Here is a 113,334-nt window from a genome sequence, read left to right on the forward strand (position 1 = left end):
GCCATGTGGATGACGCCCTTCTCCGGGCCCAGCCAGCGCAGCTGCACGTCGGCGCTGAGCGACCGCCAGAACGCCACAGGTTCGGCCGCGATCTCTTCGATCGTGCGTCCCCGTACGTGGTGGGCCAGGGCGCGCACCGCCGCGCAGGTGATCTCGTTGCCCCGGCCGTTGGTGAACGTGAACCCCGCGCCGACCGGGCCGGCGTCGGTGCCCAGCTCGACGTACGTCGCCGAGTAGTCACCCCGGTTGATGGCGTCGGAGCCGTCACCCCGGGCGGCGGTCGGGAACCGCACGTCGTGCACGTCGACGGACGTGATGGTCGTGGTCACTTGTTGTCGCCTCCGAAGTTGAAGACCCGCTTGGGCAGCCGGTACGCCAGGTCGACGATGGTCTCGGCGGCCTCGTCCATCGGCAGCCGGTGCTCGGCGACGAGCCGGGCCAGGAAGCCGGCGTCCACCCGGCGGGCCACGTCGTGGCGGACCGGGATTGAGCAGAACGCCCGGGTGTCGTCGACGAACCCGGTCGTGTTGTAGAAGCCCGCGGTCTCGGTGACCGTCTCCCGGAACCGGCGCAGCACCTCGGGGGAGTCCAGGAACCACCAGGGCGCACCGAGCAGCAGCGCGGCGTACCCGCCGGCGAGGGGCGCCAGCTCGCGGCTGAAGGTGTCCTCGTCGAGGGTGTACAGCACCAGCCGCAGCCGGGGGTCGTTGCCGTACCGATCCAACAGTGGCGCGAGCGCGTGCACGTACTCGGTGGCCTGCGGGACGTCCCCGCCGACGTCGCGGCCGTGCCGGGCGTGCAGCGAGCGGTTGTGGTTGCGTACCGCACCGGGGTGCAGTTGCATGACGAGGCCGTCGTCGAGCGACATGCGGGCGAACTCCATGAGCATGTGCGCCCGGAAGGCCTCCGCGTCGGCCGCGTCGGCCTCGCCGCGCAGGCCCCTGTCGTACAGGCGTGCGGTCTCGGCCGGGGTCAGGTCGAGGGTGCGCGCGGTGGGATGCCCGTGGTCCGACGAGGTCGCCCCGGCGGCGATGAACGCGGCCCGGCGGGCGCGCAGCGCGGCCAGGTAGCCGGTGTACGTGCCGGTGTCCTCGCCGGCCAGCTCGCCGAGGCGCCGCACGTTCGTCGTCCAGCCCTCGAACTCCATGTCCACCACGTCGTCCGGGCGGAAGGTGGTGACGACGCGGCCACCCGGTCCGCCCCAACCGTCGGCGGCGAGTTTGGCGTGCTGCCCGAGGTCGTCCAGTGGTGACTCGGTGGTCGCGAGGACCTCGATGTTGAACCGTTCGAACAGCGCCCGGGGCCGGAAGTCCGGCTCGGCGAGCCGGGCCGCGATCTCGTCGTAGACGTCGTCGGCGGTGGCCGGGCCGAAGGGGGTTCGCACGCCGAACACGGTGCGGAACGTCCGCTCCAGCCACAGCCGCGACGGGGTGCCCCGGAACAGGTGCCAGTGCGCGGCGAACCGTCGCCAGATCACCCGGCCGTCGGTCTCGGTCGGGCTGCCGTCGCGGGTGGGCACACCCAGGTCGGCCGGGGGTACGCCCTGGCTGAGCAGCATCCTGGTCAGGTAGTGGTCCGGCACGATGAGTAGCCGCGCCGGATCGGGAAAGGGCTGGTCCTCGGCCAGCAGGGCCGGGTCGACGTGCCCGTGCGGCGAGATGATCGGTTGCTCCGCCGCGAGGGCGTACAGCTCCCGGGCCAGCGCGCGGTGGCCGGGCTCGGACGGCAGGAGCAGGTCGGTGTGGTCGGACGTCGGCACGGGGCGGGGCTCCTCGTCGGTGGTCAGGGGAGGGTGAGCAGGTCGGCGACCCGGACCGGTTGGCCGGTCTCGAAGGACCGGTTGGCGGCCAGGCCGGTGAGCAGGGCCAACGCGCCGTCGTCGGCGGTCGCGGCGCGGTCCAGCGGGTCGGGTCGGCCGCCCAGGAGCACGCCTGTCATCCGGGCGTCCGCGCCGCCGTGGCCGTGCCGGGTACGGCCCTCGACGGGAATCTGTCGAGGTGGCTCCCAGAACGGGCGCAGCGTGAGTGTCGCGCCACCGCCCTCGGCCGGCGCCTCGGCGCCGTGCAGGGCGGCGCCCTTGACCGCGCCGGCGGTGCCCCGGTCGACGAAGTCGTTCTCGGTGACCTCCAGCTCCAGCCGGCCCCGACTGCCGTTGACCATCACCCGGTAGCCCTCCCAGGGCGCGTACGCGGTGAGGTGGTAGGTCATCGTGGCGCCTGTGGAGTAGCGGGCGAGCACCGCCATGTCGTCCTCGATGCTGACCCCGGGGGCGAAGACGTTGCGGTCGCGCTGGTAGCCGTCCTCGGCCTCGGCGTCGAGGTACAACTCGCGCAGCCGGGGGTGCGCGTCGAGTCGCAACGCGAACGGGTCGTCGACGGCGGCGGGGGAGCCGTGCGCACGTTCGTAGTCGCGGGCGTAGCCGTGCCGGCGGCCACCGTCGCCGTAGAAGAAGAGGCGACCGGCGGCGTACACCTCGACCGGGGTGGCGGCCAGCCACCAGTTGACCAGGTCGAAGTGGTGGCTGGCCTTGTGCACCATGAGCCCGCCGGAGGTGGCCTTGTCGCGGTGCCAGCGGCGGAAATAGTCGGCGCCGTGGCGTACGTCGAGCAGCCACTCGAAGTGCACCGAGCCGATCTCACCGACGGCGCCGTCGGCGAGCAGCCGCCGGACCTGTTCGTGCAACGGGTTGTAGCGGTAGTTGAAGGCCACTGTCACCCGGCCGCCGGTCTCGGCCACCGCGTCGAGGATGCGCCGGCAGCGGGGCGCGTCCACTGTCATCGGCTTCTCGGTCACCACGTCCCGGCCGGCCCGCAGGGCGGCCACCACGTACTCGTCGTGGGTGACGTCCACGCTGGTGACCAGGACGACGTCGACGCGTTCGGAGTCCAGCATGGCCGCGAAGTCCCCGGCCTGGTACGCGGGCACGTGACGGTGGCCCAGCTCGGCCAGCCAGCGGTTGTGCGCGTCCATCCGGGCCTTGTTGGTGTCGGCGAAGGCGACCAGCTCGGTGGTGTCGGGGTGGTCCAGCACCAGGGCGCGCACGAACATCTCGGCCCGCGCGCCGGTGCCCACGACTGCGTACCGGACCCGTCCGCCGGCTCTGGATGACATTCGGTGGCCTCCCGGTGATCCTGCAAAGGTTTGCAGTGAAGTAATCACGGTCGATCCGATGGCGTCAACGCCGACGACGTAATCGGCGGTAAATGTTCCTATTTATGGGCCTGTAGATCACCACTGGGAGCCTCGGCGCAACAGAACCGTAACCATCCACCGTTGACACTGGAGCAACCGTTTGCATTAATTGGCGGCACCCACGTGACCGCCGCCACATCGGACGAAAGGGCCGCCGTGCCAGTCACCATCCGGGACGTCGCCCGGGCGTCCGGTGTGCACATCTCCACCGTGTCCCGCACCTTCTCCGCGCCGCACCTGGTCAACCCGGAGACCCGGGTACGCGTGCTGGCCTGCGCGGAGGACCTGGGCTACCGGCCGAACCGGGCCGCCCGCGCCCTGATCACCGGCCGTACCCACAACATCGGGCTGATCATCGCCGACATCGCGAACCCGTTCTTCCCGCCGCTGATCAAGGCGGCGGAGAGCCAGGCCCGGCACCGCGACTACCACGTCTTCGTGGCCGACACCAACGAGGACCCGACAGCCGAGGAGGAGCTGGTCCACGCGCTCGCCAAACAGGTGGACGGGGTGCTGCTGTGCAGCCCGCGGATGAGCAACAGCCTCATCGAACAGCTCAGCCGCGAGGTGCCGCTGGTGGTGGTGAACCGTCAGGTCACCGGCCTGCCCTGCGTCCTGATGGACGTCGGGCAGGGCGCCCGCGCGGCGATCGAGCACCTGATCGGCCTCGGCCACCACCGCATCGCGTTGCTCGGCGGGCCGCGCAGCTCGTGGACCAACCGGGAGATGCGCCGCGCCGCCGCTACGGCCGCCCGCGCCGGCGGCGCCGAACTGACCATGCTCGGCCCGAACGCGCCCACCGAGACCGGCGGCTCCGCCGTCGCCGAGCAGGTCCGGCGCAGCGGCGTGTCGGCCGTGCTCGCCTACAACGATTTGATGGCGATCGGCCTCATCGAGGGGCTCGACGCGCTCGGGGTCCGGGTGCCGCAGGAGGTGAGCGTCGTCGGGGTCGACGACATCGCCCTGAGTCGGCTCACCCGACCCAAACTGACGACGGTGGCCACACCCACCGCGGCCGCCGGCCGGACGGCCGTCGACATGCTGCTGCAACAGGACATCGAGTCACCGCGCGGCGCGCGGGGGCTCGGCGCCGGCACGGCGCTCGGCGTCCGTCGTACCACCGCACAGGTAATGCTCCAGACCGACCTGGTCATCCGCGACTCGACCGGCCCGGGCCCACGGGCCCGACCGGCACGTCCCCCGGCCGCTTCGCGTGGCCCGGACCCGCATTGCCCTGCGGGCCCGGGCACCCCGACCACGGCCACCGGTGACGCCGTCGCCTCCTAATGCCGAGGAGTGAGCGCTCATGCACGCCGCAACGCCCCCCACCACTGACACGCCCGTCGGGCGTCATCACCGTACCCCGCTGCCCAGACGGCGGCTGCTGCGCGGCCTGCTCGCCGCGACGGTCGCCGCGCCGCTGATGTTCGGTGCCGCCGCCTGCGGGGACGACGGCTCCGCCGCCGACCCGAACGCCCCGGTCAAGCTCTCCATCTTCTGGTGGGGCGGCGACGCGCGGGCCAAGCTGACCGAGGACGCCCTCGCCCTCTACACCAAGAAGCACCCGAACGTGACATTCGAGACGACCTGGCAGGCCAACCAGGGCTACTTCGACAAGCTGGCGACGCTCACCGCCGGCGGCAACCCGCCGGACCTGTTCCAGATCGACGACAACTACCTGGCCGAGTACGCGGCCCGCAGCACCACGCTCGACCTGACCTCCTACCAGAAGTCCGGCAAGCTGGACACCTCGAAGTTCCCCGAGAGCCTCTGGCAGTACGGGGTTGTCGACGGCAAGCTCGCCGGCCTGGCCGCCGGGGAGAACACCCAGGGCCTGGTCTACAACAAGACGCTGCTGACCAAGCACAACCTGCCCGAGCCCACCACCGGGATGTCGTGGGAGCAGCACATCGCCTGGGCCGAGCAGGTCACCGCGAAGACCAAGGTGCCGGGCACGCAGGACCCGAGCGCCGACTACAAGGCTTTCTGGGTCTGGCTGCGCCAGCAGGGAAAGGACCTCTACCAGGGCAAGGAGCTCGGCTTCGCCGTCGAGGACGTGACCAGGTGGTTCGACCTGTGGAAGGGCGCCCGGGACCGCAGGGCCACCCCGAGCGCCGACGTCATCCACGAGGGCAACTCCAGCGACGTCACCAAGCAGTTGGTGGTCACCGGCAAGTCGGCCACCTCCTGGGTCTGGGCCAACCAGATGCCGGACCTGAAGAAGAACACCAAGGACGAGCTGGGCGTGGTCGCCTACCCCGGTGACCCGAGCGCGCAGTGGGCCCGGGCGTCGATGTACTGGTCGGTGTTCAAGGGCAGCAAGCACAGGGACGTCGCCGTCGACGTGATCAACTTCCTGAACAACGACCAGGAGGCGGTCACGCTGCTCGGCACCGACCGCGGCCTGCCGTCCAACCTGGACCTGCGTCGGGTGGTCAGCGACGACACCACCGACCCGGCCATGAAGCAGTCCATCGCCGTCGAGGCGGAGCTGACCCAGAAGTTCGGCAAGTCCCCGCAGGTGCCGATCAAGGGCCACAGCAAGGTCAAGTCCGAACTGATCAAGGCCGCCGAGAACGCCCAGTACGGCCGGGCAACCCCCGCCGCGGCCGCCGCCCAGTTCGTCGAGGCGTGCAAGGCCGCCATCGCCTGACCGCCCCACCAGGCGAGGAGAGGAGCTGCTCGTGGCGTTGACCACGGCACCCGACCCGACCCGACGCGGCCCCGGAACGAACCGGGCCCACGCCGGCAGGCGTGGGCCCGGCCTCCGGCACAGCGAAGGTCTGGCGGGGTACGTCTTCCTGTCGCCGTGGCTCATCGGCCTGATGGGTGTCACGGCGGTCCCCATGCTGCTGTCGCTCTACCTGAGCTTCACCAACTACGACATCCTCACCCCGTTCTCCGAGGTGCGGTGGGTGGGGTTGGCCAACTACGAGCGGATGTTCACCTCCGACCCGTCGTACTGGCACGCCGTGCGGGTCACAGTGACCTTCGCGCTGGTCGCCGTACCGCTCAAGCTCGCCGCGGCGCTCGGCGTGGCACTGCTGCTCAACCGCGCCTGGCGCGGCGTCGGTCTGTTCCGCGGCCTGTTCTACCTACCGTCGCTGCTCGGCGGCAGCGTCGCGCTGGCCATCGTCTGGGTCAACATGTTCAACCGCGACGGCGCGTTCAACTCGTTCCTGAGCCTCTTCGGCATCCAGGGCAAGCCCTGGGTGAACGACCCGGACTGGGCCCTTCAGACCCTGATGGTGCTGGCCATCTGGCAGTTCGGCGCACCCATGGTGATCTTCCTGGCCGGTCTCAAGCAGGTGCCCACCGAGCTGTACGAGGCCGCCTCGGTCGACGGGGCCGGCAGGTTCCGGCAGTTCCGCAACGTCACCCTGCCGATGCTCTCCCCTGTCATCTTCTTCAACCTGGTCCTGGAGACGATCAACGGATTCCAGGGCTTCACCGCCGCGTTCGTGCTCAGCAACGGCACCGGCGGCCCGGTCGACTCCACACTCATGTACACGCTGAACCTCTACATCACCGGCTTCACCGACCTCGAGATGGGCTACGCGTCGGCCATGGCGTGGGTGTTCCTGCTCGCCATCGGGGTGATCACCGCGGTCTTCTTCAGCACCGGGCGGTTCTGGGTGCACTACTCCGACGGGGAGGACCGGTGATGGTGGCGGTGACCCAGGTGCCGGCCGCCCGGCGACGCCCGACCGGGCGGTCGCTGCTGCGACTGCTGATCCTCGTGGTGATCGTCGCCGTGGTGCTCTACCCGCTGATCTGGATGGTGGGCACGTCGGTGAAGTCCCAGGAGGAGATCGTCAACAACGTCGGGCTGCTGCCGGAGCGGTTCACCCCGGGCAACTACACCGCCGGGTGGTCCAACTTCGACGTCAGCTTCGGCCGGTTCTTCCTCAACAGCGCAATGGTCAGCCTGCTCACCGTCGTCGGCAACGGGCTCTCCTGCCTGCTCGCCGCGTACGCCTTCGCCCGGCTGCGATTCCGGCTGCGGGGCCTGTGGTTCGCCGTCATGATCGGCACGCTGCTGCTGCCCCAGCACGTGCTGATCGTGCCCCAGTACATCCTGTTCCGCACGCTCGGGCTGGTCGGCGGCGAGTGGCCGTACCTGCCGCTGCTCATCCCGCAGTTCCTCGCCACCGAGGCGTTCTTCGTCTTCCTGATGGTGCAGTTCATGCGGGGCGTCCCACGGGAGCTGGACGAGGCGGCCCGGATCGACGGCGCCGGCCCGTTCGGCATCTTCCGGCACATCATCCTGCCGCTGAGCCGCCCCGCCCTGGTCACCACAGCCATCTTCTCCTTCATCTGGACGTGGAACGACTTCTTCCGCCAGCTGGTCTTCCTGTCCCAACTGGAGGACTACACGGTGCCCGTCGCGCTGACCCTGTTCATCGACTCGACGAGTCAGAGCGCGGTCGGGCCGATGTTCGCCATGTCGGTGCTGTCGCTGCTGCCGGTCTTCCTGTTCTTCGTCGCGTTCCAGCGGATGCTCGTCGAGGGGATCAACACCAGTGGCATCAAGGGCTGAACCGGCCGACGCCGGCGGGAGGCGGGACTGGCGCGACGTCGCCCGCGACGCCGCCGACCTGGCGCTGCTCGGCATCCTGCTGACAGTCGCCGCGGCGCCGCTGCTCACCGCCGCCGCAGCGGTGAGCACGGCCAGCGCGGCCGTGCACACCTGGACGCGTACCGGCAGGTGGCCGTCGGCGCGCGCCACCCTGCGCCGGTTCGGCGGCGCGGTGCTGCCCGGCGTACCGGTGAGCCTCGTCGCCCTGGCCGTGGCCGGCCTGCTCGCCGCCGACCTGGCCGCGCTGGCGACCGGCCGGGTGCCCGGCGGCCCGCCTGCGTTGCTGGTGACCGCGCTCGTCACGGCCGGTCTGCTCGGGTACGCCGGGCTGGTAGTCGTCGAGGTGGGCGGCGGCGCGCCCTGGCGCGGCGCGGCGCGCACGGCCGCCCGGGCCTGCCTGGACGCGCCCACCCGCTGGGCGGCGCTGAGCGGGGTCGCGGTGCTGGCCGGAGTGCTCGCCGTCCTGGTCACGCCGGTGGCGGTGCCGATCCTCGCCGGCTACACCGTGGCCGCCCTGCACGCCGTCGCCCGCCGGTTGGCCGCCCCCGCCCGCGCGGGCCTGCCGTGAACGGCGAGCGGGAGGAGCCGGCGCGGCTGCTGCTCGGGGCGAGGGAGGTGGCCCGGTACGTGCTCGACCCGGCGCTCGACGCGCGGCACGGACCCCGGCCGTACCTGCACCCGGTGCGCACCCTCGGCGGCACTGTGGTCACCGACGCGCTGCCCGCCGACCACGTGTGGCACCTCGGCGCCTCCCTGGCCGTGCAGGACGTCAACGGCACCAACCTCTGGGGCGGACGCACCTACGTACGCGACGTCGGCTACACGTGGCGCGACGACCACGGCGTCATCGCCCACACCTGCTGGTCGGAGCGGGCCGACGAGCAGGTGGCGCACGAGCTGCAGTGGCGCGACCCGCACGGGCGGACGCTGCTCACCGAGCGGCGTCGGCTCGCCGCGTCGGCCCTCGCGCCGGACGTCTGGCGACTCGACCTGGACTCCGCGCTCACCGCCCCGGCCGACCGGGAGGTGCGCCTGGGCAGCCCGGCCACCAATGGTCGCCCCGGAGGGGCCGGGTACGGCGGGTTCTTCTGGCGGGCCGCCGCCGACGGCGAAGCGGCGGTGTTCACCGCCGACGCCACGGGGGAGGAGGCGGTCAACGGCAGCGCGGCGCCGTGGCTCGCGCTGACCGGCACCGGGCCGGGCGGCGGGGCGTACACCCTGGTCTTCACGGGGCTCGGGCCCGGCGACAGGTGGTTCGTGCGGACCGCGATGTACCCGGGTGTGTGCGTGGCGTTCGCGTTCGACAGGCCGGCGGTGGTGCCGGCCGGCGCGACCCGGTACGGCCGCTACCGGGTGTGGGTGCTCGACGGGACGATCGACAGGGACCGGGCCACGGCAGTGGTCGCGGCAACGCCGTGACACACCGAACCCGGGTCAGCGGGTGGGTAGGGCGGCGGTCACCCGGACGGCCTTGACGACCGCCGGGATCGAACCGATCAACAGCACCAGACCCCAGATGATGGCGACCACCGCGAAGACCAGCGCCGCCACGTCGTCCACGATGCTGACCAGGATCACCGGCACGAGGTTGTGCAGGAACTCCAGCACGACCGTGCACAGCAGCGTGGTGAGGATCAGCAGGACGAGGCCCTTGTTCTGCAGAAAGCGCGGCTGGGCCAGCACCAGCAGCCCCGCCCAGAGCAGCTTGAGCAGCAGCACGAGGCCCAGCACCACCGACGCCTCACCGACCGGGAAGAACCCCCACAGGGCCAGGTACGCCAGGGTGCCGAACGGGACGGCCAGGAACAGCGACACCATGATGGACAGCTCCACGAACGCGACGAGCAGCGCGACCAGACCGACGATGATCAGGATGATCGAGAAGATCAGGCTGGCGACACCCTGCACCCGGCCCTGGACGCGTTCGGGCAGGAGCAGGCCCAGGCAGAACAGCCCGGTGCTCCAGACCGCCACCGCGTCGACAAGCGCCAGGTAGCCGGTGCCGCGACCGGACGGCTCGCTGACCCCTGACACATCGTCGATCTCCACGTCGAGCGCGCCGGCGCTGTCGGCGAGCGCCGAGCTGGCGTCGGCACCGCCGAGCAGCAGCCCGGCTCCCAGCTCGACGCCGATCGCCAGCACGATGGCGAGCATCGCCAGCAGCAGGAACGGCTTGCGCAGGTCACCCACGGCGGCACCCCCTCCCGGTGTTCACGACGTGACCACGACGACGACGCAACTGCCCAGGCCGGGGCAGCGCAGGCCCACCTCGGTGGCCCGGTCGACGGCGACTTTGGCCACCGCAGACGTACCGTCGGGGGCCGGCTCCACCTCGTCGCGGACGGTCAGGTCGGCGTCCCCGGGAGCCGGCGCGACGACCGTGAACCGCCCCGGGCTGCGCAGCACGAGGGTGCGCAGCCCGCCCGGGTCGGGGACCCGCACCACGCAGCCGCCGGAGAAGACGAGCCGACCCGCGTCGTCGGCGCAGTCGGCGCTCACCGTCGCCGGGTCCACCGCGAAGCGCTCACCGCCCAGCGCGCCCAGCCGGTCGACCAGCCCGTGCCGCGCCCCCGGATCACCCCGGTCGTCGCCGCCCGCGCCGGACGCGACCACGAACAGCGCCACGAGCGCGATGGCGAGCAGCCCCAGCAGAGCCTTCTGCCGGCCGCTCATCGCGCGACGGCCTGCGCGACGAGCTCGGTGAACCGGATCGTGTCCACCCCGGCGAAGTAGGAGTTCGTGCCCTGTGTCTTGCCGACCACCAGCAGCGTGACCTGATGCGGTCCCTTGGCCAGCCGGACCGTTCCGACGTCCAGGAAGTCCGTCTTCTGCACCTTCGGCGTGAAGCCGAGGAACGTGCCGCCGACCTGGCTGCCGTCGATGGTGAAGACGGTGTTGGCGTAGTCAGGGGCCGTGGTCCGCACGGTGGCGAACCGCCAGGTGCCGTCCGCCGGGATCTGCACCGTCACGGTGACCTGATCGCCGATCGCCAGGCCCGTGAAGAAGAGCTGCTTGTCCCCGGACCAGGTCACCCCGCAGCAGTTGGGCTGCGCACCCACGGCCGCCTTGCTCTTCTGCGGCGACGTGATCACCGCGCCCTCCACCAGGCTCTCCGCCTCGACGGTGACCACCCGTGGCTCGCCGGGCGCCGGGTCGCCGCCGCGGGTCAGCAGCACCACCCCGACGGCCACCACCACCAGCACCATCGCCGCGGCGGCGGCGATCCACAACCAGGGGGTACGCCGGGGCGGCGCGACCGCCTTCACCTCGTAGGTGACCCGGCCACTGGACCGGGAACTCTCCTCCGGCGCGGTGTTCGCCGAGTACGCGAACCCGGTCATGTCGTAGCGCCGGGGCGGAGTGCCCGCCGGCACGGCAACCTTGACCAGGAACGACACCGAGCCCTGCCCGGGCACCACCCGCTGGGGCTCGGCCACAGTGAACCACGCCCGCTGCGAGCCCTCGCCGGGCGCCACGTCGAACACCACGGTGTCCGGCGCGTTGCCCGGATTGGAGACGGTGAACGTCAGCTCCCCGCTGTTGCGCGGGTCGAGGGTGAACTGCTCGGCGGCGGCGACTACCGCCCACTCGGTGGTCATGACGACTCCTCTTCCACGACGATGTCGACGGTGGTCGAGGCGGGCTTCTCCGCCTCGACGATGCGGGTGATCACGGCGAGCTGGTCGGCGGCGGACGCCGGCACCCGTACCACGACGTGGAAGGGTCGCTCGGCGGGCTCGTCGATGACGAACCCCGCCGCCCCGGTGGCCAGCTCCAGGGCGCGGCGCATCCCGTACGGGGTGCCCCGCCACCGGGCCAGCAGCGCGCCGTTCGCCACCAGGTCACGCAGCCGGCCCACCGGCAGCGGCAGCGGGGCGTCCGGTCGGGGCGACGCCACCACGTGGTCCATCGCCACCCAGCGGGTCAACCGCACGACCAGGTGCTCCGGCGCGCGGTACGGGTCGAACAGGGCGTCCACCTCGGCGAGGATCGCCTCGTCCGGGGCGTGCAGGTGCTCCATCACGTCCAGCAGCGCCCAGAGCACGCTGCCCGGTACGCAGGCCCGCTGGTAGGCGGCGGGCAGCAGCCGTTCAATCGCCGAGCGTCGCATCCTGGCGCACCACCTCGATGTCGTGCTCGCCTGAGCAGAGCAGCCACGTGTCCGGGACGGTCACCACGTCGGCGGTGGCCTGGTTGGCGCTGGGCGTCCACTCGACGGCGTCGGCGCTGCGGTGCACACCGCGTTCGCCGCCGGCCAGGATCAGCCGCTCCGCCGTACCGCCGGCCGGGTCGCCGCCGCTTGTGCCGCCGGTCGCCGTTGCCGGGGCGGCCACGGCGATGGCGTCCACCGGCACGAACCGGGTGCGGTCGCGCAGCGGCAGGCCGCAGTTGACCGACACCGGCAGCCACTGCGGTTGGGCGGCCAGGGTGTCCAGCCGCACCACACCGCCGCTCTGCGTGGCCGCCACCGCCTGCTGCCCGGCGAACGCCAGCTCCCGGCAGGTGCCGCCGATCCAGCCGGCCTGCATGGACTGCCACTTCACGTCCGACTCGAACAGCCGGGCGCGGTGGCAGCCCTGACCGGGTTTCTTCGGGTCCGGCTCGCCCGCGCCGCTCCACAGCAGCGTGGCCGGCCCGTCGTACTGCACGGCGAGGACCCGGTTGTCCACGTTGGCCAGACCGATGTGCGTGAAGCTGCCCGGCCGGCCGCCGGCTGTCGACAGGTACACCCCGAAGCCGGCCTGCGCCGCCACCGCCACACCCGGCGCGCCCCGCTCGGAGACGAACGCGCGCACCGCGTAGAACCCCCGATCCGCGTCGGACGGGTCCACCAGGATCTGCAACGGCACCGCCCCGGGCAGCAGCGACACCTCGTACAGGCCGGTGTCGGTGGCCACCAGCAGCGCGCCCGCGCCGTCGCGGTCCAGCCAGGCCACATCGGAGATGCGCGAGTCCAGGTCGGCGAGCAGCGACCACGTCTCACCCAGGTCGGTGCTCAGGTGCACCCGCGAGCCGCCGGACCCGCGCAGCGTCACCACGGCCACCGCGCCGGCCCGGGGCACGATGCCCGGCCGCACCGGCGCCGGCGCGGGCGCCACCCGCAGCACCGTCTCGGTGTCGAACCGGCCGGTCGGCTCCCAGCCCGCCCCGGCGTTGCTGGAGCGGAACAGCACGGCGCCGCGACCGGCGTACCAGGTGCGGGGCTGGTACTGGTCGACGGCGAGCGCACGGACGTCGGCGTCCGGGGCCTCGTCCACCACGAACCGGACCGACTCGACGTACCGCACGCCCGGCTCGGCGTGCTCCAGCATCCGGTACACGTTCGACGCGCGCAGCGGCTCACCGAACGGCCAACCGGTCGGGTTGAGCGCCGTGGGCAGCGGACTCAACGTCTGGTGCAGCCGGTCGTGGATCCGCCGACGGACCGCGTCGACGTCCTCCTCCCGCCGCACCACCACCCGGGCGCGGACCGACACCGCCTTGAACCGGGCCCAGGTGGCCCGGGACCGGATGCCGACCATCCGGCGCTGCTCCAGGTCCGTCTCCACCCGGTGCCGCGCCTCGGGCACCTCGTGCTCGCGCAGCACCGCCACCGGCAGCCGGCCACCCGGCCGGGCGGTCTCCGGCACGTACGGCACCAGCACCACCTCGACCTCGCCCGGGCGGGCGAAGCTGTACACCGCCGCGCGGGTGAACGCCCGGGCCCGCGCCACCGCGCCGGAACTGGTGGCCAGCACCTCGAAGTCGCGGGCGGTGACCGCCCGTTGCTGGGCGAAGAACTCGTACGGGCCGCGCAGCAGCACCGACTCCAGCGCCTCCATGTCCCGCCCGCCGGCGGCCGGTGCCGGGTTGTCCACCCGCACCCCGGGCAGCGGATCGCGCAGGCTGGTCAGGGTGCCCGCCGCCACGTTGCCGGTCGGCCCGCCCCCGGCCCGGTACCAGAGCCGCACCTGACGCCCGGCCGGCGGCACCGCCGCCACGGTCACCGGCGCCGCCGCCCCCGCCGCGCCCTCGCCCCCTGCCGCGCCCTCGCCCGCCGGGGCGGGGGAGCGCAGGTCGAGGGCCGGGGCGAAGGTGACGGTGCCCGAGCAGCGGTCCACCAGGTACGCCTTGGCCTGCGGGCCGAGCCCGGCGAAGTTGTCCACCGGCCGCCAGATCTCGAACGTGCGGCCGTCGTGTTCCCGGGCCGCCGCGCCCAGTTCCACAGTGCCGGCCGGCACCTCGACGCCGAGCAGCAGGTCCAGCGGCTCGGCGGTGTGCGCCAGGGGAGCGCGGGCCGCCCGTAGCACCTGCCCCGGCTGGCCGGTGCCGACGCCGAGCAGCTCCGCGTCGACCGGCTCGCAGTGGTGCATCCGAACCAGCACCGACGCCTCACCGGCGGGCAGCACCGCCGGTTCGGTGGTGACGAACACGACAGGCCGCGGATCGGCGCCCCGGGCCGCCGCGACCCGCAGCCCGGCCGGGATCCGCACCGCCGCGCGGTCGGTCCCGCCGCGCGTGAACAGGACGTCCGCCCAGGCCGCGGTGGGCGCGTGCCGGGTGGCCCCGAGCAGGTTCAGAAACGAGACGTACGCCTTCTCCGGCAACTGGTTCAGCCGGTAGATCATCACCTCGGTCAGGTGCGCGAACGCCTCCACCAGGGCCATCCCCGGGTCGTGCGCGGACAGGTCGGTCCACGCCGGGCAGGACTGCCGGATCCGATCCCGGGCCTCGGTGACGAGGTCGAGGAACCCACGGTCGTCCAGGTGCGGCACGGGCAACGTCATGACGATCCTCCCTGCTCGGGTTCGTCGGCCGGCAACAGATCCACGGAGAAGACCAGCTGCCCGGGGGTGAGGCTGGCCCGCACGCGGTAGTCCAACCGGATCACCAGCCGCCACGCGTCGTCCGGATCCGGCCCGGCGTCGACGTCGATGACCTCGACCCGGGGCTCCCACCGGGCGATGGCCTGCCTGACGTAGTGGATGGCCAACCCGGCTGTCGTGTCGTCGTTGGGCGCGAACACCAGCCGATGCAGCCGTGAGCCGTAACCGGGTCGCATCAGCCGCTCACCAGGTGTCGTCGACAACAGCAGGAACAACGCCTGGCGTACGCTCTCGTCGCCGTCGGTCATCGCCAGGCCGCCAGCCGCGGTGAGCGCCAACCCGCCGGTACGGCCGGCGTCGAACCCGGCGCCGACGAACCGGAACGCCCTCACCGGTCCGCCCCCAGGAATCGCTGGCGCGGGTCGCGCACCGTGTGATGGACCGCGTTGGGCGGCGTCCCGTTGGTGAACCCCTCCAGGTTGTCCAGCACCACCCGCCGCCCGTCGATCCGCAGCCAGTCGCTGTAGCCGACGCGTAGGGACTCCGTCTTCGTGCACGGCTTGATGGTCGGACCGTAGTTCGGACAGGCGATGATTTTCCGTCCCTCCGGGTCGTCGTCCACAAGCACCGGCACTGCGGAGACCGTCACCCACTGCTGCGACGGGCGGTTCTCGACCCGGCCGTCATGGTCACAGGTGATCACCGAGTCGCGGTGGATCCAGCGCATCAGCCGCCTCCTTCGTGGTGGGCGCGGGCGAGCGAACGGGCCTGCCGCGCCGCGGTGGTCGAGTCCTCGGTTGACTCGGCGTGCAGGAAGTCCACGCCCCGGGCGCGTACCACAAGGGCCCGCCCGGGCGCGGAGATCACCAGGTCGGACGCGGCGTGCAGGGTGGCCAGATCGGGCGTCAGCTCCAGGAAGCTGCCGTCCTCGGTGCCCAGGCGCAGGCTGCGCCGTACGTCGTCGACGACTATCGACTGGCCGCCGGCGGTCCGCAGTGTCCAGCGGCGGGCCCTGCCGTCGTCGATGCCCGCGTCGTACGGCTCGACGGCGCCGAACAGCGAGCCCAGCACGATGCCCGAGGCCGGCTCGCCGCCGGGCAGCACCACGAGCACCGTGTCGTCCGGATCGGGGAGCGCCACCAGGCCCTTGCCGCGACCCGCCCCCGGGCAGAGCACGCCCAGCCACCCGGCGTCCAGATCCCCGTACGTCGGCAGGGTCAGGCGGACCCGACCCAACCCGTCCGGGTCGGCGACGTCGGTGACCGTGCCGAGGGTGACCACCGCGCCCGCCGTCGCGGCCGCCGGGACGGTCGGTGGCACAGTGGAGAACCGGGTGAGGTGCCCGTCGCCGTCCACCGTGTGCACCACCTCGGTCAGCACGTACGCCCCGGCGACCCCCTCGGGCACCCCGCTCAGGTCGATCCGCCGGCCGGGTCGCAGCGCCGGGTCGCCCTCGGCCACGCCCTCGGCGGTGACGAGTGCCGCCGCCCGGGTGTCCAGTCGCGCCTGGGCCAGCGCCGCCAGCTCGTCCTCGCTGCGCCCCGGCTGGTCGACTGCGGTGCGTACCCCGTCGGCGCCCACATCGGCCGGGTCCGGCCGGTCGCCGGCAGGCCTGGCGCACCGCGCCTCGTCGGCCTGCTGGCTGATCGGTTCGGCCCGCTGCGGATGCCAGCCCAGTGCCGCGCTGGCACCGCTGGCCTGGTCGGCGTTGGTGGACAGCCGCAGGCTGTGCACGCCCGCGCCGAGGGCCAGCGCGACAGGCTCGCCGTAGCCGGCCAGGGTCACCAGCCGCACCGTGTCGCCGTCGACGGCCAGGTGCAGTCCGGCCCGGCCGGTCACCTCGCGCAGCAGCTCCAGATCGCTGTGCCGGTGCTGGAGCAGCCGCTCCAACCGGGGCCCGTCGGCCTCCGCCGCCACGTCCAACCCGACCTCGCCGCACAGCTCGCCGGCCAGGTCGGCGGCGGTCACCGACGTGAAGACCCGCAAGCCCTGACGCTTGCGCAGTCGATGCAGCGCGTCGTACGCCCGCAGCCGCAACAGCGCGACGCCGTCCGCCGCGTACTCGACCTCGACGGCGGTGACCTCCCCGACGAACAGCGGGTCCGGGTGGCCGGTGAGGCGTACGCCGAGTGTCGTTCCGGGGCGTACCGCCGGGTCGAACGCACCGACCCCGGCGGTGGCCGCGAGCACGAGCTCGGCCTGGGTGGGCTGGTCCAGCCGTGCCGCCACCCGCAGCGAGCGCAGCCGATGACGGGCCGCGGCGGCCAGTTCGACATCGTCCAGCAGGACGATGAGCGCCCGGGGCGCGACGCTGGTCACGGCGTACCTCCCGGAGCTGTGGCGGTCGGACCGGTGCCGGTCGGCGTGGCGCCGGCCGGGGCGGGCGTCGAGCCGGCCCAGCCAACCGCGGCGGCGATCGACGCGCCCACGAACGACGTGCCTGCGGCGACCGCCCGCGCGAATCCGGTACGTGCCGCTGCGGGCGGGCCGCCGGCCGCGGGCGGAACGGCGAGGGTGGTACCGGCCGGCACGGCGAGCGGGTCGGTGATCCGGTTGTGTTCGGCCAGCAGTCGCCAGCGCAGGGGCGAGCCGAGCGCGTCGTTCGCCAGCAGGTCGAAGCGCACTCCGGAGCGGCCCGGCTCGGCCGCGCCGTCACCGGCGGCGACCACGGCGCTGCCCGGCGCGGCGCTCGGGGTGCTCGCGGCGGCCAGCTCCTCGGCGAACCCGTCCTGCGCCTGGTCGGCCGTCTCGGCGGCCCGCACGAGCTTGAGCCGCAGCCACGACCGCCGGGGCGACCCGGTGCCGGTGAACGCGTCGAACCGCTCCGCCACCGCGACGATCACACCTGGCACGTTCCAGGTCTTGCCCCAGACCAGCCGGACCAGCGGTGGCCGCAGCCAGCCGTGCTCGGCTGTGGAGTTCTCCGCGAGCATCCACAGCGGACGCGTCAACATCCGCACGTCGGTGGGTCGGACCTGCGCCTGGACGAAGTCGACGTCGAACAGCAGGTCGAGCACCAGCTCGGTGCGGCCGCCGCCGGTGAACACCAGCGGGTCGTCGGCCAGCCCCGCCCCGGTGAGCTGCCCGTCGGCGGCACCCCGACGGCGTACGCCGGCGAGCCGCGTCACCTGCACGGTCTCCGGGTTGAGCAGGCAGTCGACCCGTTCGCCGGAGGAGTCGATGAGAAAGGCCACGCGTTCCATCAGTCGCCCGCCTGTTCCCGGTCGAGGCGGGCGAGCCGCGCCGCATCCGAGGGCGGAGCCGAAGTCGTCCACAGTGGTTCGTCATCCGGAAGCGCCGGCCACGGGTCGACGGCCGACGCCCCTGGCGCGAACTCCGGACCGACCGGCCAGGTCCCGCCCCGAGGCTCGGGTCCGGTCGCGTAGCCCCGTCCGTTCCCGCCGCCCGTCGCTGCGGCGCGGCCGGACGCAACGGGGGATTTCCCAAGGGAACCGCCCTCGGAGGGGCCGACATCTCTTACGATCCCGAAAGGCCTGGTTCGGGGGTGCAACGACGTCGGTCGGGCTGTCGCCTGCTGATCCGTGTGCGACGACAGGGTCCCGTGCGCATCGGACGTTCCGGAGGTGTCACGGCTGCCGGTCGGGCCGGCGCTGCCGACCTCGTGGCCGCCGGCGCGCGCACCCGCTCCGGGCCGGCGTTCCGGCCTGCTCGTCGACAGCCCCCGGTCGATACTCAGCGGCGGCGAGGATTCGACGCAGTGGTCCGTGCCGAGGGCTCCGGAGTGCCCCGCTGGTGGGGTGCGCTCCGCTGCCCTGGAGCGCACCGATTCTGTAAACCCGCCGGTCCCGAACGCGCCCGTCGGCGGGTCGCCCGCCGTTCCGAATTCGCCCGCCGCTCCCGGTTCGCTCGCCGCATCGGTCTCGGTGGAGCCGCCCGCCGTCCCCTGCCCACCGGTCACGCCGGTTCTCGCTGATCCGTTGGCCGTACCGGGGGTTGGCCGGCCGTTCGCACCGGGTCGGCTGGGCCGTGCGGCCACGGCCGACAGCCACCTGTCGCCACATGCCGGGCCAGGCGCACCGCCCGCGTCGAAGGCCGCACCCCCGCCGGGCGCACGGCTGCCGGAGACGCCGCTCGTGCCGCTCGGGCCGGTCATGCCGCTCGCGCCGCTCGCGCCGCTCGCGCCGGTGGCGCCGCTTGGGCCTGTCGCAGCGGTCGGGCCGGCGGTCGGAGGACCTCCGCCGTCGACCAAGGACCAGGGCCCGGCACCGGGTGGGCCGGCCGGGAGACCGGGCCCGCCGTGCGGCGGCGACGCCGTCGCACCGGCTCCGAACCTGGCGAGCCGGTCGTCGTGCGGCCCGGTGTCACCGCGCGCGTCGACGCCCGGGACGGGCGGTGGGGCAGCGCCCAGGTCCGGCGACCGATCGAGGTCCACGTCGTGCAGCAAGCCCGGCGCGTGGGCGGTGACCAGGTCCAGCCAGTGCTGCGGCGGCTGTCCGAAGCGACGCGGCACCTCCGGCGGGCGCGACGCGACCCCGGCCGGCTCGGCCCCGGCCGACGCGACCCCGGCCGGCTCGACCCGGGCGAACTCGACCCCGGTCGGCTCGACCCGGGCGGCGAGACGGTGCACCGCCCCGGCCCCCGCGCGCAGCCGGTCGGCCAGCCAGCTACGCGGGTGTCGGCGCGGTGGCACCGCCGGTCTCCAGCTCCAGGCCCTCGTAGCGCAGGGTCAACGAGGCGATGGCGATCTCGTGGCTGAGGGTGTTGAGGTGCGCCCCGCGCCACCGGGTGGGCCAGGCGTCGATCAGGTTCCACCGCAGCACCTCGGCGGTGCCCACGGAGTCGAGCAGCACCACCGAGACGTTGCGGCGGTTGACTGTGCCCTGGGCGGTGGCGTTCACCCAGTCCCACAGTTCCCGGGACGTGGTGAGGCCGAAGTGCAGGGTCACCGGCTCGTACTCGGCCTGCCCCGGCACCATCCGCATCCGGCCGACGCCGTGCTCCCGGTACGGCTGCCCGGGGATGTTCACCTCCAGCCCGCTCATCTCGGTGAAGTGGCCGTTGGTGACGCCGTTGATGAGCAGCCGGAAGTTGTACGCCCGGTACGGGTCGACGGGTGCGCCGGGTTGCGGGGCGGCCGTGGTGGGCATGTCAGCCTCCGATCGTCTCGGTCTCGGTGCCGCCGGCCCACTGGCTCAGCTTGAACACCACGAATTCGGCGGGCTTGACGACGGCGATGCCGATGTGGGCGATCACCATGCCCGCGTCGCGGACGTCCGGCGGGTTGGTCTCCTCGTCGCACTTGACGAAGAACGCCTCCTCGGGGCTGCGTCCGAGCAGCGCGCCGTCGCGCCACACCCGGGTCAGGAACGCCCCGATGTCGCGGCGGATCGACCGCCAGAGGGTGAAGTCGTTGGGCTCGAAGACCATCCACCTGGTGCCGTTGGCGATGGCCTGTTCGATGGCGATGCTGAGTCGCCTGACGTTGAGGTACCGCCACTCGCTGGCCTCGGCGGCGAGCGTACGGGCGCCCCAGACGCGGATGCCCTCGCCGGCGAAGTAGCGGATCACGTTGACGCCCTTGGGGTTGAGCACGTCGTGTTCGGGTCGGGTGACGAGATAGCCCAGGTCGACGGCGCCGCGCACGGGTTCGTTGGCTGGTGCCTTGTGCACGCCGCGCAGGGCGTCGGTGCGGGCCCAGACGCCGGCCAGGTGCCCGCTCGGCGGGGTCAGTTCCAGGTCCCCGGTGATCGGGTCACGGACCTGGAGCCACGGGTAGTAGAAGGCGCCGTACTCGGACTGCCGGGGCCGGTACGCCGGCGGTCCCTCCCCACCGCCGCCGGGGCCGGCGGCGGCGCCCGTGCCCTCGGCGGGTTTCGGGGGCTTTCCGGAGGACGGCGTGGCGACGCGCGTCAACGCGGAGATGTCGTCGATGTCGGGGGCGGGGTCGCAGATCGCGACCATGGTGCGGGTGCGTTCGGCCATGCTCAGCAACGCCTCGTGGGCCACCACGTCGTGGAAGCCGGGCGCGGCGATGATGGAGATCTCGTCGATGGCCTCCAGCAGTTGCAGGCCGCCGCGTTGCTTACCGGTGCCGCTGATCGCGCCGCCCTCGCCGACGTTGACCACCCAGCAGCGGGCGCCCCCGTTGTCGAGGAAGCCGAAGACCGCCCGGGCCAGCGGGGTGCTCTCCACCTGGTCCCCGTCGGCGAAGAGCCTGAGGAACTCGGTCCAGTTGTTGACCGGTACCGCCTTGCCCAGGTGGGCGCCGCGGTTCGGGGCCACGCCGACGAACGCGGCGATGCTTGTGCTCGCCGGTCCGATGGGTCGGGCGCCGCTGGGGACCTCCTCGACGTAGATGCCGGGGGAGAAGTAGCTGGGCATCGGTCCTCCTGTGCCGTTGGGCGTCAGTTGGTCGGCGGCGCGCAGACGATGACGATGTCGTCGTCGTCCGCGTCGACGTCGGCGGTGAGCACGAGGCCCCGTCCGGCCAGTCGCAGCCGTACCGGTGCGGGGTTGTCCGGGTCGTGCGGGACGCCGGCGATCAGGAACCGGCCGTCGGAGTCGGTGTGGGTGGCGGACGGGCTGCCGGGCAGTTCGACGCGCATCGCCGCCAGTGGTTGGTTCTCGGGGCCGACCACCCGGCCGGCGAGGGCGCGTACGTCGAGTTGGCGCAGCCGCAGGGGGTGCAGCACGGGTGGCGCGGCCGGGGTCGGATGGTCCACCTGCGCGGGTACGTCGATGAGCAGCGCCGGTCGGGGTGCCGCGCCGAACGCCGTCCACAGGGTGGCGTCGCCGGCCTCCAGCACCACCGGGTAGCTGCCGTCGCTTGTCGCGGCGGCGAGCACCCGGTCGAGGCGGTCCAGCCCGGCCGGCCCGGTGACGCAGAGCAGGTAGCGGATCGTGAACCGGTACGGCTCGCGGACCGCGCCGCTGGAGCGGGTCTGTCGGGCCGGGCGCAGTTCGAGGGGCCAGAGGGTGAGCCCGTCGGCGTCGCCGGTGCGGGGCGGGCCGATCGGGACGGGTTCCCCCGCCGCGCTGGTCAGCCAGGTGGCCAGCGCGGCGGTGGCCGTCTCGATCGGTCCGCGCCCGTCGGCGGTCATCGCGGCGGCGTCCCCTGGATCCGGTACGCGATTGCCTCGTTCCACACGTGCGGGTAGACGCCGATCTCGAAGTAGCGGGTGAACCTGTTGATCGGCGCGTTGGTGTGGTCGTGGTAGAGCAGCCAGATCGGGGCGATGGTGAACAGCACGTAGTTCGCCAGCACCAGCGGGATGTAGAGCGGCCCGAGCAGGCGCGCCTGGAAGATGTGCACGTCCTCGTGCCGCTGGATGCCGGAGTTGGAGCCGGCGCAGACGGTGCCGATGGTGGTGGCGTAGCGCGGTGAGACGCCCTCCACCACGCTGACCCGGCCGCTGCCCAGTGAGGTGGGCCGGTCCAGCGAGTGCCCGAAGATCAGGTGCACGGCCAGGTAGATGGCTCCGACCACCGTGTTCAGCAGGCTCCAGGTGTGGTCGACGACGAAGAGGAAGATGCCGCGCGCGTCCGGGGCGTACACCCCGGCGGAGGCCACCGCCCAGCCGAAGACCGCGCCGACCAGCAGGCCCACGACGGCGCCGATGAGCAGGCCGACCGGGCCGCCGGCCAGGAGGCCCACGACGGCGCTCACTCCGACCAGGGCCGCCGCACTGAGAATTCCGAAGATCATGACGACGTCCCCCTCAGACCCAGGAGCGGAAGACTCGGGGCTCGCGACCGCTCGCCACCTGGGTCGGCGTCGCCTGCCGGTTACCGGGCGGGAACTGGTTGACGCCGAGCGCGGCGGAGAAGATGACGAGCGCGTTGAAGAACGCGATGACCCACTTCTCGCCGCCGGCGTCGTCGGCGAACGCCGCCGTCACGTAGGACAGCAGCAGCGCGATGGCGATGGCGATCCACTTGCGGAGCTTGTCGCCGCTGGGGCCGATCAGCCCGCCGATGACGTTGGTGGCCAGCAGGGTGGCGGCGCTCGCGCCGGCGATGGTCCCCAGGGCGGCCCAGGTGAAGAGATCGTTCACGGCGATCCCCCTTTTCTGCGATGGTGCGACCGGGATGTGGTGGTGGTGAGGTCCGGCGCCCTATGGGAGCGCCGGGGCCGGTCGCCGTCGTCGCGGGCGGCCGGGGCCGGGCGTGGCCGGCCGGAGCCGGCCACCGGATGGATCAGCCGGGCCCCGCCGCGCCCGGGGGCGGGGCCGGCGAGGTCGGACCGGGCGCCGCCGGCGCCGTCGGGCGGCGGCGACGCAGAAGGAGTACGCCCACCGCGGCGAGCAGCACCACGAACAGGACGCCGCCGACGACAAGCAGCCACGGGAACCCACCGTCGTCGCCGGCGGCGGCCGGCGAGGCCGACGGTCGGGGTGGCGCCTCGGCGACCGCGCGCAGTTCGGCGGGCTTGTCCTGGTTGGAATCCACCTTCCAGCTGACCGACCGGCCGTTGACAGTGCCATTGCTGTCGATCACCCGGCCAGGAAATGTCACCGAGATCTCGAACGACATCAACTTGAGGAACGCCTGCTGGTTCTGTGGATTCTGCTCGGCGACCTTTCCGCCGTATTTCTTCGGATCCAGTGGCAGCGAGAAGCGGTACAGGTCGTCGTCGCGGACCAGTTTCACGCTCTCCGTGTCGAAACCGGCGAGCGGCGCCTTGCGGTAAACGATCTGGGTGCCGAAGAGTTTGTCGTCCTCGTACCCGACCTCTTCTCCCGCCGGCAGCGCGGGAATGTTCTGCCGCAGCTCGGCGAAGGCGGCCGGGATGTTCTTGTTCCGCGAGCTCAGCAGGGACTTCTGGGCCGTCAGCAGCAATTGCCCGTCGACCGTGTCGTCGGCGTTGACGGTGAGCCCCATGTTGAGTTGCATGCAGCCGCTGAGCGCGGCGAGAAGAAGGAGGCACACCGCGACGCGGAGTGCCCTACCGCGGTTGACTCTCCCGTTCATGGGATCAGTGTGTGTGATCGCTTTCACCATCAGCAGTCAGCGATCAGTCACAAGGCAGTCGCCGATTGTACCGGCGAACTGTCGTCTTCGCCCGGGCGCTGACACGCACACGGAAATACTCTGGAGTTTTGGGTCGAGATCGGCTTTCTCAGCCCGCCGAAGCGGCCCGGTGGGCAGGCCCGTCGCGCCGTGAGAGACGATCACCTCGGGTGCCGTGCGCCGACCGGCGGAGGGCCGGTCCGGTCGGCTGTGGCGCGCGGGGGAGGTGGGTGGATGCTGCGGCTCAGTGGCCTGCGGGTGGCCGGCGGGAGGCTGCGGCACGGCTGGCGGCCGGTGCTGGAGGCCACCGTCGCCGCGACCGTGGCCTGGCTGCTCGCCACCCGGCTGCTCGGGCACCCGCAGCCGTTCTTCGCGCCGGCCGCCGCGCTCATCGTCCTCGGGCAGGCCCGGGGTCAGCGCATCCGCCGGGCCGTCGAGGTCGTCCTCGGGGTGGCCGCCGGGGTGCTGGTCGCGGATCTGGTGGTGCAGGCGCTGGGGCCGGGCAGCACCTGGACGGTGTTCACTGTCATCCTGCTCACCGTCCTGCTCGCGGTCGCCTTCGGTGCCACAGGCGTGACGCTGGTGCAGGCCGCCGTGTCCGCGCTGTACCTGGTGGTGGTCGCGCCGCCGGACGGGTCGCTCGTGCCGTTCCGCTTCGTCGACGCCCTGATCGGCGGGGTGGTCGCCCTCGCCGCCAGCCTGCTAGTCGACGCCCGGCGCCCGCTGGCTCCGCTTGTCGCCGAGGTGCGCCGGACGTTCGACGAGCTGGCCGGCCTGCTGGGCGGGATCGCCGAGGCCCTGGACCACCGTGACGAGTCGGCCGCGATGGCCGCGCTGACGCAGGCCCGGGGGATGGACGTCCGGGTCGACGGACTCCGCGAGGGTGTGCTCGCCGCCGGCGAGGCGCTGCGGCTCAACGTCCGCAGGCGTCGGCACATCGGACGACTGCGGTCGGTGGACGAGTCCATCCGGCAGATCGACTACGCCGTCCGCAACGTCCGGGTGCTGGCCCGGGCCGGGGTGACGCTCAGCCGGCTGCACACACAGGTGTCGCCGGAGCTGGGCGTGGCGCTGCGCTCGCTCGCCGAGGCGGTCCGGGAGGCCGGCGCCGCCCTCGCCGCCGACCTGGACGGCCGGGACGAGGTCGCCGACAGGCACGCCAGCCGGGCCGACGAGGCGGCGCTCGCCGCCGTGCACACGGCCGGACAACTCTTCGGCCCGACGCAGGCGCTCCCCCTCGCCATGATCATCGGCCAGGTCCGGGCCACGGCCATCGACCTGCTCCGTGGGGTCAACCCGGACGACGACGTCGCCGTCCTGACCCGCGTGGACGAAGCCCTCGGCCTGCCCACCATCTGAGCGTCGGCGTCAGGCGCTGGCCCGGGCCACCAGGGCGGACGGGAAGAGCGTCACCGGCGCGGCCGGACGCCCGTCCAGCAGGGCGGTGGCCGCGGCGGTCGCGATCCGTCCCACCGGGTGGCTGGCCGTGGTCAACGACGGAGCGGTCATCGCCGCGAGCGGGATGTCGTCGAAGCCTGCCACCGCGACGTCGCCGGGCACGCGTACGCCCTCGTCGCGCAGCGTCGCGATCACGCCGAGAGCGGTCTCGTCGTTGATCGCGTAGATGGCGTCGACGTCCGGCCAGCGGCGCAGTACGCCCCGGGCCGCCGCGCGCCCGCTCGCCGCCGAGAAGTCCCCGGGCAGCACCCGCTCCGGCAGACCCGCCTGGCGCATCAGCTTCCGGTACGCCTCGACCGGGCGCTGCGAGCACGGCAGCCACTGCGGGCCGGTGACCATGGCGATCCGGCGGCGACCCGTGTCGTACAGGTGGCGCAGCACCTCGCCGGCCCCGGCGGCGTTGTCGACGTCGAACGACGGCACTGTCGGCGAGCCGACGCCGATGGAGACCACCCGACCACGCAGCGACCGGGGCACGGCGTCCAGCAACTCCTCGGTGGTGTTGACCAGCACCACGCCGCACACGCTGCGGTCCCGGGCGAGCTGGTCCAGGCCGGTCGGATCGTCGAGCGGCAGCCAGTGCAACGCGACCCCGACGCCGGCGGGCGTGCACACCCGGGCCGCCGACCCGACCACCCGGTGCACGTACGGGTCGTCCAGCACGTCGGCGCTGCTCCCGGTGACCGCCACCACCAGGCGTACGCCGGCACCGCGGACCAGCGCGCGGGCCGCCGGGTTGGGCACGTAGCCGAGCCGGTGGACCGCCGTCGCGACCCGTTCGCGGGCGTCCGGTGAGGCGAACCCGGTGCCGGCGATCACCCGCGACGCGGTGGATCGGGACACCCCGGCGAGCCGCGCCACGTCGTCCAGGGTCGCCGCCCGGTGTGCCGCTGTCGTCATGCGTCGCCTCCCCGTTGCGGTCCGTCCGGGCGGACGAACGCCTGTTCGCATCATCCCCCGGTCGGACCGTAGCCGGTAAGGGGCGGTGGCCGCTTGTGGTGGTAGCGCTCTCAGGTGTGCGATCGTGCCAGGAGATCACCGTCGAGGAAGAGGACAAGCCGTCGTGAGCGCCCCCACCAGCCGCCCCGTCACCCAGGACGTCGCCCCGGCGCCGTCGCGGGCGGTGCGGATCGCCCGCAACGGCGTGGCCGTTACCTTCACCCTCAACGGGTTCGCCGTCGGCAGCTGGTTCTCCCGGGTGCCGGCGGTCCGCGAGGCGTTGGACCTCTCGGCCGGCCGGCTCGGGCTGCTCCTGCTGGCGATGAGCGTCGGCGCGCTGCTCGCCATGCCCACCTCCGGCCTGCTCGCGCAGCGTTTCGGGGCGGCCCGCACCGTGACGTTGGCCACCGTGCTGGTCGCGATCGGCCTGACCGTGGCCGGCCTGGGCGCGACACTGACCGGGTCGTTCGTCGTCGTGGCGATCGGCCTGGTGGCCCTCGGCTACGGGTCCGGCGCCTGCGACGTGGCCATGAACATCGAGGCCGCGGCTGTGGAACGGCGGCTGGGACGGACCATCATGCCCCGCTTCCACGCGGGGTGGAGCCTCGGCTCGGTGGCCGGCGCGGGCCTCGGCGCCGCGGCGGCCCGGCTGGACGTGGCGGTCGGCGCGCACCTCTGCGCGGTGGCGCTTGTGGTGGTGACCGGCACCGCGCTCGCCGCGCGGACGTACCTGCCGGCGTCGGCCCACGACCCGGACGGCGACCCGGCGGACGCGACCCCGGCCGGCCGTCGCCGGGCTCAGCTCGCCGCCTGGCGCGAGCCGCGCACCCTGTTGATCGGGCTGTTCGTGCTGGTGGCGGCGTTCACCGAGGGCGCCGCCAACGACTGGCTGGCTGTCGCCTTCGTGGACGGTCGGGACCTGAGCGAGGCGGCCGGGGCGGCGGTCTTCGCCGTCTTCGTCGTCGGCATGACCCTCGGGCGTACGGCGGGCACCGTCGCGCTGGACCGGTGGGGTCGGGTGCCGGTGCTCAGCGGCACCATCGGGCTCGCCGTGCTCGGCGCCGGCCTGGCGGTGCTGGCGGGCTCGGGGCCGCTGGCGATCGTCGGCGTCGCGTTGTGGGGTCTCGGGGCGTCGCTGGGCTTCCCGGTGGGGATGAGCGCCGCCGCCGACGAGGAGGCGCACGCGCCGGTGCGGGTCAGCGTCGTCGCGGTGATCGGCTACACCGCGTTCCTGGCGGGGCCGCCCCTGCTGGGGCTGCTCGGCGACCACGTCGGCACCCTGCGCGCCCTGCTGGTGGTGCCGCTGCTGCTGGTGCCGACCCTGCTGCTGGTGCCGGTGCTGCGCCCGCCGCACGCCGGCGACCAGGCTCCGTCAGCCCACCAAAACTAACCCAGACCGCCGGCGAGCGGTATCGGGTGCGCGGCCGACTGCGCCGCGCCCCCCGCCTCGCTACGGTCGCCCGATGCCAACCGACGAGATCACCGCCGCCGCGGCGGGCACCTGGACCCTCGGCGACCGCACGGTGCACCGCATGGGCTTCGGCTCCATGCGGATCACCGCGAACCCCGACCGCGACCGCGCCGTGGCGCTGCTGCGCCGCGCCGTGGAGCTGGGCGTCAACCACATCGACACCGCCGCCTTCTACGTTTCGCCAGGTGGAACCCTGCGCGTCGGAACCGGCCCGGTCCGGTACGCCACCGAGCTGATCCGCGCGGCGCTCGCCCCGTACCCGCGGGATCTGCTGATCGTCACCAAGGTCGGTTTCGGGTACGACCCGCAGGCCGGCTTCACCGAGGCGTTCACCCCTGCGCAGTTGCGCGCGCAGGTGGAGGAGAACCTGCGTCGGCTCGGCCTCGACCAGCTGGACGTGGTGAACCTGCGCCTCGGCCGGGGGCCCGGCCCGGTGCCGCTGGTCGACCGGTTCGGCGCCCTCGCCGAGCTGCGCGCCGCCGGGCTGATCCGCCACCTCGGGCTCTCCAACGTCCGACCCGAACAGCTGGACGAGGTGGCGGGCATCGCGCCTGTCGTCTGCGTGCAGAACAACTACGGGGTCGACGCGTACCGGGAGCAGGACCCGTTCGTCCGCACCTGCGGCGAGCGGGGCATCGCCTACGTGCCGTTCTTCGCGGTCGCCGGCACCGGCCGGGAGAAGGGCGCGAGCGCCGACCAGGGCGAGGCCGTCGAGGCGGTCGCGCGGGCCCACGGCGTCACCCCCCATCAGGTACGCCTGGCCTGGACCCTGCACCAGGGCCCCCACGTGCTGGCCATCCCCGGCACCGGAGACGTCGCGCACCTCACGCAGAACATCGCCGCGGCGTCCCTGCGCCTGACCCCCGAGGACCTGACCCGTCTGGGCTGACCCCGCCCGGGTCAGGGGTGCAGCCAGACCCGCAGGGGGCCCAGCGGGGCGAAGCCGGCCTCGACCGCGAGGGCCAGGTCCATGCCGGATTCGTAGCCGACAAGGGCGACGCCGGGCAGCGTGGCGAGCACTCCTCGCCAGATGTCAGCGGGATCTCCGGTGCGGGTGAACACGTTGGAGACCCCGACGACACCCTCGCCGCTGACCACCGCACCACCGGTGACCGCGCCCCGCTCGTCGTAGCGGGCCAGCACCCGTACCCGGGGGTTGGTCAGCAGTCGCGGGCGGAACAGCTCCCCACCGCCGTGCGCCGCCGCCCAGGCGGCCAGCCGTTGCGCCGTGTCCACAGGCGCGAGTGGCGTGCCGGCTGGTCCGTCGGCGGGTGGGCGGTGGATCCACTGGGCGTCGAAGAGCACCTCGAAGCCGTGGCCGGAGAGATCGAGGTCGGCGAAGCTGTCCTTCACCGACGCGCCGGCACCTCCCTCGATCCGGTCCAGCAGGGCATCGGGGTCGACGCCGGGGCGCAGGGTGACCGCGTCCGGATACCACTGTGGGGAACGGCGGGGGACCGACCAGGCGTCGGCGTCGATCCGGCCGGCCGACCCGTGGCTGGCGCAGAGGGCGGCGCACCAGTTGGCGTTGTCGCGGGCCGCCGCCTCCCGCACGTCCCGGGGCACGCCCCGCAGCCTAGGACTCACGGCGTGAGGACCACCAGTTGCTGGGTCGCCCGGGTCATCGCGACGTAACGATCAACCGCCCCCTCGATCCCGTCGCCCAACGAGTCCGGGTCGACGAGGACGACCAGGTCGAACTCCAGGCCCTTGGCCAGCTCCGGGCTCAACGAACGCACGCGTGCCGTCCCGGTGAACGTGGGGTCACCCACGACGCAGGCGATCCCGTCGGCGTGTGCGGCGAGCGAGTCGTCGAGGACCGCGTCCCGGTCGGCCACCGACCGGTGTACGACGGGAACACCGTTGCTGCGGACGGAGGTGGGGACGTTGGCGTCCGGCAGCACGGCCCGGATGACCGGCTCCGCCTCCCGCATGACCTCCTGCGGCGTGCGGTAGTTGATGCCCAGCGACGCCAGCGTCACCCGGTCGAGTCCGATCCGTTCCAGCCGTTCCTGCCACGACTCGGTGAACCCGTGCCGGGCCTGGGCGCGGTCGCCGACGATGGTGAAGCTCCGCGACGGGCAGCGCGACAGCAGCATCTGCCACTCGGCGTCGGTCAGCTCCTGGGCCTCGTCCACGACGATGTGCGCGAACGGGCCGGCCAGCAGGTCCGGATCCACGCTGGGCAGCGCGGACTCGTCGACAAGGGCGTCCTGAAGGTCCAGTTGGCGCAGGCTGGCCAGGACGCCCTCACCGTCGTCATAGGTGTGGGCCTCGATGAGCTCGTCGACGACCGAGGCCATGCGCGCGCGTTCGGCGGCGACCATCGCCTCGTGCCGACGGTCGCGCCGCGACGCCTCCGGGTCGCCGAGCCGCTGTCGTGCCGCGTCCAGCAGGGGCAGGTCGGCCAGGGTCCAGGCCCGGGCATCGGCACGCCGGAGCCGGCCGACGTCGTCGGGGCCGAGCCAGGGGGCACACCTGCGCAGGTACGCGGGCACCGACCACAGGTCGGCGACGAGATCGGTCGCGTCGAGCAGCGGCCAGGCGCGGTTGACGGTCGTCCGCAGTTCGCTGTTGGAGAGCAGCGACGCGCGGACCACGTCGTCCGGCTCGTCCCCGTCGTACCTCTCCAGCAGGATCGTGAGCAGTTCCTCCCAGATCTCGTCACGCGCCTCGTTGTGCGGGGTGCCCGGTCCGGGCGCCCGGAACGCCTCGGCCCAGTCGTCCGCGTCCAGCCGGATGTCGGCGTCGCCGGTCGTGACCGTCAGCGGCTGGTCCGGCGGCTCCTCGTAGAACCGGACGGCCTCCTCGATCGCCGTCACCAGGCGGGCGGAGGACTTCAGCCGGGCCACCTCCAGGTCCGCCTCGGCCACCGCAACGGCGCCCTCCGGGACGAGGTCCCGCAGGGTGCAGGTCTGCACGTCCTCCTCGCCGAGGCTGGGCAGGACGTCGGAGACGTACGCCAGGTAGGGCTGGTGCGGCCCGACGAACAGGACGCCGCCGCGCCGTTGGCCCAGGCGGGGGTCGGAGTAGAGCAGGTAGGCGGTCCGGTGCAGGGCGACGACGGTCTTGCCGGTACCCGGACCGCCGTCGACGACGAGGGCGCCCCGCGAGCCCGCCCGGATGATGGCGTCCTGGTCGGCCTGGATGGTGCCGAGCACGTCGCGCATCCGGGCCGACCTGTTGCCCCCGAGGGTGGCGATGAAGGCCGACTGGTCGTCGAGGGCGGCGTGCCCCTCCAACCCTTCCGGGGTGAACACCTCGTCCCAGTAGTCGCTGATCCGGCCGCGTGTCCAGCGGTAGCGGCGACGGCTCGCCAGTCCCATCGGGTTCGCGTGGGTCGCGCCGAAGAACGGCTCGGCCGCCGGGGAACGCCAGTCCAGCAGCAGTCGACGCCCCGCGCCGTCGGTGAGGCCGAACCGTCCGACGTACACCGGCTCGGGGTCGTCCGCGTGGACGATCCGTCCCAGGCACAGGTCCAGGCCGAAGCGGCGCAGCGCCCGCAGGCGGGCGGTCAGCCGCCGGACCTCCTCGTCCCGGGCCACCGCCTGCCGTCCCTTGCCGGCGGGTGCCCGACGCTCGACGTCGAGGCGGTCGGACAGCTCGGCGATCGACCTGTCGAGACTCTCCGCGATGGCCGCGAAGTGCTGCTCGTCGCGGGCGATCAGCGCCGGGTCCGCCTTGGGGGAGAGGTGGTCGGGAAGGTCGAACACGCTGGCGATCTGGTGGCTCACGCCGTCTCCCGTTTCCGCAGGTCATGGGTCCGAGGCGCAATTCTGCGGTACGTACCGGGCCTTGCGGCAAGTCCCCCTATGCGGTATATGTTGGCAATGGAGGGGAGCTGGGTGGTCGCTCTCCTGTCCGATCAGCCCGATCAGGGCGTCCGCTCCGCGTAGACCAGGTCCATCGTGTCGGTGTGCCCGGCCCAGCGCAGGTCGAGGTGCCAGCACCCCGCCCGCGGCATGTCGATGATCGACGGGCCCGGACCGCCGGGGACCTCGTGGGTCACCCGGGTGTCCGTGCCGTCCAGCGTCGCGGTGATCACCAGGGTGGACGGCTCCGTGGTGCGGGCCACCCAGAGGATCTTGTTGGTCGACCCGTCCGGCCTCGCCTGCGCCAGGGGGTGGGTGAACAGCACGCCCAGGATGTCGCCCTTCGCGCCGAAGACGTGCGGGGCGCGGGTGTCACCGTGGAACCCGGTGTCCGCCCAGTCGGGCAGCGCTCCCGTCTCGACGCGCGAGTGACAACCCGCGCCCGTCGAGCCCGCCCCGGGCGTGACAGGTGTCGCCGGCCGGTCGCCGGCCGCACACCCCGCCAGCAGGAGCGCCGACCCCAGCGTGAACCTGACCCAGGCAGCCATGTCGCCCTCCGGTACATCGAGGAAACCACGTCGTGTGTCGCACCTTCTCGACACCGCTCGGGGCCGGCGGGTTCCTACGTCATCGACCGGGCGATGTCGATCGCCTCCAGCTTGGTGAGGTCCCCCTCGAGCCGGTAACTCACGCCGTCCGCCTGCCAGATCAGGGTCGAGGCGGCCAGCCGGGCGGTCTCCTGGCGCACCTGCCCGGCACGGTCCACGTAGGACAGGACGTGTGGGTTGGCGACCCAGACGGCGAAGTCCCCGTTGACCTGGACCCACTCCGCGTCCGGTCGGACTGTCTCCTTGTGGAAGGACAGGTTGAGGCGGCCGTCGAAGGCGTCGACGCGCAGCGCGCCCCCTCGGTAGAGCAGCGTCGCGACCCGGTGGGCGCCTGTGGCGTCGGGGTCGGCGACGAGCACCTGCTCGGGCGGGCCGAGCTTCGCCGGTACGCGGATCGGAAAGCGCACCGCCCGCTGCGCCTCGTCCAGCCCTGACGTCCGCTGCGACGGCAACGGCGACGGGGTGCCGGCGGGCCGGCCCGACGACGGGGAGATGCTGACTCCCGCGAAGCGCAGCAGACCGCCAACGGCGTCGGCGACGGCGGCCCGTGTCGGCGGCAGCACCGCCACCAGCAGGGCGGCGAGTGCCGCGGCGGCGTACGCGCGCCACAGGTGTCGCCGGGGCGCGGCCAGCCGGGCGCGCACGCGTGCTGTCACGTCCGGTGGGTCGGGCGTCTCCAGCCAGGCGGCGAGGTCGCGGAGGTCCTTCTCAAGGTCATCCATGCCGGACCTCCTCGCGGTCCAGCAGGCCGCGGAGTTTCGCCAACGCCCGTGACGTCCGCGACTTCACCGTGCCCCGGGGCCAGCCCAGCGCCTGCACGGTCTCCTCCTCGCTGAGGTCGAGGAAGAACCGGCAGACGATCACCTCGCGGTCGCGTACCGGAAGTTGGCGCAGCGCCCGCACGAGCGCCGCGCGCCGTTCCCCGGCGAGGACCGCGCCGACCGCCCCGTCCTCGGCGGCCTCCGACGCCGGGCTGGCGGCCGCCGCGCGCAGGAAGAGCCCCTCCCGACGGCTGCGCGTACGGTGCAGGTTGCGCGTCTCGTTGGCGACGATCGCCAGGAGCCAGGACCGGAAGGACGACTCACCGCGATAGCGGGCGAGTTTGCGGTACGCCTTCACGAACGCCTCCTGGACGATGTCCTCGGAGTCCGATCCCGCACCGAGCAGCACCGCCGTCCGGTACGCGGACGCGGTGTGCCGGGTGACCAGGAGGTCGTACGCCTCCAGGTCACCTGTTCGGGCGCGGGTGACGAGAACGTGGTCGTCCAGGGGAGCCTCCGGTTCGATCACCCTCATGACACCGCACGGGGGCTGCGGGTTCCACCCAGCGCGGGTCAGCTTGCTCCCATCCGACGTGCAGGGTGTTGCCAGGAATCGGTGCTGCACTGAGGGGAGCGTCGAGGAAAGGGGTGGGCCATGGGCTGGTTCAGTAGGCGGGCACGGGGTGCCGAGGCGACCCCCACGAAGCTGGACCGGGAGGCGACCCGCGACGACCTCGCCGCGCTGGAGGCGTTCGTCACCAGCCGGCGGGGGGTGGAGTTCTACCTGGAGCCGGAGACCACCGCCACCGACACGACAGTGGTGGCGATCGCCCACGACGGGGAGTGGATCCGCCGCCGCACCGGCACGCCACGGGCGGCGGGCGCCATTGCCCGAAAGCACGCGGTGCCGCTGTACGAGGCGGGGCGTACCGGCTACCCCGAGCGGATGCGGGTGTGGAGCCGGGCCCACCCGGAGCGCCACGCCCGCTGAGACTCCGCCGCCAAGAAGCCCAGCACCGCCGGCCAGCGCGGCGGGGGCCGGAGTGCCCTGCCCCTCCTTTGCTCTGCTTACCGATAAGCGGCAGTAACGCTCCCTTTCTGGTGCGTATGGGTAAGCAGAGCAAAGGATGTCGGGCATTGATCCGGGGTATCGAGGTCGGATGATCCGCTGTCGCGGCGACAGCTGAAGCTCGGTGACGCACACCCGCTCGGCCGGCCGGAGCGGCGTTGACCCGCAGCGCAGGGGTGTGGCAGCATTCGCAGCCTGACGGCAGTGAAGGAAGTCGGTGCGAATCCGACGCGGTCCCGCCACTGTCACCGGGGAGCGATCCCCCCTCGTGAGTCACGGCCGTGTGTCTGCGGTTGGAAGGCCGGGGGAGAGCGTCGATCCGGAAGCCAGGATACTTCGGCCGTCGGATGTACCCCAGGGCGTGGACACCCGAGGAGGACCCGATGACGCAGGGCGTCTCTGTCACCGACGAACACCGTCGTGACCCGAGCGGCGACCGATTCGCCGCACCCGTAGCCGCGCACCCTCCCGCCGTTCGTCGCTGAGTTCCGTACCGCGTCGCCCGTCGTCGCCGGCCCCGCGCCAGTGAGCCGGTCGGGTCGCGGTACCCGCCGAACGCTGCGCCCATCCCACGTCGACAGCCGCCTCCGCGAGCCTGTGGACGTTACTGTCCGGAGCCTGCCGTGCGCACTCTGCTACTCTCCACAGCCGACACCGATCTGCTGGCCGCCCGCGCCAGCGACGCCGACTACCGCCTCGCCAACCCCGCACGGGTCGCGGCCGACGAGGTGCCCGCCCTGCTCGACGGGGTCGACCTGGCCGTCGTACGCCTGCTCGGAGGCCGACAGGCGTGGCCCGACGGGCTCGCCGCGGTGCTCGCCAGCGGACTGCCCACTGTCGTGCTCGGCGGTGAGGCGGCGCCCGACGCGGAGCTGATGGCCCTGTCCACGGTGCCGTCCGGAGTGGCCACCCAGGCCCTGGCGTATCTCGTCGAGGGCGGGCCGGACAACCTGGCGCAGCTCGCCCGGTTCCTCGGCGACACGGTCCTGTTCACGGGCGAGGGCTTCGCCCCACCGGTACGCACACCGGCGTACGGCGTGCACGGCGCGCACCTGGCCGACCCGTACCTGCCGACAGTGGGGATCGTCTTCTACCGGGCACACGCCCTGGCCGGCAACACCGGATTCGTCGACGTGCTCGCCGACGCGGTACGCGACGCCGGCGGCAATCCGCTGCCGATCTACTGCGGCTCGCTGCGCGGGCTGAGCGCCGGCACCGAACCGCTCGGGCTGTTCACCCGCTGCGACGCGCTGCTCGTCACCGTCCTCGCCGCAGGTGGCGCGGTCGCCGCCGACGCCTCCGGCGGCGGGGCCGAGGACGCCTGGGACGTGGGAGCCCTCGCCGCCCTGGACGTGCCGGTCATCCAGGCGCTCTGCCTCACCAGCACCCGTGAGCAGTGGGCCGGCAGCGACACCGGAATGTCCCCGTTGGACGCCGCGATGCAGGTGGCCATCCCCGAGTTCGACGGCCGGATCGTCACCGTGCCGTTCTCGTTCAAGCAGATCGACGCCGACGGCCTCTCCGTCTACGCCGCCGATCCCGAACGGGCCGCCCGGGTCGCCGGGATCGCGGTGCGCCACGCCCGCCTGCGGTACGTGCCCAACGGCGACAAGCGGATCGCCGTGGTGCTCAGCTCGTACCCCACCAAGCACTCCCGGGTCGGCAACGCCGTCGGACTGGACACCCCCGTCTCGGCGGTACGGCTGCTCGGCGCGCTCGCCGAGGCCGGCTACCACCTGGGCGACGCGCCGGTGCCCGACGACGGCGACGCGCTGATCCACGCGCTGATCGCCGCGGGCGGGCACGACGTGGAGTGGCTCACCCCCGAACAGTTGGCCGCCGCCCAGGCCCGGATGCCGGGGCGGACGTACCGGCGGTGGTTCGAGGCGGTGCCGGCCGAGCTGCGCGATCGGATGCGGGAGCACTGGGGGGAGCCGCCCGGCGAGCTGTACACCGACGGCGGCGACATCGTGCTCGCCGGGCTGCGCTTCGGCAACGTGGTGCTGCTCATCCAGCCGCCACGCGGCTTCGGGGAGAACCCGATCGCCATCTACCACGATCCGGACCTGCCGCCGAGCCACCACTACCTGGCCGCGTACCGCTGGCTGGCCGCGCCGGTCGCGGACGGCGGCTTCGGCGCGGACGCCGTGGTGCACCTGGGCAAACACGGCACCCTGGAGTGGCTGCCCGGCAAGGGCCTCGGCCTGGCCGCCGACTGCGCACCCGACGCGGTCCTCGGCGACCTGCCGCTGGTGTACCCGTTCATCGTCAACGACCCCGGCGAGGGCACCCAGGCCAAGCGCCGGGCGCACGCAGTGGTCGTCGACCACCTGGTGCCGCCGATGGCCCGCGCCGAGACGTACGGCGACCTGGCCAAGCTGGAGCAACTGCTCGACGAGTACGCGACGGTGCAGGCACTCGACCCGGCGAAGGTGCCCACCGTTCGGGCGCAGATCTGGGACCTCGTACGCGCCGCCGAACTGCACCACGACCTGCACGCCGAGGCGATGCCGGACGCGGACGACTTCGACGACTTCGTGCTGCACCTCGACGGGTACCTGTGCGAGGTCAAGGACGTGCAGATCCGCGACGGGCTGCACATCCTCGCCGCCGCGCCGACCGGGGAGCCCCGGGTCAACCTGGTCCTCGCGGTGCTGCGCGCCCCGCAGATCTGGGGCGGCGCCCACGCCCTGCCCGGTCTGCGGCAGGCACTCTCCGCCGCGTACGGACTCGACGAGCAGGAACTACTCGCGGCACCGGGAGAACGACTGGCCGTGCCCACGGCGCTCACCGACGCGGTGGACGGGCCGGCCGGCACCGCCGCCGACGCCGTCGACCTGATCGAGGCCCTCGCCCGGCGGCTGGTCGTCGGCATGGAGACCCTGCACTGGGACGTGGACGCCGCCGACGCCGTGGTCGTCGAGGTGACCGGCCAACCGATCCCGGACGCGGTCGCGGTGCTGCGCTTCGCCGCCACCGAACTGGTGCCCCGACTCGCGCGGACCACCGACGAGCTGACGAACACCCTCGGCGCGCTCGACGGCCGGTTCGTGCCGCCCGGACCTTCCGGCTCACCCACCCGGGGCCTGGTCAACGTGCTGCCCACCGGCCGCAACTTCTACTCCGTCGACCCCAAGGCGATCCCCAGCCGCAACGCCTGGGACGTCGGGGTGGCCCTGGCCGACTCGCTGCTCGCCCGGCACCTCGCCGACACCGGGGCGTACCCCCGCTCGGTGGGGTTGACCGTGTGGGGCACCAGCGCGATGCGCACCCAGGGCGACGACATCGCCGAGGTGCTCGCGCTGCTGGGCTGCCGACCGGTCTGGGACGAGCGGTCTCGGCGGGTCACCGGCGTCGAGGTGGTGCCGACCGCCGAGCTGGGCCGACCCCGCGTCGACGTGACAGTGCGCATCTCCGGGTTCTTCCGCGACGCGTTCCCGCACGTCGTGGCCCTGCTCGACGACGCCGTCCGACGGGTCGCCGCCCTCGACGAGCCGGACGCGGACAACTACCTGCGCGCCCACGTCAACGCCGACCTCGCCGAACACGGCGACGAGCGGCGGGCCACCGCCCGGATCTTCGGCTCCAAACCCGGCGCGTACGGCGCCGGTCTGCTGCCCCTGATCGACGCCCGGACCTGGCGTGACGACGCCGACCTGGCCGAGGTCTACGCGGTCTGGGGCGGCTACGCGTACGGCCGGGGCCTGGACGGGCGGGAGGCGCGCGCCGACATGGAACGCTCGTTCGCCCGGATCGCGGTGGCCGTGAAGAACCAGGACACCCGCGAGCACGACATCGTCGACTCCGACGACTACTTCCAGTACCACGGCGGGATGGTGGCGATGGTCCGCCACCTCACCGGCACCGCCCCGCAGGCGTACGTGGGTGACTCGGCGATGCCGCACGACGTGCGGACCCGCACGTTGGGTGAGGAGACCCGGCGGGTGTTCCGGGCCCGGGTGGTCAACCCGAAGTGGATCGCCGCGATGCGCCGGCACGGCTACAAGGGGGCGTTCGAGCTGACCGCCACAGTGGACTACCTGTTCGGCTACGACGCCACAGCCGGCGTCGTGGACGACTGGATGTACGAGCACCTGGCCGCCGCGTACCTGTTCGACGAGACGACCCGGGAGTTCCTGGAGCGGTCCAACCCGTGGGCGCTGCGCGGCATCACCGAGCGGCTGCTGGAGGCCGCGGACCGGGGGCTGTGGGCCGAACCCGACCCGTCCACCCTGGACCGGCTCCGCGACACGTACCTGGCCAGCGAGGGTGACCTGGAGGACCGGGCATGACGTACCCGTTCAGTGCCGTGCTCGGCATGGCCGACATGCGGTTGGCGCTGCTGCTCAACGCGGTCTCCCCGGCGATCGGTGGGGTCCTCGTGCGTGGCGAGAAGGGCACCGCCAAGTCGACGGCCGTGCGCGCCCTCGCCGCGCTGCTGCCCCCGGTCCGCCGGGTCGCCGGCTGCCGGTTCGGCTGTGACCCGGCCGAGCCCGACCCGGCCTGCCCGGACGGTCCGCACCCGGTCGACGTGGCCGCCGAGACCCGGCCGGCCTGCCTGGTCGAGCTGCCGGTCGGCGCCGCCGAGGACCGGGTGGTCGGGTCGCTGGATCTGGAGCGGGCGATCGGCGAGGGGGTACGCGCCTTCGAGCCGGGCCTGCTCGCCGCCGCCCACCGGGGCGTGCTCTACGTCGACGAGGTCAACCTGCTGCACGACCATCTCGTCGACCTGCTGCTGGACGCGGCGGCGATGGGCCGCAGCCACGTCGAACGCGAAGGCGTCTCGGTCAGCCACGCGGCCCGGTTCCTGCTGGTGGGCACCATGAACCCGGAGGAGGGGGAGTTGCGCCCGCAGCTGCTCGACCGGTTCGGGCTCACCGTCGAGGTGGGGGCGAGCCGGGACCCGGCGGTCCGGGTCGAGGTAGTCCGCCGCCGGCTCGCGGCCGACGCCGACCCGGCCGGGTTCGCCGCCCGCTGGGCCGACGCCGACGCCGACGTCGCCCGGCAGGTGGCCGCCGCCCGTCGCCGGCTCCCCGGGGTACGACTGCCGGACGCCGCGCTGCGGCAGATCGCCGAGGTGTGCGCGGCGTTCGACGTGGACGGGATGCGCGCCGACATCGTCACGGCCCGCACGGCCCTGGCGCACGCCGCCTGGCTCGGCCGGGACCGGGTCACCATCGACGACGTACGGGTGGCCGCCCGGCTGGCGCTGCCGCACCGCCGCCGCCGCGACCCGTTCGACACGCCGGGGCTTGACGAGGAGCGCCTCGACGAGGCGTTGTGGCAGGCCCAGGACGCCCACCCCGACGACCCGGACGACGGCCCCGACGGCGGTGGCCCGGCTGACGGTGGCCCGGCTGACGGTGGTCCGGATGGCGGTGGCCCGGATGGCGGGAGCGGTCTGGGCGGCGCTGGTCCCGAGGGCGGCTCCGGGACCGAGCGCGACGCACACACCAGCCGCGACGGGGTCGGGAGCGGCGCACCCACCGGCCGAGACGGGTCCGGGCACCCGACGGCCGACGGCCCGGACGGTCTCGACGACGCCGGGTCGCCGCAGGGCGGCTCGGGCGGGCAGGTCCCGGACGCCGAGGCCGGCGGCCAGGAGGCCAGCGTCGGCGGAGAGGACGACTCGACGCGCCGGCCGGGTAACGGCGGCGACGGGCAGCCGGTTGCCGTACCCCGGGGTGGGTTGCGGGCGCGGCCGCTCACCGCGCCCGGCGTGGGCGACGGGGTGCCCGGCCGGCGGTCGCGGGCCCGCACCGGGCGGGGTCGCACCACCGGCGCGCGGGTGCCGGCGGGTCGGGTCGGGGCGCTGCACCTCGCGGCGACGGTCCGGGCGGCCGCCCCGCACCAGGCCGCCCGGGGGCGGCTCGCCGGGCCGCTGCGGTTGCGCGGCGACGACGTCCGCGAGGCGGTGCGCGAGGGTCGCGAGGGCAACCTGGTGCTCTTCGTGGTGGATGCCAGCGGTTCGATGGGCGCCCGTCAACGGATGGCGACGGTGAAGGACGCGGTGCTGGCCCTGCTCACCGACGCCTACCAGCGGCGGGACAAAGTCGCGGTGGTCGCCTTCCGGGGCGCCGACGCGCGGACGCTGCTGCCGGCCACCTCGTCGGTGCTTGCCGCGTCGACCCGGCTGGCCGAGCTGCCGACCGGTGGGCGTACGCCCCTGGCCGAGGGGCTGCTCGCCGCGGCCGACCTGCTGCGGGTGGAGCGCCTGCGCGACCCGAAGAGGCGACCCCTGGTCCTGATTGTCACCGATGGCCGGGCCACAGCCGGCACCCGCCCTCTCGACCGCGCGGCGGCGGCGGCGCAGGTCCTGGCGGCAACGGGAGCGCCCTGCGTCGTCGTCGACTGCGAGTCCGGACCGGTCCGCCTGAACCTGGCGCGTCGCCTGGCAACCCAGCTCAACGCCCCCCACCACCCCCTAGCCGCCCTAACCCACCCTGTCGCCCGCGATCTTGCATTTCCTGTCGCGGCATAACAGACGAAGTGCACATATGACAGACCGAAACTGCAAGATCGCGGGACGAGGGGGACAGCGCTGATGCCGCAGGGACAGCCGAGTCACGTGCCCGCCGACGGGTTGACCACCCGGCAGCGGCGGCACCGGCCACTGCTGATCGTCCACACCGGACAGATGAAGGGCAAGTCGACGGCCGCCTTCGGGTTGGCCCTGCGGGCGTGGACGGCCGGACTGCCGGTCGGGGTGTTCCAGTTCGTCAAGAGCGCCAAATGGCGGGTGGGGGAGGAGAACGCCTTCCGCGCGCTCGGCGAGGTGCACGAGCGTACCGGCCAGGGCGCCCCGGTCACCTGGCACAAGATGGGCGAGGGCTGGTCCTGGATCCAGCGCGGCGGCGACGCCGACCACGCCGCCGACGCCCTGGAGGGCTGGCGGCAGATCCAGCGCGACCTGGCCGCCGAGCGCTATGGGCTGTACGTGCTCGACGAGTTCACCTACCCGATGAAATGGGGCTGGGTGGACGTCGACGAGGTGGTCGCCACCCTCACCGACCGGCCCGGCTTCCAACACGTCGTGATCACCGGCCGGGACGCCGACCCGCGCCTGGTCGCCGCCGCCGACCTGGTCGCCGAGCTGACCAAGGTCAAGCACCCGATGGACGCCGGCCAGAAGGGCCAGAAGGGCATCGAATGGTGAGCGCCGAGCCGTGGCCGCTGCCCCGGGTGGTGGTCGCCGCGCCGGCCAGTGGGCACGGCAAGACGACAGTCGCCACCGGGCTGCTCGCCGCGCTGCGCCGCCGGGGCCTCACGGTCAGCCCGCACAAGGTCGGCCCGGACTACATCGACCCGGGCTACCACGCCCTCGCCGCCGGCCGCCCCGGACGCAACCTCGACCCGTTCCTGGTCGGCGCACAGCGCATCGCGCCGCTGCTGCGGCACGGCGCGAGCGTCCCCACACCCGCCGACGTCGCCGTCGTCGAGGGCGTCATGGGCCTGCACGACGGCGCGGTCGGCCGCCGCGACTTCGCCTCCACCGCCCACGTCGCCCGGCTCATCGACGCGCCGGTGCTGCTGGTCCTCGACACCACCGCGCAGGGCCGCTCGGCCGCCGCGCTGACCCTCGGCATGGCCGCCTTCGACCCGGCGGTGCGGATCGGCGGGGTCATCCTCAACCGGGTCGGCTCGCCCCGGCACGAGACGCTGCTGCGCGACGCCCTCGCCGAGGTGGGCGTACCGGTGCTCGGGGCGGTCACCCGCGCCGCCGAGGTCGCCGCCCCGGCCCGGCACCTCGGGCTGGTCCCGGTCGCCGAGCGGGCACCCGAGTCCCTGGCGATCGTCACCGCCCTGGCCGAACTGGTCGAGGCCACCGTGGACCTCGACGCGGTGCTCGACCTGGCCCGCAGCGCGGCACCGCTGACCGCCCCGGCCTGGGATCCGGTGGCCGCCGTCGGCGGGCCGGCCGGCGTCGAGCGCCCACGGGTCGCGCTCGCCGGTGGTCCGGCCTTCACCTTCTCGTACGCGGAGACCGCCGAACTGCTCACCGCCGCCGGTGCGGACATGGTCACCGTCGACCCGCTGCGTGACCCGGCGCTGCCCGCCGGCACCCGCGCGGTGGTGATCGGCGGCGGGTTCCCCGAGGCGTACGCCCAGGCGCTGGCCGGCAACGCCACGCTCCGCGCCGAGTTGGCCGACTTCGACGGACCGATCGTCGCCGAGTGCGCCGGGCTGCTCTATCTCGGGCGGTCCCTGGACGGCGTACCGATGTGCGGCAGGTTGGACCTGACCGCCCGGATGACAGGCCGCCTCACCCTCGGCTACCGCGAGGCCGTGGCGGTGGCCGACTCCCCGGTGGCCCGCGCCGGTCAGCCGGTACGCGGCCACGAGTTCCACCGCACCACCACCGACCCGGGGCACGGGGACCGGCCGGCGTGGCGGTGGGACGACGCGCGGCACGGCTTCGTCACCGGCCGGGTCCACGCGTCGTACCTGCACACCCACTGGGCCGGCCATCCCGACGCGGCCCGCCGCCTGGTCGAGGCGTGCCGATGACCGCCACGCTGACCGGGGTCGGGGTCGGGCCGGGCGACCCCGAACTGCTCACCGTCAGGGCGGTGCGGATCCTGCGCGAGGCCGACGCGGTGTTCGTACCCGTGATGGCGGACCGACCGGACGCCGGGCGGGCCGAGGCGACAGTGCGGGAGTACGTGGCGTCGGACCGGCTGCGCCGGCTTCCGTTCGCCCTGGACGACAGGGGTGGGGTGACCGCCCGACGGGCGGCCGCCTGGGACGCCGCCGCCCGCGCGGTGGTCGAGACGATCGACGCGGGCGCGCGGTCGGTGGCCTTCGCCACCATCGGCGACCCGAACGTGTACTCCACCTTCGGCTACCTGGCGCAGAGCGTCCGGGCGGTACGCCCGACGGTGAAGGTGGCGACCGTGCCGGGGGTGACCGCCATGCAGGAGCTGGCATCGCGCAGCGGCGTCCCGCTCTGCGAGGGACGCGAACCGCTCACCCTGCTGCCGGCCACCGCCGGTCTGGCGCTGTTCGCCGACGCCCTCGCGGGGCCGGGCACCGTGGTCACCTACAAGGGCTGGCGGCGTCACAGCGAACTGCTCGCCGAGCTACGCCGGCAGGGCCGCCTCGACGACGCGGTGCTCGGCCGTGGCCTCGGCCTGCCCGGCGAACACGTCGGACCTGTCGACGACACCGACCACGACCTGCCGTACCTGTCGACGCTGCTGGTCCCCGCCCGCCGCGACAACCGAGGAGGAAAGCTGTGACCAGCGACGGCACTGTGTGGTTCGTCGGGGCCGGCCCCGGCGCGGCGGACCTGCTGACCCTGCGGGCCGCCCGGGTGATCGCCGAGGCCGACATCGTCATCTGGGCGGCTAGCCTGGTGCACGCCGACGTCCTGGCCCACGCCCGCCCCGACGCGGAGGTCGTCGACTCGTCGCAGCTGCCCATCGAGGGGGTGCTGCCGCTCTACCGGCGGGCCGCCGAGCAGGGGCTGACGGTGGCGCGGATCCACTCCGGCGACCCGGCGCTCTGGGGTGCCGTGCAGGAACAGCTGGACCTGTGCCGGGCGCTTGGCCTGGCCGTCGAGATCGTGCCCGGGGTGTCGTCGTTCACGGCCGTCGCGGCGATCGTCGGTCGGGAGCTGACGGTCCCCGAGGTCGCCCAGTCGGTGATCCTCACCCGGCTCGAAGGTGGCCGGACCCCCATGCCGCCCGGCGAGCGGGTCCGGGACTTCGCCCGGCACGGCACCACCATGGCGCTGTTCCTCTCCGCCGCCCGGTCCGGTCAGGTGCAGGCCGAGCTGCTGGCCGGCGGCTACCCGGCGGACACCCCGGCCGTGGTGGCGTACCAGGCGACCTGGCCGGACGAGCTGGTGGTGCGCTGCACCGTCGGCACCCTGGAGGCGACGGTGAAACAGCACAGGCTGTGGAAGCACACACTCTTCCTGGTCGGGCCGGCCCTGGCCGCCGAGGGCACCCGCTCGCACCTGTACCACCCCGGGCACTTCCACACCTTCCGCAGGGCCGAGCCAGCCGCCCGCGCCGAGCTGCGCCGACAGGCCGGCTCCCGCGCCGGAGGAACAGGCACACAGTGACGTACGCCGAGCCGCCGCTGCGCGAGCCGGACCTGCCGCGTACCGCGAAGGTCCGGCCCACCGCGCTGCGTACCGGCTGGACCACGGGCGCCTGCGCGACGGCGGCGGCGAAGGCCGCGGTCACCGCGCTTGTCACCGGCGAGGTGCAGCCGGAGGTGGAGATCGGGCTGCCCGCCGGGCGGCGGGTGCGCTTCCCTGTCGAACGCTGCGAGGTGACCGGCACCCCACCGGTGCGCGCCGAGGCGGTGGTCGTCAAGGACGCCGGCGACGACCCGGACGTCACCCACGGTGCCGAGCTGACCGCCACGGTGGACTGGACCGACGTGCCCGGGCTGCGGCTGGCCGGCGGCGCCGGCGTCGGCACGGTCACCAAGCCCGGTCTCGGGCTCACCGTCGGCGGTCCGGCGATCAACGACACCCCTCGCCGAATGATCGGCGAGGCGGTGGCCGAGGTGGTCGACCTGGGCGAGGTAGGCGTCCGCGTGGTGATCAGCGTGCCGCGGGGCGAGATCATGGCCCGTAAGACGACAAACCGGCGGCTCGGCATCCTGGGCGGCATCTCGATCCTCGGCACGACGGGGATCGTGCGGCCCTTCTCCACCGCGTCCTGGCGGGCCAGCGTGGTGCAGGCGGTGCACGTGATGGCCGCCCAGGGCGAGCGGACGGTGGTGCTGTGCACCGGTGGGCGTACCGAGCGGGCCGCCCGCGCGCTGCTGCCGGAGCTGCCCGAGGTGTGCTTCGTCGAGGTCGGCGACTTCACCGGAGCAGCGGTGAGCGCCGCCGTGGGTGACGACATGACCGCTGTGGTCTTCGTCGGCATGGCCGGCAAACTGGCCAAACTCGCGGCGGGAATCCTGATGACCCACTACACGCGCTCCACCGTGGACCTCTCCCTGCTCGGCGCGGTGACCGCCGAGGCCGGCGGTGACCCGGAGCTGGTCGCGGCCGTGACCGGGGCGAACACCGGGCGGCACGCGTACGAGCTGTGGGAGGCCGCCGGGCTGCTCGCTCCGGCGGGGGATCTGCTCTGCCACCGGGTCCGTCAGGTGCTGCGGCGCTTCGCCGGGCCGACGGTCACCGTCGACGTGGCGATGGTCGACTTCGCGGGCTCGCAGGTGGTGGCCTCGTCCGGCCGGTGGCCCCGGTGACCCCGGCGGCAGGCGTGACGGTGGTAGGTCTGGACGCCGCCGGCGCCCCGCCACACCCCGCGCTCGCGCCGGTGCTGGCCGCCGCCGGGCTGGTCGTCGGGGCCGCCCGGCACCTGGCCTCGGTGCCCGTACCGGCCGGCGCGGACACCGTCGCCCTCGGGCCGCTCACCCCCGCCGTGCGGCGGTTGACCGGGGCTGTCGCCGCAGGGGTGCCGGCCGTCGTGCTGGCCAGCGGGGATCCCGGCCTGTTCGGCATCGTCAGGCGGCTGCGCGCGGCCGGGCTGCCGCTGCGGGTGGTGCCCGCGGTGTCCAGTGTGGCCGCCGCGTTCGCCCGCGCCGGGCTGCCCTGGGACGGCGCCGTCGTGGTCACCGCGCACGGGCGTGACCCCCGAGCCGCGGTGAACGCCTGCCGGGCGCTGCCGCTTGTCGCCGTGCTCACCGCGCCCGGCGCCGGTGCGGCCGAGCTGGGCGCCGGCCTGCTCGGCTGGTGCCGCCGCCTGCTCGTCGCCGAGCACCTGGGCACCGACGCCGAACGGGTCCGCGAGGTGACGCCCGAGCAGGCGGCTGCCGAGACCTGGTCCGACCCGCACGTGCTGCTCAGCATCGCCGACGCGGCCGACGTCGGCGCGATGCGGTCGGACAACCAGCCCGCCGCCGCCCCCACCCACGGGTGGGCGCTGCCGGAGACCAGGTACGCCCACCGCGACTCGATGATCACCAAGTCGGAGGTGCGCGCCCTCGTCGTCGCCCGGTTGCGTCCCCGCCTCGGCCGGCTGATCTGGGACGTCGGCGCGGGCAGCGGCTCGGTGGGCATCGAGTGCGCGTCGCTCGGCGCGGCCGTGCTCGCCGTCGAACGGGACACCGACTCCGCCGCGACGATCCGGGCCAACGCCGCCGCGCACGCCGTCGACGTCCGACTGGTCATCGGGCGGGCACCGGAGGCGTTGGCCGGGTTGCCCGAGCCGGACGCGGTCTTCGTCGGCGGTGGCGGGGCCGGCGTCCTCGCCGCCGTGGCATCCCGCCGACCGGACCGGGTGGTGGCCACCCTGGCCGCCCTGGACCGGGTCGGGCCGGCCGTGGGCCTGCTGCGCGCCGCCGGCTACACGGTCGACGGCTGCCAGCTCTCCGCCGCCCGCCTCGCCGACCTGCCCGGCGGGTCCATCCGCCTCGCGGCCACCAACCCGGTGGTCGTCCTCACCGGGGAGCGCCAGTGACCGACCAGAACCCGCCGGCCCGCATCGGCTTGGTGGCGGCCACCGCCGCCGGCCGGCGGCACGCCGACACCGTCACCGCCGCCTGGCCGCACGCCCGCCTCATCGAGGGGGAGAGCGTCGCCGACGCGCTGCGCGGCGCCTGGGCGGAGTGCGACGCCGTGATCGCGTTCCTGGCCACCGGCGCGGTGGTACGGATCCTCGCGCCGCTTCTCGACGACAAGCGCACCGACCCGGCGGTGGTGGTCGTCGACGAGGCGGCCCGGCACGCGGTGGCCCTGCTCGGCGGGCACGCCGGCGGCGGCAACGCTCTCGCCGAGGCCGTCGGCGCCCTGCTGGACGCCCGACCGGTGATCACCACGGCCACCGACGCGGTCGGCCTGCCGGGACTGGACACCCTCGGCTGGCCGGTGCGGGGCGCCGTCGCCGTGGTGTCCCGGGCCATCCTGGACGGTGAGCCGGTCCGGCTGGTCGCCGACGCCGACTGGCCGCTGCCCGCCCTGCCCCCGAACGTGCGCGTCACCGACGAGGACACGACTGACGGCGGACATCGGCTGCTGGTCACCGACCGGGTGGTGCCGCTCGATGGGCGGACCGCAGTGCTGCGGCCCCCGTCGCTTGTCGCCGGGGTGGGCGCGAGTCGGGGCGTACCGGCCGCCGAGGTGGCCGAGCTGCTGCACCGGGTGCTGGTCGAGGCCGGCCTCGACCCGGCGAGCCTGCGCTGCCTGGCCAGCGCCGACGTCAAGGCCGACGAGGCGGGCATCCGCGACACCGCCGACGCGCTCGGCGTACCCCTGGTGACCTGGCCGGCGACGCGGCTGGCGGCGGTGGACGTGCCGCACCCCAGCGAGGTGGTCCGCGCGGCGGTCGGCACGCCGAGCGTGGCGGAGGCCGCCGCGCTGCTCGGCCCACACGGCCGGCCCGACGACGCCACGCTGCTGGTCGGCAAGACCGCGTCGACGATGGCGACCGTGGCCGTGGCGCGGCACGCGCCGCGCGGCCGGCTCGCCGTGGTGGGGCTCGGGCCGGGAGCGGCCGACCTGCGCACCCCGCGCGCGGTCGTCGAGCTGCGACGCGCCGCCGTGGTGGTCGGCCTGGACCAGTACCTCGACCAGGTCCGCGACGTGCTCCGCCCCGGCATCCGGGTGCTGTCCAGCGGGCTGGGCGCGGAGGAGGAGCGGGCCCGCGCCGCCGTCGCCGAGGCCGCCGCCGGCCGGGCGGTCGCGCTGATCGGATCCGGCGACGCCGGGGTGTACGCGATGGCCAGCCCCGCCCTGGAGTACGCCGACGAGCGCATCGACGTGGTGGGCGTGCCCGGGGTGACGGCAGCCCTCGCGGCCGGCGCGTTGCTCGGCGCCCCCCTCGGCCACGACCACGCCTACGTGAGCCTGTCCGACCTGCACACCCCGTGGGAGGTCATCGAGCGGCGGGTGACGGCGGCTGCCGAGGGTGACTTCGTGACGCTGTTCTACAACCCGCGCAGCCGGGCGCGCGACTGGCAGCTCGGCAAGGCGCTCGGCATCCTCGCGGCGCACCGGCCAGCGGACACCCCTGTCGGTGTGGTGCGCAACGCCAGCCGCCCCGGCGAGCGGGTGCACCTGGCCACCCTGGCGACCCTGGACCCGGGGATCGTCGACATGTACAGCGTCGTGGTGGTCGGCAGCAGCGACACGAGAGTGGTGGCCGGTCGGATGGTCACGCCCCGGGGGTACCGGTGGCGCTCGTGACGATCGGCGCGTGCCAGGGCTGCGGCGCCTGCCTGCTCACCTGTCCCACGCACGCGATCCGGCCGGTCCCCGGCGGCCTGGCGGTCCGCGCCGACCGGTGCACCGGCTGCCTGGAGTGCCTGGAGATCTGCCCGGTCGACGCGATACGCGTGCTCGACCCCGACGAGCGTGGAGGAACCCGATGAGCCGGGTGGCGCACCCGATCGAGGTGGAGTCGTACCGCATCCTGCGCGAGCGCGTCGACCTGTCGCACCTGCCGCCGCTGAGTCGAGCGGTGACCGAACGGGTGGTGCACGCCAGCGCGGACCTGGCGTACGTCGACGATCTCGTCTGCGACGAGGCCGCCCTGGAGGCGGGGCTGGCCGCGCTGCGCGCCGGCGTGCCGGTGGTCACGGACGTGGCGATGGTCGCCGCCGGCATCACCCGGGCCGGCCTGGAACTGGTCTGCCCGGTCGCCGAGCCGGCCGCCGCCGAGTTGGGCCGCGCGGCAGGCATCACCCGCTCGGCGGCGGCTGTGCGGATCGCGCTGGACCGGGTCGGCCCCGGCGCGGTGTGGGTGGTTGGCTGCGCGCCCACCGCGCTCGTCGAACTGCTCACAGTGGACGCCGCGCCGGCGCTGGTCGTCGGCCTGCCTGTCGGCTTCGTGGGCGCCGCCGAGTCGAAGGCGGCGCTGCGGGCCAGCGGCCTGCCCGCCGTGTCCAACGTGGGCGAGAAGGGTGGCTCGGCGGTCGCCGCCGCCGCCCTCAACGCCCTGCTCTACGTCGAGGAGAAGTCATGACCGGATTGGTGATCGTCGGGCACGGTACGCGCAGCGCGGCCGGGGTCGACCAGTTCGCCGCGCTCGTCGAGCGGGTCCGCCGCCGCGGCGAGGTCGGCGATGTCGAGGGCGGCTTCATCGAGCTGTCCCGCCCGCCGCTCACCGACGCGGTAGGCGCGCTCGTCGCACGCGGGCACCGGAAGCTTGTGGCGTTGCCGCTGGTGCTCACCGCCGCCGGGCACGGCAAGGGCGACATTCCCGCCGCGATGGCCCGTGAGCAGGAGCGTCATCCCGGGCTGACCTACCGCTACGGTCGTCCGCTCGGCCCGCACCCGCTGCTGCACGACGCCCTCGAACAGCGCATCGACGCGGCGCTGGCGGGCACCGACCGGGCCGGCACGTGGGTGGCGTTGATCGGGCGGGGGTCCACCGACCCGGACGCCAACGCCGAGGTGGCCAAGGTCGCCCGGCTGCTCTGGGAGGGACGCGGCTACGCGGGCGTCGAACCGGGATTCGTCTCCCTGGCGCAGCCGTCGGTGCCGGCCGTGCTGGAACGGCTGCGCCGCCTCGGCGCGCGGCGGATCGTCGTGGCGCCGTACTTCCTGTTCGCCGGGGTGCTGCCGGACGGGATCGTCGCCCAGTCGGCGGAGTTCGCCGCTGCCCACCCCGACCTCGACGTCCGTGTCGCCGAGGTGATCGGCGACTGCGACGCCCTCGCCGACCTGGTGCGGGAGCGGCACGCCGAGGCGCTCGGTGGGGACATTCGGATGAACTGCGACACCTGCGCGTACCGGGTGTTGATGCCCGGCTTCGCCGACAAGGTGGGCCGCCCGCAGCAACCGCACGACCACCCCGACGACCCGGTCGGCCACCACCACCACCACGGGCACGACCACCACCGCCACGACCGGGGGTCGGTAGCCGTGGTGGGCGGCGGGCCGGGCCCCGACGACCTGATCACGGTACGCGGACAGGCGCTGCTCGACGCGGCGGAGGTGGTCGTCGTCGACCGCCTCGCCCCGCAGGGGCTGCTCGCCGGGTTGCGCCCCGACGTGCTCGTGGTCGACGCCGCGAAGGTGCCCCGGGGCCCGTCCATGTCCCAGGACGCGATAAACGCGGCCCTGGTATCGCACGCCCGCGCCGGCCGCCGGGTGGTCCGGCTCAAGGGCGGCGACCCGTACGTCTTCGGACGCGGCCACGAGGAGGTGCAGGCGTGTGCGGCGGCCGGTGTGCCGGTGACAGTGGTCCCCGGGGTGAGCAGCGCCCTCGCCGCACCGGCCCTGGCCGGCGTGCCGGTGACGCACAGGGGTGTCGCGCACGACGTCACTGTCGTGTCCGGGCATCTGCCGCCCGGGCACCCCGACTCGCTCGTCGACTGGGCGGCGCTGGCCCGCGCCCGGGGCACCGTCGTGCTGCTGATGGCAGTCGACACCATCGCGAAGATCGCGGCGGTGCTGATCGAGCACGGACGCGCCCCGGAGACTCCGGTGCTCGCCGTCCAGGATGCGGGGCTGCCCGGCCAGCGGTCCGTGCCCGCCCGGCTGGACGAGATCGGCGCGGTCGCCGCCCGGGAGGACATCCGACCGCCCGCCGTCTTCGTGCTCGGCCCGGTGGTCGCGCTCACGACCACCGGGCCGACGGGCTGACGGCTACTCGCTGCGGGCGGTCTCCGGGCCGGTGACGCGTTCCAGCAGCGGCAGGGTGGAGGCGATGACGCCGAGGCAGGCGGCCAGGCCGACGACGACGATCACGTAGAAGCGCGGCTCCGGCGCGACGAGCGTGTAGCCCATCTGCGCCCGCAGGAACAGGTGCGCGGCGAGCAGGCCCATCCCGATGGCGACGGCGGCGACGGCGAGCATCGGTACGGCGCTCTCCAACGCGACCACCCGGCGCAGGACCCGCACCGGAGCCCCGCTGAGGCGCAGCAGGCTGAACGGGCGTCTGCGCTCGGTGAGGCCGCCGATGACGCTGACCGCGAGGCTGCACCCGCCGAGCGCGAGGCTGGCGATGATGATGACGTTGGCCAGTTGCTCCCAGCCGCGCAGCGTGTTGGCGAAGTCCGACTCGAAGTCACCGGGAACGTTCGGCCCGACCCAGAAGGTCGGGAAGGCGACCTCCAGCACGGTGCGGGTGCGCTCGATGGCGGCAGCGGAGCCGTCCGTGCCGACGACGATCGACACCACCGGAATCCGCTGGAGTTCCTCGAGGGTGAGCGACGCGGCGGGCCAGATCGTCGTGGGCGACGCCGACTCCCGCCAGCGGCTGAGCCCTGTCGGCACCTCGATGACGCTCGCCCCCTCGGCGCACCTGCCGTACGCGCTCGGCAGGTCGGCGCACGCGATCACTCCGGTCTCGCCGCCGTTCATGAGGTTCGGGTTCTCCCGGATGGCGGTCGCGGACCGCACACCGGTGATCGCCCGCAGGTCGGCGAAGAGCGGGTCGGGCACCGTTGCCGCCTTCTCGTCGAACACGGTGGTCACAGTGCCCGCGTCGGTCGAGCCGATCGGGGCCGGGCCGCGTTCGTCGACGATCGTGGTGATCACGCCGACGGCGACGCTTGTGACGAAGAGCGCGAGCATGATGCCGCTGATCGCCCGGAAACCGGCCTTCGGGTTGTCGTCGAGGCGTCGCGCGGCGATGAGGGTGGCGGGGCGGTTGGCGTACCGGGCCATGATCCGGGCGCCGACCATCGTCAGCCACGGGCCGGCGAGGATCAGACCGGCCATGATGAGCAGCAGGCCGGGAAGGAACACCGCGGCCTGGCCATCGGATGTCGGGGGCCGGAACCCGATGGCGAAGAACAGCACGGCGACACCGAGCAGGATCGGGATCAGCCGGTACGCCCGCGGGGCGCGGGGAGTGACCCGGCGGGTCACGCCCAGCGGCGAGATCCGGACCCGGCGCAGCGAGACCTGGGCCGCCAGCGCCGCGGCGGCCGGAACGCCGAGCGCCACGAGCAGGACGTCCAGCACGCCCAGCGACATGTCGCTGGGGAAGAACGGCATGCCCGTGAACGGGATGCCCGCCATCGGGCCGCGGAAGGCGTAGAACAGGCCGAAGCCGACGGCGGTGCCGGTGACGGCCGCTGCGGTCGCCTCCACGGCGGCGACCACCGAGATCTGCCGGGGTGTCGCACCGACCAGGCGCATCGCGGCGAAGCGCTGCTCCCGGCGGGCGGCGCTGAGCCGGGTGGCGGTGCCGATGAAGATCAGCACCGGGAAGAGCAGCCCGCCGGCGATTACGCCCAGGATGAGGTTCACAGTGGACTCGGGAAGCGCCGGAACGTCCCCGACGCTGGCGACTCGCCGGGCGTTTGGCAGCTTGCCGACGCTGTCCGGGGTGCCGCCCACGACGGCGAGCAGAGTGTCCGGTGAGGTCAGACCGGCAGGTCCGACGGTGCCGAGGTCGCGCCCCGGGTAGCGGTCGGCCAGGTGGTCGGCCGGGTACGCCGCGAACAGTTCCCGTAGCGCGGGCGAGGCGTAGAACTCCCCGGGGCCCGGAGTGGTCGGGATGCCGGCCGGGGTGTCCGACCTCGGCCCGCTCGCGGCGACGTCGATCCGAATGATCTGCTTGCCGTGGAAGTAGTCCTCGCGCGTCGACCACCACAGGGGATCGGCGTCGCCGCCCGTCGAGGCGTTGGGATAGACCGATGCGTACCGGGTGAGCTGGGCGTTGACCGCGTTGACCCCGGCGAGGGTGGTCAGCAGCAGCCCACTGCCGACGGCGACGGCGGCGGCGATGACGAGTAGGCGGGTGAGCGCCTCGCGGCCGCCGGCTACGGCGAGGCGGAACCCGAAGCCGATCATGATGCGATCCGCTCCGGCGCGTTGACGCGCCCGTCGCGGACCATGACCTCGCGGTCGGCGTACGCGGCGATCCGGGCCTCGTGGGTCACCAGGATGACGGTGGTGCCCTGCTCGCGGGCGGCGCCGACCAGCAGGTCCATGACCTGCTCGCCGGTGAGTGAGTCGAGTGCCCCGGTCGGCTCGTCGGCGAAGAGGACCTGCGGCTCGGCGACCAGACCCCGGGCCAGGGCGACGCGCTGCGCCTGCCCGCCGGAGAGCTCACCCGAGCGCCGCTGCTCCAGGCCGTCGAGGCCGAGGCGCGAGAACCAGGCACTGGCCTTCGGCAGCGCCCGCTTGCGGTGTACGCCGCTGAGCAGCAGCGGCAGCGCGACGTTCTCCACGGCGGTCAGCTCGGGGACGAGTTGACCGAACTGGAACACGAAGCCGAAACGGTCCCGCCGTAGAGCGCTGCGTCCAGTCTCGGACATGGTGTCGATCCGGGAGCCGTCGAAGAGGATCTCGCCGGAGTGGGGCACGAGGATGCCGGCCAGGCAGTGCAGCAGGGTGGACTTGCCCGAGCCGCTGGGGCCCATGATGGCAAGGATCTCGCCCGCGTCAACGGCCACGCTCGCGCCGCGCAGGGCGGGGGTCTGACCGAAGGAGAACTCCACGTCGCGGGCCTCGATGATGACGCTCATCGCCGCACCTCCTTGCGTAGGGCGTCCAGCCGGGCGCTGGTCATCTCGATCCACCGGAGGTCCGCCTCCAGGTGGTACAGGCCGTGGTCGGCGAGCAGCGCGTCGACCAGGTTGCCGGCCCGTTTGATCTCGGTGAGCTCGCGCATCCGCTGCAGATGCGAGCTGCGCTGGGTGTCGAGGTACTCGTCGGCGGGGCGGTCGAGCATCAGCGCGAGCACGACCTTGGCGAAGAGCACCGTCTGCAGGTGCGGTTCCGGGTCGACCGGCTGGGTCAGCCACTGCTCGACCTCGGTCGCGCCGAGGTCGGTGATGATGTAGCGCTTGCGGTCGGGGCCGGAACCGGGCGCGACGTCGCTGATGACCACCTTGCCGTCCCGGGCCAGGCGGCTGAGGGTGGAGTAGACCTGGCCGAACGGCAGTGGCTTGCCCCGCCCGAAGAAGGCGTCGTAGTCGCGCTTGAGGTCGTATCCGTGGCTGGGCTCTCGTTCGAGGAGGCCGAGCAGGGTCAGTGGCACGCTCATGCCAGGAGACTACACCGAGGGTATACCTCGCGTATATACCCTCAGGGTGTTCTCGTCGGATCCCTCGTCAGGGGCGCCACTGTGAGTCGGAGGTCAGCCCGTCAGGGCGCGGGCCACGGCGTAGCCGGCGGTGGCCGCGACGAGCCCGGCGGCGACACTGCCCAGCGCGTAGGCGACAGCGAGGAGCCGGTCGCCGCCCCGGGCGAGCCGCAGTGTCTCGTAGCTGAAGGTGGAGTAGGTGGTCAACGCGCCGCAGAACCCGGTGCCCAGCGCCGCCGTCACCGCCGGACCGGCCGGCCACCCGACCAGCGCGCCCAGCAGCAGTGACCCGATCACGTTGACGGTGAAGGTGCCCCACGGGAACGCGGAGCCGTGCCGGGACTGCACGGCCCGATCGGTGAGGTAGCGCAGCGGTGCGCCGACGGCCGCGCCCAGCGCGATGAGCAGCAGTGTCACCGGGCTGCCCGCCGTCGCAGCAGCGCGGCGGTGCCGGCATCACCCGACCCGACCGCGACGAGCGCCCCGAGCAGCGTCGCGGCCAGGTACGCCACAGCGGTGCCCGGGGCGCCCGCGACAAGCGCCTGTTGGACGTCCACCGCGTACGTGGAGAAGGTGGTGAAGCCGCCCAGCACCCCGACCCCGAGGAACGGTCGGGCCAGGGGGTGTCCACCGCCGACGTGCGTGAGTGTCGCCATCAGTACGCCGATCAGCAGGCAGCCGGAGAGGTTGACGCCGAACGTCGCCCACGGGAAACCGGTCGGCGCGTGCGGGGCGAGATGTTGCAGCCCGGCCCGGGCCAGTGCGCCGAGCACCCCGCCGGCCGCGATGGTGCCGAGAACCGTCGCCGGGCGGACGGTCAGCTCTCTCCGGTCGGCGGGGACGCGAAGGTCGACGTCGGGGTCGGTGCGCGGGTCTGGCGGCTCTGACACGGGTCCTCAGCGTAGTGCGGCCACGGCGGCGTCCGGGCCGCCGCGCCACAGCGTGCCCACCTCGCGGTATCCGGCGTCGGTGAGCGCGGCGAGGTGCCAGGAGGCCGGCGGGTTCCACTCCGGGCTGTGCCCGGTCGGGTAGATGGCGTGCCGGCGGGCCACCAGGGGGGCGAGCGCCGGGTCCGCGCCGGCCCGCTCCCACCACTGCGACCAGGACAGCACCGATCCGGCTGCGTACCGGGCGTCGCGCCGCTCACGTGCCCGGTCCATGAGTCGTTTGGTCAGCTCCGGCAGGGTGTCCTCGGGCATGTGGTCGGCGTTGACGAAGACCCCGCCCGGTCGCAGCACGTCGCGCAGTTCGGCGTAGAGCGCGCCGAGCCGCTCGGCGGGCAGCCAGTGCAGGGCGGTGGCGGTGAGGACGGCGTCGTACCCGTCATGGGGGAGTGCGGCACGCCACTCGGGAGTGCCGAGATCGGCGGTGACGATTGTGGCGCGCTCGCCCAGCGAGGCCCCGGCGATGGCGAGCAGCGCCGGGTCGAGGTCCACAAGGGTCACCTCGGCGCCGGGGAAGCGTGCAAGCGTCCGCAGCGAGATGCTGCCGGTGCCGCCGGCCAGGTCGAGCAGGCGCGGTGGCCGCCCGTCGAGGACGGCGTGGACGGCGTGGACGGCGTGGACGGCGTCGAGCATCGTGGCGAGGCGGTGTTCCCGGTCCGGTAGGTAGGCCTCCTGCTGGCGGTCCCAGCTCTCCTGCCACGCCGACGCATCCGTGATGTAAGGAGTCATGGTGCTGAGGCTAGTTACTCCACCGTCTCGGGTCCAGACCTTGTTGCACATCTTTTGCAATTGCGAGAGGATGGCGGGGCGATGATCAGAGCGACGCCGGGCCGGGCGCCACGCCCGGTTCGGCGCCCCTCACCCGCACGCGCCCACCGCCCGTCGACATGGCGTCCAGTGACCGCCCCGGCGACGGCGGCGTACGGTACCCGCAGCCCCACCGGGACCGTCGCGCCAAGGGAGACAGGCGATGCAGGACCGCACCCCTCGTCCCGACGAGCTGGAGCCGGTCGAGCGCGCCGGCGTCGACGAGCTGCGTGCCCTGCAACGCGAGCGGCTGCGCTTGTCGCTGCGGCACGCGTACGACAACGTGCCGCACTACCGCCGGGCGTTCGACGCGGCCGGGGTGCACCCCGACGACTGCCACGACCTCGACGACCTGGCCCGCTTCCCGTTCACCGGCAAGGCCGAGCTGCGCGACAACTACCCGTTCGGCATGTTCGCCGTACCCCGGGAGCGGATCGCCCGACTGCACGCCTCCTCCGGCACCACCGGCCGGCCGACGGTGGTCGGCTACACCCGCGACGACCTGCGCACCTGGGCCCGACTGATGGCCCGGTCCATCCGGGCCTCCGGCGGCCGACCGGGCGACCGGGTGCACGTCGCGTACGGCTACGGGCTCTTCACCGGCGGCCTGGGCGCGCACTACGGTGCCGAGGAACTGGGCTGCACCGTCATCCCGGTCTCCGGCGGCATGACCGAACGCCAGGTGATGCTGATCCGCGACTTCGAACCCGAGGTCATCATGGTCACACCCAGCTACATGCTCGCCATCGTCGACGAGATGCAGCGCCAGGGCGTCGACCCGCGCGCCACCTCGCTGCGGGTGGGCATCTTCGGGGCGGAGCCGTGGACCGAGGACATGCGCCACGAGATGGAGCAGCGTCTGGACATCCACGCCGTCGACATCTACGGGCTCTCCGAGGTGATGGGTCCGGGCGTGGCCACCGAGTGCGTCGAGACCAAGGACGGGCTGCACGTCTGGGAGGACCACTTCTACCCGGAGATCATCGACCCGGTCACCGGAGCGGTGCTGCCCGACGGTGAGCGGGGTGAGCTGGTGCTCACCTCCCTGACCAAGGAGGCGATGCCAGTCGTGCGCTACCGCACCCGCGATCTGACCCGGCTGCTGCCCGGCACCGTCCGCCCGATGCGCCGGATCGAGAAGATCACCGGTCGGACGGACGACATGATGATCGTGCGCGGGGTGAACGTCTTCCCCACCCAGATCGAGGAGCTGATCCTGCGGACCCCGCAGCTGTCACCGCACTTCCAGTGCGTCCTGGACCGGCAGGGCCGGCTGGACAGCCTCACCGTACGGGTCGAGCGGCGGGCCGGGGTCGCCGTGGACGCCGCCGAGCGGGCCGGCGCGACGCTCGTCGAGCTGGTGAAGAACACGGTCGGCGTGAGCGTCGCGGTGCAGGTGCTCGCACCGGACGCGGTGGAGCGGTCGATGGGCAAGATGCGCCGCATCGTCGACCAGCGCCGGGCCGGCTGAAGGCGCCGAGGGGCAGCCGGCGTCGCCGCCGTCGACATAGGATCCGCCTCATGCGCGTGCTGGTGGTCTCCGCGCCACTCGTCGGCCATGCCTTCCCGCTGGTGCCGCTCGCGGTCGCGCTGCGCGACGCCGGCGACGACGTGCTGCTGGCCACCGGCGGCGGTGCGCTGGCCGCCGCCGACGCCGGTCTGCCGGTGCACGACGTCGCGCCGGGCTTCGACTTCGGCCGGATCGCGCTGCGGGTCCTTCCCCGCCACCCGCTTGTCGCGCGCGCCGAGCTGGCCGGCACGGCCGGCACCCGGGGCGCCGGCCTGCTGTTCGGCGCGCTCAACGACCAGCTCACCGATCCGGTTGTCGCGCTCGCCGACAGGTGGCGCCCGGATCTGGTGCTGCACGAGCCGTTCGCGGTCGCCGGCGCGGTGGCCGCCGCGCGGCTCGACGTGCCGGCCGTCCGCCAGGAGAACTCCCTCTTCGACGGCCGGGAACTGGTCCGCGCCACAGGGGCCCGCCTCGGTGCCACGCTGCGCCGGCACGGCCTGACCGAGCTGCCGCCACCCGCCGCCGCCATCGCCGTGGCCCCGCCCAGCGTGGCCGTCCAGGACGGGTGGCCGATGCGGTACGCCTCGTACGTCGGCGGCGGCGAGCTGCCGTCCTGGCTGCGCGAGCCGGGTGAACGGCCCCGCGTCCTGGTCACCCGCAGCACCCTGACCGGCCCCGGCGACAGGGGTCCGATGCCCGCCGTGGTGGCCGCCGCCGCCCAGGTGGACGCCGAGTTCGTGCTGGTCCGCCCGGACGGGCGCTCGGCGCGTTCGCTGCCCGGCAACGTACGGGTGGTCGACTGGATTCCCCTGGGCGAGGCGTTGCCGGCAAGCGCGGCGCTGGTCCACCACGGCGGCGCGGGCAGCGCCCTGGGCGCCCTCGCCGCCGGTCTGCCCCAGCTGGCCACCGTGGGCCCGGGGGACCGGCGGCACAACGCCGAACTGGTGGCCCGCCGAGGCGCCGGCCTGGCGCTGCGCCCCCGGGACGTCACCGCGGAGGCGCTGACCCGGCTGCTCACCGACGACGGCCTGCGCGCCGCCGCCGGTCAGGTCAGCCGGGAGATCGCCGCCATGCCGGCACCCGCCGACCTCGTCCCGCGGCTGGCCGCGCTGGTCTGAGATCCGTCCCGCGTGGCCACACCTGACCGGCGACCGGCTGCGGCAGGATGACCGGATGCGACACGTCGTGCTGTTCCACTCCGTGTACGGGCTGCGCCCCGCCGTGCGCGCCGCCGCCGACCGGTTGCGCGCCGCCGGGCACCGGGTCACCACCCCCGACCTGTACGGCGTCGCGGCCGCCGACACCGTCGAGGAGGGCTTCGCGCTGCTCGACAAGGTCGGTCAGGAGGTGGTGCTCGACCGGGCCCGGGCGGCGCTGCGTGACCTGCCACCCGAGGCGGTGCTCGCCGGCTTCTCGATGGGCGCCGGGGTCGCCGGGGCGTTGCTGGCCGAGCGCCCCGACTGCGCCGGACTGCTCCTGCTGCACGGCACCGGTGGCGCACCGGACGCGGTACGCGCCGGACTGCCGGTGCAGCTGCACCTCGCCGACCCGGACCCGTACGACGCGCCGGACGAGGTCGACGAGTGGGAACAGGCGATGACCGACGCCGGCGCCGACCTGACGGTGTTCCGCTATCCCGGCGTGGGGCACCTGTTCACCGACCCGGACCTGGCCGAGTATGCCCCGGACGCGTCCGCCGCGCTGTGGCCGCGGGTGTCGGCTTTCCTGGCCGCGCACTGACCGGTCAGGAACGGCGAGGGTGTGCGGCGCCTACTGCCGAAGGGTTGGCGGGCCTGCTCGACGCCGCCGGGCTCACCGACGTGCGGTGCGAGACGATCAGCTGGGTGCACCGCACGGACCCTGAGGTGTGGTGGAGCGGCCCCGCCAACGGCATCAGCAGGCCGGGCCTGGTGATGGAGACCCAGCCGCCTGAGATGGTCGTCCGCATCCGCGCCGCGTACGACGAGCTGACCGCCGCCTACCGGGACACGGACGGCCTGCTCGCGCTGCCCACCGCCGCGCTGCTGGCCTCGGCGTCCGTGCCGTAGGGCGACCGGCCAGGACCCCGGCCCTCCTGGCCGTGCGGCACCGCGTCGAGAATGCGGGCCATGGACTTTCTGTGCTACCACCGTGACCGGCCCGGCTCGGCGACCCTGCGGGATGAGCTGCGCGAAGAGCACTGGTCCTACATGGACCGGTACGCGGAGACGATGATCGCCCGTGGCCCGACCTTCGTCGGCGACACGCCCACCGGCAGCGTGCACATCGTCGGCGTGACCGATCCGGCCGCCGCTCGGGCGTTCGCCTTCGACGAGCCGAACTACCAGGCCGGCGTGTACCGCGATGTGCTGCTGCGCCGGTGGCACAACGCGCTCGGTCGGACGATGTGGGACTTCCCCGGAGGCCGGACCGGCGGCGACCGCTACCTGGTGCTCGGTCTCGGCCGGGGGGAGCCCGCCGACCTGGCCGTGCCGCCCAACTCGGACGACCTGATCGCGTACGGGCCGCTGGTATCCGACGACGCGGCCACGTGGCTCGGCACCGCCGCACTGGTCCGGGCGTCGGACGCGGGTGCGGCGCGCACCATCCTGACCCCGGACCGGTACGCCGACATCGAGGTGCACCACTGGCAGTTCGGCGGGCGGCCGTCCTGACCCGCTGCGGGACGATCTCGCGCACCTCGTGCGCCGGGACGGCGTGCAGCGTCGGCGCCGCGCCCGGCCGCCCACGGGTCCTCAGGCGGCGGCCAGACCGTCCGGTCGGCGAATCAACGGCGGACGGGGCAGGGTGGCGGGCGGCCCGGACGAGTGGGCTGGCGTGGCGCCGGCCGTCGGGACGGCTCGCAGGCGACGGGCGGCCGGCGGACGGCTGGTCCCGGGAGTCGGCGTGGCTGCCCGGGTGAGCACCGTCGGGGCGGCGATGCGTTGGCGCAGCGACAGGGGTTCGCCCTCCTGCACCTGGGCGGCGGTGGCACGAACGGCGCCTGTGCGATCGTCGCGCCGCACGGAACCCTGGCGGACCGGTTCCAGGTGCGGGGCGTCGGCGGCCCGGCGGGCGAAGAGGGCCCGCAGCGCACGGGGCAACCGCTCGGCGGCGACCTGGCGCAGCGCGGGCGCGGCGAACACGTACCCGTCGGTGCGGTGCGGAAGCAGCAGCCCGGCGACGGCCAGGGCGCGCAGCGCCGACGCGGATCGGCCCGGAGCCCAGCCCAGCACCCGGTCCAGCGTCGCAGCGGAGACCCTGCCGCCCACTGTCGCGGCGGCCATAAGCGCCGCCCGCCGCTCGCCGTCGAGGCGGTCCACCTCCGCGCCGACGGCCCGTCGTACCGGCTCGGGCAGCGCCACCGGGTCGGCACCCGCGACGACCGACGCCACGTACGCGGCGGCGTGCCCGGGTCGGCCGCCCACCAGCGGCAGCAGCCGGTCGACAAGGGCCACCGGCTGCCCGGCCCGGGTCAGCAGGTGGCGCAGCAGCCGCCCGGACTGCACCGCCGCGAGGGGCCGGATGGACATCCGCCGGGCGTGCCCGGGTCGGGTGTCGGCCCACTGCGGCTGGTGCACGGTGAGCACGGCCACCGGCAACCTGCGGGTCGTGGCGGCGGTGAACAGCGCGTGCAGGAATCGGCTCACCTCTGGCGCGGCCCGGTCCACGTCGTCCACGGCGACGACGAGCGGTCGGACGGCGGCCAGGCGCAGCAGGACGTCGCGGCAGACCGCCGCGCCGGCGAGCGCCTCCGGCGATCCGTCCGGGGTGGCCAGCAACCGCCGCAACGCCGGAACCACCTCGGCGACCCCGGTCGGCCCGAGCAGCGGCGTCAGCGCGGCGACCAGCCGGTCGCCCACAAGCGCCGGGCCGTCGCCGTGGCGGATCCCGACGAGGCCGCGCAGCAGCTCCGCCACCGGCGCCAGGACCTGATCGGGGTACGGCGGGCAACTCACCACGCACCAGCGCACCGCCCGACCGTCCACCGTGTGCAGTGCGCGGGTCAGCTCGTGCAGCAGCCGGCTGCGGCCACTGCCGGTGGGGCCGACCAGGGAGACCCACTGCGGCTGGTGTTCGCGGATCGCCCGGGTCACCCGGTCGGTGATGGCGGCCAGCTCGCGGCGGCGGCCGATCAGCGGGCCGTCGTGCCTGTCGGTGCCCGGACGGACCGGCCCGACGGCGTGCCAGACCGGCATCGGCGGCACCCGGCCGGCGACAGGCACCGGCGCCAGTTGGCGCTGGGCGATCAGCCCGGCGGTGGCCCGGGCGGTGGCCGCACAGAGCGCCACGGCGCCGGGCGGGGCGTACTCCTGGAGGCGGGCCGCGGTGGTGATGACCGCGCCGCTGGCCACGCCGTGGCCGCCGCTGACGGCACCACCCAGGTCGACGACGACCTCGCCGGTGGCCACGCCGACGCGTACGCGCAGCCGGACGTCCCCGACCATCGGCCGGCGGTCGAGCGCCGCCTGGATCTCCAGTCCGGCCCGCACCGCCCGGTACGCGTCGAAGCCGTCGGAGTGCCGGGCGCCGAAGAGTGCCATCACCGCGTCGCCTACGTACTTCTCGACGACGCCGTGCCAGCGGTGCAGGACGGCGGCGACGGTGTCGAAGTAGGCCCGTTGCAGCTCCCGCACGTCCTCCGGATCCAGTCGGTCCACCAGAGCGGTGGAGCCGACGATGTCGGCGAAGAGGACGGTTACCGTCCGTCTCTCCTGCGGTACCGGCCAGTGTGTGTCCGGGGCCCGCCGGGCGTCGATGATGGTGCTGGTCATGGTTTACGCACCGGCCTTTCCCCGCTGGTGGTTGACGACCATCGGAGATTGGCACCCCTGGGCCGACAGGGGATCGGCAGAACGACGTATGTCGGCCACTCGCAACCTTTAGTCGCAATGTCGACGCGAGGAGTACCACAAGCGGCAGATGGCCGTAGAACGGTACGGGGGCGTGTGATTAGGCTGCGTGCCATGGCCAGCGATGTGGACACCGCACCGCTCGTGGGTCGGGCCGAGCTGGTGCAGACGGTTCGGTCCGCGCTGCTCGGTGACGTCGCGCACGGGCAGACCGCCGCCGTCTTCCTGACCGGCGAGAGTGGTGTGGGCAAGACCCGGCTGCTCGGCGAGATCGGCGACCGGCTGCGTGACCAGGGCGCCCTGGTGCTGACCGGCAGTTGCCTGGACATCGGCGACGCCTCACCGCTGCACCCGTTGCTACAGGCGTTGCGCCGCTTCGACGCGGACCTGTCGGCCGCGCAGGCCCGCACCTCCTCGGCGGTACGGGGCCTGCTGCAGATGTTCGCCGACGAGACCGCCGGCCCGGACGGCGCGGGGGCGCTGCTGGAGCGGGTCTCCCGGGGGCTGCACCTGATCGCCGAGGGCCGGCCGCTGGTGCTGATCCTCGACGACCTCCAGTGGGTCGACCGCAGCACCCGCCAACTGCTGCTCTACCTGCTCGCCGGCCTCGGCGACCTGCAGCTGTCGGTGCTGGCCGCGGTACGCGCCGAGTCGCTGCAGGGCGCGCATCCGCTGCGCCGGGTCCTCACCGAGCTGCGTCGGCTGCGGACGGTGCGGGTGCTCGACCTGGCGCCGCTGGACCGCGCCGGCACCGAGGAACTCGCCGCGGCGGTGGTCGGCCGGGCGCTGCCGGCGGAGGCCGCCGAGCAGGTGTGGCAGCGCAGTGGCGGCAACCCGTTCGTCATCGAGGAGCTGGCCCGTGACCTGCGCGACGGTCGGGTAGGGCTGTCCGAGACCCTGCGGGAGGTCTTCCTCGACCGGGTCGACGCTCTTCCCCAGCACGCGCACGCGGTGGTGCACGCGGTGGCCGCCGGGGTCGAGCCGGTGCAGCACTGGCTGCTGGCCGAGGTGTTGCGGCTGCCGGAGGAGGAGCTGATCGACGCGGCCCGGGCGGCCGTGGCGCACCGGCTGCTGGTCGGCGCCGACGACGGCTACCGGCTGCGGCACCGTCTCGTCGCCGAGGTGCTGGCGCACGAGCTGCTGCCTGCCGAACGCTCCGGGCTGCACCGCCGGTACGCCGAGGCGTTGACCGCCGCGCCGGGCGAGCTGCACCAGGCCCGGTTGGCGCACCACTGGCGGCTGGCCGGTGAGCCGGCGCGGGCGCTGCCGGCGGCGGTGGCCGCCGCGCAGGAGGCCGAGCGGCTGCACGGTTACGCCGAGGCGCACCGCCACTGGTCGGTGGCGTTGCAGCTGGCCGGCGACTCCGGCTCGCTCGACGTGGACCGGGTCGAGCTGCTCGGCAACGCCGCCGAGGCGGCCCACCACTGTGGGGAGCACGCCCGGGCCCTGACCCTGCTGGAGGAGCTGGCCGAGGTGCAGGGCGGTGCGCCGACCTGCGCGCTGCACATCCGCCGGGCCCGCTACCTGGCCGCCGCCGGGCGGTCGGCGCTGGCCGAGGAGGAGTACCAGCGGGCGCTGGAGGCGGCGGACTGCTCTCCCCGCGATCGGGCAACCGCCGCCGCCCGCCTGGCCGAGCTGCTGCTGTACCTGGGCCGCTACGCCGACGCCGGTCGACGGGCCCGGGAGGCGTTGGCGCTGGCCGCCGACGCCGAGGACTCCGCCACCGAGGTGGTGCTTGCCAGCTCCGCCCTGGGCTTCAGCGACGCCTACCTGGAGGACCCGGACGCCGGGCTGGCGGTGATGCGCGACGCCCTCGACACCGCCGAGCGTGCCGGTCAGCCCGAGGACGTGGCCTGCGCGTACCTGCACCTCGCGGAGCTGTTGACCGGGCCGCTGAACGTCCTCGAGGAGGGCGTCGTGGTGGCCCGGCGCGGCGCCGAGCGGGTGGCCGAGCTGGGACTGGGCCGCACCTGGGGGACCCGGCTGCTCGCCATCGCCATCAACGGCCTGTTCCGGGTGGGCCAGTGGGCCGAGGCGGAGAAGGTGGTGGCCGCCGCGCTGCGGCACCGACCGTCCGGTGCGGACGCCGTCGAGCTGCTGCTGGCCCGGTGCCGGCTCTCGGTGGGGTACGGCGACATCGACGCCGCCAGCCGGGACCTCGACGCGGTGGCGACGCTGCTCGCGGGCGGCGGGGCGCGGCACGTCATCCCGTTGCTCACCCTGCGCTCCGGGCTGGCCATGTGGGAGGGCCGGCACGACGTGGCACGGCAGGCGGTGCAGCGTGGCCTGACCGAGAGCCGCTCGGACGACGTGACGATCCTGTCCGCGCTGGTCTGGCACGGTCTGCGGGCCGAGGCCGAGGCGCACGCCAGCCGTACCGTGGCGGTGGACCCGACGGCGGTACGTCGACTGCGGGACGTGGCCGAGCGGGTGGCCCGCAAGAGCGCGTCCGCAGCCGGCCCGGTGCGGTCGGTGGTGGACGGGTTCCTGGCGTTGTGCGCCGCCGAGGTGAGCCGCCTGGACGGCAGCGACCCGGAGTTGTGGGCGGCCTCGGTGGCCGAGTGGGACAGGCGTCACCACCCCTACCCGGCCGCGTACTCGCGGCTGCGCCAGGCCGAGGCGCTGCTGGCCCGGCGCAGCCGGGTGGCCACCGCGGGCAAGCTGCTGCGTGCCGCGTACCAGGTCGCGCAGGGGTTGGGCGCGGTGCCGTTGACCTCGGAGATCCGGGAGCTGGCCGGGCGGGCGCGGGTGTCGCTGGAAGAGCGCGAGCAGACCGACGCCGCCCGGGGCGCCGGGCCGGGCGAGGCGGCCGACGACGAGCTGGCCACGCTCACCGCCCGCGAGCGCGAGGTGCTCGCCCTGGTCGCCGAGGGGCTCACCAACCGGGAGATCGGCCAACGGCTGTTCATCAGCGAGCGGACCATCGGCGTGCACGTGTCGCACATCTTCGACAAGTTGCAGGTCCGCACCCGCGTGCAGGCCAGCGCGATCCACCTGCGCAACAGGCACGGCTGACCGGCCCCCGTCGGGCGATCACCGGCCGTGTGCGCGCCGGGATACGTCGTTCTACTGATCCGGTGCTCGGTGTCGGCTGAGAGGCTGAGCCCCGTCGACGGCGGCACGGGGGTGTCGCGGACCACCATGGAGGAGAGATGACCGAACCGGTCTGGGGGCCCGTGCACCGGGACATCGTCGACCTGCTCGCCGACCATCCCGCGGACGTGCCTGCCGTGGTCGATCACCTCACCAAACTCCAGGACCTGCTGGTGCGGCTGCCTCCGCTGGAGGAGAGCTGCCCCCTCGCCGACTTCAACAAGCTCTACCTGACCATCACCAGCAGCGTGCTGGACGGCCTGTACGACGACCGCTTCGTCGACCCGGCTTTCCTGTCCCGGCTGGACGTCGAGTTCGCGGCGCGGTATTTCGACGCGATGCGGATGTGGACCGACTCCAGCCCCGGCACGCCGAAGGCGTGGTCGTGCCTGTTCGAGCGGATGCGCGGACCGGACGCCCGGCCGTTGCCGTCCGCGGCGGCGGGTGTCAACGCGCACATCAACTTCGACCTGCCGTTCGCGCTGGTCACCACGTTCGACCACCTGGAGTCCGAACCGGTCGACGGCAGCGACCAGCACCACGACTACCTCGAGATCAACAACATCTTCGCCGACAAGATCCCCGGCCTGCGCCGGGGCTACCTGGAGCGGTGGCAGCTGCTCATCGACATGCTCAACGGCGACATCGACGACTGGTACCAGGGGGAACTGGTCGAGTACACACGCGATGTCGCCTGGCGCAACGCGCAGAAGATCTGGCGGTGCCGGCACGATCCGGACGCCCGCGAGTGTGAGCGCACGCGGTTGGACGACAACGCCGCGGCGCTCGGCCGGCTGCTGCTCTCGCCCCTCGGGGCGTTCCTGCAGTAGCCGGGACGGGGGGCTCCCGCGCTCCGCCCCGTGGGGGGCGGCGGAGCGCGGGAGCGCGTCCCACCCCGCCGGTCCGCCCACGCGTGTGGACGGCGGGGACAGCCGGTCGGCCCGGGGGGTGTCGACCGTCTGCCGCCGTCGGCCGGCCCGGGGGGAGCCGGCCGGCGGCGGTCCGGGACGACACGGGGGTACGCCGACGGGCCGCCCGAATGGGGGGTGTCGGCCGGCCCGTAACGGGTACGCCCGCGCCATGACCGTCCTGGCCCGGCGGCGGCCCGCCGCCCGACCCCGGCCCGCGCGGCCCGGCCCCCTGCGGCCGGGTGGCCCGGTGCCGCGACCCGCCGCCCGCCCCGGTGCGGCGTGAGCAGCCCCGAGACGCGGTTCCCGTTCCGCTTCGACCCGGTCTTCCGGCCGCTGTTGGCGGTGCTGGGCGTCCGCCCGTCGACCGCCTGGGTCGTCGTCTCCGACCGGGAGCTGCTCATCAGGTACGGCCCCTGGCGGCTGCGCACCGACCGGGCCAACGTGACGGGGGTCGAGGTGAGCGGGCCCTACCGCTGGTGGCGGGCGATCGGACCGCACGTGTCGATGGTCGACAGGGGTGTGAGCTTCGGCAGCAGCACGGCCGGCGGGGCGTGCCTGCGCTTCGGCGTGCCGGTGCCGGCGCTGGCGCCCGCCGGGTGGCTCCGCCATCCGGCGGCCACGGTGACGATCACCGATCCGCCCGCCCTGGCCCGGCTGCTCGCCGGCCCGGACCCGTCCTGAGCTGGTCGTCCGCCTGCCCGGTTCGGCCGGTCGGGCCCGGGGCTACCGCCTACCGTCGGATCAGAACCTGCGAGGGTGGGACGGGCGATGTCTGACGAACACCGGGCGAGACCACGACGCTGGAACGGACGCCGCCACGCGCCGACGGGACCGGACCCGGCGCTGCGAGCGGCCCGCGACCCGGCCCGCCCGCACCGGGGCGGTCGACCGGGCGTCGTGGTGCCCGAACGGGTGGCCAGCCCGGCCCGTTCCGGGCCGCCGGCCAGCCCGCTGCGCCGTTGGCTCTTCCAGCACCGGGTGCAGCCGCCCGGCCCGGAGGCGGAGGAGGGGCAGAACCGCAGGCACCCCTGGTGGCAGGTCATGTGCCTGACCGGCGTGGACTACTTCAGCACCCTGTCGTACCTGCCGGGGATCGCGGCTGTCGCGGCCGGGGCGCTGTCCCCGCTGGCGACCCTGTTGATCGTCGCGCTCACCCTGTTCGGCATGCTGCCGATGTACCGGCGGGTGGCCCAGGAGAGCCCGCACGGGCAGGGATCGGTGGCGATGCTGGAGCGGCTGCTGCCGTTCTGGCGGGGCAAGGTCTTCGTGCTCGTCCTGCTCGGGTTCGTCGCCACCTCCTGGATCATCACGATCACCCTTTCCTCGGCCGACGCCACGGTGCACCTGCTGGAGAACCCGTACCTGCCCGACGCCCTGCACGGTTCGGCCGTCCCGGTCGTGGTCACCGTGGCGCTGCTGCTCGTCCTGGGCGGGGTGTTCCTGCTCGGCTTCCGCGAGGCCGTGGTGGTGGCCATCCCGCTTGTCGCCGTCTTCCTGCTGCTCAACGCGGTGATCGTGGTGGACGCCGTGGTGCGGATCGTCGCCGACCCGACGATCGTGTCGGACTGGACGGCGGCGTTGACCACCGGCGGCGCCGGACCGGGCCAGGTGGTGCTCACCGCCGTGCTGGCGTTCCCGCTGCTGGTGCTGGGGTTGTCCGGGTTCGAGACGGGCGTCAGCATGATGCCGCTGGTGTCGGCGTCCGGACCGGACAAGCCGGCCCGGCTGGCGGCCCGGATCCGCAACACCCGCCGGCTGCTCACCACCGCCGCGTTGATCATGTCGGTGTACCTGATCTCGACCACGTTCGTGACGACGGCGCTCATCCCGGCCGAGGAGTTCCAACCGGGCGGTGCGGCGAACGGCCGGGCGTTGGCGTTCCTGGCGCACACCTACCTGGGCGAGGCGTTCGGCACGGTGTACGACCTGAGCAGTGTGCTCATCCTCTGGTTCGCCGGCGCCTCGGCGATGGCCGGACTGATCAACATCGTGCCGCGCTACCTGCCGTCGTACGGGATGGCGCCGGAGTGGGCGCGTGCGGTACGCCCCGTGGTGATCGTCTACACCCTGGTGAGCGTCGCCATCACGATCGCCTTCCGGGCCGACGTCAACGCCCAGGCCGGGGCGTACGCGACGGGCATCCTGGCGATGATGGTCTCGGGCGCGGTGGCCGTGACCATCGCGGCGGCCCGCCACGGCCAGCGCGGCAGCGCGATCGGCTTCACCGTGTTGACCCTCGTGCTGCTCTACGCGCTCGTGGAGAACGTCATCGAGAAACCGGACGGCATCACCATCTCGGCGCTGTTCATCCTCGGCATCATCGCCGTGTCGCTGATCTCCCGGGTGACCCGGACGACGGAGCTGCGCGCCGAGCGGATCGAGTTCGACGAGCCGGCCCGCCGGTTCATCACCGAGTCGCTGGCACACGACGGGCAGCTCCACCTGATCGCGAACAAGCGGCAGGGCGGCTCGGTGAAGGAGTACACGGTCAAGGAGCGGGCGCAGCGGGGGATGAACCCGGTGCCCGGCGCCGCGGACGTGCTGTTCCTGGAGATCGACGTGGTCGACCCGTCGGAGTTCAGCCAGGTGCTGCGTGTGCACGGGGTCGAGGTGGGCGGTTTCCGGGTGCTGCGGGCGAGCAGCCCGGCGGCACCCAACGCGATAGCGGCGATCCTGCTGGCCCTGCGCGACGCCACAGGGGTCCGGCCGCACGCGCACTTCGAGTGGTCCGAGGGGAGTCCCATCGCCCACCTGCTGCGCTACCTCATCCTGGGCCGGGGGGACACCCCGCCCGTGGTGCGGGAGATCCTGCGTCGTACCGAACGGGACCCGCTGCGCCGGCCCGGCATCCACGTCGGCGGGTGAACGGCGGGCGTCCCATCTGGGGCGGTTAAAGATGAATCACAGCACTATTCACGTTCACACCTTCCTGTCCGGATTGCGGACCTATCGTGACCTTTGGTGGTCGACGGCACGTCGAGCCCCCCGCGCCCGGATCGGCGCGCGGTCACGTCACGCAGGCAGGAAGGCAGGCACCTTTGATGTCCACGTACCGAAGAGGGGACCGCGCGGCCCGACCCAGACGGCGGCCTCGATGGGTCCTAGCCGGCGGTCTCCTGGCCGGGAGCCTGGTCGTGGGGGCGGCCGGCGTGGCCGGCGTCGCCGCCGCCGCGGCCGACCGTGACCTGTCCCTCCCGGGGCTGGGCCGGCTCGGCGCCGCGGCCCGGGACGACGACCGGCGAGGAGGGCCGCAGCGCGACGGCGACGACGCCGAGCGCGCTCGCCCGGACACCCCGGGGACCGGCAAGCGGGGCGTGGTGTCGGTGCCCTGCGACTCGGCGAAGCTGATCGCGGCGCTTGTCGCGGCGAACGCCGAGGGCGGCGCCGAGCTGCGCCTCGCCCCCAAGTGCCGGTACGTCCTCAGCGAGGCGTTCCACGAGACCGACCAGTACGACGGTGGGATCCGGGACGCGCGGGAGGCGGCCGACGCCGCGGAGACCCCCGGTGACGCCGACGCGCCCCCGCACGACCCGGCCGACGACACCGCCGGCCTGCCGGTGATCTACCAGCCCATCGTCATCGACGGCGCGGGGGCCACCATCGCCCGCGACGCCCAGGCCGCCGCGTTCCGCTTCTTCACCGTCCGCGACGGCGGTGAGCTGACCCTGCGCGACATGGAACTGCACAACGGCCGCTCGGCCATCGAGGGCGGCAGCGTGCACGTGGTGCACGGCGCGACAGCGGTGGTGGAGCGGGTCACCGTCACCCAGAGCACGTCGCTGTCCCCGGAGGGCGGCGGTGGCGGGATCTTCAACGACGGCAACATGGTGGTCACCGACTCCACGTTCGTCGGTAACAGCGCCTCCGGCGCCGCGGGCAAGGGCGGGGGCCTGCTCAACGGTGGCGTGCTGACGCTGAAGCGTTCCGAGTTCCACCACAACAGCGCCAACGCGTACGGCGGTGGGCTCGGCAACTACCGGGGCGCGGCCGACGTGGAGAGCACCAGCTTCCGGCAGAACAGCGCCGCCCAGGGTGGCGGGCTGGCCAGCTTCTCGGCGCGTACCAAGGTCTCCGACACCGAACTGCTGAACAACACCGCCCAGGTCGGCGGCGGCGCCGCGAACTCCGACGCCGTGCTGGTCATGCGCACCATGACCATCCGCGGCAACACCTCCACCGTCAACGGCGGCGGCATCTCGACGGTGAAGGGCCTGACGCCACTCGACGACAGCGTGGTCGAGGGCAACACGACCCACGGCGTCGGCGGCGGCATCTACGCCGAGAAGGCGAACCTGCTGGTCCGTGGCAGCGACGTGACGGGCAACGAGGCGGTCGGCGCGACGTCCAGGGGTGGCGGCATCTACGCCGCGGCGGGCTCGGTGGCCCTGTACACCAGCAAGGTCGCCCGGAACGCGGCCACGGTGAAGCCCGGTGGCATCTTCGCCGAGCACGCCCAGGTCAAGATCGACGACGAGAGTGTGGTGGTCGAGAACGAGCCGACCAACTGCGAGGGCAGCGCGGTACCGATCGTGCACTGCTTCCGCTGACCGTCGACCCGCGCTCTCCTTCCGAGGGCATCCATCCTGAGCGCCCGCCCGCCCGTCCGGACGACCCGTCCGGGCGGGCGGGCGTCGTGCGGGCCACCGGTCAGCCCCGATCGGGGCGGTCAGCCGTTCGCGCGCAGCCGTCCGGACAGGTCGTTCGCGAAGAAGTCCAGGAAGCCGTCCGGGTCGGGTCCGGCGTTCTGCAGCACGATGTGGTCGAAGCCGGCCTCGACGTACGACCGGACCTTGGCCAGGTGCGGCTCCGGGTCGGGGCCGACGGCGAACAGCTCGCGGATGTGCTTCTCCTCCACGTGCGCGCTGGCCGCCTCGAAGTTGACCGGGTTGGGCAGCTCGCTCATCACCTTCCAGCCGGTGACCATCCACCGGCTGGTACCCAGGACGGCCTGCACCGCCTGCTGCTCGTCGGTGGCCCAGGCCAGTGGCACCTCGGCGTAACGCGGGCCCGATCCGCCGGCCCGGTGGTAGTGCTCGACGATTGACGACTCCGGCTCGGTGGCGAAGATCCCGTCGCCCAGTTGGGCGGCGAGCCGGGCCGACTCCTCGCCGCTGGCCGCCACGGCGATCACCGGCGGGGTGTCCGGCAGGTCGAAGACGCGGGCGTCCTCCAGGTGCAGGTGCCGGCCCTCGTACGACTGGTAGCCGCCCTGCCAGAGCAGTCGGATGATCTCCAGGGCCTCGCGCAGCCTCTCGTGGCGGCCCCGCACGCTGGGGAAGCCCTGGCCGACCACGTGCTCGTTGAGTCGCTCGCCGGCACCCACCCCGAGGGTGAACCGCCCGTCGGAGATCAGCGCCATGGTCGCCGCGGCCTGCGCGATGATCGCCGGGTGGTAGCGCATGGTCGGGCAGGTGACGCCGGTGGCGAGGCGCAGGTTGCTGGTCCGGGCCGCGATCGCGCCGAGCACGCTCCAGGTGAACGAGGAGTGGCCCTGCGCGTCCAGCCAGGGGTGGTAGTGGTCGCTCATCTCGACGAAGTCGAAACCGGCCTGCTCGGCCAGGACGGCCTGTCGGATGATCTCCTGCGGGCCGAAGCCCTCCGAGGCGAGCTTGTAGCCGATCTGCATGCCGTGCCCCCGATTCCGTCCGCCGGCTGACCCGGGTCGGTTCCCGGCCGCGCCCGGGACAAACACCGACGCCAACGGAAACCCAGCCTCCTAGGACGCCGTACGGGTGGTGCGGTCCGCCGCAGAAGCACGCCGCACACCGGTGGGGAGCGCGGACAGCAGACGACCCGCGCCCCGGACGGGACGCGGGTCGGGACGAGGCGTGTCCTACTTGGACGGCTCCGGCAGCTTGCAGTCGACCTTGGGGTTGGCGCCGATGTAGTTCAACGGCCCGGCCACGATGGTGACCAGGATGGTGCCGGCCTCGGCGCAGTTGGTGTCGTCGCCGCTGTAGTAGCCGCGCTGGCCGCCGGCGATGGCGCCGATCACCAGCCAGATAACGACGATGACTCCGAGTATCGAGGTGCCGCGCATCGCTGCCTCCTGAGGAATGTGGTGGAGAACTGAGGTGCAGGCGTTGTACCCAATCCGTACGAGCGGCCAAACGGTCGCCCGACCGGCGCGTGCATCGGCCATCCGGCTGGCACCGGCAGCCGTCGGTACCGCCCGCGTATCGGCCACCCGCACCGGGTAGCGCGGGTCGGCTATCGGATCGACGACCCATCCGGCCGCCGCGCGGGTCACCGGACGTAGAACTGCCTCACGGCCCCGCCGAGGAGGACTCATGGACGCCCCGACACCGCACCTGTACATCGACCGCCCCGAGGACGTCGCGGTCGCGGCCCGCGCGCTCGCCGGCGGCGCGGTCGTCGCTGCGGCGTTCGCCAACTTCTACGCCATCGTCACCCGCCCGGACGCGGCCACCGTGGCCCGGGTCAACCTCGCCAAGGGGCGGCCGATCCAGCAGGTCGGCAGCATCACCACGACGATCGGTCGGATCCCGGGGATGTTCGACTGGTCGCGCATCTCACCCCGGCTGCCGGCCGGTCGGGTGCGGGCGCTGATGGACGCGCTGTACGGCACCGGACCGTTCGGCTTCCGGGGACCGGCCGCGGACCGGCTGCCGGAGCACCTCACCCAGGTCGACAGGGGCCTGCGCACCACGCAGGTGATCGCCCCCGGCCTGACCTGCCCGTCCAATGTGTTCTTCGAGCGGGCGCTCGCCGAGACGGGCACCGACCACCTCTACATCACCTCCGCGAACCGGTCCCGGCGCATCACCGGCGCGGCCGAGGAGCCCGCGCACTGGAAGGCGTGCGCCCTCGCCGCCGACTTCGCGCACCTCGACGACCTGGTGGTCCTCGCCCACCGGGACGAGGCCGCCGCCCGCGCCGCCTACCCGGGCTACCTCACCACCTCGGTCACGCTGCTCTCCTTCCACGCGCCCGACGGTGAGCTGGAGGAGCCTCCCGTGCTCACCGTGGACCGGCACGGCTCGCTGCACCTGGACGACGTCCGCCGCGCCGCCGCGCCACTCGGCCTCCAGGTGCGCCTGGGCGGCGCCGCCGACCAGCGGTTGCGGGTCCGGGGGTACGCGGGAGCACTCGTGTAGCACCAGACGGTCGGGCGCACGGCCACCGGTTCAGTGCGGCGGGGCGGGCATCTCCGGCGGCTTGCCTCTGCTGCGGCGGAAATCCGCGTAGGCGACACCGGCGAGCACCAGCATCGCGCCGAGCGCCGCGTACAACGGTGCCAGGAACAGCACGGCGGGCGCGACGCACAGCAGGGCCAGCACGCCGCCGGGCCGGGACAGGGACACCCGGCTGAACACCTCGTACTCGAAGGAGGCCCGCCCGGTCAGGAACAGGGCCGGGCCGCCGAGGATGACCGCCAGCCAGGCAGGCGGCGTCCGACCGGTCGGCTCGTGCAGCACCAGGTGGAACCCGGAGGCCGTGACCACCACGCCGGCGATCATCAACAGATGGGTGTACGGGGCAGTGACCAGGAACTTGCTGGGCGACCGTGCCGCCTGGATGGCCTGCGGCAGCAGTTGGCCGGACTTGTGCACGTAGATCCGCCAGAGCAGCAACGTGGTCAGGAACGCCACCGCGAACGCCCCGATGTTCTCCGCCTCGTTGTGCTCCATGCTGAACATCGTGCCGATGGTCAGGATGGCGTCGCCGAGGGCGATGATGAAGAACTGCTGGTAGCGCTCGGACAGGTGCTCGGCGGTGACGTTGCGCTGCTGCTCCGGCACCACCCCGAGCCCCGGCACCGGGTACGCGAGGCGGAAACCGAGGTAGTCGACGGCGAGCGCGATGCTCCAGCAGACGATCCGGGCGTCCCCGCTGACGTACGCGCCGATGATCCAGGGGACCGCCGACACGGCGAACCAGACGAAGATCCGGGCGGCCCGACGCTGGGTCTGCCGTTCGTGACGCACGATGGGCAGCAGGAAGAGCCCACGACCGATGTGGATCGCCACGTAGGTCGCGGCGAAGACGATCCCCCGCGCACCGAACGCCTCCGGGATCGCCGTGGTCATCAGCAGCGCGCCGAACATCACTGCGGTGATGAGCAGCTTGATCTCGTTGCGTTCCGGGTTGTACAGGTCGGTGACCAGTGTGGTGATCGCCCAGGTCCACCAGACGGCGGACAGCAGGATCAGCGCCTGCGCGGCCCGGTGCCAGTCGAGCTGGTCGACCATGCCCCGGGAGATGAGCGCGAGGGCGACCACGTACACCAGGTCGAAGAAGAGTTCGAGAAGCGTGACCCGCCGCGGGTTCTCCGGATCGCGCACCGGGGGTCGGGACCGCGGGGCCCCGGGCTCCGGCGCGGCGAGGTGCACGTGTCGCTCCTGGGTGCCGGTCGACGCGGGCGGGCCGACCGGCCCACCTCGACCGACCGTAGCGAGCGGCCCTCGGCGTCGCCCCGGGTTCGTGCGCATTCACCCCGACCGGGGTGAGCGTCGAACGGTCCGCCGGGAACGGGCGAGCCCCCGGCCGACGGTCGTGTGTGACAGTCGACCAGGGGCTCGGCGGAGGGTCAGCCCTGGCTGCCGTCCGGCAGCACGGCGACGATCTCGTCCCCGGCGCCGGCCAGGACGCTGGCCTGCTGCGGCCAGCTGGCCAGCCCGGGCGCGGCGCGCAGGCCGGCCGCCCGGATCAGGTCGCGCAGCGCCTGCTCGTCCAGCTCACCGAGCTGACGGTACGTGCGCACGCCGGCGGCCTGGAGCGCCGCCGCCATCTTCGGTCCGATGCCCTGGATCCGGCGGAAGTCGTCGGCCGGGCCGGACAGGTCGGCCTCCGCGGCGCTGGGCACGGTCTCGGAGAGCGGGCGTACCGGTGGCGTGGCCGTGGCGGCCGGCCGCACCGGCGGCATGGCCCGCACCGGCTCCCGGTCGGCGTCCGTCGTCTCGCCGGCCACCGGGGTGGGCGTCGGGTCGACGGGCGTGACCGCGGCACGGTCGGTCTCGTCCGCGTCCGCGTCCGCGTCGGCTTCGCGCGGCGCGGCGTCCGGCTCGGTAGCCGGCGCCTCGGCCGGCGCGTCGGCCACCGGCGCGTCGGCCACCGGCGCGTCGGCCTGCGGGGCCTCGGCCACCGGCGCGTCGGCCACCGGCGCGTCGGCCACCGGCGCGTCGGCCTGCGGAACCTCGGCCGGAGTGGCGTCGGCGGGCGTGGCGTCGGCGGGCGTGGCGTCGGTGGACGCGAGGTCGTCCGCCGGCTGGCGCGGGGCGACGACTGTCGCCGGCGCGGGCTGCTCCTGGGCCGACACCGGCTTGGGGGCGGGCTCCGTGATCGGCTCACCCGCGTCGGACCGGTCGGCGGCGGGCACGGGCGGCGGGGCCTCGGTCAGCGCCATGTCGGCCGGGTCGACGGCGCCGGGGGAGCCCGCCGGTGTGTGCACCGGCGCGGGGTCCTCGGACGCGGTCACCGCGGCCGGGGCGCTGATCGTGTCGACAGGGGTGGGCTCGTCGGCGACCGCCGTCGGCGCCGGGTCGACGGTCGCCGCCGGGCGGGCGACGTCGGTGGTGGCCGGAGGCGTCGGCGTGGCGATGTCCGCCAACCCCGCCACCGGATCACCGTCCACGATCGACGGACCTGGCCCGCCGTCCCGCCGGCCGCGCAGCAGCCACCCACCCGCCACGCCGAGCAATACAGCCAATACCACTATCAGAGAGTGTCCGATAGACCACGCCACGGCGAACCTCCCTCTCACGTCGTCGGAAAAGTCACGAGAAAAACTCGCCGCAGCTTCGCACACGCGTCAGAACGACGACAGAGAGGACCGGCCGGTGCCGGCGCGGGTGGGACGGTCGGTGCCCGGGGTGCCCGACAGGTGACGTAGCGTCGCGCCGGAGACGCGGAAACCCGGGCCCACAGGGATGCGGGCCCGGGTCGGTGACGACTGTCAGTCCTGGTCGCCCTCGTAGGTGTGGAAGTCGTCGACGAACCTCTGTCGTAGCCGCGGCACCCGGCTTGTCACTCCGAAGTAGCCGCGTGCGCCGAGCAGCGCGAGCCGACCCACCACCGGCCGGTACATCCGATCCTCGCCACTGGTGCCGCTGCGGTTCAGTGACTCGGTGACCCGCGCGAAGCCGTACGGCACCATCGCCGCCTCGTAGTCGGCGACCGCCTGCACCAGGGTCTTGTCGCCGGCGGTGGCCTGGACGAGTTCCCGGCAGAGCAGCCGCGCGTCGCGCAGCGCGGTGTTCGCGCCCACCCCGCGTCCCGGCGTCATGGTGTGGATGGCGTCGCCGAGCAGGGTGACGGTGCTGCTCTTCCAGGGCGGCACCGGCTCGGAGGTGCTCACCTTGATGGGCAGGGCGCTGTCCGGGTCGCTGAGCGTCAACAGCTCCCGCAGGTGCGGATGCCAGTTCCCGGTGAGGTCCAGGGCGACACGCTTGAGGTCCTCGCCGCGCCGGCGCATGACGTCGGCAGGGAACCGGCGGGCGGCGCTCCAGATGATCAGGTTGATGTTGTCGGTGGTGGTGTCATGGGCCAGGCCGGGCCAGTTCCGCAGCAGCGCGGCGTCGGGGTCGCTGACCCCCGGCTTGATCGCCCGGTCGGCGTCCCACCTGAACTCCATCACGTGCAGCACACCCATCGTCCCGCCGGCCCCGAAGATCAGCGAGATGCCCTGGCGGACGCGCTCCGGTACGAGGTCGCGGGTGTGCGCGGTCAGCGGGATCCGGGTCGCGATGTTGATGGTGCCCGCGTCGCGGGTCACGGCGTGCGGCAGGTACTGGTGGCGTACGGCGGAGTGGGTGCCGTCCGCCGCCACCAGCAGGTCGCCGGTGGCGCTGGTGCCGTCGGCGAAGTGGGCGGTGACAGTCCCGTCGTCACGCTGCTCGTACCTGATGAAGGTCTTGTGGAAGTGCACCACGTCGGTCAGGCCGGTCAGCAGGACCTGGCGCAGCACCATCCGGGCCACCGAGTGTTCGGTGTGCTCCGGGGCGGCGTCCGGTCGCAGCTCGAACGAGGCGGTCTGGCGCAATCCCTGCGTGACCACGTTGAAGTAGCGCGGCGGCCGGGCGCAGGTGGCCAGGAAGGTGGCGAACAACTCCGGCGGGAGGCATTCGCGCAGCGCCCGGCTGCCGGTCGGGCCGATGCCCACCCGGTAGCCGAGCAGCCCCTCCGCGCGGTGGCGGTGTCGTTCGTAGACGGCGACGCTGATCCCGGCACGCCGCAGCCCGTGCGCCAGGCACAGGCCGCCGGTGCCGGCGCCGATGATCAGGACGTGCGGCGCGCCGGACATGTCAGCCCGCCGGGTGCGCCGCGGGCGCGTCGGCGGCGTCCCACCTGTAGAAGCAGCCGGCGATCGCGTCGCGGGGGGAGCGCCAGGTCGGCAGGTACGGCGAGGTGTGCGCCGAGAGCCGTTCGTTCACCTGCTGAAAGAGCGGGTGGTTACGGGCGGACGCGAGCGCGTCCGGGTCGACGTCGGAGGTCTCCATCAGGTGCACGTACAGGTCGTGCAGGCAGTACAGGGACCGGTGCGTGACGCCGGTCAGGCTGGGGAGCTCGGTGGCGTCGGATTCGGCGAAGATCTGCGCGACCCGCCCCTCCGCGCCCGGGATGATCCGGCTGACGATCAGTAGACGACTCATGGGACCCCTTCCGCCGGTGGTTCACCCGATCCCCGGGACCGGCGACCACGTGCTCTGTGCGCCCACCGTGCCGCAGCGCCTGTCACATCGCCGTCACGTGCGCCGGCCGGCCGGTGACGGACGGTCGGCGGGCTCGGCGGCGGGCTCCCGGGTGGCTCGGCGGATCGGGGCGAGGGTGTCGTCGAGCAGGGCGCTCATCGCCGGGCTGGGCTCCAGGCGCAGCTCCCGGCGCAGCAGGTCGCGGTAGACGTAGAAGGCGTGCACGGCCTCGAAGGCGTTGCCCTCGGCGAGGTGGATGCGTACGACCAGCCGGTGCGGGGTCTCGCGCAGCGGCTCGGCGGCCATCGCCTCCAGCGCGGCCTCGAGGGCCTCGCCGTGCCGGCCCGCGGCGAGGTGCTGTCCGGCGACCTGCTCCAGCATGTGCAGGCGTAGCTGGCGCAGTCGCTCCCGGTCCAGCAGCACCCAGTCGTCGTACCAGCCGGGCAGCAGATCGTGCCGGCCCGCGGCGAGGGCGCGAGCGGTGCACGGATCGTCGCCGTCGCGGACCCGGGCCGCCGTTCCGACCAGCTCGTCCACGTCGAGCCGGACGGCCGGACCGAGGCGTACGGTGTCGCCGGCCACGGACATCGGGCAGCACGGGTCCTGCCGCAGCCGCCACAGGGCGGTGCGCAGCGACGACAGGGCGCGCTCCTCGGAGACGTCGGGCCACAGCAGCCCGGCGAGTTGGCTGCGGGTGGCGCCGGGGCGCAACCCGACAAGCGCGATCACCCGTTGCAGCCCGCGTGGCACCACGACGGGCACGGTGCCGCGCAGCAGCCGGAAACCGCCGAGCAGGTGCAGCGAGACGCCGCCCTCGGGCGGATCTCCGGCGGTCGGCACGGACGGATCAGCGGCCACGGCGGCACCCCCTGCGGAACGCTCGTCCCGACTGTCTGCTGTGTCCCGGATCGGCTGCCCGTGACACCACTGTCGACCGCACCGACGGGGTGCGACCACTGCTGCGCGGGCGCGGCCCCGCCCGCCGGGGCCGCCGGGCTGACCACGGTGAAGATTATCAATAGCAGTCACGGTGAGTCAACGGGTCGTGGACCTTCTGCCAACCTTCGCAACCATGAGATCGGTTCTGAACTGGTCAAACATTTTTTGATCTTCTCTGCGCACGCATAGCTGATACACAGGTTGCGTCAACGCAGCGTCACCGAAGAGCGTCCCCAACCGGCCCGGCGCGGTGACGCCGTGGTGACGAGGACTCCCGCATCGTGTCGGCAGTCGTCCAGCGCGTCCGGGGCCACCCGCCGCCGGCCCGGACGCCGTGGGGGGAGGCCCAACCATGGACCGATCGCTGATCGTCGCGAAGGTCGTCCCGACCGCCGAGGAGCGGGTCGCCGAGATCTTCGCCGAGTCGGACGCGACGGAGCTGCCACGCCTGGTCGGCGTCCGGCACCGCTCGCTGTACCGGCTGCACGACCTCTACGTGCACCTGCTCGAAACCGACCAGCCGGCGCAGGGGGCGGTGGAGGCCGCCCGTGACCACCCCGAGTTCATCCGGGTCAGTGACCGGCTGCGCCCGTACGTCTCGCCGTACCTGCCGACGTGGCGCTCGCCGCGCGACGCCATGGCGCAGTGCTTCTACCGGTTCGACGCCACCGACGCCGGGCGGCGGTCGTGACCGCCACCGCACCGCGCGACGAGCAGCTCTGGTCGCGCTGCGCCGGCTGCGCCAGCCTGCTCTACCGCAAGCGGTTGCGGCGCAACCTCGACGTCTGCCCCGAGTGCGGCGCGCACGCCCGGCTCGGCGCGCCGGAACGCCTACGCCAGCTCGTCGACCCGGGATCGCTTCGCCCGCTGCCCGACCGGCTGCCCGAGGCCGACCCGATCGACTTCGTCGACGTGCTTCCGTACCCGCACCGGCTCACCGCCGCGCGCACCAGCACCGGGCTGTCCGAGGCGGTGGTCTGCGGCACCGCCACCATCGGCGGGCACTTGGCCGTGCTCGCGGTGATGGACTTCCGCTTCCTCGGCGGCAGCCTCGGCTGCGCCGTCGGGGAGCTGATCACCCAGGCCGCCGAACGGGCCCTGGACGACGGCGTCCCGCTCATCCTGGTCACCGCCTCCGGCGGGGCGCGGATGCAGGAGGGCGTCCTGTCGTTGATGCAGATGGCCACCGTCAGCCAGGCCATCGCCGCCCTGCGCGAGGCGGGCCTGCTCACGGTCAGCGTGCTCACCGACCCGACCTACGGCGGGGTGGCGGCGTCGTTCGCCACCAACACCGACCTGGTGCTCGCCGAGAGCGGCGCCCGGATGGGTTTCGCCGGCCCCCGGGTGATCCGGCAGGTCACCGGCCGGGCGCTGCCGGAGGGCTTCCAGACCGCCGACTTCCTGCTGCGCCACGGCCAGGTCGACATGGTGGTGCAGCGCCGGTCCCTGCGGGGACGACTCATGGCGCTGCTCGCCGCGACCGGCTCCGCCCGTCCGCCCCGCTCGGCCGTACCCCGGCAGGAGTCGGCGCCGCGCCGCGAGCGTCTCGCCGACGCGCCGGTCGCCGAGCCAGCGCCGGCCGACCGCGACGCGTGGGACACCGTGCGGGTCGCCCGCCACCCCGGCCGACCGACCACACTGGACTATCTCGACTCCGTCTTCGACGGGTTCGTGGAACTGCACGGCGACCGGCTCGGCGCGGACTGCCCGGCCGTCGTCGGAGGAGTGGCCCGGCTGGACGGGCGGCACGTGATGGTGATCGGCCACCAGAAGGGGCACACCACCGCCGAACTCGTCGCGCGCAACTTCGGCATGGCCAGCCCGGCCGGGCACCGCAAGGCGCTGCGGCTGATGCGCCTCGCCGCCCGGCTCGGCCTGCCGGTGATCACCCTCGTCGACACCCCCGGCGCCGACCCTGGGGTGGGTGCCGAGGAACAGGGCCAGGCGGCGGCCATCGCGGAGAACATCCTCACCCTCACCGTGCTGCCCACCCCGGTGCTCGCGGTCATCACCGGTGAGGGTGGCAGTGGCGGCGCGTTGGCCCTCGCGGTCGCCGACCGGGTGCTGATGCTGGAACACGCCGTCTACTCGGTGATCAGCCCGGAGGGCTGCGCGGCCATCCTCTGGCCGGACCGGTCCGCGGCGCCGCAGGCCGCCCGCGCGCTGCGACTGACCGCGCCCGACCTGTGCCGGCTCGGTGTGATCGACGAGGTCGTGCCCGAGCCGACCCCGGCCGCGCACGACGACCCGGCGGAGACCGCTCGCCGGCTGCGCGCCGCCCTGCTGGCGAACCTGCTGCCCCTGCTGGACGTGCCGACCGCGACGCTGGTCCGTCGCCGCCGGCAACGGTTCCGCCGGTTCGGCGCGGCGCGCGCCACCTTCCGGGCCGGTGCCCGGTGACCGCCACGGACGACCGGGCGGTGTCGAGCAACGGGCACGGCGGGCCGCCGCCCGACGCGCCGGACGGACACCGACCCGACGAGACGGCCGGCGGCGAGGAGGTGCTGGCCGGGCTGCGCCGACAGGCACGGCATCTCGTCGCCGAGCTGACCGGGCCGGTGCGCCGAATCCGGTTGCGCAGCGGGTCGACGGTGCTGGAGGTGGAGTGGCACCCGGGCGAGGCGGCGCGCGCCGACGTACCCCTCGAGCCGCCGCCGGTCCCGGCGCCGCCGGTCCCGCCGGCGCCCGGCCCGCCGCCGGCGCTGATCCGGCCGTCGGTGCCCGGACGCGCGGCCGTGCGGGCACCTATCGTCGGCACCTTCTACCGGTCCCCGGAGCCCGGCGCGGCGCCGTTCGTCGCGGTCGGCGACCTGGTCCGGCCCGGTCAACCGATCGCCATCGTCGAGGCCATGAAGCTGATGAACGAGGTCACCGCCGACCGCGCCGGCCGCGTGACAGCGATTCTCGTCGAGGACGGCCAGCCGGTCGAGTACGACCAGCCGCTGGTCGAACTGGAACCGGCCTGACGGCGCGGGTGGGTGAGCATGTTCGAGACCGTGCTGATCGCGAACCGGGGCGAAATCGCGCTGCGGGTGCTGCGGGCCTGCAAGGAGCTCGGCGTCCGCACGGCGGTGGTCTACTCCGCCGCCGACGCCGACTCGCCGGCCGTCCGGCTCGCCGACCAGGCCGTCCGGATCGGACCGGCGACGAGCCGACGCAGCTACCTCAACGCCGCCGCCATCGTCGAGGCGGCCCGGCAGGTGGGCGCGCAGGCCGTACACCCCGGCTACGGGTTCCTCTCCGAGGACGCCGACTTCGCCGAGATCTGCGCCGACAACGGGCTGATCTTCATCGGCCCGCCACCGGCGGTGATGGCGGCGTTGGCCGACAAGTCCTCGGCCCGGGCCCTGATGAGCCGCGCCGGCCTGCCCCTGCCGGCGGGAAGCGTCGCGCCGGTGCCGACAGTAGCGGCGGCGGCCGAGGTGGCCGACACCGTCGGCTACCCGGTGATCGTGAAGGCCGCCGCCGGTGGCGGCGGCCGGGGAATGGCTGTGGTGCGCACCCCCGCCGAACTACCCCGGGTGTACGTCCGCACCCGCGCCGCCGCGCAGGCCGCGTTCGGCGACGACCGGGTGTACGTCGAGCAGTACCTCACCGAGGCGCGGCACGTCGAGGTGCAGGTGCTGTGTGACTCGCACGGCAACGGCGTGCACCTGGGCACCAGGGACTGCTCGGTGCAGCGCCGGCATCAGAAGCTCATCGAGGAGGCGCCCGCCCCGGCGCTGCCCGCCGGCGTCCTGGACGCCATCGCGGAGACCGCGCTGCGCGGCGCGCTCGAGGTCGGCTTCGTCGGCGCGGGCACGCTTGAGTTCCTTGTCGACGCCGAGGAGCGGTTCCACTTCCTGGAGATCAACTGCCGGATCCAGGTGGAGCATCCGGTCACCGAGATGGTCACCGGCATCGACCTGGTGCACGAGCAGCTGCACATCGCCGCCGGGGTGCCGCTGCGCTGGCGGCAGGAGGAGATCCGCCTGCACGGCGTCGCCGTGGAGTGCCGCGTCAACACCGAGGACCCGGCGCGCGGCTTCGCACCCACCCCGGGCCGGTTGGAACGGTTCACCCCGCCCGGCGGCCCCTTCACCCGGGTCGACACCCACGCCAGCGCGGGCTACGTGATCGGCCCCTGGTACGACTCGCTGCTCGCCAAGGTCGTCGTGTGGGCGCCCGACCGGGAGTTGGCGCTCAACCGGCTCGAACGCGCCTTGGAGGAGTTCGACATCGCCGGGCCGGGCGTACGCACCACCATCCCGTTCGTACGGCGGGTGCTCGACGACGCCGCGTTCCGCAAGGGCCGCTACACCACAGGCCTGGTCGACCGCCTGCTCGCCGCGTCCGCACCGGCGCCCGCGCAGCGGCCGACGGGCACCCCCGCACCCCGCCCCGCGCCCGCCGCGGAGCCCGACGTATCCCACAGGAGGAACCGATGACCGTCACCCATGGTCGCCCGATGACAGCCGAGATCACCGACATCCTGGTGGCGCACTGCGGCCTGGACGCCGAGGCCGCCGCCCGGGCGCCAGCCGCCTCGCTGGAGGAACTGGGCATGGACTCCCTCGCCCTGCTGGAGCTGTCCGCTGTCGTCGCCGACCGGTGGCGGGTGACCATCGGGGAGCAGGCCGGGCAGCTGAGCATCCCGGCGGTCGCCGACCTGGTCGCCCGCCGCGTCGACCCGCCCGGGCACACCGAGAACGACGTGCTCATCGACGCGCCGCTGCCGGTGGTCTGGGAGGTCACCAACGACGTGGCGAACTGGACCGAGCTGTTCACCGAGTACGCGGTGGTGGAGATCCTGCACCGCGACGGGCACACCGTGCGGTTCCGGCTCACCATGTACCCCGACGAGAACGGGGTGTCGTGGAGCTGGGTCAGTGAACGCACCGCCGACCCGGTGAGCCACCAGGTCCGCGCACACCGCGTCGAGACCGGGCCGTTCGAGTACATGCGGATCCACTGGCGGTACTCCGAGGAGGCCGGCGGCACCCGGATGACCTGGACGCAGGACTTCGCCATGAAACCGACCGCGCCCGTCGACAACGCCGGCATGACCGAGCGGATCAACACCAACAGCGTCATCCAGCTCGCGGTGATCAAGGACCGGGTGGAGCGGATCGCCCGCCAGCGCGCCGAGCAGGACCGCCCGGCTGCCGGCGACGAGTCGACGGAGGCCGGCGATGAGTGACATCGGCACGCGGCCGATCGCCGCGGCGGACGTACCCGCCGACCGTCGGCGCGGCGGTGAGCTGCGGGTGCTGCTCGGCCCCCGCACCGTCGGCAGCACCTCCGGCTTCCTCGGCGTGGCCACGCTCGCGCCGGGGGAGCGGATCGCCGAGCACTACCACCCGTACAGCGAGGAGTTCCTGTACGTGGCACGTGGCGCGATCACCGTCGACCTGGACGACCAGCCGACGCTGCTGGCCGCCGGCGAGGCGCTGTTCGTGCCGGTGAACGTGCGGCACCGGCTGCGCAACACAGGCGTCGAACCGGCCGAGGTGGTCTTCCACCTGGGCCCCTTGGCGCCCCGCCCGGAGCTGGGGCACGTCGACACCGAGTTGGTCGAGGCGTCGTGACCGGCCGCCGCACGGTGGTGACCGGCGTCGGGGTGGTCGCCCCCGGCGGCGCCAGCCGGGACCGCTTCTGGAAGACCATCACCGAGGGGCGTACGGCCACCCGGCGGATCAGTTTCTTCGACCCGTCGCCGTTCCGCTCCCAGATCGCCGCCGAGTGCGACTTCGACCCGGTCGCCGCCGGGCTGACCGACGCCGAGCGGCGCCGCGCCGACAGGTACGTGCAGTTCGCCCTGGCCTGCTCGGCCGAGGCGGTCGCCGACGCCGGCCTGGTGCTCACCGACGCCGAGCGGGACCGGGCCGGGGTGGTGCTCGGCACGGCCGTGGGTGGCACGATGGCCCTGGAACAGGAGTACGTCACCGTCAGCGACCAGGGTCGACGGTGGCTTGTCGACGCGGCACGCGGTGGCCCGTACCTGTACCAGGCGTTGGTGCCCAGCAGCCTCGCCGCGGACGTGGCCTGCCGGCACGGGCTGCACGGCCCGGCGCAGGTCGTCTCCACCGGCTGCACCTCGGGCATCGACGCCATCGGCTACGCCCACCAGCTGATCGTGGACGGTGAGGCGGACGTGGTGCTGGCCGGCGCCGCCGACTCGCCGATCTCACCGGTGACCGTCGCCTCGTTCGACGCGATCAAGGCGACCAGCCCGGACAACGACGACCCGGCGCACGCCTCGCGCCCCTTCGACGCCGACCGGCACGGCTTCGTTCTTGCCGAGGGCGCGGCAGTGCTGGTGCTGGAGGAGGCCGGGCGTGCCCGGCGGCGCGGGGCGCACGTCTACTGCGAGGTCGCCGGTTACGCCAGCCGCAGCAACGGCTACCACATGACCGGGCTGCGCCCGGACGGGCTGGAGATGGGCCTCGCCGTCACCGACGCGCTGCGGCAGGGCGGCATCGCACCGGAGCAGGTCTCCTACATCAGCGCGCACGGCTCGGGCACCCGGCAGAACGACAGGCACGAGACCGCCGCGTTCAAACGGGCCCTGGGCCAGGCCGCGTACCGGGTGCCGATCAGTTCGATCAAGTCCATGGTGGGGCACTCCCTCGGCGCGATCGGGTCGATCGAGATGGCCGCCTGCGCCCTCGCCATCGAGTTCGGGGTGGTGCCGCCCACGGCGAACTGGAGCACCCGGGACCCGGAGTGCGACCTGGACTACGTACCGAACGAGGCGCGGGAGGTCCCGGTGGACGTGGCGCTGTCGGTGGGCAGCGGATTCGGCGGGTTCCAGTCGGCGATGGTGTTCCGCCGCCGGCCCCCGGCGGTGGCGGCGTGAGCGGCGGCCCGGCGGTGGCCGGGTGACGGCCCGGGCGGTGGTGACGGGCATCGGCGTGGTCGCCCCCAGCGGCGTCGGCGCGGACGCCCACTGGCGCACCGTGCTGGCCGGCACCCGCCGTACCGGCCCGATCACCCTGTTCGACCCGGCCGGCTACCCGACCCGCCACGGTGGGCAGGTGCCCGACTTCACGGCCGGCTCCTACGCCGACAGCCGCCAGCTGGTGCAGACCGACAGGTGGACGCACCTGGGCTTCGCCGCCACCCGACTCGCGCTCGCCGACGCCGGCCTGCCCGAACGGGCACCCGATCCGTACGGCTACGCGGTGACCCTGGCCAGCTCCTCGGGGGGCAACCTGTTCGGCCAGCGGGAGCTGCAACGGCTCTGGGGTGGCCCGTCGCGCACCGTCGGGGCGTACCAGTCGATCGCCTGGTTCTACGCCGCCAGCGTCGGGCAGCTCTCCATCCACCACCAGTTCAAGGGCCCGAGCGGGGTGCTCGTCGCGGAGACCGCCGGCGGGTTGGACAGCCTGGCGCACGCCGCCAGGGCGGTACGCCGGGGCACGCCGGTGGTGATCGCCGGGGCCACCGAGTGTCCGCTGAGCCCGTACGCCCTGGCCTGCCAGCTGCGCTCCGGGCTGCTCAGCGACGTCGACGATCCGCAGCGGGCGTACCGGCCGTTCGACGCCTCGGCCAGCGGCTACCTGCCGGCCGAGGGCGGCGCGGTGTTCGTGGTGGAGGAGCTGGGGCACGCCTTGGCGCGGGGCGCCCGGATCTACGGCGAGGTGAGCGGCTGGGGCTCCACCCACGACGCCGCGCACACCACCGCGGACAGCGCCGGTGACGTGGGGCAGTACGCGCGGGCGATGCGGCTGGCACTGGACCGGGCCGACGTCGCGGCGGCGGGGATCGACGTGGTGCTGCCCGACGCCCTGGGTGTGCCCCGCTACGACCGCAGCGAGGCCGAGGCGCTGCGTGCGGTGTTCGCCGACCGGCCGCCCCCGGTGACGACCCAGAAGCCGTTGACCGGGCGGGCGCACCAGGGCGGGTCGGCGCTGGACGTGGCGACGGCGCTGCTCGCCTTCGCGCACGACACGCTTCCCGCGTCCGCCGGCCCGGACGAGGTGGCCGACGGATGTGAGCTGGACTTCCTGCGCGAGCACCGGCGGCCCCGCAGTCGGCTCGCGCTGGTCTGCGCACGGGGATTCGACGGGTTCAACAGCGCGCTTGTCCTGCGCGGGGCGGCGCCGACGAGGAGAGAGACGCCATGACCGAACAGCGGGCCCGGGTGGTCTTCCTGGTACGGGTGCCGGTGCCGCGCACCGAGCAGTTCCTCGCCGCGTACGAGGAGGTGCGGCATCTGGTCGCGGACGGTGTGCCGGGGCACCTGGTCGACCAGGTGTGCCGCTCGTCGACCGATCCGGAACAGTGGCTGATCACCAGCGAGTGGGAGAGCCTCGCGGACTTCGAGAGCTGGGAACGCAGCCCGGAGCACCGGGATCTGGTGCGCCCGATGCGGGAGTGCTTCACCGACGCCCGCTCGCTGCGCTTTCACATCCACGCCCAGACACCGGCGCTCGCGCCCGGCTGACCAGGCTACCGATTTGCCACCGGGCCGGTCGTCTCCAACCACGGCGGCCGGCGACCTCGTGGGTTGACACACCGCGTTCACCGGATGGCAATGCGCGACGGCCCGCGTTCCGCCGTCCTGGGTGGACGGTCATAATGGGCCGCATGGTTGCCTGGGAGTACGCCCTGCTCGTCCGTCGCTATCAGGGACAGGGCCGCAATTTCCACGTCTCGTTCGTCTGGTACGGCCCAGACGGCTCGCGCAAGGACATCACCGCCTACGGCGACACCGCCATCGCGCACCTCAACCGCGCGGGCCGGGAGGGTTGGGAGCTGGTCTCCGCCGCCGAGGACGTGAACAACGTCCAGGGCAGCACCGAGGTCCACCGCTACCACCTCAAGCGCCCGCTGAACTGACCCGCCCGGTCGCCCGCCCGACACGTCGGGCGGGCGACCGCACGACCGCGCGGTCAGGACAGGTCGATGCCGGGGTAGAGCGGGTGGGGGGCCAGCAGGTCGGTGGCCTGGCGGGAGATCTTGTCGGCCAGGGCCGGGTCCAGTGCGTACTTGGCCTTGGACGGGGTGCCGTCGGCGTTGGCGGCGGCGGTGGTCTGGGTGAGCACGGTGTGGATCAGCTCCGCCGTCTGGTCCATCTCGGCGGTGCCCAGGCCTCGCGTGGTCAGCGCCGGGGTGCCGATCCGGATGCCTGAGGTGTACCAGGCGCCGTTCGGGTCCTGCGGGACCGAGTTGCGGTTGGTGACGATGCCGGAGTCGAGCAGCGCCTGCTCGGCCTGCCGGCCGGTGAGCCCGTAGCCGGACACGTCGATGAGCACCAGGTGGTTGTCGGTGCCGCCGGTGACGAGCGTCGCGCCGCGGCGCAGCAGCCCGTCGGCGAGGGCCTGCGCGTTGTCCACGATCCGCTGGGCGTAGTCGGCGAAGTCGGGGCGGCGGGCCTCGGCCAGGGCGACGGCCTTGGCGGCCATCACGTGCGGCAGCGGACCACCGAGCACCATCGGGCAGCCCCGGTCCACCTGGTCGGCCAGTTCCGGCTGGCACAGCACCATGCCGCCGCGCGGGCCGCGCAGCGACTTGTGGGTGGTGGTGGTGACGATGTGCGCGTGCGGCACCGGGTCGAAGTCGCCGGTGAACACCTTGCCGGCCACCAGGCCGGCGAAGTGCGCCATGTCGACCATGAAGGTGGCGCCGACCGAGTCGGCGATCTCCCGCAGGATCCGGAAGTTCACCTTCCGGGGGTACGCGGAATACCCGCCGACGAGGATCAGCGGCTTGAACTCGCGGGCCGCCTCGGCGACCCGGTCGTAGTCGATCAGCCCGGTCGCCGGGTCGGTGCCGTAGCTGCGCTGGTCGAACATCTTGCCGGAGATGTTCGGGCGGAAGCCGTGGGTGAGGTGACCGCCGGCGTCCAGCGACATGCCGAGCATCCGCTGGTTGCCCAGCTCGCGGCGCAGCGCGAACCAGTCCGCCTCGCTGAGGTCGTTGACCTGGCGCACCTGCGCCTTCTTCAGCGCGGGGGACTCCACCCGGTCGGCGAGCACCGCCCAGAAGGCCACCAGGTTGGCGTCGATGCCCGAGTGCGGCTGCACGTACGCGTGCGCGGCGCCGAACAGCTCACGGGCGTGCTCGGCGGCGAGCGCCTCGACGGTGTCGACGTTCTGGCAGCCGGCGTAGAAGCGACGCCCGACGGTGCCCTCGGCGTACTTGTCACTGAACCAGTTGCCCATCGCGAGCAGCGTCGCCGGGGAGGCGTAGTTCTCGCTGGCGATGAGCTTGAGCGACTCCCGCTGGTCGGTCAGCTCGGCGCCGATGGCGTCGGCCACCCGCGGTTCGACGGCGCGGATCACCTCGAGGGCGCTCCGGAATGCGGTGGACTCGGCGTTGTGCGACATGCGACCTCCAACAGACGTGCGGGAAGGCCCAGGCGCTCGGCAAACGTCCTCGTGACGGGGCCGCTCCCCGATGGTTGTCCATCCCCACGCGCCAGTAACGGCCCGAGCCGATCCTACCGGGCCGGTCGCGGCGTGCCCGGTCCGACCTCCGGACGCGACCCGCCGACGTGGTTGGACGGCCCGCCCCAGGGCACTCGGTAGGTGACTGCCGCACCGGGCGGTGCGGTCACCGTCCGCACGAGAGGGAGTCGACACCATGACCACACCCACCTCCGACCGGCCGCTCGCCGTCGTGACCGGGGCATCGAGCGGGATCGGGTACGAGTTGGCGGCGCAGTTCGCCGAGCACGGCTTCGACCTGGTCATCGCCGCGCCGGACGACGGGATCGACGCGGCGGCACAGAAGCTGCGCCGCGACGGCGGCCCGCAGATCCGCCCGATCCGCGTCGACCTGGCCCGTGAGCAGGGCGTGGAGGAGCTGGTTGCCGCCGTCGCGGCGACCGGGCGTCCGCTGGACGCGCTGGCGCTCAACGCCGGTCGGGGCGCCGGTGGCGCCTTCGTCGGGGGCACCGAGCTGCGCGACGAGCTGGAGATCGTCGACCTGAACGTGCGCTCGACGGTGCACCTGGCCAAGCTGCTGCTGCCCGCGATGGTCGAGCGGGGTACGGGCCGGGTGCTCTTCACCTCGTCGATCGCCGCCACCATGCCGGGGCCGTTCCAGGCTGTCTACAACGCGTCGAAGTCGTTCGTGCAGTCCTTCGCCGAGGCCCTGCGCAACGAGCTGAAGGACACCGGCGTCACGGTGACCGCGCTGATGCCCGGGCCGACCGACACCGCGTTCTTCGAGCGGGCCGACATGCAGGACACCCGGGTGGGCTCCGGGAAGAAGGACGACCCGGCCGAGGTCGCCGCCCAGGGCTTCGCCGCGATGATGAAGGGCGACCAGACGGTCACCGCGGGTTCGCTGTTGAACAAGGTGCAGACCGCCGCCGGCAAGATCATCCCGGACAAGCTCAAGTCCGAGCAGCACCGCCGGATGGCCGAGCCCGGCTCGGGCGACTGACCACCGTCACGCCGCGAGCGCGGTGGCACACGACGAGGGCCCGGCAGTACGCCGGGCCCTTCGTCGTACGCGTGTGGTTCAGGCGGTAACCGCGTCGATCGCCTTCTTGATCGCCTTCGGCGCGGTGGGGGTACGCGGCGCGTCCGCGCGCAGCGCGATCATCTTCTCGCCGATCTCCTGGAGCTGCTTGCGGCCCAGCGCCTCGCGCACCTTGGGGAACCACTCCTCCTCTTCCTCCTCGACGTGGTGCGTCACGTTCTCGATCAGCACCGTCGTCTTGGCGTTGAAGCGCTCGTCGTCGGCACTCATGCTTGCCAGTTCGGCGCAGAGCACATCGGCGACGTGGTGTTCCTCGTACGACTCGAGGATGTCGTCCTCCAGGTCGGGCAGCAGCCGGCGGACCTCCGGGTACATCACCTCGTTCTCCAGGTAGGTGTGCACCGTCAGGGCCTCCAGGATCTGGTCCACCAGCTTCTGTCGTTGGCTCGCCGGCCCCTCCTCGGCGTCCTGGAAGGCCTTGAACAGGCGGCGCATCTCCTTGTGGTCGTCCTTGAGCAGGACGATGGCATCGTTCGACACCGGCATGACCTCCTGAAATCTTGTCTGGTGTGCTTGCGGTACCCCGGCGGTGAACTGCGCAAATAGGAGCAAATAGCTGATCAGACCATGGCCAGGGTGCGGGGGATCTCGTCGAGCAGTTCCCGGGCCAGGAAGCCGATCCGGCCGTACCGGGGGATCAGCCGCTGGCCGCTCACCGCGTGCGCGAACGACCCCCAGCAGGCCGCCTGCGCCGGGTCCGCGCCCCGCGACAGCAGCCCCGCCAGCAACCCGGCGAGCACGTCACCGCTGCCGGAGGTGCCCAGTCCGGCGTCGCCGCTCTCCTCCCGCCACCCCCGCCCGTCAGGCGTGGCCACGTGCCCGTAGAGCGACACCACCGCCTCGTACCGGGCGGCCAGCTCGGCCGCCTCGGCGTCCAGGTCGTCGCCCGGGTCGCGGCCCAGCAGGTGCCCCGCCTCGGTGACGTTGGGGGTGAGCACCACCGGCCGGCCCGAGCCGACCAGCAGGCCCGGGTCGTGACTGAGGGCGCCGAGGGCGTACGCGTCGAGCACCAGCGAGGTCTGCGGCCGGGCGGCGTCCAGGACCAGGCTCAACAGGCGGTTCGTCTCGTCGATCGCCTTCAGGCCGGGGCCGAGGGCCACCACGTCGGCCTGTGCGACCAGCTCGCCGAGCTGCCCGTCCCGGTCGGCGGCGACCGCCCCGTCGGGTGTCTCCGGCAGCCCGACCACGAGCGCCTCGGGCACCTCGATGCTGAGTGTGGCGGCGGTGGACTCGGCGGCGGCGAGCTGGAGCACCCCGGCGCCGGCGCGCAACGCGGCCACCCCGGCGAGCAGGACCGCGCCGGGGGTGAACCGGGAACCACCGACCACAAGCACGGTGCCCCGGCTCTCCTTGCCGCCGGCCGGCACCGGCAGCGCCCAGTCCCGCAGCAGCCCCGGCGTGATCACCTTGACGTCAGACCGGCTCGGCATGGATCTCGTCCTCCCTGGTCGGCTCGGCGCCCTGCTGACGCAGGTGCTCGACATCGTTGAACGTGCTGAGCACCAGCCGGTCGTCGGCGTCCGCCGACCATTCGGTGATCGAGCAGTTGGCTATCACCTGCTGCCGCGTGAGCGCCATCAGCTCCTCCTCGGTCAACCCCTCCACCAGATAACGAAGCAGGAAGACCAGCGCGTCGTGGCCGAAGAGCAGCACCCGGCAACCTTCGTGGTCACGGCGCAGGTCCCCCAGCAGCGTCCGCAGTCGTAACGCCACGTCCGTCCACGACTCCCCGCCCGGCGGCCGGTAGTAGAACTTGCCCAGCCGGGTCCGACGCTCGGCCTCGTCCGGGTAGCGTCGCCGCACCCCGTGCCCGGTCAGCCCGTCGAGGATGCCCAGCTCCCGGTCACGCAGCCGCTCGTCGCGGTGGACGGGGATGTCGGTGCCGGCCAGCGCCAGCCGCGACGTCTGCACCGCCCGCAGGTACGGCGACACCACTGCCACATCCGGGCGCTTCGCGTCCGGCAGCTCGGCCAGCCAGCGGCCGGTCGCCCTGGCCTGGTCCTCGCCGGTCGGGGAGAGTGGCACGTCGGCGTCACGGTGGGTGAGGTCGATCAGCTCCGCGCCCGACGCCTCGGCATGTGTCGCCGCGACGTTCGCGGTGCTCTCGCCGTGCCGGACGATCCAGAGGGTTGCCAGTTCCGCCATGCCGACCCCCTACCCGGGCGCCGTCGGCGGTAACCGCGTGGCCCGACACCGTGCCGGGCCGGGCGGCGCCGTCGGCCTCGGGGCAGCGGCGGGACGGGTAGACGGGCGACAATGTCCCCTTACGGGGGTGGTGGACGATGACTGTCCTGCGGGGTCTGCGGGAAGCGTTCGTGTTGTTCGTGATAGCCGTGCTTGTGGTCGCGGTCGCGGCGGCGCTCTGGGTGGCGGTCGCCGGCGGTGACTTCACGAACCGGTTGGGCATCGCGTTGATTGTGGTCGGGGCACTGTCCGGCGTGACAGGTGACCTGACGCTGAGCCGGATCGGCATGCTGGACGCCCGCTCGGCCTTCGGTGTCCCACCGGAGCGCGAGGAGGCCGGCGGCGCGCGCGTGCTCACCGGGGTCGGCATCTTTCTGTTCGTCGGGCTGCCGCTGATCCTGGTCGGTGTGCTGCTGACCACCTGACCGGCGTCGTACCCTCAGGGGCGTGGCCACGGCGGCGGAGGAAATCCAGGTGGGGGAGCGGCTGGTCCGCGTCTCCAGCCCCGACAAGCCGTACTTCCCGGAGCGCGGGCTGACCAAGCTGGACGTGGTGCGGTATTTCCTCGCGGTGGGCGACGGCATCCTGCGCGCCCTGCGGGACCGGCCCACCATGCTGGAACGCTGGCCGCGCGGTGTCTTCGAGGGCGCGACGATCGCCACCCGGCAGACCAACCGGGGTGACGCCTTCTACCAGAAGCGGCTGCCGGCGGGCGCGCCCGAGTGGGTGCGTACGGCGCACATCACCTTCCCCAGTGGCCGAACCGCGGACGAGGTGGCACCCAGTGAGCTGGCCGTGGTGATCTGGGCGGCCAACCTGGGCACCCTGCGCTTTCACCCGTGGCCGGTGAGCGCCGCCGACGTGGAACGACCGGACCAGCTGCGCATCGACCTGGACCCGATGCCCGGTGTCGGCTTCGAGCAGGTGGTGCCGGTGGCCCGGGAGGTGCGCGCGTTCCTCGCCGAGCTGGGCCTGACCGGCTACCCGAAGACCACAGGCGGGCGGGGCTTGCACGTGTACCTGTCGATCGAGCCGCGGTGGAGCTTCGGCGAGTGCCGTCGGGCGGTGCTCGCGTTGGGCCGCGAGATGCAGCGCCGGCTGCCGGACCTGGTCACCACCACCTGGTGGCGGGAGCAGCGGGACCGGCCGGTCTTCGTCGACTACAACCAGATGTCGCGGGACCACACGATGGCCTCGGCGTACTCCATCCGGCCCACGCCTCGGGCGCTGGTGTCGGCGCCGCTGGACTGGGCGGAGCTGGACGACGCCCGGCCGGAGGACTTCGACGTGCTGTCCGTGCCGGCCCGCTTCGCCGAGCGCGGCGACCCGCACGCGGGTCTGGACGGCGACAGGTTCTCGTTGGAGCCGCTGCTGGAGTTGGCCGACCGGGAGGGCCTGGAGGCCCCGCCCGAGCGGTGAGCCCGCCCCGGGCCGTCACCGCCCGGCGATCACGGGTTCGAGTGCGTCGGCCACCCTCGGTGCGAGTGTCGCCGAGTAGGTGGCGGTCAGGTGGTGCGCGTCGCGCCAGACGAGGACACCTCCGATGACCGGCGCGCAGCGGTCCGCCGGGCAGATCCAGTCGTTCAGGTCGATGAGGCGTACGCCAGCGAGACCCTCGGCCGCCGCCTCCTGGGCGGGACCACCGCCGAGGCGCAGGACGTCGGCCCGGGACGTTGCACACGCCGTCAGGCGGGTCGGATGCTCGGACACGCATTCGGCCATGTCCTTCGGGTGCAGCGGAGTGTCCCGCAGCACCACCACCCGCAGTTTCTCCACGGTCATCGCGCTCCACGTCCGGCGCAGCTCGCGGGCCATCGCGGTACGCCACCGAGACGGCGGCTCGCCCCGGACCGGGTACTCGGCGTTGGTGACGACAAGGATGTCGGGGCGGTCGGCGCCGAGCAGCTCCGCCCGTACCCGGCTGTTCCATTCGGTGCAGGACGAGTAGGGCCTGTCGTTCAGGAGGATCTCGGCGGTGAGGAACGGGCAGCCGGACTTGGTGTAGGTGGCGAGCCGCCAGCCGTTCGTCTCCGCCGCACCCCGCAGGGCGGGGACCCAGTGGTCCGCGTGGGAGTCGCCGACGAGCGCGACCCGGGTCGTCGCGTCGTTCCGTCCGTAGACGCACGCCGTCGGCGTCGACGACTCCAGGCTCACGTGGCAGCTCCTGGACCTCTGCGACTCGGGCGTGTCCCGGGCCGCCGCCACCGGATCGGGGACGATCGACGCGACCCGGTCCACTGGCACTCCGGCGCGGCTGGAGCGGGGGGAGGCGCCCAGGACGGCGGCGCCCGGCGCTGTCGACGCCGGCTGCGCGCTCGCTCCGGGCACCTGGCCCAGCCCGACCGTCGATGCGGGAGCCGGGCCGGCCGTCGACGGGACGACCAGGTGGAACGTCAGGCCGGCCAGTGCCGCGACGCCTGTGCACGCCGCCCCGACCCGCAGCGCGGCGAAGGGTCGGGCCGTGAGGGTCCGCGACCGGCGGACCGGGTTCTCCACGAGGTGGTAGGTCAGCGCGGCGGGAATGGTCGAGGCGGCGACGACGGCGAGCGCGGCCCTGACGCCGAGATCACCCACGTGGGCCTGCGCGGCGATCAGCAGGGGCCAGTGCCACAGGTACAGCGAGTACGAGATCCCGCCGAGGTAGCGCAGCGGCTGCCGGCCGAGCAGGAGACCGGGACCGGCACGGCCGGCCGCCGGGCCGAACGCGATGACCGCCGCCGTACCGACGGTCGGGCCGAGCGCGGCGTACCCCGGGAAGCCGGCTTCCGTGTGGATCAGCGCGGCGGAGGCGCCGACCGCGAGCAGCCCGGCCCATGCCAGGGGTACGGCCAGCACGCGGGGCGACCGGTTCAGCCGGATCGCGGTGACGGCGACGGCGCCGCCGAGGGCCAACTCCCACATCCGGGTCGTGGTGACGTAGTACGCCGACGGATCGGTGGGCGTGACGGACAGGGCCCAGGCGAACGACGGGACCGCGATCACGGCCAGGCCGAGCAGGTGCAGGCCGCGTCGCCCGCGCCCGCGCCGCCTGGCGAACCACCCGAGGACGAGCAGCAGCAGTGGCCAGATGAGATAGAACTGCTCCTCGACGGCGAGGGACCAGAAGTGCTGGGCGATGCTCGGTGCGTCGGTGGCGGCGACGTAGTCGAGGGACTGGTCCGCCATGCGCCAGTTCATCGCGTAACACGCGCTGGCGATGACATCCCAGGCGGTGCCGGACCAGCGGCCCCGGGGGAGGAAGAGGTAGGTCAGCACCAGGCTCGCGAGGAGCACCGTCGCGGCGGCGGGCAGGAGGCGCTTGGCCCGTCGGGCGTAGAACCCGGCGAGCGACAGGCGCCCCCGCCTGTCGAGTTCCGCCAGCAGCAGGCCGGTGATGAGGAAACCCGAGATCACGAAGAACACGTCCACGCCGACGAACCCGCCGGGCAGGTACGGCACCCCGGCGTGACCGAGGAGCACCAGCAGCACGGCGACGGCCCGCAGACCTTCGATGTCCCCCCGGAAGGACCGCGGGTCGTCCGGCGCGGGCGGTCGCGGGGCGGAGGCCCTGGCTGCCGTCCACAACTGGTCCGAGATAGCCATTCGGCGGATCGTACGGGTGATTTGTTACCGACTGAGTCGTATCGGCTCTGTCATCTGGTTCGTGTTATAAGGCCCTACTGCCAGGGGCTCTGCGTCCCGTTGAACTCCTCGAACACCAGCCAGGACCGCGTCGACAGCACACCGGCAATGCGCTGCACCCGGTCCAGCACCACGTACCGCAGGGTGGCGTTGTCCGGGGCGCGGACCAGGGCCAGCACGTCGTGCTCGCCACTGAGCAGCGCCACGTGCTCGACGTAGCGGACCTGGGCCAGTTCGGCGGACACCTCGCGCCAGGTGTTCTGCTCGATCGTCAACGCCATGTACGCCGACGTGCCCAGCCCGGCGGCCTCCGGCGCCACCTGGGCGCGGAAGCCGGTGATCACACCGTCGCGCAGCAACCGCTCCACCCGGGCGTACGCGTTCGTGCGGGAGATGTGGATCCGCTCGGCCAGGGTGCGCACCGAGGTCCGGCCGTCGCGGACCAGCTCGTCGAGGATCCGCCGGTCGACCTCGTCCAGGGGCTGGGCCGATCGTCCCGATCCGTCCGCCCGGCTCACCCCCTCTGTGGGCTCCTGGCTCACCGAAGCTGCCTCGCCATGCCAATCGTCCCACCTTCCTGGTGGATCTTGAGTCAATCATCCGTCAGCGGAAGCATAGGCTCACCACACGTCCCAGGAGGTTCCGCCGTGACGACCACTCCCCAGGCGGTCCGCAGGGCATCCCCGCGTACCCGTCGGGCGGCCACCCCGCCCGACCCGGCGCGCCCACTGCTCCCGGACGCCGAACCGGTCCGCCTGCTTGACCCGACAGGCACGCCGCTGCCCGCCCGCACCGACTATCCGGAGCCACCCGTCGAGGTGCTGCGCGAGCTGTACCGCCGGATGGTGCTCGGCCGCCGCTTCGACACCCAGGCGACCGCGCTGACCAAGCAGGGCCGCCTCGCCGTCTACCCGTCCTCGCGGGGCCAGGAGGCGTGCCAGGTCGGCGCGGTGCTCGCGGTCCGCGACACCGACTGGGTGTTCCCCACCTACCGCGAGTCGATGGCTCTGGTTGCCCGGGGCATCGACCCGGTCGAGGTGCTCACGCTGCTGCGCGGCGACTGGCACTGCGGCTACAACCCCACCGAGGTACGCACCGCGCCGCAGTGCACGCCCCTGGCCACCCAGTGCGTGCACGCCGCCGGCCTCGCGCACGGCGAGGCGTACCAGGGTCGCGACACCGTGGCGCTCGCCTTCATCGGCGACGGCGCGACGAGCGAGGGCGACTTCCACGAGGGGATCAACTTCGCAGCCGTGTTCAAGGCGCCTGTCGTCTACTTCGTGCAGAACAACAGGTACGCCATCAGCGTCCCGCTGTCCCGACAGACCGCCGCGCCGTCGCTGGCGTACAAGGGCGTCGGCTACGGCGTGCCCAGCGAGCAGGTCGACGGCAACGACCCGGTGGCGGTGCTCGCCGTGCTCACCCGCGCGGTCGCGCACGCCCGTGCCGGAAACGGGCCGTTCCTCGTCGAGGCGCACACCTACCGGATGGAACCGCACACCAACGCCGACGACGCCAGCCGCTACCGCGACGGCGCCGAGGTCGACGCCTGGCGCGACCGCGACCCGCTCGCCCGCCTGGAGACCTACCTGCGGGCCCGGGGCGTACTCGACGACGCGGCGGTCGCCGAGGTCGCCGAGCAGGCCGAGGCGTACGCGGCGGACCTGCGCGCCCGGATGAACGAGCAGCCCAGCGTCGACCCGCTGAGCCTCTTCGACCACGTCTACGCCGAACCCACCCCGCAGCTCGTCGAGCAACGTGAACAGGTCCGCGCCGAACTGGCCGCCGCGAGTGACGAGGACGGGAACGCCTGATGGCCACCACCATGGCGAAGGCGCTCAACACCGCGCTCGCCGACGCCCTCGCCGCCGACGACCGGGTCGTCGTCTTCGGTGAGGACGTCGGCCAGCTCGGCGGCGTCTTCCGGATCACCGACGGCCTTCAGGCCCGCTTCGGCGAGAAGCGCTGCTTCGACACGCCCCTCGCCGAGGCCGGCATCGTTGGCTTCGCCGTCGGCCTGGCCATGTCCGGGCTCCGGCCGGTCGTCGAGATGCAGTTCGACGCGTTCGCGTACCCGGCGTTCGAGCAGATCGCCTCGCATGTGGCCAAGCTGCGCAACCGCACCCGGGGCGCGCTCAGCGTGCCCATCGTCATCCGCGTGCCGTACGCGGGCGGCATCGGCGGGGTGGAGCACCACTGCGACTCGTCCGAGGCGTACTACGCGCACACCCCGGGCCTGAAGGTGGTCACCCCGGCGACAGTCGAGGACGCGTACTCGCTGCTGCGTGAGGCGATCGACGACCCCGACCCGGTGGTCTTCATGGAGCCCAAGAAGCTCTACTTCGGCAGCGCCGAAGCCGAGCTGCCGACGCGTACCGAGCCGTTCGGCCGGGCCGTGGTGCGTCGGCCCGGCCGCGACGCCACCCTTGTCGCGTATGGGCCGGCGGTGCCTGTCGCGCTGGAGGCCGCCGAGGCCGCCCGCGAGGAGGGCTGGGACCTGGAGGTGGTGGACGTGCGCACGATCGTGCCGTTCGACGACGCCACCCTCACCGCCTCGGTCCGGCGTACCGGGCGGTGCGTGGTGATCCAGGAGGCGCCCGGCTTCGCGGGTGTCGGCGCGGAGATCGCCGCACGGGTGCAGGAGCGCTGCTTCCACGCGCTGCACGCCCCGGTGCTGCGCGTCGCCGGGCTGGACATCCCGTACCCGGCGCCGATGCTGGAGCACACCCACCTGCCCGGCGTGGACCGGGTCCTGGACGCGGTGGCCCGCCTGCAGTGGGACGACCAGCCGGACGCGCGTTGGGCGGCGGCATGACCACGGTCGAGCGGACCCAGGTCTTCCTCCTGCCCGACCTGGGCGAGGGGTTGAGCGAGGCCGAGATCGTCGAGTGGCGGGTCGCCGTGGGCGACATCGTCACTGTCGACCAGAGCGTGGTCGAGGTGGAGACCGCCAAGGCGGTCGTCGACGTGCCCTGCCCGTACGCCGGCCGGGTCGTCACCCTGCACGGCGCGGCAGGCGAGGTCCGCCCGGTCGGCCAACCGCTGATCACGATCGCGCCCCTGGACGGTGGCGGCGACGAGCCCGCCGGGCACGCCACCTACCGCGAGGAGGAGCGGGCCGGGTCCGGCAACGTGCTGATCGGGTACGGCACGGGCCACGGCGGCGCCACCCGGCGTCGGCGGCGCCCCCGGCTGGCCCTCGCCCCCGAGCCTGTCGACGCCGGCCCGACGGACGTCGCCCGGCCCGACATCCGCCGCGCCGACTCCACAGGCGCCGACGCCGGGCCGACGGGGCACACAGTCGTGGGGGCCGCCTCCACCGATCCGGCGCGGACAGCGGCCACCCTGGTCATCTCACCGATCGTGCGGCGGCTGGCCCGTGAGCGCGGCGTCGACCTCGCCACGCTGCACGGCAGCGGGCCCGGCGGGGTGATCCGCCGCGCCGACGTCGAGGCCGCGCTGGTCGCGCCGGCCGCCCGGCTCGCCGCCGTGCCGGACCCGCACGTCGCCCTCACGGCGACCGGGGACGGCGACGTGATCATTCCGCTCACCGGTGTGCGCAAGGTGATCGCCGACAAGCTGTCCCGCAGCCGTCGGGAGATCCCCGAGGTGACCATCTGGGTGGACGTGGACGCCACCGGGCTGATGGAGACCCGGGCGGCGATCAACGCGGCGACGCCCGACGCCCCGGTGAGCATCCTGGCCCTGCTGGCCCGGATCTGCCTCAGCGGTCTGCGCCGGTTCCCCCAGCTCAACTCCCGGGTCGACACGGAGGCGCAGCGGATCGTCCAGTCCGCCGGTGTGCACCTGGGCATCGCCGCGCAGACCGACCGGGGCCTGCTGGTGCCGGTGCTGCGCGACGCCCAACGGCTCACCACCGCCGAGCTGGCCGCCGAACTGGCGGCGACCACCGCCGCGGCGCGGGCGGGCAGCCTGCCGCCGGCCCGGCTCACCGGCGGCACGTTCACGCTCAACAACTACGGCGTGTTCGGCGTCGACGGCTCCACGCCGATCATCAACCACCCGGAGGCCGCGCTGCTCGGCGTCGGGCGGATCGTGGACAAGCCGTGGGTGGTCGACGGGCAACTCGCCGTCCGCAAGGTGACCCAGCTCAGCCTTACCTTCGACCACCGGGTCTGCGACGGTGGGGTGGCCGGTGGCTTCCTGCGGCACGTGGCCGACTGCGTGGAGCGCCCGGCGCTGCTCATCGCCGCCGTCTGAGGCGCGTACCCCGGCCCCGGCGCTGCCCACGCGGCGCCGGGGCCGGACCGCGTCCGGGGGTTTCCCCCACCCGTCACCGGGAAGTCGGCGCGCACCACCCGCGTCGAAGGGAGCCGGCCCGTGGCGTACGAGGCGATACTCAACTCGGTGCGGGTACGGCGGCCCGCCGCCGCCGGCGCGCCGCTCTACTGCGACGCCCTGGAGTACGGGCTGACCGGTGACGGCGCGACGAACGACCAACCGGCGCTGGCCGCCCTCGTGGACCGGCTCGGCGCCGGGTACGCCTCCGACGGGCGGGCCCGGGTGATCTACTGCCCACCGGGCATCTACTCGATCCGCGACGCCGGCACGGTGTGGCGCAGCGGGGTGTCGCTGGTCGGCGCCGGCCCGGCGGCGACCCGGTTCATGCTGAGCAACGAGGGCAACCGGGCAGACCCGACACCGTTGGCCTTCTGGACGACCCTCCAGCACGGCGCCGACCGGGACCGGCACATCGCCGACTGCACGTTCGCCGACTTCCAGATCGACGGCTCGGGCGTGGCGATGGCCGAGTACAACTACCTGGCCAAGGGCCTCGGCCTGCAGTACATGGTGCGGGGCGTGTTCCGCAACCTCTACATCCACCACACCGCGGCCAGCGGGCTGGGCTGCGACTTCCTCCAGGACTCCCTGATCGACGGCGTGGTGGTGGTCGGCTGCGGCCGGCTGGACAACGGCGAGCAGATGGGCGGAGCCGGCATCGGCATCGGAGTCGGCGGGTGGGGTCCGGTGGAACGGCTGACCATCGCCAACTGCACAGCCCTGGCCAACGGCACCAACGGGATCTTCCTGGAGTTGCAGAAGGAATACTGGCCGCCGCCCCGCGGCTACCGCATCATCGGCTGCCACAGCCAGGGCAACCGCTTCGGCATCTCCGACTGGGGCACCGACGGGCTGATCGTGTCCGCCTGCACGATGACCGGCAACCTGGAGGCAGGCTTCGACGTGTCGTCGCAGGGCACCTCGACGGTGGCCGGGCGGGGCGGACTCGTCACCGACTGCGTGATCGACGGCAACCTGCGCGACGGGGTCAGCATCGGCAACAGCCCCGGCCCGTACGTCGTCCGGGGCAACCGGATCAGCGGCAACGGCCAGCACGGCTACCACGCGCGCGACCTCGGTCGCGGTTACCAGGGACCCGTCCGGGACGTGGTGATCGAGAGCAACGAGTTCTGGGGCAACGGTCTGGACGCGGTCCGCATCGACCACCAGATGAGCGACGCGGTGCTGCTCAACAACCGGATCCGCAACAACGGGCGGCAGTACGCCAGGGCCGCCGGCGGGGCGGGCGAGGCCGTCCGCTACAGCGAGCGGGGCCTGGTGGACCGCACCGCCGACTGGCCGCGCGACGGGCACCGGGGCAAGATCCTGCGGGTCGGCCGGTCCGTGGCCACGGTGGCCGCCAACACCGGCGACGAACTCGCCCTGGCTCCGGTACGCCCGGACGCGTTCAGCGCGTGGAGCGGGGACGTGCCGCCGCCGGGCTGCCCGTACGAGCTGGACCCCGCTCCCGGGCGGCGGGCCGGCATCACCATCAACGCGCCGTTCGACTCGGCCACCATCCGCGGCAACCGGATCTGGGACAGCGACGAATCCCGCACCCAGACGCACGGACTGTGGATCACCGAGCGGGGCAGCTGCGTGGACTGCCGGGTCGAGGACAACGACCTGGCCGGCAACGCCGAGGACGGGATGCGGCTGGACACCCCGCCGGTGGGCGGACGCTGGCGCGACAACCACGTCGACAGCGACTGGAGCTGAGCGACGGGCGGCGGCGGCCGGAATTCTCCGACCGCCGCCGCTGTCACCGTGAAACTCCTCAGCCGGCCAGGCCGGCCACCGGGGTCGGGTCCAGCACCACGGTCGCCGAGGCCGACTGCGGCGGCACACCCGGCTCGGTGGGCGCGTCGGTGTACTCCGCGACGAAGACCGCCGTCAGATTGTCCGCCCCGCTGTGCCCACCGTCGATGAAGGTGGGGATGGTCCCGCTGCAACCCGTCGACGTGGAGAGCGGGTGCCCGTGCTCGTCGTGCCCGAGCACGTAGGTGACCTTCACCCGGGAACAGTCCACCGGCAGGTCGTCGGTGACCTTCACCTCGTACGCGACCGTCTGCCCGAACTGGAAGGGCTGCCCGGCCACCGGGGCGACGAACTCGACGACCGGCGCGGTCGGCCCGACCACCAGCGGCAGGGTCGCCGAGGCGGAGCGTCCGGTGCGGTCGGTCACCTTCAGCGTCGGGGTGTACGAGCCGTTCTCCGCGAACGTCCAGGTCGCGTTCGGAGCGGTGCTGTCCACCGAACCGTCCGCGTTGAAGTCCCACGCGTAGCTCAGCCTGTCACCGTCCGGGTCGGTGGTGCCGGCGCTGGAGAACGCGACGGTCAACGGCGCCTGCCCCACGGTCGGGGTGCCGCTGATCTTCGGGATCGGCGTCCGGTTGCCCCGCACGAAGTCGATCCGGGACAGCTGCGCGTCCGGGTTCTCGGCGAAGTAGCCGTCGCCGTACTCCAGCACGTAGAGCGCGCCGTCCGGGCCGAACTCCATGTCCATCGGGTTGTCCACCACCAGCGACGGGACCACCGGCCGGATGTCCGCGACGTCGCCGTCCTCGTCAAGGCGGAACTCCTTGATGTAGTCCCGGGTCCACTCGTAGAACAGCGGAACGCCGTCGTAGTAGGCCGGCCAGCGGGTCCGCGAGGTGCTGGTCCCGTCGTAGTCGTACGCCGGGCCACCCATCGGGCCGATGCCGCCGGTGCCCAGCTGCGGGAACTCACCGGACGCCGCGGACGGGTACCAGACCTGCGGCTGCTCGACCGGCGGCAGCTGCCGCTTGCCCGTGTTGTGCGGTGACTCGTTGACCGGGCGCGCGCAGTTGAACTTCTTGCCGGACTGGCCGGTGGCGAAGTCGTAGTCGCGGTACGCGATTGTCGGCGTCACGCAGTACGGCCAGCCGTAGTTCGCCGGCTTGTCGATCATCATCCACCGGCCGTGTCCGGCCGGTCCGCGCTCCGGGTTCGCCGTGGAGGCGTCGGGGGAGTAGTCGGCCAGGTACACGTTGTCGGTCCGCCGGTCGACCGCGAACCGGAACGCGTTGCGCAGCCCCATCGCGTAGATCTCCGGGCGGGTCTTCGCCGTCCCCGGCTTGAACAGGTTGCCGGCCGGCACCGTGTAACCACCACCGGCCTTCGGCTTGATGCGCAGCAGCTTGCCGCGCAGGTCGTTCGTGTTGGCCGAGCTGCGCTGGGCGTCGTACGCCGGGTTCCGGTCGGCCCGCTCGTCGATCGGGATGTAGCCGTCGGAGGCGAACGGGTTGGTGTCGTCACCTGTCGACAGGTACAGGTTGCCCTTGCTGTCGAAGTCGATCTGCCCGCCGACGTGGCAGCAGATGCCCCGGTCGGTGGCCACGTCGATGATCTGCTGCTCGCTGGCCAGGTTGAGCTTCATCCCGTCGAGCTTGAACCGGGACAGCCGCAGCGCGCCCTTGAACCGCTGCCAGTCCGCCTCGGTGCCGGTCTCCGGCGCGTCCCCCTCGTTGACGCCGGGCGTGGCGGGGTCGTCCACAGGGGTGTTCAGCGGCGGCGAGTAGTAGAGGTACACCCACTTGTTCTGGGCGAAGTTGGGGTCGATGGCGACCCCCTGCAGGCCCTCCTCGTCGTGCTCGTACACCGGGATGTCGGCGGCGAGGGTGTTCAGCCCGGTGCGCGGGTCGTGGATGCGGACCTCGCCGGTCCGGGAGGTGTGCAGCACCCGCAGGTCGGGCAGGACGGCGAGGCTCATCGGCTCGCCTGGGAAGTCGTTGAGTGTCACTTTCTGGAAGCTGCTGTCCGGCGGCGCGGCCGGTGCGGCGGCCGCGGCCGCCGGCGGTACGGCCAGGCCGGCCGTCACCAGCAGCAGTGCGGACGCGAATGCGGTCCTGTTCATCAGGTCGTCCCCCGAGGTGGTTTTCAGTACCGGAGTGAGGCGAGGTAGTCGAAGCCGACCCGGGCGGTGTCCAGGGCGTCGGCGGGGGAGCGCGGTGCGGTGCCCGCGTCGTCGCGTTCCACGATGTACTCCTCGATGCCCGCCTCGCGTTCGTGGGCGAAGATCCGACCGAAGTCGATGACGCCGTCACCGAGGTCGGCGAAGCCGCCCTCGACGTCGAGGTCCTTGACGTGCACCTGGCGGATCCGGCCACGGTTGGCCCGGATCACGTCGACCGGGTCGTGGGCGCCGCGCCAGGTCCAGTAGAGGTCGAGTTCGAAGTGGACAAGCCGCGGGTCGGTCTGCCCCGTGAGGATCTCGAAGCCGGTCGAGCCGTCGGTCAGCGGCACGAACTCCAGTTGGTGGTTGTGGTAGCCGAAGTCGAGCCCCGCGCGCTCGGCGAGCCGGCCGGCCCGGTTGAGGTCCCGCGCCAGCGCCCGGTAGACGGCGGGGTCCCTGATCGCCTGCCCGCTGGCGTCGCGGCCGAAGTACGGGTGCACGATCTTCTTGCTGCCGACGGTGTGCGCGTCCTCGAGGGCGCGTTGCCAGGTGGCGTCGTCGAACGGCTGCGGGATGCCCGTGTGGCCGGAGGTGGCGCGCAGCCCGGCCGCGTCGAGCGCGGCGCGGAACTGGGCGGCGGTGCGTCCCACGAAGCCGGCGTGCTCGACCCGCCGGTAGCCGATGCGGCGCAGCGCGTCCAGGGTGCCGGGCAGGTCGGCGGCCAGCTGGTCACGCAGGGTGTAGAGCTGGATGCTGATCCGGTCGACAGGCACCCGTCGGCGGCCGCCGGAGTGCCCGCCCTGGGCGCTGGGAGCGGCGGTGGCCGGGCCGGCGAGCAGGCCGGCGGCGCCGACCGCGGCGGCCGAGACCGTCGCGGCGCGCAGCAGGCCACGACGGCTGACCGCCTCGGACGCCGCTGTCGGCTCCGATTGGTTGGTCTGTTGATCCATGGTGGTGGTCCCTTCCTGACGGCGCGGACGCCGTCGATCGGCGGTCGACCGACTGCCGCCCGTCCCGGGGCGCGCCGGACCAGCCGGAGGCATGCTCCGGCGGAACGGTGAGGGACGGCACGCGGGGCACGACCCGGACCCATCGGGGCGGGACGCGCGGCCCGGCAGGGGCGGCGGCAGGCTGATCGACGAATGGGCAACCCTCTATCTCGATCCGGACCCTACCCTTGCCCCCGGACGAAGGCAAAGCTTCGTCGTGATCGCCGAAAGTTTCGCTCCAGCTGACAAAAGTCCGCGCCCGGGGTGCGCGCCGGCCCCCCGACCTCCCGCCGGTACCGGTCGACGCCCCGGTCCGCCGCCTGCCGGATGCCGGCGAGGCGTCCATCCGGACAACGGGTGTCGCCTCCCGGCAAGCGGAGCAAAGGACGCGAGGGGTGCAGATGGCCCTTGTTCCGCCAAGCGGCGCAGCGCCGGAAAATGCGCCGGTAAATGCGCCGACGATTATTTCCGAATGGCGTGGGCACGCCTGTCGCGGCGACGAAGATGTGGCAGAGGGAAGTCGAAAACGGGGGGACAGAACATGACGTCGAGGCGGCGACTGACGCTGTTGGCGGTAACCATCGCGGCCGCACCACTCATCCTGGGCGGGTGTACCGCCGAGCGGGATCCGGCGGCCGGGTCGGCAAAGGGGCACGCCGCGCCTCCGGAGCTCACCGTGTCACCGGGGGACAAGGCCCGCGACGTACCGGTGAGCGCCGAGGTGGGCACCACGGTCAAGGGCGGCCGGGTCACCGGCGTACGACTGACCGACGACAAGGGCGCGCAGGTCAAGGCCGAACCGCGCGAGGACGGCTCGGGCTGGGTGCCGAGCGCGCCGCTGCAACCCAGGCGGACCTACCGGGCCGAGGTGACGGCGACCGGCGACTCGGGTGCCACCACCACCCGCAGCACCACGTTCACCACGATGGCGAAGTCCACCAAGCCGCAGATCACCAGCACCCTCTATTTCGTGGGCAACCGGACGTACGGTACGGCGATGCCGGTAACCGTGGCGTTCGACCCGGGAATTCCGAAAGAGGCCAGAGCAGATGTCCAACGCCGGTTGTTCGTAAAGACGAATCCGCCGCAACCGGGCACCTGGTCCTGGCTTGAGGATGGAACGCAGGTCTATTACCGCGCGCCCGATTTCTGGAAGCCCGGTACGACGATCAGCGTTCGGGCCGGGCTGGAGGGCCTGCCGATCGGCAAGGACCGGGTCGGCGACGCCGAGCGGACCGCCACCTCGAAGATCGGCCGGCAGCAGGCGCTGGAGATCGACAACGCCACCAAGCAGATGACGGTGCTGCGCGACGGCAAGCAGATCCGTCGTATCCCGGTCAGCCTGGGCAAGCCGAGCACACCCAGTTCCAGCGGCAAGATGGTGATCATGGAGAAGCACGAGCGGACCACCTTCGACACCCGGGGTGAGCCGAACGGCGGCTACGTGGTCGACGTCGACGACGCCCAGCGCTACACCTGGGGTGGCGAGTTCATCCACTCCGCCCCGTGGTCGGAGGGGGAGCAGGGCAACACCAACACCTCGCACGGCTGCGCGAACGTCTCCGCCGCCGCGGCCGACTGGCTGATGGGCGTGACGCAGGTCGGTGACCTGATCACCGTCAAGGGCACCGAGGTGGAGTTGCAGCCGGGCAACGGCTGGACCGCGTGGAACGTCAGCTGGGACGAGTTCGTCCGGGGCAGCGCCCTGCCGGTGTCGCCGGGGCTCAAGCCCGCGCCGGTCGCCCCGGCGCACCCGGGGGCGGTGGCCGGGGGATCGCCCGCCCCGGCGCCCTCGGTCAGCGGTCGCTGAGACACTACCGACGGCCGTCCGGGCCGGCCCGCCACCGCGGCGGGCCGGCCCGCGCCGTCAGTGCAGGGGTACGCGGGCCACGCCCGGCCCGATCAGGCTGCCCAGCCAGAGGTGGTCGCCGTGCTGGCGTACCCCGGTGATCATCCAGTAGTGCCCGGCCGGACCGTGGAGCGTCCGGCGGACCGTGCCCGCGCCGTCGACCAGGGCGACCAGCCCGTAGCGGCGCGGTTGCGGCTGCATCGCGTCGGGCAGCAGCGCGGCGAGCTGGCGCAGCCGCGGGTGCGGCAGCAGCCGCTCGGCGATCGGCACCCGCGGACTGGGCAGCGCGATCCAGTACGTCCCGTCGCCCACCGCGGAGAGATTGTCCGGGTACGCGGGCAGGTCGGCGAGCACCCGCACCCCGCCGCCCAGCTCGACGCGGAGCAACCGGTGGGTGGTGGTCTCCACGAGCATCAGCGCCGACTCGTCGGGGGTCAGCGCGATCCCGTTGGGGAAGTACAGCCCGTCGGCCACCACCTCGGTGCGTCCACTGCCCGGATGGTGCGCCAGCACCCGGCCGTTGGGGCGGTGCTCCAGCAGGTCCCGTTTCCAGTGCGAGACCGGGAACCGGTCCGACGAGTCGGTGAAGTAGACGGTGCCGTCGCGGGCCACCGCCGCGTTGTTGGCCAGGTGCACCGGGGGCGCCGTCCCGGTCAACTCGCGGACCGCCCCGTCCGGTGTGACCCGCAGCAGCCCTCGGTACGCGTCGCAGACGACAAGCGTCTCCCCGGAGGGATCCAGCTCGATGCCGAGCGGCCGGCCGCCGGTCTCGGCCAGCAGCCGGGGCCGGGTGCCGGCGGGCGCGTCGGCCGGCCACCACCACAGCCGGCCGTCCTCGTCGCCACTGATCACCCGTCCGGCCGGGTCGACAAGCACGTCCTCGGGGCCGACGGCGCCGTCGGGCAGCGGCAGCAGGTCGACCTGGTCGAGTCGGCTGTCGGTGGCGGCCCACGCCCCGGCGAGCGGCGGAGGCACGGTGGCCGGCTCGCGGACGGGCCGGATCAGCCGGGGCGGCCGGGGGCGGGGAATCACCATCGTTCCATTCTCACCCGCCGATGTCGTCGTCCGCCGCACCGCCGCGCGCCCCGACCATGATCGATCCGCCGGTGTGCTCCACGCGGCCCGCGGCCCCCGGGGTCGTACGCCCGGCCGGGGTGGCGCACCCCGGGCTCCACCCCGAGGGGGACCCGGGGTGCCTCCGGGGATGACCCTGGGCGTACCCGGAATCACTCCGTGGACGGGCGAAACTGTCGGTGGTGGGGGATAGGTTTCAGGGCATGGAAGAGCGCAGCGACCGGTTGGACGTGCAGGTCAACGTGGGTGACCGGGTGGTCCGGGTGCGGGTGGCCGGCGAGGTCGACATCGCCACGGTGGCTGCGTTCCGGTCCGCGCTGTGGTCCGCGCCGGCACGCCCGGTGCTTCATCTCGAGATGTCCGGTCTGCGGCTGCTCTCCGCCGCGGGCGTGCGGACGCTGCTCGCCGCGCACCTGCGCATCCGTGCCCGTGGCGGCGAGCTCGTCCTCGTCGACCCGACGCCCGTGGTCGCGCGGGTGCTGCGCGCCACCGGCCTGCACCGGGTGATGACCGTGCTGGAGCCGTCCCGCGTGGTCGAGGCCGCCCGCCTCGTCGACACGGCACGCCGCCCGGCCACCCCTCCGACGGACCTGATGCTGGCCGCCTGAGCCCTGCTCCCCGGCCTGCCCGGTCCCGGCGCGGTGCGCCCGGGAGCGGGGGCCGCCGGTGTCGGCCGGCGACCCCCCCGGAAGAGCTCCGATCAGCGCACGTCGAGCAGGTCGACCACGAACACCAGGGTCTCGCCCGGCTTGATGACGCCGGCCGCGCCCCGGTCGCCGTACCCGAGGTGCGGCGGGATGGTGAGGCGACGCCGGCCGCCGACGCGCATGCCGACCACGCCCTGGTCCCATCCGGCGATGACCTGACCGCCGCCGAGCGGGAACTCGAACGCCTCGCCCCGGTTCCACGACGAGTCGAACTCGGTGCCCGTGGAGTGCGACACGCCTACGTAGTGCACGCTGGCCAACTGGCCCGGTTGCGCCTGCGGGCCCTCGCCCACGGTGATGTCCTCGATCACGAGGTCGGCCGGCGGCGCACCCTCGATCGGACCCACCTCGGGCTTGCCCGAACGGGCGCCTGCTGCCTGGTTCATGCGGGGATCTCCTGCCGTGTTGGGTGATGTGTCCGGTCACCTCGATCCTGCCGGATCACGCCCCACCGATGTTCGGCGGACCCGCCACCCCGCCCCCGCCGGGGGAAGACCCCTTTGCAAAGCGCGGTGCGGCGGGCGCCCCCGGGGTGGGGACGCCCGCCGTGGGAGGGGACGGGGTTACCGGAGCCAGGGGAGCCGGCGGACGATCGGGAGGTTCGCCCAGTACCGGCCGAGGCCCCAGGTGTCGCCGGCGTTGACCAGCGCCAGCACCGCGAGCACCGCGGCGTAGATCAGGTGGTCGTCCATGAAGGGGTTGTTCTCCGGGGGCAGGACGGCGGTCCACATCATGACCAGCAGCAGCCCGCCGGCCACCGCCGCGACCCGCATGCCGATGCCGAGCATCAGGGCGACGCCGATCCCGGCCAGACCGATCATGAACAGCCAGTCCGCCCAGGCGGCTCCGGCGATGCCGGCGTAGAGGTCCTTGAAGGGGCCGGTCACGCCGAAGGTGAGGAAGCCCTTGGTGGGGCTGCCGCCGTTGATCCAGGCGTTCTTCGACTCGGTGGCCAGTCCGAGGCCGAAGAGCTTGTCGAGGAAAGCCCAGAGGAAGATCCAGCCGAGCGCCAGGCGGGTGCCGGCCAGGACGTACCGGACGGCCCTCTCCCGGGCGCCGGCCGCCGGTGTGGTGGCGGTGGTCCGCTCGATCGTCGCGGTCATGGTCTCCACGTCCCTTCGTTGCCTCGCACCGCGCTTCCCGGTGGCATCTCCAGTGGACGCCCCTCGCGGCGTCCGTGGCAGGGCCGACCGGGCCTCGCCGACCCGGGACCTTGGACCTGTTCGGGACCGGCCTCGTGCCTCTGACCACGGCCGCCGTACGGCCGTAGCGTCCGGAGTGGATGACGACAGGGAGGCCGTGATGAGGACCTGGCAGGTGGGTGACGTGATGACGCGGGAGGTCGCGACCGTGGTGGTCGAGACCCCGTACCGGGAGATCGTCGACGTGCTGCTGCGCCGCGACGTCAGCGCGGCGCCGGTGGTCGACGGTTTCGGCCGGGTGCTCGGTGTGGTGTCCGAGGCTGATCTCCTGCACCGCATCGAACGGGCCGGCGAGCCGGCGCAGCGGCGCGTCTTCGAGAGCCGCCACCGGCGCGACGCCCGCAGCAGGAGCGAGGCGCTGGTGGCCGGGGACCTGATGACGGCGCCGCCGGTCACCACGTACCCGGAGGCGACGCTCGCGGCCGCCGCCCGGCTCATGGACCGCGAGCAGGTCAAGCGGTTGCCGGTGCTGGACGACCTCGGCCGGCTCGTCGGCGTCGTCAGTCGCGCCGACCTGCTGCGGGTGCACCTGCGCTCGGACGCCGAGATCCGCGAGGACGTGGTGCAGGAGGTGCTGCGTCGAGTGCTCGCCGTGCGGGACGGCCTGGTCACCGTGAAGGTGCGCCACGGTGAGGTCGACCTCGCCGGCCGGCTGGACCGCCGGTCCGCCGTGGACCTCGCCGGCCGGCTCGCGGCCCAGGTCAGTGGTGTCGTCCGGGTGACGAACGCGATCGCGTACGACACCGACGACACGGGCATCGATCTGGCTCAGGTGATGCCTGTCGCGTGATCGCCGCCGGCGTCGAGTTGGCCGGAGCGCCGACGTCGGCCGGGCCGCTCGCCTAGGCTCGGGAGCGGCCGGCCGGCGCGGCGGCGGTGCGGCGCGATGGTCGATGCCGGGGGGCGCCGGGTGGCTGAGGCGACGGTCGCGGTGCCCCTGTGGGCGTGGGGCGCGGTCGGCGGGGTGATCGCCGTGATGCTCGCTGTCGACATGCTCGCCCACCGGGACAACCATGTCATCGGGTTACGGGAGGCGCTGCTGTGGAGCGGCGTCTGGATCGCGGCGGGCCTGCTGTTCGGGTTGGTCGTCTGGTTCGGCCTGGGCGCCGAGCCGGCCGTCGCGTACTTCTCCGGCTACCTGCTGGAGAAGGCGCTCTCGGTGGACAACGTGTTCGTCTTCGCGCTGCTGTTCGGGTATTTCCGGGTGCCGGCGGGCTACCAGCACAAGGTGCTGTTCTGGGGCGTCGTGGGGGCGCTCGCGTTCCGCCTGCTGTTCATCCTCGCCGGTGCCGAACTGCTGGAGCGGCTGGCCTGGGCGGGGGTCGTGCTGGGGGCGTTCCTGGTGTGGACCGGGTGCCGGCTGGCCGTACGCGGGAAGCCGGACGTCGATCCGGAGCGCAACCGGGTCGTGCGGCTGTTCCGGCGGGTGGTGCCCACCGACGCCAGGTACCACGGTGACCGGTTCACCGCCCGGGTCGGCGGGCGACCGGTGGCGACCCTGCTTCTCGTGACGCTTGTCGCGATCGAGGCCACCGACATCGTCTTCGCGGTCGACTCGGTGGCGGCGATCCTCGCCATCACCACCAGCACCTTCCTGGTGTGGACGGCCACCGCGTTCGCCGTGCTGGGGCTGCGCAGCCTCTATTTCTGCCTCGCCGGGCTGCTGCGGCACTTCGCCTACCTGCGCTACGGGCTGGCCGTGGTGCTCGTCTTCGCGGGGTTGAAGCTGATCCTGGCCGAGACGCCGGTGGGTGAACTGCCGGTCTGGCTGACCCTCGCGGTGGTGGTGCTGAGTCTGGCCGTCGCCGTCGGCGCCAGCGTGGTGGCGGCGCGACGCGTCAGGTGACGTGCCCGGTTCAGTAGACGCGTACCGGCCGGGACAGCTGGTCGGCCAGCAGCGCGGGCGCCTCGGCCAGGGACGGGCCGTACCAGGTGAGGTGCCGACCGGAGAGCAGAGCGCACGGTACGCCGGGGAACGCCTCGGGCCCGTCGTCGGCGGTGAACCGGTACGGCTCGTCCGGCAGTACCACCAGCTCCGGCGACCGCCCGCGCAGGTCGGCGAGGGTCGGTCGGGGGTAGCGCTCGGGGTGGTCGTCGTAGGCGTTGACGACCCCGAGCCGGCGCAGCACGTCCCCGGCGAACGTGTCGCCGCCGAGCACCACCCACGGCCGCCGCCACACCGGCACCACCGCCCGGCGGGCCGGCATCAGCGCGGGCGGGTCGGCCCAGGCGCGTCGCGCCGCCCGCAGCCAGGGCGGTTCGGTGGGCGCACCCAGTTCGGTGAGCACCTCGCCCAGCTCGGTCAACGCGCTCGCGACGGTACGCGGATAGGTGACCCGTACCGGCACACCGGCGGCCCGCAGCGCGTCCGCGTCGGCGCGGCGGTTCTCCTCCACGTTGAGCAGGACGAGGTCCGGCCGGAGGGCGCGGACCCGGTCCAGGTCGGGGTACTTGCTGCCGCCGACCCGGGCGACGTCGAGATCCGCCGGGTGGACGCACCAGTCGGTGGCGCCGACAAGCGTCCCGGGCAGGGTGAGCGCCACCGCCTCGGTCAGCGACGGCACCAGCGACACCACACGCATCCCAGGTACCCCCGTCCGTCGCCCGTACCGATGATGCCCGCCGGGCCGGCGCGGCGCCGGTCAGGGGCGCCCGGGTGTGATCCGGGCGGTCACGTCGAGGTGGGCGGGCCGGCATCCGGCGGTCACGGCGAAACGGCTGACCGCGGTGTGGACGTGCTCGCGTACCGCGACCGCCCCGGCGTCGGCGGTCAGGTCCATCCGGATCCACACGTCGGGGTGGGGTGGCGTGCCGGTGAGCACGACACGGGCCGCTCGTACCGCCGGGTGGGCGGTCAGGTCACGTTCCAACGCCCGGGTGAGGAGGTCGGCCGCCAGCCGGGTGCGTCCCGGGCGGTTCCCGGGGCGGCTCAACGTGCCGCGCAGTGCCCGTCCGGGTCGGCGCACCTCGCGGGCCAGGAGGCGCTGCCCGGTCAGTGCGGTAAGCAGCCCGGCGACGGTAGCGGCCAGTGTGCTCCACGGAGTGGCCAGCCGCCACGCGTCCAGCAGCCCGTCACCGAGCACAGCCGCGTCGGGACCACCGCCCGGCGGCACGCCGAAGCTGACCACGAGCGTGGTCGCCCCGCCCGCCACCAGGACGAGCGCGACGATCGTCCACAACAGTCGGTGCGCGGCGTCGGTCATGTCGGCCGCCCGTACGGCGCGAGCCGGATCTCGACGTGGCCGCGGCGGGGCGGGGCGAGGTTGCGCAGTTCCTGGTGCACCGCGTACTCGATCTCCGCCCGGGCTGCCGGGTCGCCGGTGGCGCGTACCCGGGGGTGCCACCGCTCGCCGCGCCCGCGGATCCGCACCCGCGCCCGCCGTACGCCCGGAACCGTCCCGGCCGCGTCGGTCAGGCGGCGTTCCACGCACCTGCGGCGCAGGTACCAGCCGTCGCGTTCGCCTGCGTGGAGGCGGACGGGTGTCCAGCGGCGTAGTTGGGCGGCCAGGATGACGAGCCCCAGAAGGACGGCCCCGACGGCCGCCGTCCGGACGTTCGGGTCGTGCCAGCGGGCGGTGGTCAGCGTGTCGTACCAGCCGGCGGGGACGATCGCCGGTGCCGGGCGGCCCAGCGTGGCCAGCAGCGCCTGCGCGGCCAGCAGCGTGCCGCCGACGAGCAGGACCACGGACAGCGCCAGTGAGGCCGCCC

The 113,334-nt window shown here is 73.5% G+C and carries 104 protein-coding genes, 2 pseudogenes and 2 riboswitches (2 of these 108 running past the window's edge); of the genes and pseudogenes, 54 read left to right on the top strand and 52 right to left on the bottom strand.

Annotation, left to right across the window (positions count from 1 at the left end):
- The 3 genes in view from AB0N27_RS07155 to AB0N27_RS07165 are tightly spaced (at most 23 nt apart) and all read right to left on the bottom strand, a layout consistent with a single transcriptional unit that may run on beyond the window.
- Positions 1–329, bottom strand: the start of a protein-coding gene (locus tag AB0N27_RS07155; protein WP_364364457.1) for an enolase C-terminal domain-like protein. The gene continues 976 nt to the left of window position 1, outside the view; 329 of the gene's 1,305 nt are visible here — the first part of the coding sequence; the start codon lies at positions 327–329; its stop codon lies beyond the left edge, outside the window.
- A complete protein-coding gene (uxaC, locus tag AB0N27_RS07160; protein WP_364364460.1) occupies positions 326–1,759 on the bottom strand; it encodes a glucuronate isomerase in 1,434 nt (477 codons plus the stop codon). The genes AB0N27_RS07155 and uxaC overlap by 4 nt, the downstream gene beginning before the upstream one ends.
- 23 nt (positions 1,760–1,782) lie before the next feature.
- A complete protein-coding gene (locus tag AB0N27_RS07165) occupies positions 1,783–3,111 on the bottom strand; it encodes a Gfo/Idh/MocA family oxidoreductase (RefSeq protein ID WP_364364463.1) in 1,329 nt (442 codons plus the stop codon).
- A 237-nt stretch (positions 3,112–3,348) separates the two neighbouring features.
- Between AB0N27_RS07165 and AB0N27_RS07170 the strand changes: the two genes are divergently transcribed.
- Genes AB0N27_RS07170 through AB0N27_RS07195 form a run of 6 tightly spaced genes read left to right on the top strand, consistent with a single transcriptional unit; the run spans position 3,349 to position 9,190 of the window.
- Positions 3,349–4,479, top strand: coding sequence for a LacI family DNA-binding transcriptional regulator (locus AB0N27_RS07170; RefSeq protein WP_364364466.1), 1,131 nt, complete (start codon positions 3,349–3,351; stop codon positions 4,477–4,479).
- 19 nt (positions 4,480–4,498) lie between these two features.
- Positions 4,499–5,845, top strand: a complete 1,347-nt coding sequence (locus AB0N27_RS07175) for an extracellular solute-binding protein (protein WP_364364469.1) — start codon at positions 4,499–4,501, stop codon at positions 5,843–5,845.
- 31 nt (positions 5,846–5,876) lie between these two features.
- Positions 5,877–6,857 carry a sugar ABC transporter permease gene (locus AB0N27_RS07180; RefSeq protein ID WP_364364472.1) on the top strand — a complete coding sequence of 327 codons (981 nt, stop codon included), beginning with the start codon at positions 5,877–5,879 and terminating at the stop codon, positions 6,855–6,857.
- A complete protein-coding gene (locus AB0N27_RS07185; RefSeq protein ID WP_364364475.1) occupies positions 6,857–7,732 on the top strand; it encodes a carbohydrate ABC transporter permease in 876 nt (291 codons plus the stop codon). Before AB0N27_RS07180 ends, AB0N27_RS07185 begins: the two co-directional genes overlap by 1 nt.
- Entirely contained in the window at positions 7,716–8,339 is a 624-nt protein-coding gene (locus AB0N27_RS07190) for a hypothetical protein (RefSeq protein WP_364364478.1), read from the top strand. Before AB0N27_RS07185 ends, AB0N27_RS07190 begins: the two co-directional genes overlap by 17 nt.
- Positions 8,336–9,190, top strand: a complete 855-nt coding sequence (locus AB0N27_RS07195) for a PmoA family protein (RefSeq protein ID WP_364364481.1) — start codon at positions 8,336–8,338, stop codon at positions 9,188–9,190. The genes AB0N27_RS07190 and AB0N27_RS07195 overlap by 4 nt, the downstream gene beginning before the upstream one ends.
- A 15-nt stretch (positions 9,191–9,205) precedes the next feature.
- On the opposite strand, the gene AB0N27_RS07200 is transcribed toward AB0N27_RS07195, so the two are convergent.
- From AB0N27_RS07200 to AB0N27_RS07270, 15 genes are all read right to left on the bottom strand, one after another.
- Positions 9,206–9,961 carry a hypothetical protein gene (locus tag AB0N27_RS07200; protein WP_364364484.1) on the bottom strand — a complete coding sequence of 252 codons (756 nt, stop codon included), beginning with the start codon at positions 9,959–9,961 and terminating at the stop codon, positions 9,206–9,208.
- Positions 9,962–9,982: 21 nt separating this feature from the next.
- Entirely contained in the window at positions 9,983–10,444 is a 462-nt protein-coding gene (locus AB0N27_RS07205) for a hypothetical protein (protein WP_364364487.1), read from the bottom strand.
- Positions 10,441–11,370 (bottom strand): hypothetical protein, encoded by a 930-nt coding sequence (locus AB0N27_RS07210; RefSeq protein ID WP_364364490.1) that lies wholly within the window; start codon positions 11,368–11,370, stop codon positions 10,441–10,443. The genes AB0N27_RS07205 and AB0N27_RS07210 overlap by 4 nt, the downstream gene beginning before the upstream one ends.
- A complete protein-coding gene (locus AB0N27_RS07215) occupies positions 11,367–11,882 on the bottom strand; it encodes a phage tail protein (protein ID WP_364364493.1) in 516 nt (171 codons plus the stop codon). The genes AB0N27_RS07210 and AB0N27_RS07215 overlap by 4 nt, the downstream gene beginning before the upstream one ends.
- On the bottom strand, positions 11,863–14,538 hold the full coding sequence (locus AB0N27_RS07220) for a putative baseplate assembly protein (RefSeq protein ID WP_364364496.1): 2,676 nt from the start codon (positions 14,536–14,538) through the stop codon (positions 11,863–11,865). The genes AB0N27_RS07215 and AB0N27_RS07220 overlap by 20 nt, the downstream gene beginning before the upstream one ends.
- A complete protein-coding gene (locus AB0N27_RS07225; protein WP_139583374.1) occupies positions 14,535–14,969 on the bottom strand; it encodes a GPW/gp25 family protein in 435 nt (144 codons plus the stop codon). The genes AB0N27_RS07220 and AB0N27_RS07225 overlap by 4 nt, the downstream gene beginning before the upstream one ends.
- Entirely contained in the window at positions 14,966–15,304 is a 339-nt protein-coding gene (locus AB0N27_RS07230) for a hypothetical protein (RefSeq protein WP_364364500.1), read from the bottom strand. Before AB0N27_RS07230 ends, AB0N27_RS07225 begins: the two co-directional genes overlap by 4 nt.
- Entirely contained in the window at positions 15,304–16,896 is a 1,593-nt protein-coding gene (locus tag AB0N27_RS07235; RefSeq protein ID WP_364364503.1) for a phage baseplate assembly protein V, read from the bottom strand. The genes AB0N27_RS07230 and AB0N27_RS07235 overlap by 1 nt, the downstream gene beginning before the upstream one ends.
- The gene (locus AB0N27_RS07240; RefSeq protein WP_364364506.1) at positions 16,893–17,780 is read right to left on the bottom strand and encodes a hypothetical protein; all 888 of its coding nucleotides are present in this window, start codon (positions 17,778–17,780) and stop codon (positions 16,893–16,895) included. Before AB0N27_RS07240 ends, AB0N27_RS07235 begins: the two co-directional genes overlap by 4 nt.
- A gap of 1,422 nt (positions 17,781–19,202) precedes the next feature.
- Positions 19,203–19,685 (bottom strand): phage tail protein, encoded by a 483-nt coding sequence (locus tag AB0N27_RS07245; protein ID WP_139583370.1) that lies wholly within the window; start codon positions 19,683–19,685, stop codon positions 19,203–19,205.
- A gap of 1 nt (position 19,686) precedes the next feature.
- Positions 19,687–20,919, bottom strand: a complete 1,233-nt coding sequence (locus AB0N27_RS07250) for a phage tail sheath subtilisin-like domain-containing protein (protein WP_364364509.1) — start codon at positions 20,917–20,919, stop codon at positions 19,687–19,689.
- 23 nt (positions 20,920–20,942) lie between these two features.
- Positions 20,943–21,638, bottom strand: coding sequence for a carboxypeptidase regulatory-like domain-containing protein (locus AB0N27_RS07255; RefSeq protein ID WP_364364512.1), 696 nt, complete (start codon positions 21,636–21,638; stop codon positions 20,943–20,945).
- Positions 21,635–22,243, bottom strand: coding sequence for a glycine zipper family protein (locus AB0N27_RS07260; RefSeq protein ID WP_364364515.1), 609 nt, complete (start codon positions 22,241–22,243; stop codon positions 21,635–21,637). The genes AB0N27_RS07255 and AB0N27_RS07260 overlap by 4 nt, the downstream gene beginning before the upstream one ends.
- A gap of 13 nt (positions 22,244–22,256) precedes the next feature.
- The gene (locus AB0N27_RS07265; RefSeq protein ID WP_030327513.1) at positions 22,257–22,592 is read right to left on the bottom strand and encodes a hypothetical protein; all 336 of its coding nucleotides are present in this window, start codon (positions 22,590–22,592) and stop codon (positions 22,257–22,259) included.
- A 142-nt stretch (positions 22,593–22,734) separates the two neighbouring features.
- Positions 22,735–23,508, bottom strand: coding sequence for a DUF3153 domain-containing protein (locus AB0N27_RS07270; protein WP_364364518.1), 774 nt, complete (start codon positions 23,506–23,508; stop codon positions 22,735–22,737).
- A gap of 273 nt (positions 23,509–23,781) precedes the next feature.
- On the opposite strand from AB0N27_RS07270, the gene AB0N27_RS07275 reads away from it, so the two are divergent.
- Complete coding sequence (locus AB0N27_RS07275) at positions 23,782–24,906, top strand: FUSC family protein (protein WP_364364520.1); 1,125 nt, start codon at positions 23,782–23,784, stop codon at positions 24,904–24,906.
- Positions 24,907–24,915: 9 nt separating this feature from the next.
- On the opposite strand, the gene AB0N27_RS07280 is transcribed toward AB0N27_RS07275, so the two are convergent.
- The gene (locus tag AB0N27_RS07280; protein ID WP_364364523.1) at positions 24,916–25,905 is read right to left on the bottom strand and encodes a LacI family DNA-binding transcriptional regulator; all 990 of its coding nucleotides are present in this window, start codon (positions 25,903–25,905) and stop codon (positions 24,916–24,918) included.
- A gap of 163 nt (positions 25,906–26,068) precedes the next feature.
- Between AB0N27_RS07280 and AB0N27_RS07285 the strand changes: the two genes are divergently transcribed.
- Both AB0N27_RS07285 and AB0N27_RS07290 read left to right on the top strand, forming a co-directional pair.
- A complete protein-coding gene (locus tag AB0N27_RS07285) occupies positions 26,069–27,334 on the top strand; it encodes an MFS transporter (RefSeq protein ID WP_364364526.1) in 1,266 nt (421 codons plus the stop codon).
- Between the two features lie 73 nt (positions 27,335–27,407).
- Complete coding sequence (locus AB0N27_RS07290) at positions 27,408–28,304, top strand: aldo/keto reductase (protein WP_364364529.1); 897 nt, start codon at positions 27,408–27,410, stop codon at positions 28,302–28,304.
- A gap of 11 nt (positions 28,305–28,315) precedes the next feature.
- On the opposite strand, the gene AB0N27_RS07295 is transcribed toward AB0N27_RS07290, so the two are convergent.
- From AB0N27_RS07295 to AB0N27_RS07315, 5 genes are all read right to left on the bottom strand, one after another.
- Positions 28,316–28,981: a hypothetical protein gene (locus AB0N27_RS07295; protein WP_364364531.1), complete on the bottom strand. Its 666-nt coding sequence runs from the start codon at positions 28,979–28,981 to the stop codon at positions 28,316–28,318.
- Between the two features lie 17 nt (positions 28,982–28,998).
- Positions 28,999–31,149, bottom strand: coding sequence for an RNA polymerase recycling motor ATPase HelR (gene helR / locus AB0N27_RS07300; RefSeq protein ID WP_364364533.1), 2,151 nt, complete (start codon positions 31,147–31,149; stop codon positions 28,999–29,001).
- A 140-nt stretch (positions 31,150–31,289) separates the two neighbouring features.
- Positions 31,290–31,775 (bottom strand): hypothetical protein, encoded by a 486-nt coding sequence (locus tag AB0N27_RS07305; protein ID WP_364364535.1) that lies wholly within the window; start codon positions 31,773–31,775, stop codon positions 31,290–31,292.
- Positions 31,776–31,849: 74 nt separating this feature from the next.
- Positions 31,850–32,557, bottom strand: a complete 708-nt coding sequence (locus tag AB0N27_RS07310; RefSeq protein ID WP_364364537.1) for a hypothetical protein — start codon at positions 32,555–32,557, stop codon at positions 31,850–31,852.
- Positions 32,550–33,125, bottom strand: coding sequence for an RNA polymerase sigma factor (locus AB0N27_RS07315; RefSeq protein WP_364364539.1), 576 nt, complete (start codon positions 33,123–33,125; stop codon positions 32,550–32,552). The genes AB0N27_RS07310 and AB0N27_RS07315 overlap by 8 nt, the downstream gene beginning before the upstream one ends.
- Positions 33,126–33,251: 126 nt before the next feature.
- Here AB0N27_RS07315 and AB0N27_RS07320 point away from each other — a divergent pair, with 126 nt between their 5' ends.
- The 13 genes and pseudogenes from AB0N27_RS07320 to cobA all read left to right on the top strand — a co-directional run bounded on the left by AB0N27_RS07320 (position 33,252) and on the right by cobA (position 50,223).
- A complete protein-coding gene (locus AB0N27_RS07320; RefSeq protein WP_364364542.1) occupies positions 33,252–33,587 on the top strand; it encodes a hypothetical protein in 336 nt (111 codons plus the stop codon).
- A 285-nt stretch (positions 33,588–33,872) separates the two neighbouring features.
- Positions 33,873–34,002, top strand: a riboswitch (cobalamin riboswitch).
- A gap of 286 nt (positions 34,003–34,288) precedes the next feature.
- Complete coding sequence (gene cobN, locus AB0N27_RS07325) at positions 34,289–37,957, top strand: cobaltochelatase subunit CobN (protein WP_364364545.1); 3,669 nt, start codon at positions 34,289–34,291, stop codon at positions 37,955–37,957.
- Positions 37,954–40,146, top strand: a complete 2,193-nt coding sequence (locus AB0N27_RS07330; protein ID WP_364364547.1) for a VWA domain-containing protein — start codon at positions 37,954–37,956, stop codon at positions 40,144–40,146. The genes cobN and AB0N27_RS07330 overlap by 4 nt, the downstream gene beginning before the upstream one ends.
- Before the next feature lie 63 nt (positions 40,147–40,209).
- Complete coding sequence (gene cobO / locus AB0N27_RS07335) at positions 40,210–40,821, top strand: cob(I)yrinic acid a,c-diamide adenosyltransferase (protein WP_364364549.1); 612 nt, start codon at positions 40,210–40,212, stop codon at positions 40,819–40,821.
- Positions 40,815–42,173, top strand: coding sequence for a cobyrinate a,c-diamide synthase (locus AB0N27_RS07340; protein WP_364364551.1), 1,359 nt, complete (start codon positions 40,815–40,817; stop codon positions 42,171–42,173). Before cobO ends, AB0N27_RS07340 begins: the two co-directional genes overlap by 7 nt.
- Positions 42,170–42,904, top strand: a complete 735-nt coding sequence (cobI, locus tag AB0N27_RS07345) for a precorrin-2 C(20)-methyltransferase (protein WP_364364553.1) — start codon at positions 42,170–42,172, stop codon at positions 42,902–42,904. The genes AB0N27_RS07340 and cobI overlap by 4 nt, the downstream gene beginning before the upstream one ends.
- Positions 42,901–43,734, top strand: coding sequence for a precorrin-4 C(11)-methyltransferase (gene cobM, locus AB0N27_RS07350; protein ID WP_364364555.1), 834 nt, complete (start codon positions 42,901–42,903; stop codon positions 43,732–43,734). The genes cobI and cobM overlap by 4 nt, the downstream gene beginning before the upstream one ends.
- The gene (locus AB0N27_RS07355) at positions 43,731–44,882 is read left to right on the top strand and encodes a cobalt-precorrin-5B (C(1))-methyltransferase (protein ID WP_364364558.1); all 1,152 of its coding nucleotides are present in this window, start codon (positions 43,731–43,733) and stop codon (positions 44,880–44,882) included. The genes cobM and AB0N27_RS07355 overlap by 4 nt, the downstream gene beginning before the upstream one ends.
- The gene (gene cbiE / locus AB0N27_RS07360) at positions 44,870–46,096 is read left to right on the top strand and encodes a precorrin-6y C5,15-methyltransferase (decarboxylating) subunit CbiE (RefSeq protein ID WP_364364561.1); all 1,227 of its coding nucleotides are present in this window, start codon (positions 44,870–44,872) and stop codon (positions 46,094–46,096) included. Before AB0N27_RS07355 ends, cbiE begins: the two co-directional genes overlap by 13 nt.
- Positions 46,093–47,820, top strand: coding sequence for a precorrin-3B C(17)-methyltransferase (gene cobJ, locus AB0N27_RS07365; RefSeq protein WP_364364564.1), 1,728 nt, complete (start codon positions 46,093–46,095; stop codon positions 47,818–47,820). The genes cbiE and cobJ overlap by 4 nt, the downstream gene beginning before the upstream one ends.
- Positions 47,808–47,969, top strand: a pseudogene (locus tag AB0N27_RS07370) (4Fe-4S binding protein); the annotation flags it as partial. The gene cobJ and the pseudogene AB0N27_RS07370, both read left to right, overlap by 13 nt.
- 32 nt (positions 47,970–48,001) lie before the next feature.
- A complete protein-coding gene (locus tag AB0N27_RS07375; protein ID WP_364364567.1) occupies positions 48,002–48,598 on the top strand; it encodes a precorrin-8X methylmutase in 597 nt (198 codons plus the stop codon).
- Positions 48,595–50,223, top strand: coding sequence for a uroporphyrinogen-III C-methyltransferase (cobA, locus tag AB0N27_RS07380; RefSeq protein WP_364364569.1), 1,629 nt, complete (start codon positions 48,595–48,597; stop codon positions 50,221–50,223). Before AB0N27_RS07375 ends, cobA begins: the two co-directional genes overlap by 4 nt.
- Positions 50,224–50,226: 3 nt before the next feature.
- On the opposite strand, the gene AB0N27_RS07385 is transcribed toward cobA, so the two are convergent.
- The 6 genes from AB0N27_RS07385 to AB0N27_RS07410 form a co-directional block, all read right to left on the bottom strand.
- Positions 50,227–52,383, bottom strand: a complete 2,157-nt coding sequence (locus tag AB0N27_RS07385) for an FtsX-like permease family protein (protein WP_364364572.1) — start codon at positions 52,381–52,383, stop codon at positions 50,227–50,229.
- The gene (locus AB0N27_RS07390; RefSeq protein WP_364364575.1) at positions 52,380–53,060 is read right to left on the bottom strand and encodes an ABC transporter ATP-binding protein; all 681 of its coding nucleotides are present in this window, start codon (positions 53,058–53,060) and stop codon (positions 52,380–52,382) included. Before AB0N27_RS07390 ends, AB0N27_RS07385 begins: the two co-directional genes overlap by 4 nt.
- On the bottom strand, positions 53,057–53,581 hold the full coding sequence (locus AB0N27_RS07395; RefSeq protein ID WP_364364578.1) for a PadR family transcriptional regulator: 525 nt from the start codon (positions 53,579–53,581) through the stop codon (positions 53,057–53,059). The genes AB0N27_RS07390 and AB0N27_RS07395 overlap by 4 nt, the downstream gene beginning before the upstream one ends.
- Before the next feature lie 93 nt (positions 53,582–53,674).
- Entirely contained in the window at positions 53,675–54,037 is a 363-nt protein-coding gene (crcB, locus tag AB0N27_RS07400) for a fluoride efflux transporter CrcB (protein ID WP_364364581.1), read from the bottom strand.
- Positions 54,034–54,510: a CrcB family protein gene (locus tag AB0N27_RS07405; protein WP_364364584.1), complete on the bottom strand. Its 477-nt coding sequence runs from the start codon at positions 54,508–54,510 to the stop codon at positions 54,034–54,036. Before AB0N27_RS07405 ends, crcB begins: the two co-directional genes overlap by 4 nt.
- A 6-nt stretch (positions 54,511–54,516) precedes the next feature.
- The gene (locus AB0N27_RS07410) at positions 54,517–55,293 is read right to left on the bottom strand and encodes a class I SAM-dependent methyltransferase (RefSeq protein ID WP_364364587.1); all 777 of its coding nucleotides are present in this window, start codon (positions 55,291–55,293) and stop codon (positions 54,517–54,519) included.
- Positions 55,294–55,534: 241 nt separating this feature from the next.
- Between AB0N27_RS07410 and paaK the strand changes: the two genes are divergently transcribed.
- From paaK to AB0N27_RS07435, 5 genes are read left to right on the top strand one after another with little or no spacing between them, the layout of a single operon-like run.
- Positions 55,535–56,842, top strand: a complete 1,308-nt coding sequence (gene paaK / locus AB0N27_RS07415; RefSeq protein ID WP_364364590.1) for a phenylacetate--CoA ligase PaaK — start codon at positions 55,535–55,537, stop codon at positions 56,840–56,842.
- Between the two features lie 50 nt (positions 56,843–56,892).
- On the top strand, positions 56,893–57,999 hold the full coding sequence (locus AB0N27_RS07420) for a nucleotide disphospho-sugar-binding domain-containing protein (RefSeq protein ID WP_364364592.1): 1,107 nt from the start codon (positions 56,893–56,895) through the stop codon (positions 57,997–57,999).
- 55 nt (positions 58,000–58,054) lie between these two features.
- Positions 58,055–58,621, top strand: a complete 567-nt coding sequence (locus tag AB0N27_RS07425) for a dienelactone hydrolase family protein (protein ID WP_364364595.1) — start codon at positions 58,055–58,057, stop codon at positions 58,619–58,621.
- A 44-nt stretch (positions 58,622–58,665) separates the two neighbouring features.
- Complete coding sequence (locus tag AB0N27_RS07430; RefSeq protein WP_364364598.1) at positions 58,666–58,929, top strand: hypothetical protein; 264 nt, start codon at positions 58,666–58,668, stop codon at positions 58,927–58,929.
- A 60-nt stretch (positions 58,930–58,989) separates the two neighbouring features.
- Positions 58,990–59,535 (top strand): YciI family protein, encoded by a 546-nt coding sequence (locus AB0N27_RS07435; RefSeq protein ID WP_364364601.1) that lies wholly within the window; start codon positions 58,990–58,992, stop codon positions 59,533–59,535.
- 81 nt (positions 59,536–59,616) lie between these two features.
- On the opposite strand, the gene AB0N27_RS07440 is transcribed toward AB0N27_RS07435, so the two are convergent.
- A complete protein-coding gene (locus AB0N27_RS07440; RefSeq protein WP_364364604.1) occupies positions 59,617–61,635 on the bottom strand; it encodes an adenylate/guanylate cyclase domain-containing protein in 2,019 nt (672 codons plus the stop codon).
- Positions 61,636–61,827: 192 nt separating this feature from the next.
- Here AB0N27_RS07440 and AB0N27_RS07445 point away from each other — a divergent pair, with 192 nt between their 5' ends.
- The 5 genes from AB0N27_RS07445 to AB0N27_RS07465 all read left to right on the top strand — a co-directional run bounded on the left by AB0N27_RS07445 (position 61,828) and on the right by AB0N27_RS07465 (position 70,264).
- Positions 61,828–64,728, top strand: a complete 2,901-nt coding sequence (locus AB0N27_RS07445) for an AAA family ATPase (protein WP_364364607.1) — start codon at positions 61,828–61,830, stop codon at positions 64,726–64,728.
- Between the two features lie 137 nt (positions 64,729–64,865).
- Entirely contained in the window at positions 64,866–65,636 is a 771-nt protein-coding gene (locus AB0N27_RS07450) for a DUF5995 family protein (RefSeq protein WP_364364610.1), read from the top strand.
- A 360-nt stretch (positions 65,637–65,996) separates the two neighbouring features.
- Positions 65,997–66,398 (top strand): hypothetical protein, encoded by a 402-nt coding sequence (locus AB0N27_RS07455; RefSeq protein WP_364364613.1) that lies wholly within the window; start codon positions 65,997–65,999, stop codon positions 66,396–66,398.
- A gap of 87 nt (positions 66,399–66,485) precedes the next feature.
- Complete coding sequence (locus AB0N27_RS07460; RefSeq protein WP_364364616.1) at positions 66,486–68,582, top strand: amino acid transporter; 2,097 nt, start codon at positions 66,486–66,488, stop codon at positions 68,580–68,582.
- Positions 68,583–68,758: 176 nt separating this feature from the next.
- Positions 68,759–70,264: a hypothetical protein gene (locus AB0N27_RS07465; RefSeq protein WP_364364619.1), complete on the top strand. Its 1,506-nt coding sequence runs from the start codon at positions 68,759–68,761 to the stop codon at positions 70,262–70,264.
- Positions 70,265–70,383: 119 nt separating this feature from the next.
- On the opposite strand, the gene AB0N27_RS07470 is transcribed toward AB0N27_RS07465, so the two are convergent.
- Both AB0N27_RS07470 and AB0N27_RS07475 read right to left on the bottom strand, forming a co-directional pair.
- On the bottom strand, positions 70,384–71,343 hold the full coding sequence (locus AB0N27_RS07470; RefSeq protein WP_364364622.1) for a TIGR03557 family F420-dependent LLM class oxidoreductase: 960 nt from the start codon (positions 71,341–71,343) through the stop codon (positions 70,384–70,386).
- 207 nt (positions 71,344–71,550) lie between these two features.
- A complete protein-coding gene (locus AB0N27_RS07475) occupies positions 71,551–71,757 on the bottom strand; it encodes a hypothetical protein (RefSeq protein ID WP_007460667.1) in 207 nt (68 codons plus the stop codon).
- Positions 71,758–72,007: 250 nt separating this feature from the next.
- On the opposite strand from AB0N27_RS07475, the gene AB0N27_RS07480 reads away from it, so the two are divergent.
- Positions 72,008–72,835, top strand: coding sequence for a hypothetical protein (locus AB0N27_RS07480; RefSeq protein WP_364364626.1), 828 nt, complete (start codon positions 72,008–72,010; stop codon positions 72,833–72,835).
- Positions 72,836–72,865: 30 nt separating this feature from the next.
- Here AB0N27_RS07480 and AB0N27_RS07485 read toward each other — a convergent pair whose 3' ends face one another.
- The 5 genes and pseudogenes from AB0N27_RS07485 to AB0N27_RS07505 form a co-directional block, all read right to left on the bottom strand.
- Positions 72,866–74,023 carry a low temperature requirement protein A gene (locus AB0N27_RS07485; RefSeq protein WP_364364629.1) on the bottom strand — a complete coding sequence of 386 codons (1,158 nt, stop codon included), beginning with the start codon at positions 74,021–74,023 and terminating at the stop codon, positions 72,866–72,868.
- Positions 74,024–74,268: 245 nt separating this feature from the next.
- Positions 74,269–74,553, bottom strand: a pseudogene (locus AB0N27_RS07490) (hypothetical protein); the annotation flags it as partial.
- A gap of 1,080 nt (positions 74,554–75,633) precedes the next feature.
- Positions 75,634–76,980 carry an NAD(P)/FAD-dependent oxidoreductase gene (locus AB0N27_RS07495; protein WP_364364632.1) on the bottom strand — a complete coding sequence of 449 codons (1,347 nt, stop codon included), beginning with the start codon at positions 76,978–76,980 and terminating at the stop codon, positions 75,634–75,636.
- Position 76,981: 1 nt separating this feature from the next.
- Positions 76,982–77,329 carry a TcmI family type II polyketide cyclase gene (locus AB0N27_RS07500; protein WP_364364634.1) on the bottom strand — a complete coding sequence of 116 codons (348 nt, stop codon included), beginning with the start codon at positions 77,327–77,329 and terminating at the stop codon, positions 76,982–76,984.
- A 93-nt stretch (positions 77,330–77,422) separates the two neighbouring features.
- Complete coding sequence (locus AB0N27_RS07505; protein WP_364364637.1) at positions 77,423–78,226, bottom strand: BTAD domain-containing putative transcriptional regulator; 804 nt, start codon at positions 78,224–78,226, stop codon at positions 77,423–77,425.
- A gap of 433 nt (positions 78,227–78,659) precedes the next feature.
- On the opposite strand from AB0N27_RS07505, the gene AB0N27_RS07510 reads away from it, so the two are divergent.
- The 10 genes from AB0N27_RS07510 to AB0N27_RS07555 all read left to right on the top strand — a co-directional run bounded on the left by AB0N27_RS07510 (position 78,660) and on the right by AB0N27_RS07555 (position 87,130).
- Entirely contained in the window at positions 78,660–78,998 is a 339-nt protein-coding gene (locus tag AB0N27_RS07510) for a TcmI family type II polyketide cyclase (protein WP_364364640.1), read from the top strand.
- The gene (locus AB0N27_RS07515; RefSeq protein ID WP_364364643.1) at positions 78,995–80,707 is read left to right on the top strand and encodes an acetyl-CoA carboxylase carboxyltransferase subunit alpha; all 1,713 of its coding nucleotides are present in this window, start codon (positions 78,995–78,997) and stop codon (positions 80,705–80,707) included. The genes AB0N27_RS07510 and AB0N27_RS07515 overlap by 4 nt, the downstream gene beginning before the upstream one ends.
- A gap of 101 nt (positions 80,708–80,808) precedes the next feature.
- Positions 80,809–81,273, top strand: a complete 465-nt coding sequence (gene accB / locus AB0N27_RS07520) for an acetyl-CoA carboxylase biotin carboxyl carrier protein (protein WP_364366116.1) — start codon at positions 80,809–80,811, stop codon at positions 81,271–81,273.
- 18 nt (positions 81,274–81,291) lie between these two features.
- Entirely contained in the window at positions 81,292–82,734 is a 1,443-nt protein-coding gene (locus tag AB0N27_RS07525; RefSeq protein ID WP_364364646.1) for an acetyl-CoA carboxylase biotin carboxylase subunit, read from the top strand.
- Positions 82,731–83,486, top strand: a complete 756-nt coding sequence (locus AB0N27_RS07530) for an SRPBCC family protein (protein WP_364364649.1) — start codon at positions 82,731–82,733, stop codon at positions 83,484–83,486. Before AB0N27_RS07525 ends, AB0N27_RS07530 begins: the two co-directional genes overlap by 4 nt.
- Positions 83,479–83,874 (top strand): cupin domain-containing protein, encoded by a 396-nt coding sequence (locus AB0N27_RS07535; protein ID WP_364364652.1) that lies wholly within the window; start codon positions 83,479–83,481, stop codon positions 83,872–83,874. Before AB0N27_RS07530 ends, AB0N27_RS07535 begins: the two co-directional genes overlap by 8 nt.
- The gene (locus AB0N27_RS07540) at positions 83,871–85,145 is read left to right on the top strand and encodes a beta-ketoacyl-[acyl-carrier-protein] synthase family protein (protein ID WP_364364655.1); all 1,275 of its coding nucleotides are present in this window, start codon (positions 83,871–83,873) and stop codon (positions 85,143–85,145) included. The genes AB0N27_RS07535 and AB0N27_RS07540 overlap by 4 nt, the downstream gene beginning before the upstream one ends.
- Before the next feature lie 22 nt (positions 85,146–85,167).
- Positions 85,168–86,415 carry a beta-ketoacyl synthase N-terminal-like domain-containing protein gene (locus tag AB0N27_RS07545; protein WP_364364658.1) on the top strand — a complete coding sequence of 416 codons (1,248 nt, stop codon included), beginning with the start codon at positions 85,168–85,170 and terminating at the stop codon, positions 86,413–86,415.
- Positions 86,412–86,735: an antibiotic biosynthesis monooxygenase family protein gene (locus AB0N27_RS07550; RefSeq protein ID WP_139582326.1), complete on the top strand. Its 324-nt coding sequence runs from the start codon at positions 86,412–86,414 to the stop codon at positions 86,733–86,735. Before AB0N27_RS07545 ends, AB0N27_RS07550 begins: the two co-directional genes overlap by 4 nt.
- Positions 86,736–86,869: 134 nt before the next feature.
- Positions 86,870–87,130 (top strand): hypothetical protein, encoded by a 261-nt coding sequence (locus AB0N27_RS07555; RefSeq protein WP_364364662.1) that lies wholly within the window; start codon positions 86,870–86,872, stop codon positions 87,128–87,130.
- 53 nt (positions 87,131–87,183) lie between these two features.
- Here the strand turns inward: AB0N27_RS07555 and AB0N27_RS07560 are convergent, their stop codons facing one another.
- The gene (locus AB0N27_RS07560; RefSeq protein WP_364364665.1) at positions 87,184–88,620 is read right to left on the bottom strand and encodes a glycine hydroxymethyltransferase; all 1,437 of its coding nucleotides are present in this window, start codon (positions 88,618–88,620) and stop codon (positions 87,184–87,186) included.
- Positions 88,621–88,639: 19 nt separating this feature from the next.
- A riboswitch (ZMP/ZTP riboswitch) is annotated at positions 88,640–88,729 on the bottom strand.
- A gap of 147 nt (positions 88,730–88,876) precedes the next feature.
- Here AB0N27_RS07560 and AB0N27_RS07565 point away from each other — a divergent pair.
- On the top strand, positions 88,877–89,683 hold the full coding sequence (locus AB0N27_RS07565; protein WP_364364668.1) for an SDR family NAD(P)-dependent oxidoreductase: 807 nt from the start codon (positions 88,877–88,879) through the stop codon (positions 89,681–89,683).
- 78 nt (positions 89,684–89,761) lie between these two features.
- Here the strand turns inward: AB0N27_RS07565 and AB0N27_RS07570 are convergent, their stop codons facing one another.
- The 3 genes from AB0N27_RS07570 to AB0N27_RS07580 all read right to left on the bottom strand — a co-directional run bounded on the left by AB0N27_RS07570 (position 89,762) and on the right by AB0N27_RS07580 (position 91,927).
- On the bottom strand, positions 89,762–90,262 hold the full coding sequence (locus AB0N27_RS07570; RefSeq protein ID WP_364364671.1) for a hemerythrin domain-containing protein: 501 nt from the start codon (positions 90,260–90,262) through the stop codon (positions 89,762–89,764).
- An 80-nt stretch (positions 90,263–90,342) separates the two neighbouring features.
- Complete coding sequence (locus AB0N27_RS07575; RefSeq protein ID WP_364364674.1) at positions 90,343–91,212, bottom strand: NAD(P)H-hydrate dehydratase; 870 nt, start codon at positions 91,210–91,212, stop codon at positions 90,343–90,345.
- Positions 91,196–91,927 carry a histidine phosphatase family protein gene (locus AB0N27_RS07580; RefSeq protein WP_364364677.1) on the bottom strand — a complete coding sequence of 244 codons (732 nt, stop codon included), beginning with the start codon at positions 91,925–91,927 and terminating at the stop codon, positions 91,196–91,198. The genes AB0N27_RS07575 and AB0N27_RS07580 overlap by 17 nt, the downstream gene beginning before the upstream one ends.
- Positions 91,928–92,064: 137 nt before the next feature.
- Between AB0N27_RS07580 and AB0N27_RS07585 the strand changes: the two genes are divergently transcribed.
- Together AB0N27_RS07585 and AB0N27_RS07590 are read left to right on the top strand one after the other, a co-directional pair.
- Positions 92,065–92,391, top strand: coding sequence for a hypothetical protein (locus tag AB0N27_RS07585; protein WP_364364680.1), 327 nt, complete (start codon positions 92,065–92,067; stop codon positions 92,389–92,391).
- Positions 92,392–92,413: 22 nt separating this feature from the next.
- A complete protein-coding gene (locus AB0N27_RS07590) occupies positions 92,414–93,385 on the top strand; it encodes a DNA primase small subunit domain-containing protein (protein WP_364364683.1) in 972 nt (323 codons plus the stop codon).
- A gap of 15 nt (positions 93,386–93,400) precedes the next feature.
- Here AB0N27_RS07590 and AB0N27_RS07595 read toward each other — a convergent pair whose 3' ends face one another.
- Both AB0N27_RS07595 and AB0N27_RS07600 read right to left on the bottom strand, forming a co-directional pair.
- Positions 93,401–95,548, bottom strand: a complete 2,148-nt coding sequence (locus tag AB0N27_RS07595; protein ID WP_364364686.1) for an acyltransferase family protein — start codon at positions 95,546–95,548, stop codon at positions 93,401–93,403.
- A 74-nt stretch (positions 95,549–95,622) separates the two neighbouring features.
- The gene (locus AB0N27_RS07600) at positions 95,623–96,105 is read right to left on the bottom strand and encodes an Lrp/AsnC family transcriptional regulator (RefSeq protein WP_364366119.1); all 483 of its coding nucleotides are present in this window, start codon (positions 96,103–96,105) and stop codon (positions 95,623–95,625) included.
- A 96-nt stretch (positions 96,106–96,201) separates the two neighbouring features.
- Here AB0N27_RS07600 and pdhA point away from each other — a divergent pair, with 96 nt between their 5' ends.
- From pdhA to AB0N27_RS07620, 4 genes are all read left to right on the top strand, one after another.
- Positions 96,202–97,401 carry a pyruvate dehydrogenase (acetyl-transferring) E1 component subunit alpha gene (gene pdhA / locus AB0N27_RS07605; RefSeq protein WP_364366122.1) on the top strand — a complete coding sequence of 400 codons (1,200 nt, stop codon included), beginning with the start codon at positions 96,202–96,204 and terminating at the stop codon, positions 97,399–97,401.
- On the top strand, positions 97,398–98,402 hold the full coding sequence (locus tag AB0N27_RS07610) for an alpha-ketoacid dehydrogenase subunit beta (RefSeq protein ID WP_364366125.1): 1,005 nt from the start codon (positions 97,398–97,400) through the stop codon (positions 98,400–98,402). Before pdhA ends, AB0N27_RS07610 begins: the two co-directional genes overlap by 4 nt.
- Complete coding sequence (locus AB0N27_RS07615; RefSeq protein ID WP_364366128.1) at positions 98,387–99,808, top strand: dihydrolipoamide acetyltransferase family protein; 1,422 nt, start codon at positions 98,387–98,389, stop codon at positions 99,806–99,808. Before AB0N27_RS07610 ends, AB0N27_RS07615 begins: the two co-directional genes overlap by 16 nt.
- Positions 99,809–99,928: 120 nt before the next feature.
- Positions 99,929–101,608 (top strand): right-handed parallel beta-helix repeat-containing protein, encoded by a 1,680-nt coding sequence (locus AB0N27_RS07620; RefSeq protein WP_364364689.1) that lies wholly within the window; start codon positions 99,929–99,931, stop codon positions 101,606–101,608.
- Positions 101,609–101,666: 58 nt separating this feature from the next.
- Here AB0N27_RS07620 and AB0N27_RS07625 read toward each other — a convergent pair whose 3' ends face one another.
- Together AB0N27_RS07625 and AB0N27_RS07630 are read right to left on the bottom strand one after the other, a co-directional pair.
- A complete protein-coding gene (locus AB0N27_RS07625; RefSeq protein ID WP_364364692.1) occupies positions 101,667–103,766 on the bottom strand; it encodes a PQQ-dependent sugar dehydrogenase in 2,100 nt (699 codons plus the stop codon).
- Between the two features lie 23 nt (positions 103,767–103,789).
- Entirely contained in the window at positions 103,790–104,755 is a 966-nt protein-coding gene (locus tag AB0N27_RS07630) for a sugar phosphate isomerase/epimerase (RefSeq protein ID WP_364364695.1), read from the bottom strand.
- Positions 104,756–105,335: 580 nt separating this feature from the next.
- Here AB0N27_RS07630 and AB0N27_RS07635 point away from each other — a divergent pair.
- Complete coding sequence (locus AB0N27_RS07635; protein ID WP_364364698.1) at positions 105,336–106,604, top strand: Ig-like domain-containing protein; 1,269 nt, start codon at positions 105,336–105,338, stop codon at positions 106,602–106,604.
- A gap of 57 nt (positions 106,605–106,661) precedes the next feature.
- Here the strand turns inward: AB0N27_RS07635 and AB0N27_RS07640 are convergent, their stop codons facing one another.
- Positions 106,662–107,678, bottom strand: a complete 1,017-nt coding sequence (locus AB0N27_RS07640) for an SMP-30/gluconolactonase/LRE family protein (RefSeq protein WP_364364701.1) — start codon at positions 107,676–107,678, stop codon at positions 106,662–106,664.
- A gap of 242 nt (positions 107,679–107,920) precedes the next feature.
- Here AB0N27_RS07640 and AB0N27_RS07645 point away from each other — a divergent pair, with 242 nt between their 5' ends.
- The gene (locus AB0N27_RS07645) at positions 107,921–108,325 is read left to right on the top strand and encodes an STAS domain-containing protein (RefSeq protein ID WP_364364703.1); all 405 of its coding nucleotides are present in this window, start codon (positions 107,921–107,923) and stop codon (positions 108,323–108,325) included.
- A gap of 92 nt (positions 108,326–108,417) precedes the next feature.
- Here the strand turns inward: AB0N27_RS07645 and AB0N27_RS07650 are convergent, their stop codons facing one another.
- Both AB0N27_RS07650 and AB0N27_RS07655 read right to left on the bottom strand, forming a co-directional pair.
- A complete protein-coding gene (locus AB0N27_RS07650; protein WP_364364706.1) occupies positions 108,418–108,810 on the bottom strand; it encodes an FKBP-type peptidyl-prolyl cis-trans isomerase in 393 nt (130 codons plus the stop codon).
- 177 nt (positions 108,811–108,987) lie between these two features.
- Positions 108,988–109,527 carry a hypothetical protein gene (locus tag AB0N27_RS07655; RefSeq protein ID WP_357991332.1) on the bottom strand — a complete coding sequence of 180 codons (540 nt, stop codon included), beginning with the start codon at positions 109,525–109,527 and terminating at the stop codon, positions 108,988–108,990.
- Between the two features lie 199 nt (positions 109,528–109,726).
- Here AB0N27_RS07655 and AB0N27_RS07660 point away from each other — a divergent pair, with 199 nt between their 5' ends.
- Together AB0N27_RS07660 and AB0N27_RS07665 are read left to right on the top strand one after the other, a co-directional pair.
- On the top strand, positions 109,727–110,416 hold the full coding sequence (locus tag AB0N27_RS07660; RefSeq protein ID WP_364364710.1) for a CBS domain-containing protein: 690 nt from the start codon (positions 109,727–109,729) through the stop codon (positions 110,414–110,416).
- A 120-nt stretch (positions 110,417–110,536) separates the two neighbouring features.
- Entirely contained in the window at positions 110,537–111,472 is a 936-nt protein-coding gene (locus AB0N27_RS07665; protein ID WP_364364713.1) for a TerC/Alx family metal homeostasis membrane protein, read from the top strand.
- A 10-nt stretch (positions 111,473–111,482) separates the two neighbouring features.
- Here the strand turns inward: AB0N27_RS07665 and AB0N27_RS07670 are convergent, their stop codons facing one another.
- The 3 genes in view from AB0N27_RS07670 to AB0N27_RS07680 are tightly spaced (at most 60 nt apart) and all read right to left on the bottom strand, a layout consistent with a single transcriptional unit that may run on beyond the window.
- Complete coding sequence (locus tag AB0N27_RS07670) at positions 111,483–112,208, bottom strand: helical backbone metal receptor (RefSeq protein WP_364364716.1); 726 nt, start codon at positions 112,206–112,208, stop codon at positions 111,483–111,485.
- 60 nt (positions 112,209–112,268) lie between these two features.
- Entirely contained in the window at positions 112,269–112,829 is a 561-nt protein-coding gene (locus AB0N27_RS07675) for a hypothetical protein (protein WP_364364719.1), read from the bottom strand.
- Positions 112,826–113,334, bottom strand: partial view of an Asp23/Gls24 family envelope stress response protein gene (locus tag AB0N27_RS07680; protein WP_364364722.1) — the final stretch only. It continues 586 nt past the right edge of the window; only the last 509 of its 1,095 coding nucleotides appear in the window; the start codon falls outside the window, past its right edge — the gene reads right to left on this strand; it ends in the stop codon at positions 112,826–112,828. The genes AB0N27_RS07675 and AB0N27_RS07680 overlap by 4 nt, the downstream gene beginning before the upstream one ends.

Source organism: Micromonospora sp. NPDC093244, from assembly GCF_040683695.1.
Lineage (GTDB): Bacteria > Actinomycetota > Actinomycetes > Mycobacteriales > Micromonosporaceae > Micromonospora.

What these genes read in the sequence shown, in the direction of transcription:
- cobA (WP_364364569.1), top strand. Translation starts at nt 48,595, where the DNA reads ATGACCGGATTGGTGATCGTCGGGCACGGTACGCGCAGCGCGGCCGGG.
- AB0N27_RS07310 (WP_364364537.1), bottom strand. Translation starts at nt 32,557, where the DNA reads ATGGATGACCTTGAGAAGGACCTCCGCGACCTCGCCGCCTGGCTGGAG.
- AB0N27_RS07385 (WP_364364572.1), bottom strand. Translation starts at nt 52,383, where the DNA reads ATGATCGGCTTCGGGTTCCGCCTCGCCGTAGCCGGCGGCCGCGAGGCG.
- AB0N27_RS07650 (WP_364364706.1), bottom strand. Translation starts at nt 108,810, where the DNA reads ATGAACCAGGCAGCAGGCGCCCGTTCGGGCAAGCCCGAGGTGGGTCCG.
- AB0N27_RS07320 (WP_364364542.1), top strand. Translation starts at nt 33,252, where the DNA reads ATGGGCTGGTTCAGTAGGCGGGCACGGGGTGCCGAGGCGACCCCCACG.
- AB0N27_RS07440 (WP_364364604.1), bottom strand. Translation starts at nt 61,635, where the DNA reads ATGACCAGCACCATCATCGACGCCCGGCGGGCCCCGGACACACACTGG.
- AB0N27_RS07255 (WP_364364512.1), bottom strand. Translation starts at nt 21,638, where the DNA reads ATGACCGCCGACGGGCGCGGACCGATCGAGACGGCCACCGCCGCGCTG.
- AB0N27_RS07595 (WP_364364686.1), bottom strand. Translation starts at nt 95,548, where the DNA reads ATGGCTATCTCGGACCAGTTGTGGACGGCAGCCAGGGCCTCCGCCCCG.
- AB0N27_RS07410 (WP_364364587.1), bottom strand. Translation starts at nt 55,293, where the DNA reads ATGACTCCTTACATCACGGATGCGTCGGCGTGGCAGGAGAGCTGGGAC.
- AB0N27_RS07210 (WP_364364490.1), bottom strand. Translation starts at nt 11,370, where the DNA reads ATGACCACCGAGTGGGCGGTAGTCGCCGCCGCCGAGCAGTTCACCCTC.
- AB0N27_RS07470 (WP_364364622.1), bottom strand. Translation starts at nt 71,343, where the DNA reads ATGCAGATCGGCTACAAGCTCGCCTCGGAGGGCTTCGGCCCGCAGGAG.
- AB0N27_RS07630 (WP_364364695.1), bottom strand. Translation starts at nt 104,755, where the DNA reads ATGGATCAACAGACCAACCAATCGGAGCCGACAGCGGCGTCCGAGGCG.
- AB0N27_RS07550 (WP_139582326.1), top strand. Translation starts at nt 86,412, where the DNA reads ATGACCGAACAGCGGGCCCGGGTGGTCTTCCTGGTACGGGTGCCGGTG.
- AB0N27_RS07420 (WP_364364592.1), top strand. Translation starts at nt 56,893, where the DNA reads ATGCGCGTGCTGGTGGTCTCCGCGCCACTCGTCGGCCATGCCTTCCCG.
- AB0N27_RS07675 (WP_364364719.1), bottom strand. Translation starts at nt 112,829, where the DNA reads ATGACCGACGCCGCGCACCGACTGTTGTGGACGATCGTCGCGCTCGTC.
- AB0N27_RS07280 (WP_364364523.1), bottom strand. Translation starts at nt 25,905, where the DNA reads ATGACGACAGCGGCACACCGGGCGGCGACCCTGGACGACGTGGCGCGG.
- AB0N27_RS07635 (WP_364364698.1), top strand. Translation starts at nt 105,336, where the DNA reads ATGACGTCGAGGCGGCGACTGACGCTGTTGGCGGTAACCATCGCGGCC.
- AB0N27_RS07585 (WP_364364680.1), top strand. Translation starts at nt 92,065, where the DNA reads ATGACTGTCCTGCGGGGTCTGCGGGAAGCGTTCGTGTTGTTCGTGATA.
- AB0N27_RS07640 (WP_364364701.1), bottom strand. Translation starts at nt 107,678, where the DNA reads ATGGTGATTCCCCGCCCCCGGCCGCCCCGGCTGATCCGGCCCGTCCGC.
- AB0N27_RS07395 (WP_364364578.1), bottom strand. Translation starts at nt 53,581, where the DNA reads ATGAGCGTGCCACTGACCCTGCTCGGCCTCCTCGAACGAGAGCCCAGC.
- AB0N27_RS07445 (WP_364364607.1), top strand. Translation starts at nt 61,828, where the DNA reads ATGGCCAGCGATGTGGACACCGCACCGCTCGTGGGTCGGGCCGAGCTG.
- AB0N27_RS07460 (WP_364364616.1), top strand. Translation starts at nt 66,486, where the DNA reads ATGTCTGACGAACACCGGGCGAGACCACGACGCTGGAACGGACGCCGC.
- AB0N27_RS07290 (WP_364364529.1), top strand. Translation starts at nt 27,408, where the DNA reads ATGCCAACCGACGAGATCACCGCCGCCGCGGCGGGCACCTGGACCCTC.
- AB0N27_RS07480 (WP_364364626.1), top strand. Translation starts at nt 72,008, where the DNA reads ATGGACGCCCCGACACCGCACCTGTACATCGACCGCCCCGAGGACGTC.
- AB0N27_RS07660 (WP_364364710.1), top strand. Translation starts at nt 109,727, where the DNA reads ATGAGGACCTGGCAGGTGGGTGACGTGATGACGCGGGAGGTCGCGACC.
- AB0N27_RS07535 (WP_364364652.1), top strand. Translation starts at nt 83,479, where the DNA reads ATGAGTGACATCGGCACGCGGCCGATCGCCGCGGCGGACGTACCCGCC.
- AB0N27_RS07435 (WP_364364601.1), top strand. Translation starts at nt 58,990, where the DNA reads ATGGACTTTCTGTGCTACCACCGTGACCGGCCCGGCTCGGCGACCCTG.
- AB0N27_RS07215 (WP_364364493.1), bottom strand. Translation starts at nt 11,882, where the DNA reads ATGCGACGCTCGGCGATTGAACGGCTGCTGCCCGCCGCCTACCAGCGG.
- AB0N27_RS07475 (WP_007460667.1), bottom strand. Translation starts at nt 71,757, where the DNA reads ATGCGCGGCACCTCGATACTCGGAGTCATCGTCGTTATCTGGCTGGTG.
- paaK (WP_364364590.1), top strand. Translation starts at nt 55,535, where the DNA reads ATGCAGGACCGCACCCCTCGTCCCGACGAGCTGGAGCCGGTCGAGCGC.
- AB0N27_RS07260 (WP_364364515.1), bottom strand. Translation starts at nt 22,243, where the DNA reads ATGATCTTCGGAATTCTCAGTGCGGCGGCCCTGGTCGGAGTGAGCGCC.
- AB0N27_RS07230 (WP_364364500.1), bottom strand. Translation starts at nt 15,304, where the DNA reads ATGCGCTGGATCCACCGCGACTCGGTGATCACCTGTGACCATGACGGC.
- AB0N27_RS07305 (WP_364364535.1), bottom strand. Translation starts at nt 31,775, where the DNA reads ATGGCTGCCTGGGTCAGGTTCACGCTGGGGTCGGCGCTCCTGCTGGCG.
- AB0N27_RS07185 (WP_364364475.1), top strand. Translation starts at nt 6,857, where the DNA reads ATGGTGGCGGTGACCCAGGTGCCGGCCGCCCGGCGACGCCCGACCGGG.
- AB0N27_RS07165 (WP_364364463.1), bottom strand. Translation starts at nt 3,111, where the DNA reads ATGTCATCCAGAGCCGGCGGACGGGTCCGGTACGCAGTCGTGGGCACC.
- AB0N27_RS07450 (WP_364364610.1), top strand. Translation starts at nt 64,866, where the DNA reads ATGACCGAACCGGTCTGGGGGCCCGTGCACCGGGACATCGTCGACCTG.
- AB0N27_RS07500 (WP_364364634.1), bottom strand. Translation starts at nt 77,329, where the DNA reads ATGAGTCGTCTACTGATCGTCAGCCGGATCATCCCGGGCGCGGAGGGG.
- AB0N27_RS07340 (WP_364364551.1), top strand. Translation starts at nt 40,815, where the DNA reads ATGGTGAGCGCCGAGCCGTGGCCGCTGCCCCGGGTGGTGGTCGCCGCG.
- AB0N27_RS07530 (WP_364364649.1), top strand. Translation starts at nt 82,731, where the DNA reads ATGACCGTCACCCATGGTCGCCCGATGACAGCCGAGATCACCGACATC.
- AB0N27_RS07565 (WP_364364668.1), top strand. Translation starts at nt 88,877, where the DNA reads ATGACCACACCCACCTCCGACCGGCCGCTCGCCGTCGTGACCGGGGCA.
- AB0N27_RS07510 (WP_364364640.1), top strand. Translation starts at nt 78,660, where the DNA reads ATGGACCGATCGCTGATCGTCGCGAAGGTCGTCCCGACCGCCGAGGAG.
- AB0N27_RS07525 (WP_364364646.1), top strand. Translation starts at nt 81,292, where the DNA reads ATGTTCGAGACCGTGCTGATCGCGAACCGGGGCGAAATCGCGCTGCGG.
- AB0N27_RS07390 (WP_364364575.1), bottom strand. Translation starts at nt 53,060, where the DNA reads ATGAGCGTCATCATCGAGGCCCGCGACGTGGAGTTCTCCTTCGGTCAG.
- AB0N27_RS07245 (WP_139583370.1), bottom strand. Translation starts at nt 19,685, where the DNA reads ATGCCCACCACGGCCGCCCCGCAACCCGGCGCACCCGTCGACCCGTAC.
- AB0N27_RS07575 (WP_364364674.1), bottom strand. Translation starts at nt 91,212, where the DNA reads ATGCCGAGCCGGTCTGACGTCAAGGTGATCACGCCGGGGCTGCTGCGG.
- AB0N27_RS07175 (WP_364364469.1), top strand. Translation starts at nt 4,499, where the DNA reads ATGCACGCCGCAACGCCCCCCACCACTGACACGCCCGTCGGGCGTCAT.
- AB0N27_RS07625 (WP_364364692.1), bottom strand. Translation starts at nt 103,766, where the DNA reads ATGAACAGGACCGCATTCGCGTCCGCACTGCTGCTGGTGACGGCCGGC.
- AB0N27_RS07560 (WP_364364665.1), bottom strand. Translation starts at nt 88,620, where the DNA reads ATGTCGCACAACGCCGAGTCCACCGCATTCCGGAGCGCCCTCGAGGTG.
- cobO (WP_364364549.1), top strand. Translation starts at nt 40,210, where the DNA reads ATGCCGCAGGGACAGCCGAGTCACGTGCCCGCCGACGGGTTGACCACC.
- AB0N27_RS07645 (WP_364364703.1), top strand. Translation starts at nt 107,921, where the DNA reads ATGGAAGAGCGCAGCGACCGGTTGGACGTGCAGGTCAACGTGGGTGAC.
- AB0N27_RS07655 (WP_357991332.1), bottom strand. Translation starts at nt 109,527, where the DNA reads ATGACCGCGACGATCGAGCGGACCACCGCCACCACACCGGCGGCCGGC.
- AB0N27_RS07495 (WP_364364632.1), bottom strand. Translation starts at nt 76,980, where the DNA reads ATGTCCGGCGCGCCGCACGTCCTGATCATCGGCGCCGGCACCGGCGGC.
- AB0N27_RS07270 (WP_364364518.1), bottom strand. Translation starts at nt 23,508, where the DNA reads ATGAACGGGAGAGTCAACCGCGGTAGGGCACTCCGCGTCGCGGTGTGC.
- AB0N27_RS07205 (WP_364364487.1), bottom strand. Translation starts at nt 10,444, where the DNA reads ATGAGCGGCCGGCAGAAGGCTCTGCTGGGGCTGCTCGCCATCGCGCTC.
- AB0N27_RS07465 (WP_364364619.1), top strand. Translation starts at nt 68,759, where the DNA reads ATGTCCACGTACCGAAGAGGGGACCGCGCGGCCCGACCCAGACGGCGG.
- AB0N27_RS07580 (WP_364364677.1), bottom strand. Translation starts at nt 91,927, where the DNA reads ATGGCGGAACTGGCAACCCTCTGGATCGTCCGGCACGGCGAGAGCACC.
- cobI (WP_364364553.1), top strand. Translation starts at nt 42,170, where the DNA reads ATGACCGCCACGCTGACCGGGGTCGGGGTCGGGCCGGGCGACCCCGAA.
- AB0N27_RS07555 (WP_364364662.1), top strand. Translation starts at nt 86,870, where the DNA reads ATGGGCCGCATGGTTGCCTGGGAGTACGCCCTGCTCGTCCGTCGCTAT.
- AB0N27_RS07670 (WP_364364716.1), bottom strand. Translation starts at nt 112,208, where the DNA reads ATGCGTGTGGTGTCGCTGGTGCCGTCGCTGACCGAGGCGGTGGCGCTC.
- AB0N27_RS07220 (WP_364364496.1), bottom strand. Translation starts at nt 14,538, where the DNA reads ATGACGTTGCCCGTGCCGCACCTGGACGACCGTGGGTTCCTCGACCTC.
- AB0N27_RS07275 (WP_364364520.1), top strand. Translation starts at nt 23,782, where the DNA reads ATGCTGCGGCTCAGTGGCCTGCGGGTGGCCGGCGGGAGGCTGCGGCAC.
- AB0N27_RS07240 (WP_364364506.1), bottom strand. Translation starts at nt 17,780, where the DNA reads ATGGAACGCGTGGCCTTTCTCATCGACTCCTCCGGCGAACGGGTCGAC.
- AB0N27_RS07425 (WP_364364595.1), top strand. Translation starts at nt 58,055, where the DNA reads ATGCGACACGTCGTGCTGTTCCACTCCGTGTACGGGCTGCGCCCCGCC.
- AB0N27_RS07330 (WP_364364547.1), top strand. Translation starts at nt 37,954, where the DNA reads ATGACGTACCCGTTCAGTGCCGTGCTCGGCATGGCCGACATGCGGTTG.
- AB0N27_RS07375 (WP_364364567.1), top strand. Translation starts at nt 48,002, where the DNA reads ATGAGCCGGGTGGCGCACCCGATCGAGGTGGAGTCGTACCGCATCCTG.
- AB0N27_RS07250 (WP_364364509.1), bottom strand. Translation starts at nt 20,919, where the DNA reads ATGCCCAGCTACTTCTCCCCCGGCATCTACGTCGAGGAGGTCCCCAGC.